The organism is Janthinobacterium sp. SUN026, assembly GCF_030397625.1.
Taxonomy (GTDB): Bacteria; Pseudomonadota; Gammaproteobacteria; order Burkholderiales; family Burkholderiaceae_D; genus Janthinobacterium; species Janthinobacterium kumbetense.
The window spans coordinates 170,595-267,026 of record NZ_JAPQNU010000006.1 but is presented as its reverse complement, the minus strand read 5'-3'; the positions used below and the strand labels follow the sequence as shown (position 1 = coordinate 267,026).

At 62.5% G+C, this 96,432-nt stretch carries 96 protein-coding genes, 1 rRNA gene, 1 other RNA gene and 1 riboswitch (1 of these 99 cut by a window edge); of the genes, 38 read left to right on the top strand and 60 right to left on the bottom strand.

Translation table 11 applies throughout. The features are described 5' to 3' along the window. Window positions 1-85 (bottom strand): 16S ribosomal RNA (locus tag OX459_RS24615); the annotation flags it as partial. 484 nt (window positions 86-569) lie between these two features. Between OX459_RS24615 and cobT the strand changes: the two genes are divergently transcribed. The 13 genes from cobT (at window position 570) to OX459_RS24550 (ending at window position 13,565) form a co-directional block, all read left to right on the top strand. Then, on the top strand, window positions 570-1,610 hold the full coding sequence (cobT, locus tag OX459_RS24610) for a nicotinate-nucleotide--dimethylbenzimidazole phosphoribosyltransferase (RefSeq protein ID WP_289906911.1): 1,041 nt from the start codon (window positions 570-572) through the stop codon (window positions 1,608-1,610). Window positions 1,611-1,614: 4 nt separating this feature from the next. Continuing rightward, window positions 1,615-2,421: an adenosylcobinamide-GDP ribazoletransferase gene (locus OX459_RS24605; RefSeq protein ID WP_289906910.1), complete on the top strand. Its 807-nt coding sequence runs from the start codon at window positions 1,615-1,617 to the stop codon at window positions 2,419-2,421. 5 nt (window positions 2,422-2,426) lie between these two features. Continuing rightward, window positions 2,427-2,981, top strand: a complete 555-nt coding sequence (locus OX459_RS24600; protein ID WP_289906909.1) for a histidine phosphatase family protein — start codon at window positions 2,427-2,429, stop codon at window positions 2,979-2,981. 44 nt (window positions 2,982-3,025) lie between these two features. Beyond that, a riboswitch (cobalamin riboswitch) is annotated at window positions 3,026-3,268 on the top strand. An 82-nt stretch (window positions 3,269-3,350) separates the two neighbouring features. Then, complete coding sequence (locus tag OX459_RS24595) at window positions 3,351-5,333, top strand: TonB-dependent receptor (RefSeq protein ID WP_289906920.1); 1,983 nt, start codon at window positions 3,351-3,353, stop codon at window positions 5,331-5,333. A gap of 131 nt (window positions 5,334-5,464) precedes the next feature. Next, window positions 5,465-6,490: an iron ABC transporter permease gene (locus tag OX459_RS24590; protein ID WP_289906908.1), complete on the top strand. Its 1,026-nt coding sequence runs from the start codon at window positions 5,465-5,467 to the stop codon at window positions 6,488-6,490. Then, entirely contained in the window at window positions 6,487-7,254 is a 768-nt protein-coding gene (locus OX459_RS24585; RefSeq protein WP_289906907.1) for an ABC transporter ATP-binding protein, read from the top strand. The genes OX459_RS24590 and OX459_RS24585 overlap by 4 nt, the downstream gene beginning before the upstream one ends. Before the next feature lies 1 nt (window position 7,255). After that, a complete protein-coding gene (gene cobO, locus OX459_RS24580) occupies window positions 7,256-7,888 on the top strand; it encodes a cob(I)yrinic acid a,c-diamide adenosyltransferase (RefSeq protein ID WP_289906906.1) in 633 nt (210 codons plus the stop codon). 7 nt (window positions 7,889-7,895) lie between these two features. Continuing rightward, window positions 7,896-8,462, top strand: a complete 567-nt coding sequence (cobU, locus tag OX459_RS24575) for a bifunctional adenosylcobinamide kinase/adenosylcobinamide-phosphate guanylyltransferase (protein ID WP_289906905.1) — start codon at window positions 7,896-7,898, stop codon at window positions 8,460-8,462. Then, entirely contained in the window at window positions 8,456-9,409 is a 954-nt protein-coding gene (gene cbiB / locus OX459_RS24570; protein ID WP_289906904.1) for an adenosylcobinamide-phosphate synthase CbiB, read from the top strand. Before cobU ends, cbiB begins: the two co-directional genes overlap by 7 nt. Beyond that, the gene (gene cobD, locus OX459_RS24565) at window positions 9,402-10,388 is read left to right on the top strand and encodes a threonine-phosphate decarboxylase CobD (protein WP_289906903.1); all 987 of its coding nucleotides are present in this window, start codon (window positions 9,402-9,404) and stop codon (window positions 10,386-10,388) included. The genes cbiB and cobD overlap by 8 nt, the downstream gene beginning before the upstream one ends. Continuing rightward, window positions 10,385-11,296, top strand: coding sequence for a cobalamin-binding protein (locus tag OX459_RS24560; protein WP_289906902.1), 912 nt, complete (start codon window positions 10,385-10,387; stop codon window positions 11,294-11,296). The genes cobD and OX459_RS24560 overlap by 4 nt, the downstream gene beginning before the upstream one ends. Beyond that, window positions 11,293-12,114, top strand: coding sequence for an ABC transporter substrate-binding protein (locus tag OX459_RS24555; protein WP_289906900.1), 822 nt, complete (start codon window positions 11,293-11,295; stop codon window positions 12,112-12,114). The genes OX459_RS24560 and OX459_RS24555 overlap by 4 nt, the downstream gene beginning before the upstream one ends. Next, on the top strand, window positions 12,111-13,565 hold the full coding sequence (locus OX459_RS24550; RefSeq protein ID WP_289906899.1) for a cobyric acid synthase: 1,455 nt from the start codon (window positions 12,111-12,113) through the stop codon (window positions 13,563-13,565). Before OX459_RS24555 ends, OX459_RS24550 begins: the two co-directional genes overlap by 4 nt. 3 nt (window positions 13,566-13,568) lie before the next feature. Here the strand turns inward: OX459_RS24550 and OX459_RS24545 are convergent, their stop codons facing one another. Continuing rightward, the gene (locus tag OX459_RS24545; RefSeq protein ID WP_289906898.1) at window positions 13,569-14,726 is read right to left on the bottom strand and encodes a hypothetical protein; all 1,158 of its coding nucleotides are present in this window, start codon (window positions 14,724-14,726) and stop codon (window positions 13,569-13,571) included. A 206-nt stretch (window positions 14,727-14,932) separates the two neighbouring features. Here OX459_RS24545 and OX459_RS24540 point away from each other — a divergent pair, with 206 nt between their 5' ends. From OX459_RS24540 to yacG, 6 genes are all read left to right on the top strand, one after another. Then, the gene (locus tag OX459_RS24540) at window positions 14,933-16,405 is read left to right on the top strand and encodes a DHA2 family efflux MFS transporter permease subunit (protein ID WP_289906896.1); all 1,473 of its coding nucleotides are present in this window, start codon (window positions 14,933-14,935) and stop codon (window positions 16,403-16,405) included. Between the two features lie 73 nt (window positions 16,406-16,478). Beyond that, the gene (locus OX459_RS24535) at window positions 16,479-17,675 is read left to right on the top strand and encodes a type II secretion system F family protein (RefSeq protein WP_289906895.1); all 1,197 of its coding nucleotides are present in this window, start codon (window positions 16,479-16,481) and stop codon (window positions 17,673-17,675) included. A 106-nt stretch (window positions 17,676-17,781) separates the two neighbouring features. Next, window positions 17,782-18,651 (top strand): A24 family peptidase, encoded by an 870-nt coding sequence (locus tag OX459_RS24530; protein WP_099665416.1) that lies wholly within the window; start codon window positions 17,782-17,784, stop codon window positions 18,649-18,651. 31 nt (window positions 18,652-18,682) lie between these two features. Next, window positions 18,683-19,330 (top strand): dephospho-CoA kinase, encoded by a 648-nt coding sequence (gene coaE / locus OX459_RS24525; protein ID WP_289906894.1) that lies wholly within the window; start codon window positions 18,683-18,685, stop codon window positions 19,328-19,330. Between the two features lie 62 nt (window positions 19,331-19,392). Further along, a complete protein-coding gene (gene zapD / locus OX459_RS24520; protein WP_289906893.1) occupies window positions 19,393-20,148 on the top strand; it encodes a cell division protein ZapD in 756 nt (251 codons plus the stop codon). An 18-nt stretch (window positions 20,149-20,166) separates the two neighbouring features. Beyond that, the gene (gene yacG, locus OX459_RS24515) at window positions 20,167-20,358 is read left to right on the top strand and encodes a DNA gyrase inhibitor YacG (RefSeq protein ID WP_034748814.1); all 192 of its coding nucleotides are present in this window, start codon (window positions 20,167-20,169) and stop codon (window positions 20,356-20,358) included. 3 nt (window positions 20,359-20,361) lie between these two features. Here the strand turns inward: yacG and OX459_RS24510 are convergent, their stop codons facing one another. The 5 genes from OX459_RS24510 to argJ all read right to left on the bottom strand — a co-directional run bounded on the left by OX459_RS24510 (window position 20,362) and on the right by argJ (window position 23,650). Next, a complete protein-coding gene (locus tag OX459_RS24510) occupies window positions 20,362-20,778 on the bottom strand; it encodes a hypothetical protein (RefSeq protein WP_289906892.1) in 417 nt (138 codons plus the stop codon). A gap of 6 nt (window positions 20,779-20,784) precedes the next feature. Then, on the bottom strand, window positions 20,785-20,994 hold the full coding sequence (locus OX459_RS24505) for a DNA-binding protein (protein ID WP_289906891.1): 210 nt from the start codon (window positions 20,992-20,994) through the stop codon (window positions 20,785-20,787). Between the two features lie 120 nt (window positions 20,995-21,114). Beyond that, the gene (locus tag OX459_RS24500) at window positions 21,115-21,537 is read right to left on the bottom strand and encodes an NUDIX domain-containing protein (protein WP_099665419.1); all 423 of its coding nucleotides are present in this window, start codon (window positions 21,535-21,537) and stop codon (window positions 21,115-21,117) included. Then, window positions 21,534-22,415, bottom strand: coding sequence for an ATP-binding protein (locus OX459_RS24495; protein WP_289906890.1), 882 nt, complete (start codon window positions 22,413-22,415; stop codon window positions 21,534-21,536). The genes OX459_RS24500 and OX459_RS24495 overlap by 4 nt, the downstream gene beginning before the upstream one ends. After that, the gene (argJ, locus tag OX459_RS24490) at window positions 22,412-23,650 is read right to left on the bottom strand and encodes a bifunctional glutamate N-acetyltransferase/amino-acid acetyltransferase ArgJ (RefSeq protein WP_289906889.1); all 1,239 of its coding nucleotides are present in this window, start codon (window positions 23,648-23,650) and stop codon (window positions 22,412-22,414) included. Before argJ ends, OX459_RS24495 begins: the two co-directional genes overlap by 4 nt. 244 nt (window positions 23,651-23,894) lie before the next feature. On the opposite strand from argJ, the gene OX459_RS24485 reads away from it, so the two are divergent. Beyond that, window positions 23,895-25,235: an alpha/beta hydrolase gene (locus OX459_RS24485; protein ID WP_289906888.1), complete on the top strand. Its 1,341-nt coding sequence runs from the start codon at window positions 23,895-23,897 to the stop codon at window positions 25,233-25,235. Between the two features lie 80 nt (window positions 25,236-25,315). Here OX459_RS24485 and secA read toward each other — a convergent pair whose 3' ends face one another. Continuing rightward, a complete protein-coding gene (gene secA, locus OX459_RS24480) occupies window positions 25,316-28,084 on the bottom strand; it encodes a preprotein translocase subunit SecA (protein WP_289906887.1) in 2,769 nt (922 codons plus the stop codon). 279 nt (window positions 28,085-28,363) lie between these two features. Here secA and OX459_RS24475 point away from each other — a divergent pair, with 279 nt between their 5' ends. Beyond that, on the top strand, window positions 28,364-28,873 hold the full coding sequence (locus tag OX459_RS24475; RefSeq protein WP_289906886.1) for a DciA family protein: 510 nt from the start codon (window positions 28,364-28,366) through the stop codon (window positions 28,871-28,873). A gap of 158 nt (window positions 28,874-29,031) precedes the next feature. Here OX459_RS24475 and lpxC read toward each other — a convergent pair whose 3' ends face one another. The 3 genes from lpxC to OX459_RS24460 all read right to left on the bottom strand — a co-directional run bounded on the left by lpxC (window position 29,032) and on the right by OX459_RS24460 (window position 31,819). Beyond that, window positions 29,032-29,967 (bottom strand): UDP-3-O-acyl-N-acetylglucosamine deacetylase, encoded by a 936-nt coding sequence (lpxC, locus tag OX459_RS24470; RefSeq protein ID WP_141171802.1) that lies wholly within the window; start codon window positions 29,965-29,967, stop codon window positions 29,032-29,034. A 75-nt stretch (window positions 29,968-30,042) separates the two neighbouring features. Next, entirely contained in the window at window positions 30,043-30,885 is an 843-nt protein-coding gene (locus OX459_RS24465) for a DMT family transporter (RefSeq protein ID WP_099668227.1), read from the bottom strand. 160 nt (window positions 30,886-31,045) lie between these two features. Next, on the bottom strand, window positions 31,046-31,819 hold the full coding sequence (locus tag OX459_RS24460; protein WP_289906885.1) for a helix-turn-helix transcriptional regulator: 774 nt from the start codon (window positions 31,817-31,819) through the stop codon (window positions 31,046-31,048). A 104-nt stretch (window positions 31,820-31,923) separates the two neighbouring features. Here OX459_RS24460 and OX459_RS24455 point away from each other — a divergent pair, with 104 nt between their 5' ends. Further along, entirely contained in the window at window positions 31,924-32,691 is a 768-nt protein-coding gene (locus tag OX459_RS24455) for a class I SAM-dependent methyltransferase (RefSeq protein WP_289906884.1), read from the top strand. Between the two features lie 141 nt (window positions 32,692-32,832). Here the strand turns inward: OX459_RS24455 and OX459_RS24450 are convergent, their stop codons facing one another. From OX459_RS24450 to rnpB, 17 genes are all read right to left on the bottom strand, one after another. Further along, entirely contained in the window at window positions 32,833-33,339 is a 507-nt protein-coding gene (locus tag OX459_RS24450) for a peroxiredoxin (protein WP_251351079.1), read from the bottom strand. Between the two features lie 332 nt (window positions 33,340-33,671). After that, complete coding sequence (gene ftsZ / locus OX459_RS24445) at window positions 33,672-34,880, bottom strand: cell division protein FtsZ (protein WP_034748865.1); 1,209 nt, start codon at window positions 34,878-34,880, stop codon at window positions 33,672-33,674. A gap of 154 nt (window positions 34,881-35,034) precedes the next feature. Next, window positions 35,035-36,267 (bottom strand): cell division protein FtsA, encoded by a 1,233-nt coding sequence (gene ftsA, locus OX459_RS24440; protein WP_010394955.1) that lies wholly within the window; start codon window positions 36,265-36,267, stop codon window positions 35,035-35,037. Between the two features lie 45 nt (window positions 36,268-36,312). After that, window positions 36,313-37,128: a cell division protein FtsQ/DivIB gene (locus OX459_RS24435; RefSeq protein ID WP_289906883.1), complete on the bottom strand. Its 816-nt coding sequence runs from the start codon at window positions 37,126-37,128 to the stop codon at window positions 36,313-36,315. A gap of 1 nt (window position 37,129) precedes the next feature. Beyond that, complete coding sequence (locus OX459_RS24430; RefSeq protein ID WP_289906882.1) at window positions 37,130-38,098, bottom strand: D-alanine--D-alanine ligase; 969 nt, start codon at window positions 38,096-38,098, stop codon at window positions 37,130-37,132. A gap of 1 nt (window position 38,099) precedes the next feature. Continuing rightward, on the bottom strand, window positions 38,100-39,503 hold the full coding sequence (gene murC, locus OX459_RS24425; RefSeq protein ID WP_070222485.1) for a UDP-N-acetylmuramate--L-alanine ligase: 1,404 nt from the start codon (window positions 39,501-39,503) through the stop codon (window positions 38,100-38,102). Window positions 39,504-39,513: 10 nt separating this feature from the next. Beyond that, window positions 39,514-40,608 (bottom strand): undecaprenyldiphospho-muramoylpentapeptide beta-N-acetylglucosaminyltransferase, encoded by a 1,095-nt coding sequence (gene murG / locus OX459_RS24420; protein WP_289906880.1) that lies wholly within the window; start codon window positions 40,606-40,608, stop codon window positions 39,514-39,516. Next, window positions 40,605-41,816 (bottom strand): putative lipid II flippase FtsW, encoded by a 1,212-nt coding sequence (ftsW, locus tag OX459_RS24415; protein ID WP_289900367.1) that lies wholly within the window; start codon window positions 41,814-41,816, stop codon window positions 40,605-40,607. The genes murG and ftsW overlap by 4 nt, the downstream gene beginning before the upstream one ends. Then, complete coding sequence (gene murD, locus OX459_RS24410) at window positions 41,816-43,372, bottom strand: UDP-N-acetylmuramoyl-L-alanine--D-glutamate ligase (protein WP_289906879.1); 1,557 nt, start codon at window positions 43,370-43,372, stop codon at window positions 41,816-41,818. The genes ftsW and murD overlap by 1 nt, the downstream gene beginning before the upstream one ends. Next, window positions 43,372-44,547 (bottom strand): phospho-N-acetylmuramoyl-pentapeptide-transferase, encoded by a 1,176-nt coding sequence (mraY, locus tag OX459_RS24405; protein WP_077399841.1) that lies wholly within the window; start codon window positions 44,545-44,547, stop codon window positions 43,372-43,374. The genes murD and mraY overlap by 1 nt, the downstream gene beginning before the upstream one ends. A 2-nt stretch (window positions 44,548-44,549) precedes the next feature. Further along, entirely contained in the window at window positions 44,550-45,980 is a 1,431-nt protein-coding gene (gene murF, locus OX459_RS24400; RefSeq protein WP_289906919.1) for a UDP-N-acetylmuramoyl-tripeptide--D-alanyl-D-alanine ligase, read from the bottom strand. A gap of 11 nt (window positions 45,981-45,991) precedes the next feature. Next, entirely contained in the window at window positions 45,992-47,500 is a 1,509-nt protein-coding gene (locus tag OX459_RS24395) for a UDP-N-acetylmuramoyl-L-alanyl-D-glutamate--2,6-diaminopimelate ligase (protein WP_289906878.1), read from the bottom strand. A gap of 8 nt (window positions 47,501-47,508) precedes the next feature. Then, the gene (locus OX459_RS24390; RefSeq protein ID WP_034748891.1) at window positions 47,509-49,287 is read right to left on the bottom strand and encodes a penicillin-binding protein 2; all 1,779 of its coding nucleotides are present in this window, start codon (window positions 49,285-49,287) and stop codon (window positions 47,509-47,511) included. After that, window positions 49,287-49,556, bottom strand: coding sequence for a cell division protein FtsL (gene ftsL / locus OX459_RS24385; RefSeq protein ID WP_034748894.1), 270 nt, complete (start codon window positions 49,554-49,556; stop codon window positions 49,287-49,289). Before ftsL ends, OX459_RS24390 begins: the two co-directional genes overlap by 1 nt. Then, on the bottom strand, window positions 49,553-50,530 hold the full coding sequence (rsmH, locus tag OX459_RS24380; protein WP_077399835.1) for a 16S rRNA (cytosine(1402)-N(4))-methyltransferase RsmH: 978 nt from the start codon (window positions 50,528-50,530) through the stop codon (window positions 49,553-49,555). Before rsmH ends, ftsL begins: the two co-directional genes overlap by 4 nt. 9 nt (window positions 50,531-50,539) lie before the next feature. Continuing rightward, on the bottom strand, window positions 50,540-50,968 hold the full coding sequence (gene mraZ, locus OX459_RS24375; protein WP_034748899.1) for a division/cell wall cluster transcriptional repressor MraZ: 429 nt from the start codon (window positions 50,966-50,968) through the stop codon (window positions 50,540-50,542). Window positions 50,969-51,630: 662 nt separating this feature from the next. Beyond that, an RNA gene (gene rnpB / locus OX459_RS24370) (RNase P RNA component class A) lies at window positions 51,631-51,970 on the bottom strand. Between the two features lie 231 nt (window positions 51,971-52,201). Here rnpB and OX459_RS24365 point away from each other — a divergent pair. Then, on the top strand, window positions 52,202-53,905 hold the full coding sequence (locus tag OX459_RS24365; protein ID WP_289906877.1) for a thiamine pyrophosphate-binding protein: 1,704 nt from the start codon (window positions 52,202-52,204) through the stop codon (window positions 53,903-53,905). Window positions 53,906-53,978: 73 nt separating this feature from the next. On the opposite strand, the gene OX459_RS24360 is transcribed toward OX459_RS24365, so the two are convergent. The 10 genes from OX459_RS24360 to OX459_RS24315 form a co-directional block, all read right to left on the bottom strand. Beyond that, window positions 53,979-54,521: a hypothetical protein gene (locus OX459_RS24360; RefSeq protein ID WP_289906876.1), complete on the bottom strand. Its 543-nt coding sequence runs from the start codon at window positions 54,519-54,521 to the stop codon at window positions 53,979-53,981. A gap of 151 nt (window positions 54,522-54,672) precedes the next feature. Further along, window positions 54,673-55,770, bottom strand: coding sequence for a porin (locus tag OX459_RS24355; protein WP_289906875.1), 1,098 nt, complete (start codon window positions 55,768-55,770; stop codon window positions 54,673-54,675). Between the two features lie 975 nt (window positions 55,771-56,745). Then, window positions 56,746-57,183 (bottom strand): nuclear transport factor 2 family protein, encoded by a 438-nt coding sequence (locus OX459_RS24350; RefSeq protein WP_289906874.1) that lies wholly within the window; start codon window positions 57,181-57,183, stop codon window positions 56,746-56,748. Continuing rightward, window positions 57,180-57,947: an SDR family NAD(P)-dependent oxidoreductase gene (locus OX459_RS24345; RefSeq protein ID WP_289906872.1), complete on the bottom strand. Its 768-nt coding sequence runs from the start codon at window positions 57,945-57,947 to the stop codon at window positions 57,180-57,182. Before OX459_RS24345 ends, OX459_RS24350 begins: the two co-directional genes overlap by 4 nt. Then, window positions 57,944-58,495, bottom strand: a complete 552-nt coding sequence (locus OX459_RS24340; RefSeq protein WP_289906918.1) for a DUF3833 domain-containing protein — start codon at window positions 58,493-58,495, stop codon at window positions 57,944-57,946. Before OX459_RS24340 ends, OX459_RS24345 begins: the two co-directional genes overlap by 4 nt. Beyond that, window positions 58,492-59,775, bottom strand: coding sequence for an MFS transporter (locus OX459_RS24335; protein WP_289906870.1), 1,284 nt, complete (start codon window positions 59,773-59,775; stop codon window positions 58,492-58,494). Before OX459_RS24335 ends, OX459_RS24340 begins: the two co-directional genes overlap by 4 nt. After that, on the bottom strand, window positions 59,772-60,320 hold the full coding sequence (locus OX459_RS24330) for a chalcone isomerase family protein (protein WP_289906867.1): 549 nt from the start codon (window positions 60,318-60,320) through the stop codon (window positions 59,772-59,774). Before OX459_RS24330 ends, OX459_RS24335 begins: the two co-directional genes overlap by 4 nt. 2 nt (window positions 60,321-60,322) lie before the next feature. Then, window positions 60,323-61,486, bottom strand: coding sequence for a cyclopropane-fatty-acyl-phospholipid synthase family protein (locus OX459_RS24325; protein ID WP_289906917.1), 1,164 nt, complete (start codon window positions 61,484-61,486; stop codon window positions 60,323-60,325). Window positions 61,487-61,560: 74 nt separating this feature from the next. Continuing rightward, window positions 61,561-62,358 (bottom strand): DUF1365 domain-containing protein, encoded by a 798-nt coding sequence (locus OX459_RS24320; RefSeq protein ID WP_289906866.1) that lies wholly within the window; start codon window positions 62,356-62,358, stop codon window positions 61,561-61,563. Beyond that, window positions 62,348-63,661 (bottom strand): FAD-dependent oxidoreductase, encoded by a 1,314-nt coding sequence (locus OX459_RS24315; protein WP_289906864.1) that lies wholly within the window; start codon window positions 63,659-63,661, stop codon window positions 62,348-62,350. Before OX459_RS24315 ends, OX459_RS24320 begins: the two co-directional genes overlap by 11 nt. 205 nt (window positions 63,662-63,866) lie before the next feature. On the opposite strand from OX459_RS24315, the gene OX459_RS24310 reads away from it, so the two are divergent. The 5 genes from OX459_RS24310 to rpoH all read left to right on the top strand — a co-directional run bounded on the left by OX459_RS24310 (window position 63,867) and on the right by rpoH (window position 69,005). After that, the gene (locus tag OX459_RS24310) at window positions 63,867-64,808 is read left to right on the top strand and encodes a MerR family transcriptional regulator (protein ID WP_289906863.1); all 942 of its coding nucleotides are present in this window, start codon (window positions 63,867-63,869) and stop codon (window positions 64,806-64,808) included. A gap of 164 nt (window positions 64,809-64,972) precedes the next feature. Beyond that, complete coding sequence (gene ftsY / locus OX459_RS24305) at window positions 64,973-66,031, top strand: signal recognition particle-docking protein FtsY (RefSeq protein ID WP_251351064.1); 1,059 nt, start codon at window positions 64,973-64,975, stop codon at window positions 66,029-66,031. Window positions 66,032-66,039: 8 nt separating this feature from the next. Next, window positions 66,040-66,777 carry an ATP-binding cassette domain-containing protein gene (locus OX459_RS24300; RefSeq protein WP_077399798.1) on the top strand — a complete coding sequence of 246 codons (738 nt, stop codon included), beginning with the start codon at window positions 66,040-66,042 and terminating at the stop codon, window positions 66,775-66,777. After that, the gene (ftsX, locus tag OX459_RS24295; RefSeq protein WP_099665445.1) at window positions 66,774-67,694 is read left to right on the top strand and encodes a permease-like cell division protein FtsX; all 921 of its coding nucleotides are present in this window, start codon (window positions 66,774-66,776) and stop codon (window positions 67,692-67,694) included. Before OX459_RS24300 ends, ftsX begins: the two co-directional genes overlap by 4 nt. A 411-nt stretch (window positions 67,695-68,105) precedes the next feature. Beyond that, a complete protein-coding gene (rpoH, locus tag OX459_RS24290) occupies window positions 68,106-69,005 on the top strand; it encodes an RNA polymerase sigma factor RpoH (RefSeq protein WP_170846504.1) in 900 nt (299 codons plus the stop codon). Between the two features lie 90 nt (window positions 69,006-69,095). Here the strand turns inward: rpoH and OX459_RS24285 are convergent, their stop codons facing one another. Then, window positions 69,096-69,362: a hypothetical protein gene (locus OX459_RS24285; RefSeq protein ID WP_077399791.1), complete on the bottom strand. Its 267-nt coding sequence runs from the start codon at window positions 69,360-69,362 to the stop codon at window positions 69,096-69,098. 178 nt (window positions 69,363-69,540) lie between these two features. Here OX459_RS24285 and OX459_RS24280 point away from each other — a divergent pair, with 178 nt between their 5' ends. After that, window positions 69,541-69,993: a hypothetical protein gene (locus OX459_RS24280; protein ID WP_251351062.1), complete on the top strand. Its 453-nt coding sequence runs from the start codon at window positions 69,541-69,543 to the stop codon at window positions 69,991-69,993. 3 nt (window positions 69,994-69,996) lie between these two features. Here OX459_RS24280 and OX459_RS24275 read toward each other — a convergent pair whose 3' ends face one another. Next, window positions 69,997-70,344: an antibiotic biosynthesis monooxygenase gene (locus tag OX459_RS24275; protein WP_289906861.1), complete on the bottom strand. Its 348-nt coding sequence runs from the start codon at window positions 70,342-70,344 to the stop codon at window positions 69,997-69,999. Next, window positions 70,341-71,468, bottom strand: coding sequence for a cytochrome P450 (locus OX459_RS24270; protein ID WP_289906859.1), 1,128 nt, complete (start codon window positions 71,466-71,468; stop codon window positions 70,341-70,343). The genes OX459_RS24275 and OX459_RS24270 overlap by 4 nt, the downstream gene beginning before the upstream one ends. Window positions 71,469-71,544: 76 nt before the next feature. Here OX459_RS24270 and OX459_RS24265 point away from each other — a divergent pair, with 76 nt between their 5' ends. From OX459_RS24265 to OX459_RS24255, 3 genes are all read left to right on the top strand, one after another. Then, on the top strand, window positions 71,545-72,243 hold the full coding sequence (locus OX459_RS24265) for a helix-turn-helix transcriptional regulator (RefSeq protein ID WP_251351060.1): 699 nt from the start codon (window positions 71,545-71,547) through the stop codon (window positions 72,241-72,243). Between the two features lie 140 nt (window positions 72,244-72,383). After that, a complete protein-coding gene (locus tag OX459_RS24260; protein ID WP_289906916.1) occupies window positions 72,384-73,238 on the top strand; it encodes a DUF3667 domain-containing protein in 855 nt (284 codons plus the stop codon). 241 nt (window positions 73,239-73,479) lie between these two features. Further along, the gene (locus OX459_RS24255) at window positions 73,480-75,132 is read left to right on the top strand and encodes a patatin-like phospholipase family protein (protein ID WP_099665450.1); all 1,653 of its coding nucleotides are present in this window, start codon (window positions 73,480-73,482) and stop codon (window positions 75,130-75,132) included. A 70-nt stretch (window positions 75,133-75,202) separates the two neighbouring features. Here the strand turns inward: OX459_RS24255 and OX459_RS24250 are convergent, their stop codons facing one another. From OX459_RS24250 to OX459_RS24230, 5 genes are all read right to left on the bottom strand, one after another. After that, the gene (locus OX459_RS24250) at window positions 75,203-75,421 is read right to left on the bottom strand and encodes a YqaE/Pmp3 family membrane protein (RefSeq protein ID WP_289906915.1); all 219 of its coding nucleotides are present in this window, start codon (window positions 75,419-75,421) and stop codon (window positions 75,203-75,205) included. 79 nt (window positions 75,422-75,500) lie between these two features. Further along, window positions 75,501-76,082, bottom strand: coding sequence for a TerD family protein (locus OX459_RS24245; RefSeq protein ID WP_099665451.1), 582 nt, complete (start codon window positions 76,080-76,082; stop codon window positions 75,501-75,503). 34 nt (window positions 76,083-76,116) lie between these two features. Next, a complete protein-coding gene (locus tag OX459_RS24240) occupies window positions 76,117-76,812 on the bottom strand; it encodes a TIGR00266 family protein (RefSeq protein ID WP_099665452.1) in 696 nt (231 codons plus the stop codon). 72 nt (window positions 76,813-76,884) lie between these two features. Further along, entirely contained in the window at window positions 76,885-77,460 is a 576-nt protein-coding gene (locus OX459_RS24235; RefSeq protein WP_070222543.1) for a TerD family protein, read from the bottom strand. A gap of 131 nt (window positions 77,461-77,591) precedes the next feature. Continuing rightward, window positions 77,592-78,665, bottom strand: coding sequence for a DUF475 domain-containing protein (locus OX459_RS24230; protein WP_076568380.1), 1,074 nt, complete (start codon window positions 78,663-78,665; stop codon window positions 77,592-77,594). A gap of 117 nt (window positions 78,666-78,782) precedes the next feature. Here OX459_RS24230 and nhaR point away from each other — a divergent pair, with 117 nt between their 5' ends. The 3 genes from nhaR to OX459_RS24215 all read left to right on the top strand — a co-directional run bounded on the left by nhaR (window position 78,783) and on the right by OX459_RS24215 (window position 82,616). Beyond that, a complete protein-coding gene (gene nhaR, locus OX459_RS24225) occupies window positions 78,783-79,697 on the top strand; it encodes a transcriptional activator NhaR (RefSeq protein ID WP_289906857.1) in 915 nt (304 codons plus the stop codon). Window positions 79,698-79,820: 123 nt separating this feature from the next. Continuing rightward, a complete protein-coding gene (locus tag OX459_RS24220; protein ID WP_289906856.1) occupies window positions 79,821-81,155 on the top strand; it encodes an MFS transporter in 1,335 nt (444 codons plus the stop codon). Between the two features lie 120 nt (window positions 81,156-81,275). After that, the gene (locus OX459_RS24215; RefSeq protein WP_099668233.1) at window positions 81,276-82,616 is read left to right on the top strand and encodes a hemolysin family protein; all 1,341 of its coding nucleotides are present in this window, start codon (window positions 81,276-81,278) and stop codon (window positions 82,614-82,616) included. On the opposite strand, the gene OX459_RS24210 is transcribed toward OX459_RS24215, so the two are convergent. Genes OX459_RS24210 through OX459_RS24185 form a run of 6 tightly spaced genes read right to left on the bottom strand, consistent with a single transcriptional unit; the run spans window position 82,613 to window position 87,775 of the window. Continuing rightward, window positions 82,613-83,692, bottom strand: a complete 1,080-nt coding sequence (locus tag OX459_RS24210; RefSeq protein WP_099665455.1) for an AI-2E family transporter — start codon at window positions 83,690-83,692, stop codon at window positions 82,613-82,615. The two genes, OX459_RS24215 and OX459_RS24210, sit on opposite strands and share 4 nt — an antisense overlap. A 42-nt stretch (window positions 83,693-83,734) precedes the next feature. Next, a complete protein-coding gene (locus OX459_RS24205; protein WP_099665456.1) occupies window positions 83,735-84,328 on the bottom strand; it encodes an SCO family protein in 594 nt (197 codons plus the stop codon). Beyond that, entirely contained in the window at window positions 84,325-85,224 is a 900-nt protein-coding gene (gene cyoE, locus OX459_RS24200; RefSeq protein ID WP_070258805.1) for a heme o synthase, read from the bottom strand. Before cyoE ends, OX459_RS24205 begins: the two co-directional genes overlap by 4 nt. Next, window positions 85,225-86,394: a COX15/CtaA family protein gene (locus OX459_RS24195; RefSeq protein ID WP_289906914.1), complete on the bottom strand. Its 1,170-nt coding sequence runs from the start codon at window positions 86,392-86,394 to the stop codon at window positions 85,225-85,227. It abuts the gene before it with no gap. Between the two features lie 18 nt (window positions 86,395-86,412). Further along, window positions 86,413-87,036: a cytochrome C oxidase subunit I gene (locus OX459_RS24190; protein WP_289906854.1), complete on the bottom strand. Its 624-nt coding sequence runs from the start codon at window positions 87,034-87,036 to the stop codon at window positions 86,413-86,415. Further along, entirely contained in the window at window positions 87,017-87,775 is a 759-nt protein-coding gene (locus OX459_RS24185) for an SURF1 family protein (RefSeq protein ID WP_289906852.1), read from the bottom strand. Before OX459_RS24185 ends, OX459_RS24190 begins: the two co-directional genes overlap by 20 nt. A gap of 36 nt (window positions 87,776-87,811) precedes the next feature. On the opposite strand from OX459_RS24185, the gene OX459_RS24180 reads away from it, so the two are divergent. Continuing rightward, a complete protein-coding gene (locus tag OX459_RS24180) occupies window positions 87,812-88,012 on the top strand; it encodes a twin transmembrane helix small protein (protein WP_034748996.1) in 201 nt (66 codons plus the stop codon). Window positions 88,013-88,259: 247 nt separating this feature from the next. Here OX459_RS24180 and OX459_RS24175 read toward each other — a convergent pair whose 3' ends face one another. From OX459_RS24175 to OX459_RS24145, 7 genes are all read right to left on the bottom strand, one after another. Continuing rightward, window positions 88,260-89,120, bottom strand: coding sequence for a cytochrome c oxidase subunit 3 (locus tag OX459_RS24175; RefSeq protein WP_099665459.1), 861 nt, complete (start codon window positions 89,118-89,120; stop codon window positions 88,260-88,262). A 40-nt stretch (window positions 89,121-89,160) separates the two neighbouring features. Continuing rightward, window positions 89,161-89,367 carry a DUF2970 domain-containing protein gene (locus tag OX459_RS24170; protein WP_077399736.1) on the bottom strand — a complete coding sequence of 69 codons (207 nt, stop codon included), beginning with the start codon at window positions 89,365-89,367 and terminating at the stop codon, window positions 89,161-89,163. Window positions 89,368-89,376: 9 nt separating this feature from the next. After that, entirely contained in the window at window positions 89,377-89,949 is a 573-nt protein-coding gene (locus OX459_RS24165) for a cytochrome c oxidase assembly protein (RefSeq protein ID WP_099668235.1), read from the bottom strand. After that, on the bottom strand, window positions 89,946-90,065 hold the full coding sequence (locus OX459_RS24160) for a cytochrome oxidase small assembly protein (protein WP_218965284.1): 120 nt from the start codon (window positions 90,063-90,065) through the stop codon (window positions 89,946-89,948). The genes OX459_RS24165 and OX459_RS24160 overlap by 4 nt, the downstream gene beginning before the upstream one ends. Window positions 90,066-90,133: 68 nt before the next feature. Further along, complete coding sequence (gene ctaD, locus OX459_RS24155; protein WP_099665460.1) at window positions 90,134-91,732, bottom strand: cytochrome c oxidase subunit I; 1,599 nt, start codon at window positions 91,730-91,732, stop codon at window positions 90,134-90,136. 13 nt (window positions 91,733-91,745) lie between these two features. Continuing rightward, complete coding sequence (gene coxB, locus OX459_RS24150) at window positions 91,746-92,954, bottom strand: cytochrome c oxidase subunit II (protein ID WP_099665461.1); 1,209 nt, start codon at window positions 92,952-92,954, stop codon at window positions 91,746-91,748. 465 nt (window positions 92,955-93,419) lie between these two features. Continuing rightward, a complete protein-coding gene (locus OX459_RS24145) occupies window positions 93,420-94,343 on the bottom strand; it encodes a methyltransferase domain-containing protein (RefSeq protein WP_251351052.1) in 924 nt (307 codons plus the stop codon). A 57-nt stretch (window positions 94,344-94,400) separates the two neighbouring features. Between OX459_RS24145 and OX459_RS24140 the strand changes: the two genes are divergently transcribed. Together OX459_RS24140 and trmL are read left to right on the top strand one after the other, a co-directional pair. After that, a complete protein-coding gene (locus OX459_RS24140; RefSeq protein ID WP_289906849.1) occupies window positions 94,401-95,150 on the top strand; it encodes a ComF family protein in 750 nt (249 codons plus the stop codon). A 40-nt stretch (window positions 95,151-95,190) separates the two neighbouring features. After that, window positions 95,191-95,661, top strand: a complete 471-nt coding sequence (trmL, locus tag OX459_RS24135; RefSeq protein WP_289906848.1) for a tRNA (uridine(34)/cytosine(34)/5-carboxymethylaminomethyluridine(34)-2'-O)-methyltransferase TrmL — start codon at window positions 95,191-95,193, stop codon at window positions 95,659-95,661. 142 nt (window positions 95,662-95,803) lie between these two features. On the opposite strand, the gene OX459_RS24130 is transcribed toward trmL, so the two are convergent. Further along, a protein-coding gene (locus tag OX459_RS24130; RefSeq protein WP_289906847.1) for a hypothetical protein crosses the window boundary here: on the bottom strand, window positions 95,804-96,432 show its 3' portion. It continues 121 nt past the right edge of the window; 629 of the gene's 750 nt are visible here — the last part of the coding sequence; its start codon lies beyond the right edge, outside the window — the gene reads right to left on this strand; its stop codon occupies window positions 95,804-95,806.

Here is a 96,432-nt window from a genome sequence, read left to right as displayed (position 1 = left end):
AGCAAGCTCCGTGCTGCCGTTCGACTTGCATGTGTAAGGCATGCCGCCAGCGTTCAATCTGAGCCAGGATCAAACTCTTCAGTTTAATCTCTGTTACTTTGCCGTTTTACCGGCACCATCATTTCTGATGGGTCGCTCACTCAAAAAACTGACAGGCTACTTCCGAAGAAGTATCCTATTTCATTATTTCTTGTGAACATTTGATATATTTTAAGTATTACGTCAATCCGAAGATTGACGCTGCACTTACATCAAATGCCCACACTTATCGACTGTTAATTGTTAAAGAACTGTATTCGGTACTGCTTTCGCGCTATCGACAAAGCGTTGTGTTTGTCAGCTACGAAGAAGGAAGAGTATGAAGCATTTCGCTACGTCCGTCAACACCTTCTTTTTACTGCATCGCCGTTCCCGGTGATCCTCAACTGCCGCATTTGACTGCGTCTCATTGGGGAGGCGAACTATAGCAAAGCCGTCCACGCCCCGCAAGCGCTATTTTGCAGTTGGGCAAATATTGCTGTGTGATATCGTAGCGCCGACCATACCCTGCCTCATCCACATAGATTCCCATGCCTATCCCACACATCAGCCCTACCGCCAATCCCGCCCTGGCCAGCGCACTCGAACATGCCATCAACAGCAAGACCAAGCCATTGGGCAGCCTCGGCATGCTGGAAACCCTGGCCCGTCAAATCGGCCTGATCCAGCAAAGTACGCAACTGGCGCTGCACCAGCCCGCCATCATCGTTTTCGCTGCCGACCATGGCGTCGTTGCCGAAGGCATTTCTGCCTATCCACAAAGCGTGACCTGGCAGATGGTGGAAAACTTCCTAGGCAATGGCGCCGCCATCAATGTCTTTGCCCGCCAGAACGATTGCGCCTTATATATAGTAGACGCTGGCGTGAACCACGATTTCGGCCCGCGCGACGGCTTGCTTGACCGAAAACAAGGCCCCGGCACCCGCAACTTTGCCAAAGAGTCCGCCATGAGCCAGGAACAGTGTCTGGCCGCCATGCAGGCGGGGATGGACCTGGTCGCTAGCCTGGACGGCAATGTGCTGGGCTTTGGCGAAATGGGCATCGGCAACACCACGGCCGCGGCAGCACTGATGCACAAGCTGACCGGCACGCCCGTTGCCGATTGCGTCGGCGCCGGCACGGGCCTGTCGAAGGAAGGGATACTGCACAAGCAGCAGGTGATCGAAGCGGCCGTCGCCCATCATACGGCAGTCGATGAGCCGCTCGACGTGCTGGCCACCTTCGGCGGTTTCGAAATCGCCATGATGGCCGGCGCCATGCTCAAGGCGGCCGAACGGCGCATGATTCTGCTGATCGATGGCTTCATCGTCAGCAGCGCACTGCTGGTGGCGGCGCGCCTGCAGCCAGCCATCCTCGATTACTGCGTGTTTTCGCACTGCTCCGATGAAAACGGTCACCGCCAGCTGCTGGCCAGCCTTGGCGCGCGTCCGCTGCTGCACCTCGATTTGCGCCTCGGCGAAGGCACGGGTTCGGCGCTGGCCTTGCCGCTGCTGCACGCGGCCGTCAACTTCATGCGCGAGATGGCGACCTTCGCCTCGGCCCAGGTCAGCGAAAAATCCGCGCCAGACTAAGACCATGGCCAATCCCGTTTCCGCCGCAATCCACCAGTGCCGTCTGTTCTTCATCGCGCTGCAGTTCTTCACGCGCCTGCCCATCCCGCGCTGGGTGGGTTTCGAGCCGGCCTGGCTGCAGCACGCCTCACGCTACTTTCCCCTGGTGGGCGTGGTGGTGGCAGCCATCAGTGGCGCCGTGTATCTGCTGGCCAGCTGGCTGCTGCCTTCTGCGGTGGCCGTGCTGCTGGCCGTCGCCGCCGGCATTTACCTGACAGGCGCCTTCCATGAAGATGGTTTCGCCGACATGTGCGACGGCTTTGGCGGCGGCTTGACGCGCGAGCGTGTGCTGGAAATCATGAAGGATTCGCGCATCGGCGCGTATGGCGCCATCGGCATCGTCTGCCTGCTGGCCATCAAATGCGCGGCGCTGGTTTCGCTGCCGCCCGCCGTCATCGTGGCGACCCTGTGCATCGCCCATCCCTTATCCCGCCTGGCCGCGGTCTCGCTAATTCGGTTCATGGATTACGCGCGTGACGAAGGCAAGTCCAAGCCCATGGCGCAGGAAATGCGCACAGATGAATTCATCATCGCCACCGTCTGCGGCCTGCTGCCTGCCATCGCCTGCGGCGCTCTGGGGATATTCGACTGGGCCACGCTGGTCTTTGCCGTCGTGGTGGCGGCAGCTGCCGCTTTCTGGCTGGGCCGCAAATGCCAGCGCCGCCTGCAAGGCTACACGGGCGACTGCCTGGGCGCCGTGCAGCAAGTGGCGGAAGTGGCGGCCTATCTGGCCATCCTCTCCAGCTTTCAGCCTCCCGTGCGCTTCTATTAACAAGCATGCGCCTGATCCTCGTCCGCCACCCCGCGCCACACGTCACCAGCGGTACCTGCTATGGCCGCAGCGACGTAGCGGTGGCGCCGCACGAAATGGCCAAGGTGCGCGCCAGCTTGCAGGCAACTTTGCCGCCGCATGTACCGCTGTATACCAGTCCGCTGCGCCGCTGCGCCGAACTGGCGACGGTCCTGGCGCAGGACTTGCCTTCCAGCGCACCGCGCTTCGATGCGCGGCTGGTGGAGATGGATTTCGGCGCGTGGGAAATGCAACCCTGGCACGCGATTGCGCGCGCGGAAATCGATGCATGGGCAGCCGACCTGGCCTGGTACCGCCCCGGCGGGGGCGAGAACGTGCTGGCGATGGCCGCCCGCGTCGATGCGTTTCTAGGCGATCTGTTGCGCGAACAACACGAAACGGTCGTCATCATCTGCCATGCGGGCACCATCCGCCTGCTGTCTGCACTGCAAGCCCGGCTGCCATTGGAGGAAACAGCCCTGCTGGCCGCCCATTCCGCCCATAAAATCGCCTACGGTGCGACTGTCGTCGTCGATTTCTGATATTGAATTGTCCAGCCGACCATGTCAGTCCATGCCTGCTGCACGTATAATGGCGGGGTTTTGGTGCCCGCGTTCATGTCCATGAGCGCAGTTAAACGGGAAACACGATGCCGCGATTGCGGCGAGCGTGTGCTGCCCCCGCAACGGTAAGCAAGTGTCGCCCCTCCCTACCGGAAGCGGACGACAAGCTATCTCTGACAACCACTGTGCTTGCAATCATCGAGCATGGGAAGGTGAGATAGCCGTACTTGCCAGCCCGGATACCGGCCAGGACAGGTGGAAGTGCGGGCCTTGCCGGGCGCCGCGCCTTCCGTTGAATCTGGCTTGCGGGGACGCGAGCCGGGTGCTTTTTCCGAAGAAAACGATATCATGACTGCTCCCGTATTACACCGCCGCGCGCCGGCAATGGCGCCGCGCGCCCTGGTTTCTGCCATCTCCCTGTGCTTCATCGCCGCCGCTCCTGCCTTCGCGCAAAGCGCTGGCAAAACGCTGGACCAGATCGTCGTCACGGGCTCCCGCTTCAACAGCGACCCGGCATTGCAACCGATCGGCGCCACCGTCATCACGGCCGATGAAATCCGCCGCGCGGGCGTCACGGACGTAAACCAGGCCATCCGCAAGATCGGCGGCGTCTACGGCCGTCAAGGCCTGCTAGGCAATCCTGATAACTTTACCCTGGACCTGCGCGGTTTTGGCGCCACCGCCAGCCAGAACATGGTCGTGGTCCTCGACGGCGTGCGCCTGTCGGAAAATGAATTGGCTGATCCCCTGCTGACAACCATCCCCATCGATAGCGTCGAACGCATCGAAATCACACGCGGCGGCAGCAGCGTCCTGTACGGCGACGGCGCCACGGGCGGCGTGATCAACATCGTCACCAAACGTCCTGGCAAACAGGCTGGCCGCGGTACGATCTTCGCCGAAGCAGGCCAACTGGGCCAGCGCGAAGTGCGCGGTTCCGTTGTTCAATCCTGGGACAACGTGGCGCTGAACGCCGCCATCGGCCGACTGGAAACGGACAACTACCGCGATAACAACGAATACAAACAAAATACCTTCAGCGGCGGCGCACAATGGAGCGGCAAGGATGTTCGCGCCGGCCTGCGTATCGACAGCACGCGCCAGGATATTCGTTTCCCGGGCAGCCTCACAATGGCCCAGTTTGAAGCCAATCCACGCCAGACAAAGACGCCAAAAGATTTCGGTTCGATCGACAGCGACCGCTACACCGCGTTCGCCGAAGGCCGCCTGGGAGCAGTGGATCTGGCAGCGGAATTGTCTCGCAGCGAAAAGACGGCCAAGACGAACTTCGGAAGCCCAAGGCAAGCCAAGACTAAACAAAACCAGTTTTCGCCACGCCTGCGTCACTTGGGCCTGTTTGACGGCATGCTCAATGAGATCGTTGCAGGTGTCGACTTCATCAAATGGGATTCCAACATCGACAGTTCTTATTCACTGGCCAAGGCGAATCAAAAATCTCAGGCATTCTACGCGCGCGATGAGTTGAAGTTCGCGGGTCCGCAAAATTTCCGTATCGCCGCAGGCGTACGCCACGAAACCTTCGACAAGGACTTCAACGACCCTATCGGATACCCCACGACAGCCTACAACATCAAGCAGAACTTCAATGCCTGGGACGTACAGGGCAGCTTCGATGTCGTACCGCAGGTGAATCTGTACGCCAAGGCTGGCCAAAGCTATCGCGTGGCGAACGCCGATGAGAATAACTCCACCCCCGTTGCAAACAAGCCTCTGCAAGGCCAGACTTCGCACGACCTGGAGCTGGGCGCGACCTACGACAACAGTATCGTCAAGCTCGATGCGCGCATCTTCCGCCACAAGCTGACCAACGAAATCTATTACGATCCGACGGCAGGCGAATCGGGCTGGGGTGCCAACACCAACCTGGATCCAACCAAGCACCAGGGTATTGAACTCGATGCCAGCGCGAATATCGCCGCTGACTGGCGCGTCAGCGGCCACTACCAGCACGTAAAGGCAACCTTCACCGAAGGCGTCAATTCCGGCAAGGAACTGACGCTGATCCCAAAGAACACCCTGTCGGCCCGTCTGTCGTGGGTGCCAAAAGATGGTCAGAGCGCGGACATCGGCGCGCAATGGGTCGACAGCCAGCGCTATGGCAGCGATTTTGCCAATACCTGCGCTGCCAAGATCCCGTCGTTCACCACCTTTGACGCCCGTTATGCACGCAAGTTCGGCGCCTGGGAAGTGGCGGTCAATGCCTTGAACCTGACCGACAAGCAGTACTTCACGAACGCCTACAGCTGCAAAGGTGGCATCTATCCTAGCAATGGCCGCCAGATGAAACTCTCGGCACGCTACGATTTCTAAAGCGGCCAGGAGTTGATTACAATGGCCCGTACGCGCAATCGCATGCGGGCCATTTTTCGTATACGCCCCACCAACGCATCTGAGGAAGTCCGCAGCCACTTGCACCGCTCCCGTTTCACCTAAGGCAGTACATGCACCCATTTTTCCGCAATATGCGCCACCGCGCCACCGTGATCCTCACGGTGCTGATCGTGTGCGCGATTGCCAGCCTGATTTTCTCCGGCATGATCGGCTCGATCGCGATTCCGCTCGCCGACCTGCCTTCCGCCCTGTTCCACGTCGTGCAGGGCAAGACCGATACCCTCGCCGCCACCCTGCTCGACCTGCGCCTGGGCCGCGCGCTGACCGCCTTTGTCACCGGCGCGGCGCTGTCGCTGGCCGGCCTGATGATGCAGGCACTGCTGCGCAATCCCCTGGCCGATCCTTACGTGCTGGGCATTTCCGCCGGCGCTTCCGTTGGCGCGCTGGCCGCGCTGCTGTTCATGTGCGCGCTGTGGGTCGTCGACGCGGCTGCCTTTGCCGGCGCCGTCGGCGTGTCCATGCTGCTGTACTTTTTTGCGCGCCGCGACCTGCGCGGCGGCACGGCGGCCGAAGGCGGCGCCTCGCTCTTGCTGCTGACGGGCGTGATCCTGGCCTCGGCCTGCATGGCCATCGTCACCCTGATGCTCTCCATTGCCCCGGAAAGCCGCTTGCGCAGCATGGTGTTCTGGATGATCGGCGACCTGTCCGGCGCGCCCGCGCGGCTGATGCCCTGGCTGGTCCTGGCGGGCGCCCTGGTCTTCGCACTGCGCTGCGCGCGCTCGCTGAACGTCATGGCGCTGCACGCGGAAGCGGCCAGCACCCTGGGCGTGCGCGTAGGCGCCCTGCGCAAGGGACTGTTCTTCTGTTCCGGCCTGCTCACGGCCAGCGCCGTCACCAGCGCCGGCAGCGTGGGTTTCGTGGGCCTGATCGTGCCGCATGCGCTGCGCTTTGCCTGCGGCCCCGACCATCGCCTGCTGATACCGGCTGCCGCGCTGGCCGGCGGCACCTTCCTCGTACTGGCCGACACGCTTGCGCGCACCGTGCTGGCACCGTTACAGCTGCCCGTCGGCGTGGTCACGGCCATGATAGGCGCGCCCGTCTTCCTGTACCAGCTGCACCGGTTGCGACGCACATGATACGTACCTACCAACTCGGCCTGAAGGCAGGCACGCGCTCCCTCGTGGAAAACCTCATCTGGCACATCAAGGATGGCGAATGCTGGAGCGTGATCGGACGCAATGGCGCGGGCAAGAGCACCTTGCTGCGCACCCTGGCCGGCTTGCGCGAACCGGATGCGGGCCACGTGACGATACAGGGCCGCGCCCTGGTCGACTGGCCGCTCGACGAACTGGCACGCGAACGGGCCTTCCTGGCGCAGGCGCGGCACGATGCGTTCTCGTACCGCGTCATCGAAACCGTGCTGTCGGCGCGCCACCCGTATCACGACAACCATTACTGGGAAGGCAGCGACGACCAGCGCATCGCCCTGGCCGCGCTGGCATCGATGGAAGTGGAGCACCTGGCCGAGCGCGACGTGCGCAGCCTGTCCGGCGGTGAACGCCAGCGCGTGGCAATCGCCGCCATGCTGGCGCAGGATACGCCCTTGCTGCTGCTGGACGAACCGGCCAACGCGCTGGACCTGGCGCACCAGGTCAGCGTCATGGGCCTGCTGTCGACACTGTGCCGCGAACAGAATAAAACCGTGGTGATGGTGGGGCATGACCTGAACCTGGCGCACAGCGTCTCGACCCATGCGCTACTGCTGATGGGCGACGGCGGCTGGCTGGCCGGTCCGGTGGCCGAGGTAATGCGGGCATCCATCCTGGGCGACTACCTGGGCCACCCGATCGAGATCATCGATCACGGCAAACGCAAGATATTCATACCGAAAGAGAACTGACATGAGCGACAAGAAGACAATCGATGCGGACACCGCCGCCATCAATGAACGCCACCGAGTGCGCATGGAGCGCAAGAAGGCCATCATCGATGCAGCCATCGCCAAGGCGGACAAGGAAATCGGCATCATCATCGTCAACACGGGCAATGGCAAGGGCAAGAGTTCGAGCGGCTTCGGCATGGCTATCCGCGCCATGGGCCATGGCATGAAAGTGGGCGTGGTGCAGTTCATCAAGGGCGCCATGTCGACGGGCGAAGAAAAATTCCTGCGCCGCTTCCCCGATGAAATCAGTTTTCATGCGATGGGCGAAGGCTATACCTGGGAAACGCAGAACCGCGAGCGCGACATCGAAAAAGCCGAACTGGCGTGGGAACAGGCGAAGACCTTCCTGGCCGACCCCAACTACGGCCTGGTGCTGTTCGACGAACTCAATATCGCCCTCAAGTACAACTACCTCGACGTACATAAAGTCATCGCCGACCTGCTGGAACGCCCGGCCATGCAACACGTGATCATCACGGGCCGCGGCGCGCCGGACGAACTGATCGCCATCGCCGACACCGTCACGGAAATGGCCGTTGTCAAGCATGCCTATGCGGCCGGCATCGGCGCGCAAATCGGCACCGAGTGGTAACAGCGCCATGACGCGCACCCTGGTCTTCGGCGGCGCCCGTTCCGGCAAGAGCGCCCATGCGGAAACGCTGGCCCGCGAGTCCGGCAAGGAAGTGATCTACATCGCCACCGCGCAGGCGGGCGATGCTGAAATGGCCACGCGCGTCAGGCACCACCGAGCGCAACGCCCGGCCGAGTGGGTAACCCTGGAAGAACCGCTGCGCCTGGGCGACGCCATCCTGCGGGAAGCACTGTCAGGCCGCCTGCTGCTGGTCGACTGCCTGACCCTGTGGCTGACCAACCTGATGTTTTCCAGCGGCGAGACCTATCCGGGCGTAGGCGACATCGCCCTGCCCGAGCTGTTCCACAGCGAGCGCGCGCACCTGCTGTATGCGCTGGCCGAAATCGAAGACACCGGCTGCGACCTCGTTCTCGTGTCGAACGAAGTGGGCATGGGCATCGTGCCCTACGGCGCCATCTCGCGCTGCTTCACCGATGAAGCGGGCCGTTTGAACCAGGCCGTGGCGGCCGTGTGCGACAAGGCTGTCTTTGTGGCCGCCGGCCTGCCCCTGTACCTGAAAGGCGGCCCATGCTAAGCGGCTTGTCGCTGCCCATGCTGGCCGCCTTGATGACGGCCGGCGTGCTGCTCGACATGCTGCTGGGAGAAACGCGCCGCTGGCATCCGCTGGTGGGCTTCGGCCGCCTCTCCAGTGCGCTGGAGCGCCTGCTGAACCGGGGCCGCGGACGCTTCCTGCGCGGCGCGCTGGCCTGGTCGCTGGCCGTGCTCCCCATCAGCTATGCCGCCTACTGGCTGTGCGGCCTGGCAGGCGCCGCCCTCCATGTTTTCCTACTGTACCTATGTCTGGGCCTGCGCAGCCTGCGCGACCACAATCAGCCCATCGCCGACGCCCTGGCCATCGATGACCTGGACAACGCGCGCCTGCTGACGGCGCGCATCGTCAGCCGCGACACGGCCAATGCCGACGCGGCCAGCCTGGCCAAGGCCAGCACCGAATCCCTGCTGGAAAACGGCAACGATGCCGTCTTCGGCACCCTGTTCTGGTTTGCCGTGGCGGGCGGCCCCGGCGCCGTACTCTTCAGGCTGGCCAATACCCTCGACGCCATGTGGGGCTACCGCAATGCACGCTACGACTGGTTCGGCTGCTGCGCCGCGCGCATCGACGACCTGTTGAACTATCTGCCGGCGCGCCTGACGGCCCTTTCCTACGTCTTGCTGGGCAAGACCATGGCCGACAAAAAACGCGCGTGGCAGTGCTGGCGCAGCCAGGCACCCAACTGGGGCAGCCCGAATGCGGGCCCCGTGATGGCCAGCGGCGCCGGCGCCCTGGGCCTGGCCCTCGGCGGCGACGCCATCTACGACGGCGAACTGGAACGCCGCCCGCCTTTGGGTAGTGGCCGTCCCGCCGAAGCGCGCGATATCGACCGCGCCTGGCGCCTGGTGGCTGAAACGGCCGTGCTGTGGCTGATCTGGATGGCGCTGCTGGCAGGCCTGTTCTACCTGAAGGGAAAATACTTTGCTTGAACATGGCGGCAACCTGCGCGACGCCGTGCGCGAATACGGCAGGCCACTGGAAGACTGGATCGACCTGTCGACCGGCATCAACCCGCACTGGTATGCAGCGCCAGCACCGAACGCCAACGCCTGGCACCGGCTGCCGGAAGCCGATCCCGCGCTGGCCGCTGCCGCCTGCGCGTATTACGACGCGCCAGCCATGCTGCCCGTGGCCGGCACGCAAGCCGCCATCCAGGCCCTGCCCCGGCTGCGCGCACCCTCGCGCGTGGTGGTGGCCGCGCCGTCGTATGCTGAACATGCGCACCACTGGGGCCAGCACGGCCACCAGTTGCAGCAAGTGCCGTATGCGCAGCTGGCCGATGCCGTCGACCACTGCGACGTGCTGGTCGTCTGCAACCCGAACAATCCCACGGGCGAGCGCATCGCGCCCGAGCTGCTGCTGGAGTGGGCGGACAAACTGACCGCGCGCGGCGGCTGGCTGGTGGTCGATGAAGCGTTTGGCGATACGGAATCGTGCGCCAGCCTGGGCTCCCACTCTGCCCGGCCGGGACTCATCGTGCTGCGCTCCGTCGGCAAATTCTTTGGTCTGGCGGGACTGCGCCTGGGCTTTGTCGCCGCCCATCCCCCGCTGCTGGCGCAACTGGCCGACATGCTGGGCCCGTGGACAGTCAGCGGCCCGGCGCAGCACGTGGCGCTGGCGGCCCTCGCCGACACGCACTGGCAGGACGCGATACGCGAGCGCCTGCGCGGCGAAGGCACGCGCCTGCGCCAGCTATTGGCAGCGCACGGCATCACCAGCAGCGGCACGGCGCTGTTCCAGTGGTGGCCGGAAGAGCGCGCCGAAGCGTTCTGGCGCCACATGGCGGAATCGGGCATCTGGGTGCGCCTGTTCCGCCACGCCGCCCACGGCATCCGCCTGGGCCTGCCCCCCGACGAACATTCCTGGCTGCGCCTGCAGCAGGCCCTCACCACATGGAAACACATATGAACCACTTGAAAACAGCACTGCTGCTGGCCGGACTGGTCTCGCTGCAGGCGCAGGCCGCCATCACCGTGCGCGACGACGACGGCAATACCGTCACCGTGGAAAAACCGGCGCGGCGCATCCTGGCGCTGGCGCCGCATGTGACGGAACTGCTGTTCGCGGCCGGTGGCGGCGACAGGATCGCCGGTGTCGTCAGCTACAGCGACTACCCGGAAGCGGCAAAGAAGATCACACAAGTGGGCGACAACCGCCAGTACGACATGGAACGCATCATCGCCCTGAAGCCGGACCTGATCGTCGTGTGGATGCATGGCAGCGCCGAGCGCCAGATCGCCATGCTGCGCCAGCTGAAGGTGCCCATCTATCACAGCGAACCGCGCAAGCTGGCCGACATCCCCGACAGCATGGATCGCCTGGGGCAGCTGATGGGAACGGAAAAAATCGCCAAACCGGCGGCGGCCCGGCTGCGCACCAAACTGGCCAGCCTGACGGCGCAATACGCGCAGCGCCCGCCCGTGCGCGTGTTTTACCAGGTGTGGGACAAACCTTTATATACCTTGAGCGGCGCGAGCATCATCAGCGATTCCATGCGCGTGTGCGGCGCGCAAAATGTCTTTGCCGCGATGAAGGTGGTGGCGCCCGTCGTCACGCCGGAAGGCGTGCTGCAGGAAGACCCGGAAGTCATCTTCGGCACCAGCGAAAAAAGCGATCCGCGCAGCGAAGGCGGCCTGGCCATGTGGCGCGCCTTCCCGTCGATGACGGCCGTGCGCAAGAATAACCTGTTCCGCCTGAACGGCGACCTGCTGAACCGCGCCGGCCCGCGCATGATCGAGGGCACGGCCGCCATGTGCGAACAGCTGGAAGTGGCCCGCCAGCGCCGCAACACGCCCGCCGCCAAGGCCGCGCCATGAGTCACGCAGCGAGTCACTACCAGCGCATCGCCTGCCTGTCGACGGAAGCCGTGGAAACGCTGTATGCGCTGGGCGCCGAAGACGTCATCGCGGGCATTTCCGGCTTTACCGTGCGCCCTCCCCGCGCGCGCGAGGAAAAGACCAAGATCAGCGGCTTTTCCTCTTCCAGCCTGGAGCGCATCCTGGCCGTCCAGCCCGATCTCGTGATCGGTTTTTGCGACATGCAGGCCGATATCTGCCGCGACCTGGTGAAAGCCGGTATCGAAGTGCACCAGTTCAACCAGCGCACGGTGGAAGGCATCCTGCGCATGATCGGCGTGCTGGCCGCACTGGTGCAGCGCGAGGAAGCGGGACGTGAACTGATCGCCAGCCTGCGCGTCGACATCGCCGCCGCCCGGGCCCGCACCGCAGCCTGGACGCGCAAGCCCGTGATTTACTTTGAAGAGTGGAACGATCCGCTGATGAGCGGCATCGGCTGGGCGGCGGAATTGATCGACATCGCCGGCGGCACAGACGCCTTCCCGGAATTGTCCGCGCAGCCGGGCGCGAAAGAGCGCATCATCGCCGATCCGCAAGAGGTGGTGCGGCGCGCGCCCGACATCATCATCGCCACCTGGTGCGGCAAGAAGTTCCAGCCGGCGCAGCTGACGACACGTCCGGGCTGGGATGCGATTCCCGCCGTACGCAATGACATGCTGTTCGAGATCAAGTCGCCCGACATTCTTTCGCCCGGTCCAGCCGCCATCACGCAAGGCTTGCGCCAGATCAGCGACATCATCGCGCAGTGGCAGGAGAATCAGAAAGAGCAGCAAGCATGAAGAGTCCCTTCCCCGCCCTGATGGTGCAAGGCACGACGTCGGACGCGGGCAAGAGCACCGTCGTCGCGGCCCTGTGCCGCCTGTTGAAACGCCGTGGCGTGACGGTAGCGCCGTTCAAGCCGCAAAACATGGCCTTGAATAGCGCGGTGACGAGCGACGGCGGCGAGATCGGCCGCGCGCAAGCCTTACAGGCGCTGGCCTGCGGCATCGCGCCCCACACGGACATGAATCCGGTGCTCCTGAAACCATCGTCGAACACGGGTGCGCAAGTGATCATCCACGGCAAAGTGCGCGCCGAGATGGATGCGCGCGACTACCAGCAATATAAAACCATCGCCATGGGCGCCGTGCTGGAATCGTACGCGCGCTTGCGCCAGCAGTACGATGCCGTCGTCGTCGAAGGCGCGGGCAGCCCCGCCGAAGTCAATTTGCGCGCGCGCGACATCGCCAACATGGGCTTTGCGGAAGCCGTCGATTGTCCCGTGATCCTGGTGGCCGACATCGACCGTGGCGGTGTCTTCGCCCACATCATCGGCACCCTGGCCTGTTTGTCCGACAGCGAACGGACGCGCATCCTTGGCTTCGTCATCAACCGCTTCCGCGGCGATATCTCGCTGCTACAACCCGGCATCGAGTGGCTGGAACAGCAGACGGGCAAACCCGTGCTGGCCGTGCTGCCCTACCTGCAAGGCCTGTTCCTCGACGCGGAGGACGCCGTCGAAGCCATGCAGGCCGAACGCGGCGCCTTCAAGGTGGTGGTGCCGCAACTGCCGCGCATCAGCAACCACACGGATGTCGACGCGCTGCGCGCCCATCCCGATATCGACCTGCAATTCATCAAACAGGGGCAGCCGATTCCAGCGGCCGACCTCGTGATCCTCCCCGGCAGCAAAAACACGCGCGGCGATCTGGCGTGGCTGCAGCAGCAAGGCTGGCCCGCCTACCTGGCAAAACACCTGCGCTATGGCGGCAAGGTGCTAGGCATTTGCGGCGGCTTCCAGATGCTGGGGCAAAGCGTGTGCGATCCGCTGGGCGTGGAAGGCGCGGCGGGAGAGTCGGCGGGACTGGGTATGCTCGACATGGCGACGGAGCTGACGCGCGACAAGCGGCTGGAACAGGTGCGCGGCCACTGCGCGTTTGCCGGCGCGGCCGATGCGCCCGTGGCAGGCTATGAAATCCACATGGGCGTCTCGCATGGCGCCGCGCTGGCGCAGCCGGCTTTTGTCATCGACGGCCGTCCGGAAGGGGCGGTATCGCAGGACGGACAAATCCTCGGCAGCTATTTGCACGGCATGTTCGACACGCCCGCCGCGTGTGCGGCGCTGCTGCGCTGGGCGGGGCTGGACTCCGGCCACACGGTGGATACCGCCGCCCTGCGCGAGGCCAGCCTGGAGCGCATCGCCGATGCGGCCATCCCGCTGCTGGCGGCCCTGGACCACCTCAAACGCTAGCCGTCATTTTTTCAGGCACATGCCCATGTACGAGCGGTCGGTCGAAAATTCGACGGCCATGCTCGATGACACGGGCATGAACATCGAATAGTCGGCCGGCACGTCGGCGGGGTCCTTGAACACGGCAATGCCATCGAAATCGACGGCCTGCGCACCCAGGCCCAGCTTGTTCAGGGTCACGTTTTCCGCGTGCACCTTGCCCGTGCCGTTATTTGTGATGGTCGCCACATTGCTGGCGATGTCGATCTTGCCCGTCGTGCCACCCTGCGCCGCACAGGCGTAGCTGCCATTGATTTCCGGGCCGATTTTCTGCTGTCTGGCCGCCACGATGGTGCCCACGCGCAGGACGTTTTCCTGGTTGCGGCTGTAGCGATCGATGAACAGCGCCAGCCCCCGATCCCCCGCATGCACGTGCACGATGCCGAAGTCCTGGCTGCCCTGGCGGGCGACGAGCAAGCCGTTCTTCGCATCCTTGACCAGGGTCAGGCTGGCGTTTTCCGCTTCCAGCAGCGGCGATACTGGCGAGCACACGCCTTGCGCATTGAATACGCCGCCATTGCACAGTTGGGCCGCGCCGTCGGCAGCGATCCTGAGACTGCCTTTCGGATTGAAACGGTCACCGCCGTTCGAGGCATTGCGCATGCCGCCCAGGAAGATATAGTTGCCGGCCAGCCTGGCCACGTCACCCACCGCATAACCGGTGCCGCTGACGGTCGAGACCATGTTGCCCAATTTGACGTTGCCAGACAGAAGACGCGTACGCGCATCGACGGTGACGCTGAAATCCGTTGCCGTGTAGGTGGTGAGATTGCCGGTGGTGGACGCGGTAAACGTGCCGCTGCGGTCGCTCAAGCCGAACTGCGTCGACAGCACGCGGATAGTGTAGGTTTTCTTGACGCTGTCGAACGTGATGCGCCAGGTGTCGCCGATATCGGCAGCCACGTCGTACACGCTTTCATCGGCGCTGGCGCCGGCAATGACGCTCAAGCCGGCCTCCCTGGCCACGGCAACTGACGCCACCGTCACGCTGTCGGCGGGAACGACGGGAGGCGTCACGACGGCTGGCGGTGTCACCGCTATCCCAAGCGTGCCGCCATTGCTGCCGCCACCGCATGCGGACAGGGCCGCGCCCAGGACAAGGAAGGTAAGTGCATTTTTCATGTGGAGTGACTTTCGGGAAAAAGGGGCCGGAGCTGCCAGAAAACACATGCTAGCCTTGCCAGCAATCTATTGCTATAGAACAAATGTTCCATGGACTACGCCCCCGGCACGTTGCCAAAAGGGAAGGCGCGGGCGGCACGCCTGCGTCATTTATGTGACAATTCATCGTACTGTCGGCTCCGTTTCTCCTCTTCAGGCTCGCATCCATGACCAGTTCCCCGATTAAAAGCTACCTTCCCTGGGTGGTCGCCACCGCCCTGTTCATGGAGCAACTCGACTCCACCATCGTCAACACCGCCATCCCCGCCATGGCCGCCAGCCTGAATGTGACGCCGCTGAGCCTGAAGGCCGTCGTCACCAGCTACATCCTGAGCCTGGCCGTGTGCATTCCCATCAGCGGCTGGATGGCCGACCGCTTCGGCACGCGGCGCGTGTTTTCCGCCGCCGTTGCCATCTTTACCCTCGCCTCCATCCTGTGCGGCCTGTCCGTGAATGCGCCCATGCTGGTGGCCACGCGCCTGCTGCAAGGGGTGGGCGCGGCCATGATGATGCCGGTGGGCCGGCTCACCATCATCCGCACCTTTCCCAAGTCGCAACTGCTGGCGGCCATGAATTTCGTCATCATCCCCGCGTTGATCGGTCCCCTGCTGGGGCCCACGGTCGGCGGGCTGATCGTGCACTGGCTGTCGTGGCGCGAGATTTTCTTCGTCAACGTGCCCGTCGGCCTGGTGGCGCTGTATCTGGCGCACCGCTACATGCCCGATTACTACGGCGACAAGCCCCGTCCGCTGGACCTGATCGGCCTCGTGTTGTTCGGCACGGGCATCGCGCTGCTGTCATGGCTGCTGGAAATTTTTGGCGAACACCGCATCGACGGCACCTCGTTTGCCGTGCTGCTGTTCATCTCCATCAGCCTGCTGGCCGCGTATGTCTGGCATTCGAGCGAAGTGCTGCATCCGCTGCTGCGCCTGACCCTGTTCAAGATCCGCACCTTCCGCGTTTCCGTGGTGGGCGGCTTCGTCACGCGCCTGGGCGTGGGCGGCCTGCCCTTCCTGCTGCCGCTGCTGTACCAGCTGGGCCTGGGCTTGCCCGCCTGGCAATCGGGCTTGCTGATGATGCCGTCGGCCGCTGCCGCCATGGGCATGAAATTCATTTCCGCGCGCGTGCTGGCCCGCTTCGGCTATCGCCAGGTACTGATCGTCAACACCGTGCTGATCGGCGTGACCATCGCCATGTTTTCGCAGGTGAGCGCGGGCACGTCCCTGTACGTCATCGTCGCCATCAGTCTGTGCATGGGCTTTTTCAATTCGCTGCAGTTTTCCTGCATGAATACCATCGCGTATGCCGACGTCGACAAGAACGATTCGAGCATGGCCAGCACGATCGCCAGCTCGATGCAGCAACTGTCGATGAGCTTTGGCCTCGCCTTCGGTTCGCTGATCACGGGCTGGTACCTGGGCGACATGCCGCAGTCGGATCGCGCCATGCTCAGCACGGCTCTGCACCACGCCTTCCTCACCTTGGCCGCCCTGACGGTGCTGTCCTCGCTGACCTTCTGGACCTTGCGCCGCGACGATGGCGAAAGCATCAGCAAGGGCACGGACAGCGACGAGGAGGATGCGGCCGACGTCAAGGCCCAGGCCGTTGTGCAGACGGAAGTGCAAACCACAAAAGGCTGAGCCACATCAAGCTTGCCGCCAGCGCCGCTGGTACTTTTGCCTGACGCTGCTATCGTGATGGCAGGAGGTGCACATGGCGGCCGAGCGGCGCTTTGCGTGGAAGGGCACGGACCGCCATGGCAAGCCGGTCGATGGTGTCTTGCGCGCCGCCGACGCCTGCGCTGCCAAGGCCACATTGAGAAGCCAGGGCATCCTGGCCACCCGGGTGCAGGCCGCGCGCAGCGCACCGGGCAAGGCCATCACGCGCAAGGATATCGCGCTGTTTACGCGCCAGCTGTCGACCATGATGGCGGCTGGCGTGCCGCTGCTGCACGCCTTCGACATCGCCGGCAAGGGCCATGCCAAGCCCGCGATCACGGCGCTGATGCGCGACTTGCGCCACGACATCGAAGCGGGCAGCAGCCTGCAGCAGGCTTTCCGCCAGTTCCCGCTGCTGTTTGACGAACTGTATTGCAACCTGCTGGCGGCAGGCGAACAGGCCGGCATCGTGCAAGACTTGCTGGCGCGCCTGGCCACGCACCAGGAAAAGGCCATCGCCCTGCGGCGGAAGGTGCGCGGCGCGCTGATGTATCCGCTGGCCATCGTGCTCGTCGCCTTCGTCGTCACAGCCATCATCATGAGCGTGGTCGTGCCCGCTTTCCGCCAGGTCTTCGACAGCTTCGGCGCACCGTTGCCGCTGCCCACCCTGCTCGTCATGGGCGTGTCCGCCTTTGTTGTCCGCTACTGGCTGGCCTTGCTGGCGGTGCTCGTGCTGGCTTGCGTGCTGCTGCACCTGGCCTGGCGCCGCTCTCCCGCGTGGCGGCGCAACATCCAACTGCAGGCCTTGCGCCTGCCCGTGTTCGGTCCCCTCTTGCGCAAGGCGGCGATCGCCCGCTGGACGCGCACCTTGGCCGCCATGTTCGCCGCCGGCGTACCGCTGCTCGACTCGCTCGGTCTGGTGGGCGCCGCCTCCGGCCACGCGCTGTACCAGGAAGCGACGACGCGCATCGAACGCGAAATCCGCGCCGGCGGCAGCCTGGCCCTGGCCATGGAACACAGCGGCGTGTTCCCTCCCTTGCTGACGCAGCTGACCCTGATCGGCGAGGAATCCGGCGCGCTCGACGCCATGCTGTCGCGCGCGGCCGACATCATCGAGGCCGATATCGACGCCACCGTGGCTACCCTTTCCACGCTGCTGGAACCGGCGCTGATGGTGGTGCTTGGCGTGCTCGTCGGTTCCCTCGTGATCGCCCTGTATTTGCCGATTTTCAAGCTGGGGGCCGTGATTTGACCATTCACCCTCCTAAAACGTCCCCATGTGCCGGCGGATGTTTTACACTGCGGCAGTGCCAGGCAATGTTTGCACGGCAACATTCATCACCTCAGACAAGTTCACCATGCTGCAAGATACCCTGCTGTTCGCCGCGCCCGGCAATCTGCCCGTCGCCCTCGTCGCCGCCCTGTTCGGCCTGATCGTCGGCAGCTTTCTGAATGTGGTGATCCACCGCGTGCCGAAAATGATGCAGCGCGAATCCGATAATTATGTGGCGGAAGAAAGCGGCTTGCCCTTGCCGCACACGGACCGCTACAACCTGATGCTGCCGCATTCGAACTGCACCGCTTGCGGCCACCGCATCACGGCCATGGAAAATATTCCCGTTGTCAGTTATCTGCTGCTGCGCGGCAAATGCAGCGCCTGCAAGGCGCCCATCTCCGTGCGCTATCCGCTGGTCGAGCTGCTGACGGGCGCGCTGTCGGCCCTCCTGGTCTGGCACTTCGGCAGCGGCTGGACGGGCCTGGCCACGCTCGTGTTTGCCTGGCTGCTGATCGCCATGACCTTCATCGATGCCGATACGCAAATGCTGCCCGACGACCTCACCTTCCCCCTGCTGTGGGCCGGTTTGCTGATCAATATCAATGGCACTTTCGTGCCCCTGCAGGACGCCGTCATCGGCGCGGCCGCCGGCTACCTGGCCCTGTGGGCCGTGTACTGGGCCTTCAAGCTGGCGACAGGCAAGGAGGGAATGGGCTATGGTGACTTCAAATTGCTGGCGGCGCTCGGTGCGTGGCTGGGCTGGACCATGCTGCCGACGATCATCCTGTTGTCGTCGCTGGTGGGCGCCGTGGTCGGCATCGGCCTGATCGTGTTTGCCAAGCGGGGGCGCGACAAACCGATTCCGTTCGGCCCCTATCTGGCGGCGGCAGGCCTGATCGCGCTGCTGTACGGCACGCCCCTGTCGCGCCTCACACTGGGCCTGACCAGCTGACCCGCGCAACACTGCCCCTATGGAAAAACACATGCAACTACATAACGCACCGTATTTCAGCGTGGGTCTCACCGGCGGCATCGGTTGCGGCAAGAGCACGGTGGCCGACCAGTTCGCCGCGCTGGGCGCCTCCATCGTCGACACGGACCAGATCGCGCACAGCCTGACGGCGCCCAATGGCGCGGCCATGCCGGCCCTGGTGGCGGAGTTCGGCCCCGACTACGCCGATGCGCGCGGCGCCCTCGACCGCTCAAAAATGCGCAACCTCGTATTCGCCGACGCCGCCGCCAAGGCAAAACTGGAAGCCATCCTGCACCCGCGCATCCGCCAGGCGACCCTGGCGGCCGCCGCCGAAGCGACGGGCAGCTACGTGATCTTTGCCGTCCCCCTGCTCGTCGAGTCCGGCGGATGGGTGGAACGCGTCAACCGGGTTCTCGTCATCGATTGCCTGGAAAGCCTGCAAGTGTCGCGCGTGATGGCGCGCAATGGCTTATCGGAAGAACAAGTCAAAGCCATCATGGCGACGCAGGCCACGCGCGCCATGCGCCTGGCGGCGGCGGACGATGTGATCGACAATAATGGCGATTTGGCCGCCCTGGCGCCGCAGATTGCCCAGTTGCACGATTTATATCTGGCATTTTCAAAAAGAATGGCCGGAATCGGGCCGCAACGTTTGTAATTTGTCGACGCTTGGTTCAAAATCACGGGATTGTTTGCAGGTCCTTACTTAAGGGAATTATTTTGATTGTCTACGAATACCCTTTCAACGAACGCATACGTACCTTGTTGCGGCTGGAAGACCTGTACGACAAATTCAAGTTCTTCATCCAGCAAGAGCATGCAATGCAGCACCATGTTGCCTTGGCAACTATTTTCGATATGCTCGAAGTGGCTGGCCGCGCCGACCTGAAGTCCGACCTGCTGCAGGAACTCGAGCGCCAGCGCCAAAGCCTGCTCGGTTACCGCAGCAATCCCAACGTGGAACCGGAAACGCTGGATGCCATCCTTGGCGAACTCGACAGTGTCAGCGGCGCCCTGGTGGCGGCGCAAGGCAAGACGGGCCAGAATATCCGCGACAATGAATGGCTGATGAGCATCCGCGGCCGCACCATCATCCCCGGCGGCGCCTGCGAATTCGACTTGCCGTCCTACTTTGCCTGGCAAAAACGCAGCTCGGAACAGCGCCTGAGCGATATCCACGCCTGGTTCGCACCGCTCGCACCGCTGTTCGACGCGCTGGCCCTCGTATTGCGCCTGCTGCGCGATTCCGGCGGACCCGTTAAACTGATCGCCAATGGCGGCAGCTACCAGCAAATGCTGCAAGGCAAGGTATACCAGATGCTGCGCCTGAGCCTGGACGAAAGCAGCGGTGCCATCCCGGAAATTTCCGCCAATAAATATATGCTGTGGGTACGCTTCACCACCCAGGGCGGCGACTTGAAGCCCAAGCCGCTGGAAGAAGATGTACCATTCGAGCTCACGCTCTGTAATTTTTAACTGTTACTTATTTGCCCCATCATGACCGTCGTTAATTGCCCTACCTGTGCCGCCAAAGTCGAATGGACTGAAGCCAACAAATTCCGCCCCTTCTGCTCGGAACGCTGCAAGCAGATCGACCTGGGCGCCTGGGCCGAAGAGAAATACACGATCCCCGCCGCCGACCCGTTCGAAGATCCGCTGGCAGACGAAGACAACAAGCCGCAATAATTCTCAGCGAAACGGATTTTCCAGGCGCAGCCCCTGCGCCGCGAAACTGTCGAGCCTGCCACTGACCACCGTCAAACCATAGGCGATACCCATCGCCGCGATCTGCCCATCGACGCCATGCGCATGGCCCCGCTCACACAGGCGGGCGCACACGAGCGCGCAATCGAGGTCGAATTCCAGCAGCCGCGGCGCATAGTCTGCCAGCACGGCTTCCAGCCAGCCTTCCAGCGCCAGTGCTTCCAGCGCCGCTTCGCGCCGCCAGCTGCGCTGTATGCCTGCGCGCAATTGCGCGATCACCTGTACCGGCACATAGCGCATTTCCGGCGCCACACGTTCGAAAAAAGTGCACACGCCATCCGGCGCAGCGCTGCCCTTGCGCGCCGCAACGATCACATCCGTGTCGACCAGGTAGGCGGACATCGCACGTCAGGAACGGCGCTCGAAATCCGCATCAAGCCCCACGTCGGGCATGCCGCGCAGAATATCGTCGAGCGGACGCTTCGGCAGCGGACGCAAGGCGCTGCGCAGAATGTCGCGGTGCTCGTCTTCGATGCTGCGCCCATGCGCGCGGGCACGCTTGTGCAAGGCGGCGATCAGCAATTCATCGGTATCGGTAAAGGTCAGTGTCAGCGGCATGCGCAACTCCCCAATGCTAGATGAAAGCACTGTAGCGCAAAGCGCGCGCGATACAAGGAAAGTAACAGGAAAGCTTGCGCCAGCACGCAGCGTGGTGCTGCCCGCTGGCACAAGTGTCAATCAGGCAAGCGCCAGCGATTCCCGGCGTACCTCGTCGAGCCATTCCAGCAAGGGAATGGTGGCCGGCAGCAAGGGTTCCACGCCGACCGTGCCCTGCCAGGCGAACGCCTGCCCTTCCAGGCTTTGCGGCTCGCCCCGCCACTCGCGGCTGATATAGAAATGCAGGCGCACATGGGCATGCGGATACACGTATTCGACGCCGCACCAAGCCTCGGCACTGTCGATATATAAACCCAGTTCCTCGACAAACTCGCGTTTCAAGGCGTCAAAAATGGCTTCGCCCGGTTCGACTTTGCCGCCAGGAAACTCCCAATAGCCATCATACGGCTTGCCAGCCGGGCGCTGGCCCAGCAACACGTCGCCATTCGGCTTCATCAGGATGCCGACGGCGACATCCACTGGTGTGACTTTCACTTCGCTCATTGCGGCAACTTTCCCGCAGGTAGTTTCCCAGCATAGTCGCGCGCGAATTGCCACGCCACCCGGCCCGAACGGGAACCGCGCTGCAAGGCCCAGCGCAGGGCGTCGCCGCGCGCCTGCGCGATCTGTTCCGGCGTGCAGCCGAACGAAGCGAGCCAGTGCGCCGCGATATCGAGATAGTCATCCTGCTTGAACGGGTAGAACGACAGCCACAGGCCGAAGCGCTCGGACAGCGAGATTTTCTCTTCCACCGTCTCGCCCGGATGCAAATCGCCGTCGTCGTCCGTCTTGTAGCTGCTGTTGTCGGACATGCGTTCCGGCATCAGGTGACGGCGGTTCGACGTGGCATAGATCAGCACATTGTCCGATTGCGCGGCGATGCTGCCGTCGAGCGCCACTTTCAGCGCCTTGTAGCCGCTCTCGCCCTCTTCGAACGACAGGTCGTCGCAAAAGATGATGAAGCGCTCGGGGCGTGCCGCCACCAGGTCGACGATGTCGGGCAAGTCGGCAAGATCCGCCTTGTCCACTTCGATCAGGCGCAGGCCTTGATCGGCGAACTGGTTCAGGCATGCCTTGATCAGCGACGACTTGCCCGTGCCACGCGCGCCCGTCAACAGTACGTTGTTGGCGGGGCGTCCGCTGACGAACTGGCGCGTATTTTGCTCGATCTGCGCCTTTTGCGTGCCGATATTGTGCAAGTCATCCAAGGCGATGGACGACACGTGGGCCACGGCCTGCAGATGGCTGGCCGCGCCCTGGCGCCGGCGCCAGCGGAAGGCAAAGCTGTTCCAGTCCGTCGCCGGCAAGGCCGGCGGCAAGATCGACTCGAGGCGCGCCAATACCCGTTCGGCGCGGATCAGGAATTGATCGAGGCCGGTCATGAGCGGTAGTCGGCGTTGATCGACACGTAGTCATGCGACAAATCGCACGTCCACAGGGTGGCCGTGGCATCGCCGCGCGCCAGTTTCACGCGGATGGTGATTTCGCTTTGCTGCATCACGCGCTGGCCATCCTGTTCCTGGTAGTCCGGGTTGCGGCCGCCGTTCTTGGCCACCCACACGTCGTCCAGATACAGGTTCAATTGACCCACATCAAGGTCGTCCACGCCCGCGTAGCCGATGGCGGCCAGGATGCGGCCCAAGTTCGGGTCGGAGGCAAAGAATGCCGTTTTCACCAACGGCGAATGGGCGATGGAATAGGCGATCTTGCGGCACTCTTCCACGTTGCGGCCGTCTTCCACGGTCACGGTCATGAACTTGGTGGCGCCTTCGCCATCGCGCACGATGGCTTGCGCGAGAAAAGTAGACAGTTCGGTCACGGCGGCGGCCAGCTGCGCATAGTGCGGCGAATCGATGGAATCGATGACCAGGCTGCCGGCGCCCGTCGCTACCAGCATGAACGAGTCATTGGTGGACGTGTCGCCGTCGATGGTGATGCAGTTGAACGATTTGTCGGCCGCCTGTTTCACCAGCTGGTCCAGCACCGGTTGCGCCACGGTGGCGTCAAACGCGAGGAAACCCAGCATGGTGGCCATGTTCGGCTTGATCATGCCGGCGCCCTTGCTGATGCCCGTCAGGGTGACCGCGTGATCGCCGATGGTGACGGTGCGCGAGCCGGCTTTCGGCTGCGTGTCGGTGGTCATGATGGCTTCGGCGGCCGAGAACCAGTTGTCCGGCGTCAGTGCGGCCACAGCTTGCGGCAAGCCGGCGACCAGGCGCTGCACGGGCAAGGGTTCGAGGATCACGCCGGTGGAAAACGGCAGGATTTGCTGCGGCGTGCAGCCCAGCAGCTCGGCCAGCGCGGCGCAGCTGGCCTGCGCGTCGGCCAGGCCCGATTCGCCCGTGCCCGCATTCGCGTTGCCCGTATTGACCAGCAGCGCGCGGATCGGCGCGGCGCCGGCCGTCACGGCGGCCAGGTTGGCCTTCGAGATTTGCACGGGCGCGGCGCAGAAGCGGTTCAAGGTGAACACGCCGGCCACAGTGGCCGTCGGCGCCAGTTTCAATACCAGCAAATCCTTGCGGTTGGGTTTCTTGATGCCGGCTTCGGCAACACCGATTTCAATGCCGGCGACGGCTTTCAAGTCGGCGGCGACGGGCTTGGGGGAATTGACGGCCATGGTGATTTCTTCTGCGAGGGAAAAGGGAAGCGCTATTGTAGCGCCTTCGCGGCGCAGGTGAACATGCGACAAGGGAATCGTCGCGCCGGCCAGGGCAGTCGCGAAGCGGGTCGGCAACATGACCAGGCTTGCGATTTATCAGAACGCCGCCGCCCGGCGGCGCTAAGGTATAGGAACAGACGATCACGCGTCTCGCACAAGCGCCCGGGGAGGGGATGTCATGGCGCATGGAAAATCCTACCGCATGCATCGCAGCGATTCAGGCTCGCCATGCCCGTTGCGTCTATGGTGTTTATGCTGCCTGTTTTGCCTGCTGGCCTCGTTGACGGCCTGTACGCTGCCAGGCGAACCGGCCGATCATGCCATCGGCCACGCCACCGATCTGGCATCCACAGCACCGCCGGCCGCTGAAACGCCGCCAGCAGCCGAATTTCCACCCACGACCGGGGTGGGACGGCCACCGCCAACCTTCCCATGGAGCAGCTCATGGTCAGGCATCGGCGGCTTGGTCGGCAACCTGGGCAACCTGGCCGGCAGCAGCGGCATGCTCACAGGCAGCAGCGGCATGGCCAAGCCTGGTAACGATCCACCGCCGGCCGGCGCCGTGCACGTCACCGTGTACTACGCCACCGACAGGCAATACCAGGCCAGCAGCCGCAGCTATGGCTGGCAGCCCAACCGCGCCGCGCCCCACCTGAGTTACGGCAGCGTCCTCATCAGCATCCCTGAAAAAAGAGCGCCGGGCGAACTGCCGCTGCCGCCCTGGTACGACATCCTGTCCGGCGACGATGCGCAAAAATATGTGCTGATCAAGGGAACCACGCGCCTGTCGCACGCGGATTTCCTCGCCACCGTCAAGGCAAGCATTCAAGCCGCACCGGAACGCCGCGCCGCCTTCATCTATATCCACGGTTACAGCAATTCCTTTGACGACGCTGCCCGGCGCACGGCGCAGATGGCCATCGACCTCGATATCGGCGCCCTGCCCGTGTTCTACAGCTGGCCATCGAAAGGCTCGATGGCCGGCTACGAATACGACCAGAATTCCGCCGAATGGACGCAGGCGCACCTGCAGGCATTCCTGGCCGATTTCGCGGAGCACTCCTCGGCCACCGATATCTACCTCATCGCCCACAGCATGGGCAACCGTCCGATGACCGTGGCCCTGGCCAACCTGCTGGAAAAGCGCCCCGACCTGCTGCCCCTGTTCAAGCAGGTGGTGCTGGCGGCGCCGGACATCAATGCCGATGTCTTCCGCGACCAGATCGCCCCCCGCTTTGCCAGCCTCAAGCTCTCCGCCACCCTGTACGCGTCCGCGAACGACAAGGCCATCCGCGCTTCCTACAATTTTGCCGACTGGGACAGGATAGGCGACATCCGCGGCCCCGTCGTCGGCATTCCCGGCATGGAGCTCGTCGATGCATCGGCCGTCATCATGAACTTCATGGGGCACGATTACTTCGCCAGCAACCGCGTCTTGCTGACCGATATCGCCACCATGATCAAGACGGGGCAACGGGCAAAGAACCGCGGCGGCTTGAAGGGCATTCCCTCGCAGGCGCCGCAATACTGGGCCTTTCCCTGAGCAGGGAGCGGGCAAGGCATGCCGGACATAAAAAAACGGAGACCGCGGTCTCCGTTCTTGTTCAGGCCATGCAGCGGACTTTACGCCAGCTTGCCGTGGCAAGCCTTGTACTTCTTGCCGCTGCCGCAAGGGCATGGGTCGTTACGGCCCACTTTGACGCCCATGCTCACGCTCATGTCGTCGACGTTGTCCATATTGCCGCCGGCCGAAGGAGCCAGCAGTTCTTCCGGCGCCGCGTTCGGGTCGAATTCGGCGTGCTGGTAGTGCACGTTTTCCACGTGCGACTGCTGCATCGCCTGTTCGGCCGCATCGACTTCTTCGCGCGACTGGATACGCACCGTCATCACGTGTTTCGTGACGTCGTTCTTGATCATGTCGAGCATCTGACCAAACAGTTCAAACGCTTCGCGCTTGTATTCCTGTTTCGGATTCTTCTGCGCATAACCGCGCAGGTGAATACCCTGGCGCAGGTGATCGAGCGCCGCCAGGTGTTCACGCCAGTGGCTGTCCACGCTTTGCAGCATGACATTGCGTTCGAAGCCGCCGAACGATTCCTTGCCGACGATATCGATCTTCGACTGGTACACGGCATCGGCCGCGGCCAGCACTTTTTCCAGGATCTCTTCGTCCGTCAGGGTCGAATCGGCTTCCAGCATTTCATGCAGCGGCAAGTCCAGCTGCCATTCGCTCGCCAGGGTATTTTCCAGGCCCTTGATATCCCACTGCTCTTCCACCGATTCATGCGGCACGTACTCGTGCACCAGGTCGGTGAACACGCCATGACGCAAGGAAGCGATCATGTCGGAAATATCGGTCGTTTCCAGCAATTCGTTACGCTGCTGGTAGATGACCTTGCGCTGGTCGTTGGCGACGTCATCGTATTCCAGCAATTGCTTGCGGATATCGAAGTTGCGCGCTTCGACCTTGCGCTGGGCCGATTCGATCGAACGCGAGACGATGCCTGCCTCGATCGGTTCGCCTTCCGGCATTTTCAAACGGTCCATCACGGCGCGCACGCGGTCGCCGGCGAAGATGCGCAGCAGCGCGTCGTCGAGCGACAGGTAGAAGCGCGACGAACCCGGATCACCCTGGCGGCCGGCACGGCCGCGCAGCTGATTGTCAACGCGGCGCGATTCGTGGCGTTCGGTGCCGATGATATGCAAGCCGCCCGCATTGACCACGTGGTCGTGCAGGGATTGCCATTCATCGCGCAAGGTCTGCGACTGGGCTGCCTTGTCGGCGTCGCTCAGTTCAGCATTGGCTTCGATGAACTTGATCTGGTTCTCGACGTTACCGCCCAACACGATGTCCGTACCGCGACCGGCCATGTTGGTGGCGATGGTGATAGCTTTCGGACGGCCTGCCTGGGCGATGATTTCCGCTTCGCGCGCATGCTGTTTCGCGTTCAGCACGTTATGCGGCAAACCGGCCTTGGTCAGGATGCCCGACAACAGTTCCGAGTTCTCGATCGAGGTGGTACCCACCAGCACGGGCTGGCCGCGCTCGTAGCAGTCGCGGATGTCGTTCAACATCGCGTTGTACTTTTCCGCCGACGATTTATAGACCTGATCCTGACGGTCCTTGCGCTGCAGCGGACGGTTTTGCGGAATCACAACCGTTTCCAGGCCGTAGATTTCCTGGAATTCGTACGCTTCCGTATCGGCCGTACCCGTCATGCCGGCCAGCTTGGCGTACATGCGGAAGTAGTTCTGGAAGGTGATCGAGGCCAGGGTCTGGTTCTCGTTCTGGATCTTGACGCCTTCTTTCGCTTCGACGGCCTGGTGCAAGCCATCGGACCAGCGGCGGCCCGTCATCAGACGGCCCGTGAATTCATCGACGATCACCACTTCATTGTTCTGCACCACATAGTGCTGATCCTTGAAGTACAGCGCATGCGCGCGCAGGGCCGCATACAGGTGGTGCACGAGGGTGATGTTGGCCGAATCGTACAGCGAGGCGCCTTCCGGCAGCAGGCCCATCTCCATCAGGATGCCTTCGGCCTTTTCGTGGCCGGCCTCCGTCAGCAGCACCTGGTGCGCTTTTTCATCCTTGGTATAGTCGCCCGGCACTTCAACCTTGCCCTTGCCATCCGGCGTTTCTTCGCCGATCTGCAAAGTCAGGCGCGCAGGCACTTCATTGATCTTGTGATACAGGTCCGTGTGGTTCTCGGCCTGGCCCGAAATGATCAGCGGCGTACGCGCTTCATCGATCAGGATCGAGTCGACTTCATCGACGATGCCGAAGTTCAGGCTGCGCTGCACGCGCTCGCGCGCTTCGTAGACCATGTTGTCGCGCAAGAAGTCGAAACCGAATTCGTTATTCGTGCCATACGTGATGTCGGAGTTGTACGCCTGCTGCTTGGCGCTGTGCTCCATCTGCGACATGTTTACACCAGTCGACAGACCCAGCCATGCATACAGGCGGCCCATGGTCTCGGCATCGCGCTGCGCCAGGTAATCATTGACGGTGACGATATGTACGCCCTTGCCCGACAAGGCATTCAGGTAGGCTGGCAAGGTTGCCATCAGGGTCTTGCCCTCGCCCGTGCCCATTTCCGCGATCTTGCCGAAATGCAAGACCATGCCGCCGATCATCTGCACATCGAAATGGCGCATGCGCAGGACGCGCTTGCTGGCCTCGCGGCAGACGGCAAAGGCTTCCGGCAACAAGGCATCGAGCGATTCGCCGGCGGCGATGCGTTCCTTGAAGGCAGGCGTCTTCGCTTGCAGCTCGGCATCCGACAGCTTTTCGATGGCCGGCTCGAGCGCATTGATCTCGCGTACCGTTTTTTGGTATTGCTTGAGCAGCCGCTGGTTGCGGCTACCGAAAATCTGGGTCAGTAATGACATGCTTGAATTCTTGAAAAAACGCCGTTAAAAAAAGCTCGGTAGGGAACAACGCGGTAGTAATCGCGTCACCGCACGGAGTTCGACTATGGCAAAAGACGATGATTTTATCATGCGTTCCCGACATGGTTGGGGTAATGCGCCATATAACAATAGCTTAATGACAAACAAATGGCAGAAATTGCGGACATTTTCCATACTGTAAGGCAATACGGTCCGCCCGCCTGCACCGCACCCGCCGCCGCACTCGTCACGCGGGGGCGAGTGTGCTATGTTTCGGCCATGCGAACTCCCACTTATTCGAAGGCAGAACGCCGCGGCTACGGCTTTGCCCGTTCCGGCCCGGCCGTCACGGGCGCAACCGATTTTCTGCGCGGCAACGCGACGATGGCTTCCCTGATGCCCACCGTCACGCGTCTGGCCGCCCTGCAAAAAGATTGTGCCAAGGCATTGCCGGCCATGTTCGAGCATTGCGACATCCTGCAATTCGAGAGCGGCCAACTGGTGCTGGCCACGCCGAACGCGGCGCTGGCGGCCAAGCTCAAGCAGCAATTGCCAAAGTTACAAGGGGAACTGGAAAGAAAAGGCTGGCAGATTTCAGGCATCAAGCTGAAAGTGCAAGTGATCAAGAGCATCGCGCCCATCGTGCATACGCGGGCGCTGGTCTTGCCGGAAAAAGCCATGTCGGCCCTGGAAGAGCTGAGCACGGCCCTGCCGGCGTCGAAGCAGAACGAACAGTTGATCGCGGCACTACGAAACATGGTCCGCCACCACCGCGAACCAAAAGACTAAGAACACCATGCGGCGTCTTGACACCTCAGAAAACCGTAGCGAGGGGGTCTAGTTCTGGTCAAGAAGCGCAACCGTACGAAGTACGGGGGCGCCGAGCCGGTGAGCATCGCAGGCCGCCTATACCGACGCGCAGCAGGTTTAATGAGGTGTCGCTCAGATCAGGTCAAGGACCACTCGCGCTCCATCTGGCGCAGGTACGATTGCGGCGCCGCCTCGTTGGTATCGAAGGAAACGATTTCATACGCTTCCGGCTGCTCCAGCAGCGCCAGCAGCAGCTGGTTGTTCAGCGCATGGCCCGACTTATGCGCCGTGTAATAGGCCAGCAAGGGGTGGCCCACCAGGTACAGGTCGCCGATGGCGTCCAGGATCTTGTGGCGCACGAACTCGTCTTCATAGCGCAAGCCATCGGCGTTGAGGATGCGGTACTCGTCCATCACGATGGCGTTTTCCAGCGAACCGCCACGCGCCAGACCCATGCCGCGCAAGCTTTCCACGTCCTGCATGAAGCCAAACGTGCGCGCGCGCGCCACATCGTGCACGTAGGACACGTCGCCGAAGTCGACGGAAGCGCGCTGCATCGTGCCATCGACGGCCGGGTGATTGAATTCGATAAAGAAATCAAGCTTGAAACCGTCGTACGGCGACAAGCGCGCCCATTTCTCCGCGTCGCCCTTGCCGTGACGCACTTCCACGGGCTTGATGACCTTGATAAATTTCTTTGGCGCTTGCTGCTCTTCCACGCCAGCCTGCTGCAGCAGGTAGACGAAGGACGAGGCGGAACCGTCCATGATGGGGATTTCTTCCGCATTCACGTCGATATACATATTGTCGACGCCCAGGCCGGCCGCAGCCGACATCAGATGTTCCACTGTAGAAACCCTGGCGCCATCCTTGATCAGCACGGAAGCCATGCGCGTATCGCCCACGGCCATGGCGCTGGCGGGGAACTCGACGATGGGATCAAGGTCGATGCGGCGAAACACGATGCCCGTGTCGATCGCGGCAGGACGCAGAGTCAGCTCCACCTTGGTGCCAGAGTGCAAACCGACACCGATGGTGCGGACCTGTTGTTTGATGGTGCGTTGTTTTAACATCTGTCGATTATATCTATTTGCCGGATTTTCGTTGCGGCGCGGCATGGCCCACGCCAGAAATACCACAACCGCTACTCATGGATGCTCGCTCTCGGCGTGGACAGCCTCCCTGCGCACGAGGTAAATGCCGCTGCCGATGATGATGGCCGCACCGATCAGGGTGTATTCGTCGGGCAAGGCGCGCCACAGCATCCAGTCCAGGGCCATGCCCCAGGCCAGGGCCGAGTACTCGAACGGCGCCACGCTGGACGCCTTGCCATGGCGAAACGCTTCCGTAATCGCCAGTTGGCCCAGGAAGCCACTCAGCGACAAGCCCGCCAGCAGCCACCAGTCTTCGCGGCGGATGCTCACCCACTCGTGCGCCGACAGGGCCACGCCGCCGAGGGCCATCATCACCATCAGCCAGAAGACCATACTTTCGCTGGCATCTGTGCGGCTGAGGATGCGGCCCGTGACGGCGGAAATGGCGTAACAGGCGGCCGAACCCAGCACGGCCAGCCCGGCGACCGAAAAGAATCCCGAACCGTCGGGGCGCAGCGCCACCAGCACACCCAGCAAACCCACGGCGATGGCGCACCAGCGCGCGAAGTCCACTTTTTCCTTCAGAATAAAAACCGACAGGACGGTGATCAGCAAGGGAGCGACGAAAAACAGCGCATACGTCTCGGCCAGCGACATGCGCTTCAGGCCGTAGGCGAACAGGGTGATCATCAGCACGCCCAGGACGCCGCGCAACAGGTGCAGCGGCCAGCGCACCTTCAGCACGTTCTTGAAGGCGCCACGGTACAGCAGGTACAGGCAGACGAGCGGCAATGACGACAGGGCGCGCAAGGCCGTCACCTGCATCGGCGGGTAATGGGCGGACAACAGCTTCATGGCTGTGTCCATCAGGGAAAACATGGCGACGGCGACCAGCATCACATAGATGCTGCGCAGGTTGGGATTGCGGGGTATCAGGACAGACTCCTGGCGAAAGAGCGGGACCGTCATCATGGCGACGGCCGGAGCCAGGACAGCATGGTCTGGATAGGCAGGGCCAGGCGGTCAGCCCGATTATAACAAGCGCGGCCGTTTTACCTTATGACACAGGCAACAGCATCACCAGTTTCAAGTCGTGCTGGCGCGCCAGGTGCAGGGTCACTTGATTGAACGCAAGCAGGCCCTGTTGCGCATGCCGGAACTGGCGCAAGCCGCCATCGCGGCCCTGCACCTGCTGCGCGCCCCACCACTGGCGAAATTCAAGGCTGGCATCGGCCAGTTCGGCGATCAGGCCGGCCAGCGGCGCCTGGTCCGCCTGCCGGCCGATATCGGCGCGAAACTCCGCCACCAGACGCTGCGCCCGCTCGGGCCAGCCGACGACCAGATCGCGCGCACCAGGTTCCAGGAACATGAAGCGCAACTGGTTCGGCGCGTCCCCGTCGCCGTGCAGCCAGCCCGTAAACAACATGGACGCCGCCCCGTTCCACGCCACGGCATTCCATGCGCGGTCCAGGATATACGCGGGCGCGTCGATGGCGGCGACGATGGCGGCCAACTCGGCGGCGGCGGGTCCCCCGCCCTCGCCTGCGCCATGGGTGGGGTCATGCTTGTCTGCCACCTCGAACAGATAGGCGCGCTCGGCCGCGCTCAGCTGCAGCACCTGCGCCAGGCGGGCCAGCATCTTGGCCGACGCCGACACGGGCCGCCCCTGCTCCAGCCACGTCAGCCAGGTGGGGCTGACATCGCACAGCTGCGCCAACTCTTCGCGCCGCAAACCGGGCGTGCGCCGGCGTCCGCCGCCGGGCAAGCCAGCCATGGCGGGGGTGACGGCCTCGCGCCGGGCGCGGATGAATTCAGCAAGTTTGTTCGACATGACGGGGAAGCATGGTAGTAGATATACCAGTATAAGTTATGGTCTTGTTACAGGATAATTTTATCCCTATTCTGTAGGAACTCAGCCATCCACAGGAGAAAACCATGCAGCAGCACGATGTCGTTACCGAACAGTTTGGCAAGACGGCCAATGCCTACCTGAGCAGCGCCGTACACGCGCAAGGTGCCGACCTGGTGCTGATGCAGGAATGCGCGCGCCGCCATGGCAAGCCCGTCGTCCTGGACCTGGGCTGCGGCGCCGGCCACGCCAGCTTTGCCATCGCCCCCGTGGCGCAATCCGTGGTCGCCTACGACCTGGCGCAGCCCATGCTCGACGTGGTCGACTGCGCCAGGGTGCAGCGCGGCTTGCACAATATCAGCACGCAACAGGGCGACGTGGCCCGCCTGCCGTTTGCCGACGCCAGCTTCGACATGGTCGTCACGCGCTTTTCCGCGCACCACTGGAACGATGTGGCGGGAGCCCTGGCCGAAGCGTGGCGCGTGCTGCGCCCGAACGGCACCTTGTTGGTCGTCGACATCGTCGCGCCCAAGACGGCCCTCTACGACAGCACCTTGCAGGCGGTGGAAATGCTGCGCGACGCATCCCACGTACGCGACTACCGCAGCTGCGAATGGGGCGCCAAGTTCGACAACGCGGGTTTTACGCACAGCTTGCGCAGCGTGTGGAAACTGACCATGCAGTTCGACGAGTGGGTGGCCCGCATGCGCACGCCAGGCGAAAGAGTGGCGGCCATCCGCAACCTGTTCGACGGCGCGCCCGAGGAAGCGCGCAAGTATTTTGCGCTGCAGGACGATTATTCGTTCAGCATCGATGCGGCCATGTTCGAGGCACGCAAGCCGTCGGTACAATAAAAAAACGGCGCCGATGGCGCCGTTTTTACGTCAAAAAAGGACAAGTCCCTGAAAAATGTTCAGGGCAAGGCGCATTGCCGCAGGCAGTACGAGTAGTACGCCAAGGCAGTGCAACGCCGCCATGGACTTTTTCTCAGGGACTTAAGCCAGTTGGCCCAGCAAGGTTTCCGCGTTCGACACTTCAAACTTGCCGCCTTGCTCGATGTTCAATTGCGTCACGACGCCATTGTCGACCAGCAGCGAGTAGCGCTGCGAGCGCGTGCCCATGCCGTGCTTGGAAAAATCGGCGTCCAGGCCCAGGGCCTTGCTGTAGGCGGCATTGCCGTCAGCCATCATGCGCACGATGCCGGTAGCTTTCTGGTCGCGGCCCCAGGCGCCCATCACGAACGCGTCGTTGACGGAGATGCACCAGATTTCATCGACGCCCTTGGCTTTCAGGTCGGCGGCGTGCTTGACGTAGCCTGGCACATGCTGTGCGGAGCAGGTCGGGGTGTAGGCGCCTGGCAGGCCGAAGATGGCGATCTTCTTGCCCTTGACCAAGTCTTGCACGTTGAACGTGTTCGGGCCCAGTGCGCAGCCTTCGGTTTCGCTTTCGATGAATTCAGCCAGGGTGCCTTCTGGCAGGGTGTCGCCGATCTTGATGGTCATGTTGACTCCTTGTGTACTGTCGGTTGAAGGCGCCGCCCGTTCCATGGAGCGGACAGCGCCCGTGATCTGGTTCTGCCGGCATGCTGCCGACACTGCGCGATAGTATGCCTGACTTGCCGTATTTGTGCAGAAAGTGGCAGGAAAGGCAAAGGCCGACATCAAGAAAAAGATAAAAAAACGGCGGCCCTCAGGCCGCCGTCATGTTTGCTGACATCAGATCACCTCCGGTCACCTAATCACATGAAAAATGCGCAGGGCAAGGCGCATGGCCGAAGACAGTACGACTGTACGGCAAGGCTATGCAACGCCGCCATGGGCTTTTTTCACTGTGATTAGTCGGCTTGTTTGCGCAGGAAGGCTGGAATATCGTACGTCTCCATGCCATTCTTTTCCATCGCGCGCACCTGCTCGGAAGCCGATTCGCGGCGCCATACTGCCGGCGCTTTCATGCCGTCGAAACCAGCAGCCGGCGTAGCCACGCCAACCGTCGTCGTCGCCGCTTGCGCGCTACCCATGGCAGCCGATGGAGTCAACGGGCTGTTGTGGGTACCGGTGCGCAGCACTTGCTGCGGTACCAGCTGGATGTTTTTCTTTGCGCGGCCCAGGCCCGTGGCCACCACGGTAACGCGGATGTCGTCGCCCATGGCGTCGTCGTAGGCGATACCTTGCGCGATCGACGCATCCGGCGCGGCAAACGCGCGCACGGCGGCCATGACTTCCTTGATCTCTTTACCTTTCAAGCCACGGCTGGCCGTGACGTTGACCAGCACGCCGCGCGCGCCGGACAGGTCGATGCCATCTAACAGCGGCGAAGCGACAGCCTGTTCCGCGGCGATGCGCGCGCGGTCGACGCCGGACGCCGTCGCCGTGCCCATCATGGCCTTGCCCTGCTCGCCCATGATGGTTTTCACGTCGTTGAAGTCGACGTTGATGTGGCCCGGCACGTTGATGATCTCGGCAATGCCAGCCACTGCGTTGTTGAGCACATCATCGGCGTGCTGCATCCATTCCAGCATGCTTTCGTCTTCGTAGATCTCTTCCAGTTTTTCGTTGAGGATGATGATCAGCGAATCGACGTGCAGGGACAGCTGCTCCAGGCCTTCGTCGGCGATGTCCATGCACTTCTGGCCTTCATACGAGAATGGCTTGGAAACCACGGCCACCGTCAGCGCGCCCAGTTCCTTGGCCACTTCAGCCACGATAGGAGCGGCGCCCGTGCCCGTACCGCCGCCCATGCCGGCAGCGATGAAGACCATGTGCGCGCCGCGCAGCGAATCGGCGATGCGCGTGCGCGATTCTTCGGCCAGCTGGCGGCCGACGGCAGGCTTCATGCCAGCGCCCAGACCCGTATCGCCGATCTGGATGATGTTATGGGCCTTCGATGTCGACAGGGCTTGTGCGTCGGTGTTGGCGGCAATGAACTCCACACCCGACATGCCTTTGTTGATCATGTGTTGGACTGCATTGCCACCCGCACCGCCGACGCCGACGACCTTGATGACGGTACCTAAAGCTGTGTTATCGACCATATCGAACTCCATGATGTGCTCCTATCAGATGCGGTTTCCAAGCGCCAGGCCTCATATTGGTAGGAGAACTGGAGATTGAAAACTGCGGTTAAATATAAAATAAAGTTATGTGTGTGTACCTGCGATGCTGCCAAAAAACCTGTACTGCCGGGCGAAAGTCATGCCCTTAAAAATTCCCTAAAAACCATTCCTTCATGCGCTGCCAGACTGCCTTCACCGAGCCGTCCTGACGCGTCACGATGTGGCCGCGCAGGTATTGCTTCTTCGCTTCCAGCAGCAGGCCCAATACCGTGGCATAGCGCGGACTGCGCACCACGTCGGCCAGCTGGCCCCGATACTCGGGCGTGCCCAGGCGCGCCGGTTTCAGGAAAATGTCTTCCGCCATTTCCACCATGCCGGGCATGATGGAAGTGCCGCCCGTGAGCACAATGCCCGACGACAGCACGCCTTCGTAACCGGATTCGCGCACCACCTGGTGCACCATGGCGAACAGCTCCTCGACGCGCGGCTCGATCACTGCCGCCAGCGCCTGGCGCGACAGGTTGCGCGGGCCGCGGTCGCCCAGGCCCGGCACTTCCAGCGATTCGCCGGGATCGGCCAGGACCTGCTTGGCCACGCCATAGCGGATCTTGATTTCTTCCGCTTCCGCGGTCGGGGTACGCAAGGCCATGGCGATGTCGTTGGTGATCTGGTCGCCGGCGATGGGAATGACTGCCGTATGGCGGATCGCGCCATCGGAGAATACCGCCACATCGGTCGTGCCGCCGCCGATGTCGATCAGCACCACGCCCAGTTCCTTCTCGTCGGGCGTGAGCACCGCATCGGCGGACGCCATCGGCTGCAGGATCAGGTCCGACACTTCCAGGCCGCAGCGGCGCACGCACTTGACGATGTTCTGCACTGCCGACACGGCGCCGGTGACGATATGCACCTTCACCTCCAGGCGGATGCCGCTCATGCCGATCGGCTCGCGCACATCTTCCTGGCTGTCGACGATGAACTCTTGCGGCACCGTGTGCAGCAATTGCTGATCGGTCGGAATGTTAACCGCTTTTGCCGTCTCGATGACGCGCGCCACGTCGGTCGCCGTCACTTCCTTGTCCTTGATGGCCACCATGCCGCTGGAATTGAAGCTGCGGATATGGCTGCCCGCAATGCCCGCGTAGACATTGCGGATCTTGCAGTCGGCCATCAGCTCGGCCTCTTCCAGCGCGCGCTGGATGGACTCCACCGTGGCCTCGATATTGACCACCACGCCTTTTTTCAGGCCCTTCGATTCGTGCTGGCCCAGCCCGATCACTTCGTGGCGCCCGTCGGACATCACTTCGGCTACCACCGCCACCACTTTCGAGGTGCCGATGTCGAGGCCGACGATCAGGTTTTTCGCGTCTTTTGTCATTTCTGTCGCCTAGTTTTTTGGGCTATTGTTAAATTGAGTATTAAGTTAAGTCGGTTTTTTAATCGGACTGCCATTTTTCTTCTTGATTGCCGCTGGCCGTCCATCCTTGCCTTCGGCCGGTATCACCAGGCCTGCGGAACTGAGCGCCAGGCCATTCTGGTAGCGCATATCGATCGTGTCGATATTCTCCAGCCGGCTCGCCAGCTGCGGGTAAATGCCCACCAGCCGGTCGACCCGCGCCTTCAGGGTCGTGTGATTCTGCTCGCGTCCCAGCGCCACGCTCATGCCGTTGTTCAGTTTCACGGTCCACGCATAGCGGCTCGACAGCGACAGCGATTCGGGCACCATTTTCAGGGGCGCGAACCACTTTTCCAGCTGCACATACGTGGCCAGTACTTCCTTCTCGCTGCCGTCCGGGCCAGCGAAGGCGGGCAATTCATGGTCATCCTCGGCTTCGGCCACATTCGCAGTGAACACATCGCCCTTGACCGACAGCAGGCGTCCATCCTCGCCCCACGTGCCCAGCGCCTCGTGTTCTTCCAGCGCCACGATCAGCTGGTTCGGCCACTCGCGCCGCACGCTGGCGCGGCGCACCCAGGGCACAGATTCGAACACGCCGCGCACGCTTTCCAGGTTGGTCGTGAAGAAATTGCCCTTGATGCGGCCCAGAGTGCCGCTGCGCAGGGTCAGGTAATTCACGTGGCGCAAGCCCTTGTCGTCCGCGCTTTCCACCTTGATCGTGCGCAGGTCGAACATGGGACGCTGCGACACCCACCAGACGCCGGCGGCCACGCACACGACCAGAACCGCGGCCAGCAAGCCGTTGGCAGTCGTATTGAGGCTTTTAGCGTCATGCCACATATCAGCGCTGTCCCTTGTGCATTTTCAGGCTTGCGCCGGCGACGATTTCCAGGCACAGGTCTTCATAGCTGGTGCCCTCCGCGCGCGCCGCCATCGGCACCAGCGAGTGACCCGTCATGCCGGGCGAGGTATTTACCTCCAGCAGGAACAACGCGCTGTCGGCCGCACGCATCAGCACGTCGACCCGTCCCCAGCCTTCGCAGCCCAACGCGCGGTAGGCGGCAAGGGCGATGCGCTCCATCTCTGCGATGATCGCGCCATCGAGCTGCGGCGGGCAAAAATACTGCGTATCGTCCGTAAAATACTTGTTCTGGTAGTCGTAATTGCCTTGCGGGGCGACGATTTCAATCGGCGGCAGCGCGCGCGCCGTGGCGCCCTTGCCCAGGATCGCGACGGTAAACTCGCGGCCCTTGATGAATTCCTCGGCCAGCACCGAATCATCGAGACCGGCGGCGATGTCGTAGGCGGCCTGGAAGGCCGACGCTTCGTTGACGGTCGTGATGCCGATGCTCGAGCCTTCATGCGGCGGCTTGACGATCAGCGGCAAGCCCAGTTCCGCGGCGACCTTGGCCAGGTCGGAACTGTCATCCAGCACCGCGTACTTGGGCGTCGGCAGCTGGTGCATCAGCCAGATCATCTTGGTGTAGACCTTGTCCATGCCCACCGAGCAAGCCATCACGCCGCTGCCCGTGTACGGAATGCCCAGCTGTTCCAGCGCGCCCTGCAGGCTGCCGTCTTCGCCGAAGCGGCCGTGCAGCGCGATGAAGACACGATCAAATTGCTCAGCGGCCAATTCGGCCAGGCTGCGTTCGCCCGTATCGAAGCCATGCGCATCCACGCCATGGCTTTTCAGGGCTGCCAGCACGCCCGCGCCGGACATCAGCGACACTTCGCGCTCGGCCGAACGGCCGCCGAACAGGACGCCGACCTTGCCCAATTGTTTAACGTCGATAGCTGAAGCTTGGTTCACGTCAGGCCTTTACAGTGTGAGATTGATACGTTGTCAGTTGATTCGGGATGCCGCTGATCGAGCCGGCTCCCATGGTCAGCACGACGTCGCCGTCGCGCGCCACGCTCATGATGGTGTCGGCCATGTCCGTCATGGACTCGACGAAAATCGGTTCGATCTTGCCGCGCGCGCGCAGCGCATGCGCCAGGGCACGGCCGTCGGCAGCGACGATAGGCGCTTCTCCCGCCGCATACACTTCGGACAGCAGCAGCACGTCGGGTGCGCCCAGCACCTTGACGAAATCTTCGAACAGGTCGCGCGTACGGCTGTAGCGGTGCGGCTGGAACGCCAGCACCAGGCGGCGGCCCGGATAGGCGGCGCGCGCGGCGGCCAGGGTCACTTCCGTTTCCACTGGATGGTGGCCAAAATCGTCGACCAGCGCAAAGGTGCCGCCATTCGGCAGCGCCACGTCGCCATAGCGCGTGAAGCGGCGGCCCACGCCGGAAAACTCGGCCAGGCCCTGCTGCGTGGCGCTGTCGGCGATGCCGATTTCGCGCGCGATGGCAATCGCCGAGCAGGCATTCTGCACATTGTGCATGCCGGGCTGGTTCAGCACCACGTCCAGGTCCGGGTAACCTTCCTGCAGCACGGTGAAATGCATTTCCAGGCCTACGGCGCGCGCGTTGATGGCGCGCACCTGCGCGTCTTCCGCGAAACCATAGGTGGTGACCGGCTTGGTGACGGACGGGATGATGGCACGCACGTGCGGATCGTCGATGCACAGCATGGCACGGCCATAGAACGGCAAGCGGTGCGTGAACTGCACGAAGGCCTGCTTGAGCTTTTCGAAATCGTGCTCGTAGGTGTCCATGTGATCGGCGTCGATATTCGTGATCACTTCGATCATCGGCGTCAGGTTCAGGAACGAGGCGTCCGATTCATCGGCTTCTGCCACCAGGTAGTCGCCCGAACCCAGCTTGGCGTTCGCGCCGGCGCTGGTCAGGCGGCCGCCGATCACAAAAGTAGGATCGAGGCCACCCTGCGCCAGCACGGAAGCGACCAGGCTGGTCGTCGTCGTCTTGCCATGCGTGCCCGCGATCGCGATACCGCGTTTCAAGCGCATCAATTCGCCGAGCATCACGGCGCGCGGCACCAGCGGAATCTTGCGCGCACGGGCGGCCGCCACTTCCGGATTGTCTTGCGGGACGGCGCCCGACGTCACCACCGCATCGGCGTCGCCGATATTTTCCGCCGCGTGACCGAGCATCACGGTCGCGCCCAGGCTCGCCAGGCGCTGCGTCGCCGCATTGCTGCCCAGGTCGGAGCCCGACACCTTGTAGCCCAGGTTGACCAGCACTTCGGCGATGCCGCTCATGCCGCTGCCGCCAATGCCGACAAAGTGGATATTGTTTACTTTATGCTTCACAGAGCTAACCTCATACCAGTTTTTCCAATACGTGTGCGATCGCCTCATTGGCGTCGCGCTTGCCTGCTGCCAGTGCCGCCTGCGCCATCTGCTGGCAAGTGTCGCGGCTCAGCGACGCCAGCAGCGCGCTCAGCGACGCGGCACTCATTTCCGTCTGCGGCAGATGAATCGCCGCGCCTTGTTTCGCCATCCATTGCGCGTTGTCGCGCTGGTGACTGGTGGTCGATGCCACCAGCGGCACGAGCACGCTGGCCACGCCGGCCGCCGTCAATTCCGACAGGGTGATGGCGCCAGCGCGGCAAATCACCAGGTCGGCCTCGGTATACGCCTTGGCCATGTCATCGATGAAGTCGACCACATTGGCTTGCACGCCCGCCTGCGCATACGCGGCATGCAGGGCGTCGATATTCTTCTTGCCCGACTGGTGCGTGACCAGCGGACGCTCGCCTTCCGGCATCAGCGCCAGCGCGGCAGGCAGGCTGTCGTTCAGCGCTTTCGCACCCAGGCTGCCACCTACCACGAGGATGCGCAATGGGCCGCTGCGGCCCGCAAAGCGCGGCGCCGGCGGCTCCATGGCGAGGATTTCCGCGCGCACCGGATTGCCCGTCACGACGGCCTTGCCGGCGGCGCTGCCGAAATCGGCGGGAAAGCCGAAGCACACTTGCTGCGCCAGCGGCACCAGGGTCTTGTTCGACAACAGCAGCGCCGCGTCGGCATTGACCAGCACCAGCGGCACGCCTTTCAGGCGCGCCATCAGGCCGCCAGGCACAGTGACGTAGCCGCCCATGCCCATCACCACGTCCGGCTTGCGGCTGGCGATGAAACGGCGGATGGCAAAAAAGCTCGCCAGCATCTTGAAGCCGCCTTGAATGGTATGCGCCAAGCCCTTGCCGCGCATGCCGGAAAATGCGATGGCATCCATGGGAATGCCGCTCTTCGGCACCAGCTCCTGCTCCATGCCGTGAGTCGTGCCCAGCCAGCTCACTTCCCAGCCGCGCGCGCGCATCGTCTGCGCAATCGCCAGGCCAGGGAAAATATGGCCGCCGGTACCGGCCGCCATGATCATCAGTCTTTTCGTCGTTTTCAAGTTCGTCGCGTTGTTCATAGCCGGCCTCCCCGCATGAGGATCCGGTTTTCGTAATCGATGCGCAGCAAAATCGCCAGGCCGATACAGTTAATCAGTACGCCCGTGCCGCCATAACTCATCAAGGGCAAGGTCAGGCCCTTGGTCGGCAGCAGGCCCAGGTTAACGCCCATGTTGATGAAGGTCTGCACGCCGATCCAGATGGCGATGCCTTTCGCCGTCAGTCCCGCGAAGGTTTGGTCAATGGCGATCGCCTGGCGGCCGATGTCGAACGCCCGCTTGATAATCCAGTAAAACATGCCGATCACGACCAGCACGCCCACCAGGCCCAGCTCCTCGCCGATCACGGCCAGCAAAAAGTCCGTGTGGGCTTCGGGCAGGTAATGCAGTTTTTCCACGCTGCCGCCCAATCCCACGCCAAACAGTTCGCCGCGCCCGAAGGCGATCAGCGAGTGTGTCAACTGGTAAGCCTTGTTCAGGGCATTGTCTTCCTGCCACGGGTCGAGATACGCAAAAAACCGCTCGCGGCGGAATTTTGACAGGGCGATGATGGTGACGAAGATCGCCGTCAGCATCGCGCCGATACCGCCGAACCAGATGGCGTTGACGCCGCCCAAAAACAAAATGCCCATGGCGATGCAGACGATCACGCCGAAAGCGCCCAGATCGGGCTCCATCAGCAGCAGCAGGCCGACGAAGCTGACGGCCAGCGCCATCGGCATGAAGCCCTTGGTCAGCTTGTGCATGTATTCCTGCTTGCGCACCGTGTAATCGGCCGCATACAGCACCATCACCACCTTCATCAGCTCGGACGGCTGCGGCCGCAGGCCCGGCAGGTTCAGCCAGCGGCGGCCGCCGTTGACCGACACGCCCAGGCCAGGTATCAGCACCATCACCAGCAGCACCAGGGTGCCGATGAACAGCCACGGCGCCATCTTTTGCCAGGTGGCGACCGGGATGCGGAACACCATCGCGCCGACGATGATCGACACGCCGATGAACAGCGCCTGGCGCACGACAAAATAATTGTTCGTGTAGGCGGCAAACTTGCGTGCATCCGACAGCGAGATCGACGCCGAATACACCATCACCATGCCCAGCAACATGAGCAGCAGGACGACCCATACCAGCGGCTTGTCATAGTCCATCATCTTCGATTGCCGCGCGCGGCTATCCAGCGGCTTGGCAGCCGAGCCGGAACCAAAGCTGAAGGGCAGTTGGAAAGCCATCAGATATCCTGTCCGTTTTCCAGGGCGATGTCGCGCACGGCGTCGACAAACACCTGCGCGCGATGCGCATAGTTCTTGAACATGTCCAGGCTGGCGCACGCGGGCGACAGCAGCACGGCATCGCCAGCCAGCGCCAGGCTGCTGGCGCGCTTGACGGCTTCCGGCAAGGTGGCGCAGTCGACGATGTCCACGCCGGCCGGTTCGAGGGCCGCGCGCAAGGCCGGGGCATCGCGTCCGATCAGCACCACGGCGCGCACGTAGCGCGATACGGGTTCGGCCAGCGGCGAGAAATCCTGCCCCTTGCCATCGCCGCCGGCGATCAGCACCAGGCGCTGTTCCGCGCCGCCAAACGCCTTGCCCAGACCGAACAGGGCCGCCACGGTCGCGCCCACATTCGTGCCCTTGCTGTCGTCGTAGTATTCAACCTCGCCCACTGCCGTGATCAGCTCCACGCGATGCGGCTCGCCCTGGTATTCGCGCAAACCATGCAGCAGCGGCGCGAATGGCAGGCCGATGGCTCGGCACAGGGCCAGCGCCGCCAGCGCATTCGAGGCGTTGTGCTGGCCGCGGATTTTCAGCGCGTCGGCCGGCATCAGCTTTTTCGCCATCGTCGGCACCGGCTCCGGCGCCGGATCGTTCTTCCTGCGTTTTTTCTCGATGACTTCTTCGCTGGGCACAGCTTGCGCCAGCCAGAAGATGCCACGTTCATTGACCAGGCCAAAGCTGTCGACTTCCGCCGGTTCGCCCGTGCCGAAGGTGATGGTCTCGACCAACGGGTCAGCCATGTGCATCACGGCCGCATCGTCGCGGTTCAATATGCGCACGGTCTGGTCGCCGAAGATGCGCGCCTTGTCGGCGGCGTAGGCGGCCATGTCGCCATGCCAGTCCAGATGGTCCTGCGACAGATTCAAGACCGTAGCCGCATCGGCCTGCAGGCTGAACGTCGTGTGCAACTGGAAGCTGGATAATTCCAGTATCCACGCTTGCGGCAAGGTGCTAGCGACGGGTTCAGCCACTTCAGCTTCCGCATCCACCGGCTGCGGCGCAGGCTCGGCATCGAGCACTTCGCGCAGCACGTCCAGCGCGGCCGGGCTGATATTGCCGGCCACGCGCGTGGCAAGGTCGGCGCGTTCGCACAGCAAGCCTACCAGGCTGGTGACGGTCGTCTTGCCATTCGTGCCCGTGATGGCGATGACTTTCGGCGCATAGCCACGTTCCGCCTTCAAGGCGGCCAACGCCTGCGCGAACAGTTCGATTTCTCCCCACACGGGGATGTTTTTCTCAGTAGCGGCCGGCGCAATCTGCGCCAGTTCGCGGCCCGGCGCGAGGCCTGGGCTGACGGTGACAAAGTCCACGCCGTCAAGCAAGTCGGCCGTGAAGGCGCCGGCGATGAACTGCGCCTGCGGTACGGCGGCCCGCAACGCGGCGAGGCGCTCCGGGGCCTCCCTTGTGTCGGCCACGCGCACGGTCGCACCACTGCGGGCCAGCCACAGGGCCATGGCCAGGCCTGACTCCCCGAGGCCCAGTACCAGTGCGGTTTTAGCGTCGTACATCATCAGCGCAGCTTCAAGGTGGTCAGGCCGAGCAGCACCAGCATCATGGTGATGATCCAGAAACGCACGACAACCTGCGTCTCCTTCCAGCCTTTTTGTTCAAAATGGTGATGCAATGGCGCCATCAGGAAGACGCGACGGCCAACGCCAAAGCGCTTCTTGGTGTACTTGAACCAGACGACCTGGATGATCACGGACAGCGTTTCAACAACGAAGATGCCGCCCATGATGAACAGGACGATTTCCTGGCGCACGATGACGGCGATGGTACCCAGTGCACCGCCCAGTGCCAGCGCGCCCACGTCGCCCATGAATACTTTCGCGGGGTGGGTGTTATACCAAAGGAAGGCCAGGCCGGAACCGGCCAGCGCGCCGCAGAAGATCACCAGTTCGCCGGCGCCCGGAATGTGCGGGATGAACAGGTAGCGCGCATACGTGGCATTACCGGTCAGGTAGGCGAACAGGCCCAGGGCCGTGCCCACCATCACGGTCGGCATGATGGCCAGGCCGTCAAGTCCATCGGTGAAATTGACGGCGTTGCTGGTGCCGACGATGACGCAATACGTCAGCGCGATGAAGCCCCACACGCCCAGCGGATAGCTGATGGTCTTGAAGAAGGGGACGATCAGATCGGCCTTCGGCGGCAAGTCCATGGCGAAGCCCGACTGCACCCAGGCGTAGATCAGATTCCATACCTGGCCGGCATTGGGCTCGGAGATGGAGACGGAAAACGCCAGGTAAAACGCGGCGGCGATGCCGATCAGCGACTGCCAGAAGTATTTTTCGCGCGAGCGCATGCCTTCCGGGTCCTGGTGCACCACCTTGCGGTAGTCGTCGGCCCAGCCGACGGCGCCAAAGCCCAAGGTGACGATCAGCACGGGCCAGATGAAACGGTTCGACAGGTCGGCCCACAGCAAGGTGGAAATGCCGATGGCGATGAGGATCAGCACACCGCCCATGGTAGGGGTGCCGTGTTTTTTCAGATGCGTTTGCGGGCCATCCGTGCGCACGGCCTGGCCAACCTTCATGCGCGTGAGCATGCGGATCACGGCGGGACCGGCGCACAGGCCGATCAAGATCGCCGTCAGGGTGGCGAAGACGGCGCGGAACGTGATGAAGTTAAAGACCCGCAATGGGCCAATGTCGTCCTGGAAATAATGAGCGAGCCAGAGCAGCATGATTAGTGAGCTTCCTTGTTATTGTTGTTTGAACCAATCAAATGCTGCACGGCCCGTTCCATCTTCATGAAACGGGAGCCCTTGATTAATACTGTTGCATCCGAACGGCCGGACAAATGCGCATCGAGCGCCGCCAGCAAACCGTCGAACTGTTCGAAATACTCCACGACCGTGCCTGATTCCTGGCTCGCGGCTGCCTGCGCCGGATTGACCAGATGGCGCGCCAGACCGCCCGTCGCCAGCACGTGTTCGATGCCTTTGGCGGCGGCGTAGGCGCCGATCTCTTCGTGGAACTGCTGCCCCTGCGTGCCGACTTCGCCCATCTCGCCCAGCACCAGGATGCGCGGTGCCGCGGCCTGCGCCAACACATCGATGGCCGCGCGCGCCGAATCCGGATTGGCGTTATACGTGTCGTCGATGATGGTGGCGCCATTGGCGGCGCGTTTTTTCTGCAACCGGCCGTTCACGGGAGAAAACGCCTCCAGGCCCTGCTTGATATGTTCTGGCGCGATGCCGGCGCCGATAGCGCATGCCACCGCTGCCAGCGTATTGCGTACATTGTGTTCTCCTGCCGCCTGCAAGCCCACGAAGAACTGGCGCAAGCCGCCGTCCTGTGCGCGCACGCTGACGAACAGGTCACTGCCAAAATCCTCGGCCGCGCGGTGCGTGCAGCTGACATCCGCCTCTTTCGACAAGCCGAAGGTGATGATGGCGCGCGCGCCGGCCAATTCGCGCCACACGGGCGTAAACTCATCGCCATGCGGGAAGACGGCCACGCCGTCATGCGCCAGGGCCGCCAGCGCGGCGCCGTTTTCGCGCGCCACCGCTACCACCGTGTGCATGAATTCCTGATGCTCGCGCTGCGCATTGTTGACCATCGCCAGGGTTGGCGCGGCAATCGCCGCCAGGCGGGCAATCTCGCCCGGGTGGTTCATGCCCATCTCGATGACGGCAGCCTTGTGTGCTTCATTCAGACGGAACAGGGTCAGGGGCACGCCGATCTCGTTATTCAGGTTGCCGCGCGTGGCCAGGCGCGCCTCTTCACCAAAGGCTGCCGCCAGGATGGATGAAATCATCTCCTTGACGGTGGTCTTGCCATTGCTGCCGGTGACGCCGATGACGGGCAAATTAAAACGGCAGCGCCAGTGGTTGGCGATGCGGCCCAGCGCGGCCAGGGTATCGGCGACCACGATGGCCGGCACCTTGCTACTGTCCCAGCCCGCCGGCAGGCGCTCGACCACCACGGCGGCGACGCCGCGCGCGGCCACCTGATCGAGGAAATCGTGGGCGTCGAAACTCTCGCCGCGCAGGGCCACGAACAGCGAACCGGCTTGGGCGCTGCGGCTGTCGGTGGACACACCGTCAAAAACGGTGTCGCCCGTCAGCTGTGCGCCGTCCAGCGACGGCATCAATTCAGCCAGGCTTGAATGCATCAGGCGGTCCATCAGTTCGTCCTCATCATCGTCAGGCGCGCGGACAGGGCCAGCTGCGCATGGTCGGCATCGGAGAACGGCAGTTTCTTGCCCTTGATTTCCTGGTACGGCTCATGGCCCTTGCCCGCCAACAGGATCACATCCGGCTTGGCCGCGTGCTTGATGGCCGACAAAATGGCCCCGGCGCGGTCTTCGATGGCTTGCGGCTGCGGACCGTCGGCACGCATGCCGGCGACGATCTGCGCGATGATGGCGTGCGGGTCTTCGCTGCGCGGATTGTCGCTGGTGACCAGCACGTGATCGGCCAGCTGCGCGATGGCGCCCATCTGCGGACGCTTGCCCGGATCGCGGTCGCCGCCGCAGCCGAACACGCACCACAGCTGGCCGCCCCGCTCCTGCGCCACCTGGCGTAAGGCAGCCAGGGTTTTTTCCAGCGCGTCAGGCGTATGCGCGTAATCGATGACGACCATCGGCGCTTCCTGGCCGCCCACCTGCTGCATGCGGCCCGGGGCTGGCTGCAGGGATTCGATGCCGTCGATGGCGGCGCGCAGACCGGTTCCGTGCGCCAGCAAGGCGCCCAGCACGGCCAGCGCGTTGCTGATATTGAAGTGGCCCACCAACTGCGTCTTGATCAGCGCAACGCCCAGCGCGCATTCCAGATGGAAGTCGGTGCCGGCATTACGGCTGCGGAACTGGCTGGCGCGCAGCATCAACACACCCGGCAAATCGGGCAAGGCGGCCGCATCCTGCAAGGTATAGCCGATGACCGGATACTCGCCCGCCAGCTTGCCGTCCATGTGGCGGACCAGGCGCAAGCCCATGGGGTCGTCCAGGTTGATGACGGCCGTTTTCAGGCCGGGCCAATCGAACAGCTTGACCTTGGCCGCCTCGTAGGCTGCCATGTCGCCATGGTAGTCGAGGTGGTCGCGCGTCAAATTGGTAAACATGGCGACATCGAAATGCATGCCGGCCGCGCGTTCCTGGTCCAGGCCGATCGACGACACTTCGATGGCGACGGCCTTGGCGCCGGCGTCGCGCATGGCGGCGAGTTTGCGCGCCAGCAGCACGGCGTCCGGCGTGGTGTAGCCGGTCACGTCGAATTCGATGGCGCCGCGCGGCTTGCACAGGCCTACGCCCAAGGTGCCGATGACGGACGACGTTTCGCCCAGGCGCGCCAGGGCTTGCGCCAGCCACAGCGCGCACGAGGTCTTGCCATTCGTGCCCGTCACGCCGGCGCTGAACATGGCGCTGTCGGGCATGTCGTAAACAGCATGCGCCACGGGGCCGGCCACGCGTTTCAGGTCGCTGACCAGCAGGTGTGGCACGCTCCATGCGGCGTTCCATTCAACGGCGTCGTGCACGATGGCGGCGGCACCCTGCTCGATGGCCGCTTCGATGAAATGCGTGGCGCCCGCGTAGGCGAAAAACACGTCGCCGCGCTGCACGCGGCGCGAATCGGACGTCAGCTGCCCGGACGGGGCAGCCGTTTTGATCCACAAACTGATGTCTTGTATGGTCATGAGTGACTTCACATGGCCTCCGGGCCGGCATTGGCCGGGACCACGATTTCGGTAACGGAGGAATCGGGCGGTACGTTCATCGCGCGCAGCGCGTTGGTCGCAATCGCCGCGAAAGCGGGAGCAGCAACCTGGCCACCATAGTGGGCCGGGCCGGTCGGTTCATCGATCATCACGGCAATGATGAAGCGCGGCGCCGACATCGGCACCATGCCCACGAACGAGCCGATATATTTGCGCGGCATCGCATAACGGCCGTTTTCCACTTTATAGGCGGTACCCGTCTTGCCGCCCACGCGGTAGCCGGCAACCTGGGCGCGCTTGGCCGAGCCGTGCGCGCCGGAGACCACGAGTTCCAGCATGGCGCGCATTTCGGCGGCCGTCTTCGGCTTGATCACTTGCTGGCCCACGGGCAGTTCATTGACCTTCTGGAACGACAGGGGAATCGTGTCGCCGTCGCGCGCGAACATCATGTACGAGCGCGCCAGCTGGATCAGCGAGACGGAAATGCCGTTACCGTAGCTCATGGTCGCCTGTTCCACCGGGCGCCACGACTTATACGGACGCACGCGGCCGGCAACGGCGCCGGGGAAGCCCCATTTCGGCTGCTGGCCGAAGCCCACCTTGGTAAACATTTCCCACATTTCCTGCGACGGCATGCCCAGCGCGATCTTCGAGGTGCCGATATTCGACGACATCTCGATGATTTCGGAGACATTGATCACGCCGTGCGGCTTGGTGTCGGTGATCGTGCGGTCGGCGATGGTGTAGCGGCCCGGGCCCGTGTCGATCAGGGTGCCCGGCTTGACGCGGCCCGTGTCGAGCGCCAGCGAGACCGTGATCGGTTTCAGGGTCGAACCCGGCTCAAAAGTATCGGTCATGACGCGGTTGCGCAGCTGCTGGCCCGTGAGCTTGCGGCGGTCGTTCGGGTCGTAGCTGGGGTAATTGGCAAGGGCCAGCACTTCGCCCGTGTGCACGTCGAGCACCACGGCGCCGCCGGCCTTGGCATTGAATTTTTCCACCGCTTCCTTCAACTGCGTAAAGGCGATGTACTGGATCTTGCTGTCGACGGACAGGGTCAGATCCTTGCCATCGTGCGGTTCGTGGATGAAGCCGATGTCTTCGACGATGTGGCCCAGGCGGTCCTTGATCACACGGCGGCTGCCGGTGGTGCCGACGAGGGTCTTCTGCTGCGCCAGCTCCATGCTTTCCTGGCCCACGTCTTCCACGTTGGTAAAGCCCACCACGTGGGTCATCACTTCGCCCTGTGGATAAAAGCGCTTGTATTCCTTGCGCTCGTCGATGCCGTCGATGCCCAGCTTGGAAATCTTGTCGGCCACGTCCATCTCGACCTGGCGTTTCAGGTAAACGAAGCTGCGGTCCGAATCGAGCTTCTTGCGCAATTCGTTGACATTCATTTCCAGCAGGCCGGCCAACGCATTGATTTTCTCGGGCGACGCCTGCAGCACGTCGTCGGGAATCGCCCAGATGGCTTTCACAGGGACGGACGAAGCGAGTACCTGGCCATTGCGGTCGGTGATCTTGCCGCGCGTGGCCGGCAATTCCAGCGTGCGTTCATAGCGCGCCTTGCCCTGCTTTTGCAGGAACTGGGTCGAGACGCCCTGCAGCCACAGCGCGCGTGCGCCCAGGCCGGCGAAAGCGAAGAACAGCAGGAACAGAACGACGCGCGAACGCCAGACGGGCAGGCGCACCGCCAGTACGGGGTTCTTCGAGAATGGCACGCCTTTCGATGCCGCCACCCGGCCGTTGCTGTTACCGCCCAACTTCATTATTCGCCCTCCGTCAGGTATTGCGTACGCGCCGCCGTCAACGGCGTCATGCTCAGGTCGCGCCGCGCGATCGATTCGATGCGTTCATGCTTGCCCAAAGTGGACTGGTCCAGCTGCAGTTGTGCCCAGTCGATGTCGAGCTGGCGCGACAGCGCTTGCGCGCGCTCCAGGTCGATCAACAGGTGGCGCGACTGGTATTGCGCGTTCACCAGCGACAGGCCGCAGCACACCAGCAGGGCCGACAGCACGACACACAGCTTGCCAGTCATCGGGCGCCGCCGTTTGCAGGGGCGGCCAGCGGCAGGCGCTGCGCCACGCGCATCACGGCCGAACGCGAACGGGGGTTGCCCTCGATCTCGGCGTCGGACGGCTTCATCTTCGAAATCAGCTTCATTTCCGGCTGCGGCAAGTCCACCGCGCGGATCGGCAGGCGGCGGTCAGGCTGCTCCACGTTCGCCTTCGAGGCGAAGAAGCGCTTGACCATGCGGTCTTCCAGCGAATGGAAACTGATCACGGCCATGCGCGCGCCGGGCGCCAGGCAGGCGTACGCCTGGTTCAGACCGATCTCGAGATCCTCGAGCTCTTTGTTAATGAAAATGCGTATGGCCTGAAAGGTGCGGGTAGCGGGGTCCTTACCCTTCTCGCGGGTCTTGACGGCGCCTGCCACGATGCCGGCAAGCTGTCGTGTGCTTGAAATTGGCTGGACTGCCCGGCCAGCAACAATCGCCTTTGCAATCTGAAAAGCAAACCGTTCTTCCCCATAATCGCGTATCACTTTCTCTAAATTCTGCTCGGTTTCCACCGCCAGCCATTCGGCCGCGGAGATGCCGCGCGTAGTATCCATGCGCATGTCCAGCGGTCCGTCGTTGCGGAAGCTGAAACCGCGCGCCGCGTCGTCAACCTGCGGCGACGAGATGCCCAGGTCGAGCAGGATGCCGTCCACCTGCTGCACGCCGCGTTCGGCCAGGCTGGCCGTCATGGTGGCAAAGCTGTCGTGGACGATTTCAAAGCGGGGGTCGCCGATCTGTTCGGCCGTGGCGATCGCCTGCAAGTCCTTGTCGAAGCCGATCAGGCGCGCGTCGGAGGCCAGGCGCGACAAAATCAGGCGGCTATGGCCGCCGCGGCCAAACGTGCCGTCGACGTAAATGCCGTGCGCGCGGTCGCCCGACAGGTCGAGCGCATCGACCGCTTCATCGAGCAGCACCGTGCGATGCTGAAATTCCGGCACCGTGAGTTGTGTCATTACGGAGCCTTAGAAAGAAAAATTGGAAAGTACATCGGGGGTGCCGGCATCGATCGCCTGCTGTTCTTTGTCGGCCAACTTGGCGGCATCCCATATTTCAAAGTGGCTGCCCATGCCGATCATCATGACTTCGCGCGCCAGCCCGACGGCGTTGCGCAATTCAGGCGAGATCAGCACGCGGCCGGCCGAGTCCAGCTCGACGTCGACGGCGTTGCCGAGGAAGATGCGCTGCCAGGCGCGCGCCGACATGGGCCAGGCGGCGATTTGCTGGCGGTGGCTTTCCCACACGGGACGGGGGAAAAACAGCAGGCAGCCATCGGGGTGTTTGGTCAGGGTCAAGCGGCCTTCGCATTGAATCGCCAGCGCGTCACGGTGCTTGGCAGGGATAGACATCCTGCCTTTGGCATCGAGATTGATTGCGGACGCGCCTTGAAACACGGAAGACCTTTTTTGAGCTTGGGTTGCGACGCTTGCGCATCATGATGAAAAGGGAAAATTTCCCACAAAAACACACTTTTTCACACAGTTGCCCACTTTAGAGGAAGCAAAGATAGTGGTCAAGCGGTTTCCGATTGGCAAAACAGGAATTTTATTAATGAAATTAAGGACTTAGCGCATATCGTTGAAGGAGTCTCAAATAAAAATATATCGATAAATTAGATACTTATGAAAGATAGTGAATGTGCTACCTCATCTGCACACATGTGTTTTCCTACCGTAAACATCGAAAAAAACGAAATCGAAAAATTGAATTTTTTACAGTTAGTTGACACATGACAATAATTTCGTCATCCAGACACAACAGCAATCAGCCGCAACGTAAGACTTGGTTTAAAGCAAAAAATAATCGTCCACGGCGCGTATCGGCCCTGTTTTCAGGGGTTGGCCTGACGCAGGAAAACTATTTTTGCAATGCAGCAATTAATTGTAGATAAGAAACTTTAACCAATTATTCACTTTTAGTTGTATATACAACTTTATCTTAAGTGCTATACTTTTAGAAACAAAAAAAGCCCCATTGCGGGGGCTTTTGCGTGGCGCGCAGCAGGAAAAGCCGCCGCTGCTGAGATGCTCCCTGGCAGGCCAGGGAGCAGGAATTCAAGTGAAGCAGGCCGGTAGGCCGGATTTTGTTACGGCGCCTTCCCTTGCAGGTCGACGCTATGACAGTCATTCCTCTAGGCGCCAGATTACTCGGGCGCTCAAGCTTTCTACCCGCACGCTCCGCGAGCAGCATCATCGCGTGCCTATTTGAAATTGCACCAGGTGGAGGTTACCGCGTTTCACCGTAACTTAATACGCTCGTCTCTGTGGCCCTATTCCTCGCCTTATACCTTGCGGCTTTCGACGGACGGCCGTTAACCGTCACCCCGCTCTATGGAGTCCGGACCTTCCTCCCGCCAGCGCATTGCTGCGCCGGCCAGCGACTGTCTGGCCTGCTTCACCCGCCATTGTACCGCGCCGCAGCATGTTTCTGCAAAAGGCCGCTGCAGGCGCGGCGCCGCCCGCCGGGCGCCCTCGTCGTCACCCCGGGGGATTGTGTAATTCGGTGTCGCCATTTCAAAAGCCGGGCCAAATCGGCTCACATAGAATGAGACAAGCTGCTTGCATGCAAGCGCATGCGCACCGCTTGCCCCACTTCTTTGCCACCCACTAGAATATAAAGAGCCGAACATGACGCAACAATCCCGTACCGGCGGCCAGATCCTGGTCGATGCCCTGCAGATCCACGGTGTCGACACCGCCTTTGGCGTGCCTGGCGAAAGCTACCTCGACGTGCTCGACGCCCTGCACGACTCGGGCATCCGCTTCATCATCAACCGTCAGGAAGGCGGCGCCGCCTTCATGGCCGAAGCCTATGGCAAGCTGACGGGCAAGCCGGGCATCTGCTTCGTCACGCGCGGACCTGGCGCCACCAACGCCTCGATCGGCGTGCACACGGCCTACCAGGATTCCACGCCAATGATCCTGTTCATCGGCCAGGTGGGCAATGATTTCGTCGACCGCGAAGCGTTCCAGGAAATCGACTACCGCCGCATGTACGGCCAGATGGCCAAGTGGGTGGCGCAGATCGACCGCGCCGAGCGCATCCCCGAATACCTGGCGCGCGCCTTCCAGGTGGCCACCAGCGGGCGTCCCGGCCCCGTCGTGCTGGCCTTGCCGGAAGACATGCTCATTTCGCTGGCCACGGTGGCCGACACGCGCGCCTACCAGCCGGTGCAGGCAGCGCCATCGGACGCCCAGCTGCAGCAGCTGCGCAGCATGCTGGCCACCGCGAAACAGCCGCTGGTCTTGCTGGGCGGCACCACCTGGACGCCGCAAGCGTGCGCCGACCTGCAACAGTTCGCGGAAAGCAATCACCTGCCCGTCGCCTGCGCCTTCCGCTTCCAGGACTTGCTCGACAATACCCACCCGAACTACATCGGCGACGTCGGCATCGGCATCAACCCGAAACTGGCCGCGCGCGTGAAAAATGCCGACCTGGTCATCGCCATCGGCCCGCGCCTGGGCGAAATGACGACGGGCGGCTATACCCTGTTCGACTCGCCCGTGCCGCGCCAGCGCCTGGTGCACATCCATACGGATGCCGAGGAACTGGGCAGCGTTTACCAGGCCGAACTGATGATCAACAGCGGCATGCCGCAAGTGTGCGCCATGCTGGCCGCCATGGCGCCCGTCGATGCTGCTGCATGGAAACATACGCCGGCCGAAGCGAAGGCCGAGCTGGCCGCCTACCAGGAGCGCCCGCCCATCTTCCAGGATGGCCAGGCACCGCTGGACCTGTGGCAAGTGACGCAAGAGATCATGGCGCAGGCGCCTCTCGATACCATCCTGACGAACGGCGCCGGCAATTACGCCTCGTGGGCGCACCGTTTTTACCGCTACGGCGGCATGCGCACGCAGCTGGCGCCGACCAACGGCGCCATGGGCTACGGCGTGCCGTCCGGCGTGGCGGCGAAGATCGTGCACCCCGAACGCACCGTGATCACCTTCGCCGGCGACGGCGAATACATGATGAATGGCCAGGAATTGGCCACCGCCGTGCAATACCAGGCGGGCGTGGTCATCATCGTCTTCAATAACCAGATGTTCGGCACCATCCGCATGCACCAGGAACGCGATTACCCGGGCCGCGTGTCGGGCACGACCCTACACAACCCGGATTTTGCGGCGCTGGCGCAAGCGTATGGCGCGCATGGCGAAGTGGTGGCTACGACAGAAGAGTTCGCCCCTGCCCTGCAGCGGGCGCTGGCACACGCCAAGGCCAACAACTTGCCGGCCTTGATTGAGCTGCGCTACGACGGCAACCTGATCACGCCGAACGCGACGCTCGCCACCATCCGCGCCACGGCGGAAAAGGCGCAAGCGGCCAAATAAGCCCCTTGCAGCGCTGAAAATAACAAAGGCCCGGTCGATACCGGGCCTTTTTCTTTTTGACAGCAGCAATCGCTCAGGCGGCGGGCGCTGGCGCGCTTTCCTCGGCAGGCACTGCCTCGACAGGCGCCTGCGGCATCGGCGGGCATGGCGTGCAGTTTTTCAAAGGGCGGCCGAAATCGCGCACGCGGCTCAGTTTCATGGGCATGCGCACGTTGCCGCCGCAATAATCGCCTTCCAGGGTCAGGGTCTGCCCGTCTTTGGAAAACTTGCCGACGATGGTGCGCTCTTCGCTGTCGGCGCCGGCGATGGTGAAGTCGAAGGCGCCCGTGGCGGCATCCAGGTTGACGTCGTTGGCGACGATGGGCCAGCTCAGGGCGCCTGCCGTGAATTCATAGATGACGGAATCGGCCTCGGCGAAGCGGTGCAGGGTCACGCGCTGGCCGCCGATTTCGCCGCTATCCTTTTGCAGGCACAGGTCGGAATAGACGGCCACGCCATAGCGCTCCAGTCCGGCCGGCTTCTTGCCCTTGACGGCAGCGACAGCGGCGCCCGTGGCGCCAGCGAGCAGCAGCGCGGCCAGCAAGGCGGCCAGGCGCGGCGATGTGTGTGAATACATGGCATTCCTTTACTTGGGTAACGGCACCATTATAACTGGCGCCGCCCATGCAAAAACGCGCCACCAGGACTAGCCTGGAGACGCGTTTCCTTGCTTTTCAGCATCCCCGAAGGGATGCTGGCAGCGGTACTAAGCTTCGCTTGCGCGAATATTAGAACGAGTGACGAACACCAACGTTGAACGCTTGGTCGCCCGAACCAACATTGCTGTTGTTACCAACGGTGTAACCAGCGTTGTTTTTGTTCGAGATCTTGGCGTACGAAGCGTAGGTGCTGGTGCGCTTCGACAGAGCGTACGAGTAGCCCACTGCGAACTGGTTCGCATCGGCGTTGATGCCCGATTTGTCGTTCACGTGGATGATCGAAGCCATCACGGTGCCAGCTGGACCAACTGGTACGGTTGCGCCGATCAGGGCGGTGGTGCTGTCGTTGGTCACGCCGCCGGTCGATGCCGTGGTGTACAGGTTACCAGCGTTGAAGTTGTTACGCAGCGAGCTGTTTGCACCTTTGTTGACGCCGTATGCAACATACGCTTTCGCTACTGCGAAGTCGTAGTTGGCAGCTGCCAGCCAGTTGCGTGCGCTGCCTGCTTCAACAACGGTCGTGCCCACTGCTTGGTCGTTGGACGTGGTGTTGTAAGCCAGACGTGCGTTCAAAGGACCGTTAGCGTAGCCAACCGACGCGCCGATTTGGCGACCGATTTTGCTGGATACCAGGCTCTCTTGGCCTTCGTTGCGGGCGCTGTAAGCAACGTCAGCATCGAAACCGTTGAAGTTTGGCGAGGTGTACAGCACGGTGTTGCTGGTACGGGTGGTGTTCGCTGGGAACAAGTTCTTGGCGGAACCCGAGTAACCAACTGCGAATGGATCAGCAACTTTCGACAGGGTGTTGTACCAAGGGGTGTATTGACGACCCAGGGTCAGGGTACCGGTCGTTTTGCTGCTCAGGCCTACGTAGGCTTGACGGCCGAACAGGGCTTCGTTATTACCTTGCGCGCCGGTGTCAACGTTGAAACCCGATTCCAGAACGAACAGTGCCGACAGGCCGCTGCCCAGATCTTCGGTGCCTTTGAAGCCGATACGCGAAGCCGAAGCAACGCCGCTATCGATTTTGTTGACGGTGCCGGCTTTGCCGCCGCGCTCGCTGACGAAACCAGCGTCAACGGTACCGTAGATAACAACGCTCGATTGAGCTTGGGCTACGCCAGTGGCTGCTGCCAGAACTGCCAGAGTGATCAGAGTTTTTTTCATTGCGATTTCCTTTAATTTTGAAGCAAAAAGTAATACAGCCTATGCATCTCGAGCTGCGCTCTAACAGAGCGCTTTTTATGAGTGAGGGCAAGGTCTCCACCTGCCACATTGCTGTTCCGGTCAGGGGAACAATTCACATCGGTATCGGCACGCTATTGCACCGATAAGCTTGAAGGCTGCAGAGCGACCGTATTTTCATGCGCCGGTTCGGTGCTCAAAGGGCACCGGAAGCGGCACTATAACGACCGTTTCACATTCCATCAAGTTCCAACATGTTACTTCCGGTACCAGGCCGAGGGCTTTTTCAGGCATCCCGACCATCGCCAACCGTACTACGCGACAGAGCCAGTGCCCCTTGCCAACCAATGCATTGGCCTGATTGACCATTCCATCATAGCGCATGCCTTGTCGTCACCCGTTGTATTAGTGCAACAGTATCAGGCGTGTGATTAAAACGTCAACATGCTTTACCCATCATTTGCCCTGCATGATTTACGCGACAAAGCGCACAATTTGTCAGGTGATAATGGATAAACGGGACGAAGCATACACGGCATCGCCAATGTTTGCTGCCGGATGCCCGAAAACGGGAAATAAGACGCCCTGTTTTGGTGCGTTGCCGCATTATTCAGGGGCGTAGACGCGATTTTCGACGTCGGCGCGCGCGTCAGGAAAATAGGCAGAGTATCAACATAATTACTGACTTTCCGGTAATTTAAATTGCTCACATAGAAATGTTTTCCATGTTTTCCGGCACGCGCGCCGGGTGCCCGCTTGGAACGGATGAGGACGACTCTTGCTTGCAAATTCCGCATCAGTTGAAACAATTTCTTACAATGTTGCCTTCTCAATATTTTGACATATTTGTGTCCAAAAAACGACACATTGACCGAAATCAAGTTTTTACCAGCCCAATTCCACACAATTTACTTTTTCTTTTTCGCATTTTTTGCTTAAAAGCATCAGAAAATACGCTCAGCGCCGGCTTGCGCGCCGGAGCATGCGCATGAAAGGGCCCAGCACAGGCAGCTTTTCATACAATTCTTCCGCCGCATCCCAATAATCGCGGTGCAATACCACCCGTCCCAGCCCGTCGAAACGCACATGTGTTGCTCCACGGATACATTGTTCGCCAGATACCAGGCGTTTCATGCGAAAACGAAACTCCCACGTCAGGAACGCCTGTTCCCCCTGCCCCAGGCTTTCCAGCACGACAAACCGGGGCGCATCGACTTGCACGAACATGTGCTCGAAGATGGCCAGGATGGCGGCATGCCCCTCCACCTCGTTGAACGGGTCCTTGAAACGGGCGTCTGGCGCGTACACGGCACCCAGCTGGGCCAGGCCCTCCAGGCTCAGGTGCTCGTAAAACGCCACCAGGCGCGCCAGCGCGCCTTCCATGGTTGCGCTCATAAGCCCGTCACCTTGCGGATCAGCCAAAAATAGGCGCGGTACGGCAACAGCCGCGCCAGGCGCATGGCATTGGTAAAGCGTTTCGGAAAGTGGATGTGGAATTGCCCCCGCTCGATGCCGTCGAGCATGGCGGCGGCCGCGTCCTGCGCCGTCATCAGGGCCGGCATGGTGAAATCATTGTTCGCCGTCAAAGGCGTGGCGACAAAACCAGGGTTGATTTGATACACATCAATCCCACGCGGATGCAAGTCCAGGTACAGCGACTCCGTCAGGTTGATCAGCGCCGCCTTGCTGGCGCCATACGCGAGCGCCTTGGGCAAGCCGCCATAGCCGGCCACCGAGCCGACGATGCCGATGCCGCCGCTGCCCTGGCGCAACAGCCACGGCAAGGCTGGCTCCAGGCAATTGAAGACGCCGCCCACGTTCAGGGCCAGCAAGCCCTGGGCCGCCTCAAGGTCGAAGCTATCGGCGCGCATGGCCTGATAGCCGCCAGCGACCACCAGTATCAGGTCGATATGCGTCCACTGCTGCTGCAATTGCATGCAGACGGCCCGCACTTGCGCATGCTGCGTGATATCGAGCGGCAAGGCCTGGGCCAGCGGCTGTCCCTCGCACAGCTGTTCCAGGCTGGCGCGATGGCGGGCCGACAAGGCCACGCACGCGCCCTGCTCCAGCAGCAAGGTGGCGCACGCGGCGCCGATGCCGCTGGACGCGCCGATGATCCACACGCGCTTGCCAGCCCAATTGCTGATCTTGCGATTCATGGGGCCGCCTCTGGACGCTTGCTGAACGATAAGGTGACGGCGCCCAGGCTGAAGCCGAACTTGCTCATGGCGGCACGGTTGAGCATGACCTTGTCATCCATCAAGAACATCCAGTCCTCGAAGTCGACGTGGTAGACCGTGCCATCGACGGGCAGCGCCAGCACGTATTGCCAGCGCAGCGCATTGCCCGCCACTTCGCCGATGGCTTCCCCGATCACGTCGGGCGCCGTGCCGATGAAGCGCCCGGGCGCCGTCTTGCGCAAGGTCCACACGCGCCGTTGCCGGCTGCCGTCCGCGTACGTGAAATCCTCGTCCAGGGTCCCCGTCTCGCCCACCCAACTGGCCCGCATCACCACGGTGAAACGTTTCACCACCTTGCCGGAACGGTCCTGGAAGATGCCGTGGGCATCGAGCGTGCCGTTGAAATACTGTTGCAGATCCAGTATGGGCAATTCCTGCGCGTACGTGGCCGGTGTGGGCGGCGTGGAACAGGCGGCCAGCGCCAGCAGCAAGGCGGCCAGCGGCAGGCAACGTTTGCAATAAGTCATGAAGCGCATGCGCGATTCTCCCGATAGTCACTATATATATGTTGTAGCGGCGCGCGCCACAGCAATAGCGCCGCCAGCAGTTTCAAAACACAGGGCAGCACGGCGTAGGCGGCAGACAGGGCCGGCAAGCCGCCGCTGCCGCTGCCCGGCACATAGCCGAGCCAGGCCAGCAGGGGCAAGGCAATGCCGGCCGCCAGCGCCAGGCTCATCTGCACGCCCCAGTTCCACCAGCCGAAATACGCCGCTTCGTGCCGCCCGGCATGGCCGGCCGCGCCGATCAACCCTGCCAGCAGGGCCGGCGGCAAGGCCAGGTCGGCGCCCAGCGCCAGGCCCGACAGCAGGCAGATGGCGGCAAAACCCCAGGCGGCGCCCTCGCCCAGGCCATACGCCCAGACAAACACGCCGGCGGCCAGCAGCATGGCGCCGCCCCAGGCGCGCGCCTCGCCAAAGCGGCGCGCCAGGGCCACCCACACGGGCATGGAAGCGGCCGCCGCGCAAAAGTAGACGATCAGGAACGGTCCCGCGTATTGGCCCAGGCGCAAGTAGTCGCTGGCAAAGAACAGGAACAGGGTGGCGGGAATGGCGGCAGCCACGCCATTGACGAGCAGGATGGCAAACAGCCAGCGAAACGCGCGCTGGCGAAATGGCAGGCGCCAGGTGCCAGCGGGCAGCGCCGCCGTGCCTTGGCGCAAGACCGGACGCGGCGCGCGCGCCAGCAGCAGCGCACCTGCCGCCAGCAGGCAGCCGGCAAAGGCCAGCGACAGGCCGTCATAGCCGAGCACGGACGTCAGCCCCGCCGCCAGGATCACGCCGAGCAAGCCGCAACCTTCGCGCACGGCCGTCACCCGCGCCCGCTGCGCGCGCGCCTGGCTCAAGGCCGCGCCCCAGCTCTGGTGCGCGATGCCGGCCAGGCCATAGGCGGCGTACACGAGCAGCAAGGAAGCCAGGAACCAGGCCAGGGTGGCCGCTTGCGGCATGGCCGGCGGATGGAACAGGGCGCCAAAGCCCAGCAACAGCAGCGGCAGAGATGCACCGACCAGCACGGCATAGCTGCGCCCGCCGCGCGCCATCCAGGCGCCGAGGGCCGGGTCGATGAAAGCGGCGGCAATGCGCGCCGCCAGCAGCACTGCGCCGATTTGCGCCAGATCAAGGCTGCTGCGCTGCGCATAAAATGGCGCCACATATATATAGATGGGCAGCGCCAGCATGGCCAGCGGCAAGCCGAACAGGCCATAACTGAACAAGGCTGGCAAGCTCAAGGCGCTGGCCCCGGCATTCATGGCAGCGGCGCCGCACTCTGCAGCAAGGCGGCGCGCAGCTTCGGCGCCGTGCTCGACGGCGACAGCCAGATGGCGAAGAAGGCGCGCGCGAAGTCGCCATCGTTCACGTCGGCCAGCACCTTGCCATCGAGATAAAAGCGCACGCCGGGCGCGATGCCGGCCCGGTAGGCGCCCGCGATGCGCTGGTCTTCCTTGACGTCAGGAAAGATGCGCTGCATGGTGGCCAGCCACGCCAGGCGCTGCTCCGGCGTGCCGGCGCCGATTTTCTGCATCTGTTCATAACTGGCTTCGGCGATCTTCTTGCCGTCGAGCGAACGCGCGTAACGCAATTCCAGCACGAAGGGCGCCGTTGCCGACGCCGCGCCCTGGTAACCGTTCGCGCCCACCCAAAGTTGCGCCCGATAAATACGCATGCCGAACCACGTGTATTCCCCCTCGCCCGCCAGGCGGGCTTCGGGTACGTCGGCCGCGATAAAGTCCGGCGGCGCGGCCGCGGCGCCCAACATGGTCAACGACAGCAAAGCGGCGACAAGCAGCTGGCGCATCATCACTCCTTGATCAGGGTAAATTGCATCACATCCGTGTTGTGCGCCTGGAAGGCGGCCTCGCAATACGCAAGGTAAAACTCCCAGGTGAGCAGGAAACGGCCGTCGAAACCCTGCTTTTCCAGCACCGTGCGCTGGGCCAGGAAGCTGGCGCGCCACTGGCGCAAGGTTTCCGCGTAATCGAGGCCAAAGCTGAAGGCGTCTTCCACGCGCAAGCCCTGCGCCTCGGCGGCGCGGCGGAATTCGGCCGGCGAGGGCAGCATGCCGCCCGGGAAAATGTACTGTTGAATAAAATCCGTGCTCTTGCTGTAGCGCTCGAACAAGTCGTCGGCAATGACGATGGTCTGGATGCAGGCGCGTCCGCCCGGCTTCAGGTTGCGCGCCACGCATGCGAAATAGCCGGGCCAGTAGCTTTGTCCCACGGCTTCGAACATCTCGATCGAGGCGATGGCGTCGTACTGGCCTGCGCTGTCGCGGTAATCGCACAGCTGCAAGTCGGCCTGCCCCGCCAGACCCGCGTCCTGCAGGCGCTGGCGCGCATAGGCGAGCTGTTCGGTCGACAAGGTCAGGCCCGTCACGTGCGCGCCGCAGTCGCGCGCCGCCGTTTCCGCAAAGCCGCCCCAGCCGCAACCGATTTCCAGCACGCGTGCGCCCGGCTGCAGTTGCAACTGGTCCGCGATGCGCGCGTATTTCGCCCCTTGCGCCTGCTCCAGGCTGGCGCCTTCGGTGAACAGGGCGCTCGAATACGTCATTGACGGGTCCAGCCACAGCTGATAGAAGGCGTTGCCGATGTCGTAATGGGCATGGATATTCTTCTTGCTGCCCGCACGCGAATTGCGATTGAGAAAATGCCGGACCTTGTACACCAGGTTGCCCCACCAGTTGCCATAAATCAATGACTCGATGTGCGCGCGGTTGCGTATCATCAACTCGATCAAACCCGGCAAATTGTCCGTGCGCCAGTCGCCGGCGATAAACGTTTCGGCAAAGCCGATGTCGCCCGAGCGCAGGACGGCCGCACACAGGCGCCAGTTGTGCAAGTCCAGGGTGACGGGATGGCTGCCATCGCCGTACAGCAAGATGCTGCCGTCCGGCGTGCGCAGGCGCAGCGCGCCGTATTGCAATTTTTCCAATAGGCGCACGATCATGCGCCCGGCAGCGGGCATGTCCACGTGCGCATGCCCATGCAAGGGAGTGGAACTGCTGCGCGCATGCAGGCCGGTCGGCAGGGAGTCGGAGCTCATCGGGACACCTTTTCTTGTGGAGGGTGGGGTTTGCTGAAAAACGGCACGCGGCGCAGCCACAGGCGCAAGGCTTGCCAATGGATGCGCGCCATCACGCCGAACGTCATCAGGGGATAGCGCAGCAAGGCCCAGGCGATGGCGCCATCGCGCAACGGCTGCGCCGTGCCGGACAAGCTCGTCTGCAGCAACGGGCCGTCGAGGTCGTCGTAATCGACCCGGGCCAGATGGCGCTCGCCATCCTGGTCGTTGTTGCGCAGGAAACGGAAGCGGTACTGGCCTTCCACCTTGCAAAACGGCGACACGTGAAAGATTTTCTTGGCGACCAGTTCGCTGCCATACGCGATGGCGCCGCCCTGCTCGAGCAAGTACAGATGGCGCTCGCCAAAGGTATTGCGCACGTCGCAGAGCACGGCCCGCAGCGCGCCGTCAAGCCCGTGACAAAACCAGAAACTGACGGGATTGAAGACATAGCCGAACATGCGCGGCATGGTTTGCAGCCAGATTTCGCCGCCCGCGTCGACCACGCCATGCTGGCGCAGCAAGCCGTCGATCCAATCCAGCAGCGGTGTCGTGCCATCGCCATGGTCGCTGTCGCGGAAGGACAGCACATTGGCGCCGTTGCGCGAAATCAAACGGGCAGAAAAATCCTGCGCGCCCAGGCTGCGCAGGGGCAGGCGCAGGTAAAACATGCCGTAAGCAAAAGCATGCGCGCGCGGGCGCAGCCGCGCATGGCGCACCCGTCCCAGGCACAGCTGGGGCTGCGGCCGGAGCGGTTGCGTGGGATCACGCGGCATGGCCGAGCTCCGCCGACGCCATGCCATTCAGGGCTTGCGCCACGCCCAGGCCCGACTTCAAGCCGTCTTCGTGGAAGCCATAGCCCGTCCAGGCGCCCGCGAACCACGTGTGCTGCGCGCCCTGGAAGCCGGCCAGGCGCGTCTGGGCGGCAATGGCCGCGCCATCGAACACGGGGTGGGCATACGAAAACTCGTCGATGATGCTTGCCGGATCGGGCTCGTCGAGCGGATTGAGCGAGACGATGACGGGCGTGGTAAACGGCAGCGGCTGCAACTGGTTCAGCAAATAGTGCACGCACACTTGCGGCGCTTCGCCCTCCCCCGCTGCCGGCCGTCCCTGGTAATTCCAGGCGGACCAGGCACGGCGGCGTTGCGGCAGGCAGGAGGCATCCGTATGCAGCACAGCCCGGTTCGGCTGGTAGCGCACGGCTTCGAGCACGGAGCGCTCGTCGTCGCGGATATCTCCCAGCAGGGCCAGCGACTGGTCGCTGTGGCAAGCGAGCACGACGTGATCGACATGCTCGACGCCGGCGGCCGTATGCAGCTCGACCATGCGCGCGCCGCCGTGCCCCTGGCGGCGCACGGCCAGCACGGGGCGCGCCAGGCGCTGCTGCGGTATGCCCGCCAGCAATTTTTCCACGTACACGCGCGAGCCGCCCCGCACCGTGCGCCATTGCGGCCGGTCGCTCACTTGCAGCAAGCCATGGTTGTGGCAGAAACGGATGAACGTGGCCAAGGGAAAGGCCAGCATCTGGCGCGCCGGACACGACCAGATGCAGGCGGCCATCGGCAACAGATACCAGTGACGGAATTCGTCGCCGTAGCCGTGCAGGTCGAGGAATTCTCCCAGCGACAGGGCCGGCGCCGGCAAGGCAGCCGTGGCCAGGGCGCTGGCCTGGCGGTTGAAGCGCAGAATGTCGCGCAACATGCGCAGGAAGGCGGGGCGCAGCAGATTGCTGCGCTGGGCAAACACGGTGTCCAGATTGGCGCCCGCCCATTCCAGCACGCGGGCATCGGGCGCAGCGCCCAGCGGCATCTTCACGGAAAACGACATGTCGCTGTCGGCCGCCTCGACGCCCAGTTCGTCAAACAGTTGCACCAGATGCGGGTAGGTGGCGTGGTTAAACACAAGAAAACCCGTGTCGACGCCATGCGTGACGCCATCGAGCGTGACATCCACCGTATGGCTGTGGCCGCCAAAGTAATCGCCCGCCTCGTACAAGGTGACGTCCTGGCCCGATTGCGCCAGGCGATAGGCACACGACAATCCTGCGATTCCTGCTCCGACGACGGCAATTTTCATGAGTGCACCCGTGTTATGTTTGTCCTGGACAAAACAAGCTGCATCGATAGTCAGTCAAATATTGATCTATGTCAATGAGCACCTGTTGTCGTTCACAAACTTATACGCGAGCAATATCCAATCGGATTCAGCTATTTGGTACGGGGCGGCGGAAGGCGTAGAATGCCAGTAACGTTCTTTTCGGCATGCGAGCAACCCCACTGGTATGGATACTGACCTGCAACTATCTCCTGCCTTCAGCATCGGCGATGTCGAACGCGACACCGGGCTGGCCAAGGAAACCTTGCGCGTGTGGGAGCGCCGCTACGACTTTCCCCAGCCGCGGCGCGACGCCTTTGGCGAGCGCAGCTACCCGGCCGAGCAAGTGCAAAAGTTGCGCATGGTCAAACGCCTGCTGGACCTCGGATTTCGTCCGGGAAAAATCATGCAGCACAGCACCGCGCAACTGCAGCAGCTGGCCAGCGCCGGCAGCACGCCGCCGCCCGCGCCGGCGCCCCAGCTTGAACACTACCTGGCCCTGTGCCGCAGCCACCAGATGGCGGAACTGGGCGACGCCCTGCGCCAGGCGCTGGCCGTGCTGGGCTTGAAAGCGTTCACCATCGACGTCATCGCCCCCCTCACCGGCATGGTGGGCGAAGCGTGGGCTTGCGGCGAACTGGCGGTTTACGAAGAGCATCTGTATAGCGAAACCTTGCAAACGGTGATGCGGCACGCCATCTTTTCCCTTCCGCAAGCAAGCAGCCCATCCATGCGCTCGCCGCGCATCGTCCTCAGCACCTTGCCGCAGGAGCGTCACGGCCTGGGGCTGCTGATGGCTGAAGCGCTGTGCGCGGCGGCCGGCGCCCATTGCATGTCGCTGGGCGTGGAAACGCCGCTGACGGACATCGTCGCGGCCGCCCGCGCGCAGCGGGCCGACATCGTCGCGCTATCGTTTTCCAGCGCCAGCAAGCAACGGCAGACGCGCGACAGCCTGCAGCAGCTGCATGCAAGCTTGCCGCCAAGCATGGAATTGTGGGCAGGGGGACGCAGTCCCGTGCTGACCAAGCAGCCGCCACCCTTCTTGCATGTGCTGGACTTGCGGCAAGTCGACGAAAGCATCGCCGACTGGCACCGCCGCCACCAGGCGCTCGCCCTGCAAACCCACTGAACCGGCGGAAAAGCGCAGCAACTGCGGCGATCTCCGTGGATAGCGGCGCAATGTTGCCAATCGAACAGTAAAGCATGAAGGGCCGGGCGCGCTCTGGTAGAATAGCCCGTAACACAGTGTCCGGCGCCGCCGGGCCTTAGGTCAGCACCCGCCACCACACATCCATGTTTAGTTTCTTCAAGAAAAAACCCATCGCTCCCGAGGCTGCACCAGCCGAGCCCCTCGTCCTTCCCGCCGCCACGCCGCCTGCACCGCAGCCTGCCGCCACGCCCCTGAGCGGCGCGCCGGCCGAGCTCGTGCCCGTGATCGTCGCAGCCGAACCCGAGAAAAAATCGTGGATGACGCGCCTGAAGGCCGGCCTGTCGAAAACCTCGAACACCCTGTCCGTGCTGTTCGTCGGCGCGAAGATCGACGACGCCCTGTACGAAGAGCTGGAAGCGGCGCTGCTGATGTCGGACGCCGGCATCGACGCCACGGAATTCCTGCTGACGGAATTGAAGAAAAAGGTCAAGGAAGACAAGCTGCTCGACGCGGCCGCCGTCAAGGCCGCCCTGAAAGTGCTGCTGATCGACCTGCTCTCGCCGCTGGAAAAGCGCTTCGAGCTGGGCCGCCACAAGCCGCTGGTGATGATGATTTCCGGCGTGAATGGCGCAGGCAAGACAACCACCATCGGCAAGCTGGCCAAGCACATGCAGTCGAATAACCAGTCCGTGCTGCTGGCCGCGGGCGACACCTTCCGCGCCGCCGCGCGCGAACAGTTGATGGTCTGGGGCGAACGCAACAACGTCACCGTGATTTCGCAGGAATCGGGCGATCCGGCCGCCGTGGCCTACGACTCCGTGCAATCGGCGAAGGCGCGCGGCATCGACGTGGTGATGGTCGACACGGCGGGACGCTTGCCGACACAGTTGCACCTGATGGAAGAATTGAAGAAAATCAAGCGCGTGATCGGCAAGGGCATGGATGGCGCGCCGCATGAAACCCTGCTTGTGATCGACGGCAACACGGGCCAGAATGCCCTCACGCAAGTGAAGGCCTTCGACGATGCCCTGCAGCTGAGCGGCCTGGTGATCACCAAGCTGGACGGTACCGCCAAGGGCGGCGTGCTGGCGGCGATTGCCCGCGTGCGTCCCGTGCCCGTGTATTTCATCGGCATCGGTGAGAAAATTGAAGACTTGCAGCCTTTCGTGGCTGCCGAATTTGTCGAAGCGCTGCTAGGATAAGCCTATACATGATTGAATTTCAGCACGTCTCCAAGCAATACTCCGCCGACGCCGTGGCGCTCAGCGACATTTCCCTCAATATTGCCAAAGGCGAGCTGGTGTTTTTAGCGGGCCCGTCCGGCGCCGGCAAATCCACCTTGCTGAAAATGATCGCCGCCATGGAACGCCCCACGTCGGGCAAGCTGATCGTCAATGGCCAGGACATGGCGAAGATCAAGCCGGCCGGCGTGCCCTTCCTGCGCCGCAACATGGGCCTGATCTTCCAGCAGCAAAAATTGCTCAACGACCGCTCCATCCTGGCCAACGTCATGCTGCCGCTGCTCGTCGTCGGCGCCCACAAGACGGCCGCCGAACAGCGCGCGCGCGCCGCGCTCGATAAAGTCGGCTTGCTGGACCGCGCCATGGCGCGTCCCCTGTCGCTGTCGGGCGGCGAGCAGCAGCGCGTGTCGATCGCGCGCGCCATCGTCAACCGGCCGCAGATCATCCTGGCCGACGAACCGACGGCCAACCTGGACCGCGCCAGCGCCAACAAGGTGCTCGACGCCCTGAAAGCATTCCACTCCGTGGGCGTGACTTGCCTTATTTCCAGCCATGACGAACAGATGCTCGACGCCGCCGCCCGCGTGATCCACCTGAAAAACGGCCAACTGGTGGCCATCGACAAGGCCACGCAGGCGCCCGTGTTCGCGCCGCCCGATCCCGATTTCGCCCCCGGCGCCGGAGATGACGCGGGAGAACAGGCATGAGAGGCTGGTTCCGTCAACATCGCTTCGCCCTCGGTTCGGCGCTGATCCACTTGCGCAAGTCGCCGGGCGGCTTCCTATTGAACGTGCTCGTCGTCGCCATCGCCCTGTCGCTGCCGTTCGCCGGCTTGACCATGCTCGACAATGTCCGCCCCATGTCGGAACAAATGTCGGTCGACCCGGAAATCAGCGTCTTCCTGAAGATCGACACGCCGCGCGAGCAAGCCGTGGGCCTGGCGGGCGCCATGCGCAAGATTGTCGGCGAGCAAAAGGCGAAGATCGTCTTCATCCCGCGCGAACAGGCGCTGGATTCGCTGAAAAACAAGAATGGCCTGGCCGACGTGCTGAGTACCCTGGGCGACAATCCCCTGCCCGACAGCTATGTGCTGAAACTCGACGCCTTCAGCAGCGCCAGCGAAGCGCAGGATGTCGATGCCGTGGCGGAACAGCTGCGCCACTTGCCCGGCGTAGAATCGGCGCAAGTCGATTCGGCCTGGGTCAAGCGCCTGGCGGCCCTGCTGGGCGTGCTGCGCCTGGTGCTGTTGCTGCTGGCCATTACCCTGGGCGTGGCCGTGATCGCCGTCGTCTTCAATACCATCCGCCTGCAAGTGATGCAGCAGCGCGATGAAATCAGCATCTCGAAATTAATCGGCGCGACGGACACCTTCATCCACCGTCCCTTCTATTACACGGGCGCCCTGCTGGGCTTGTGCGCCGGCGCGCTGGCGCTGGGCGCCGTGGCGCTGGCCTTGCAGCCGCTGAACACGGCGATTGCCGAGTTTGCCCGCCTGTATGCGTCCGAATTCCAGCTGGTGCCGCTGGCGCCGCTGCCGATGGCCGGCTTGCTGGCCGTCAGCGCCGGCCTGGGCCTGATCGGCGCCTTCCTGTGCGTGCAGCGCCACCTGGCGCGCCTGAACTGATCTTCTTTCCCATGGCGGCGCCTCCGGTGCCGCCATGCGCCCTCCCCATACTGCTGTTATCTTGATATTAAGCAAGTATTCTTAAGGTTCGCTTCAGCCAGAGGCCGTAGACTGGCTACGTTGTCGTGAAGCGGCCTGCAGCACTGTTCAGATCGCTATTCAGACATATTTATCAGGCATTCATTCGCCATAGTATTTAGGCTATCAGATCGATTAAATGTGCTGATTGGCACTCTCAAGCAGAGAGTGCTAATATAGGGACATACCAACAGCAGAACCGCCATGGACGCCAGATCAAGATGGTGCCGCGATCTGCAAAGTGCAAGACCGAATACGCAAAAACGACGATACAAGCTGCCACGTCGCGTGACGTGGCCAACTGGAACAAAGCAAGACTACGAGGGAGAAAACATGACTATGATGTCCGCAACGTCCGCATTGGTTCCGACCAAAAGTAATGCGCTGGGCCTCGGGTTCACTGGCAATCTGGGCAATATCGACGCCTATATTTCGGCCGTGAACCGCCTGCCCATGTTGACCCACGACGAAGAAATTTCGCTGGCGACACGCCTGCGCGAAAAAAATGACCTGGCCGCCGCGCAAGAACTGGTGCTGTCGCACCTGCGCCTGGTGGTCTCGATTGCCCGCGGCTATCTGGGCTATGGCTTGCCGCACGCCGACCTGATTCAGGAAGGCAATATCGGCTTGATGAAAGCCGTGAAACGTTTCGATCCGGACCAGGGCGTGCGCCTGGTCTCGTACGCCATGCACTGGGTGAAAGCCGAGATGCATGAGTACATCCTGAAAAACTGGCGCCTGGTCAAGGTCGCGACGACGAAGGCGCAGCGCAAGCTGTTCTTCAACCTGCGCAGCCACAAGACGGGCCTGGATGCGATGACGCCGAAGCAGATCGATGCGCTGGCCAAGCTGCTCGACGTGAAACGCGAAGAAGTGATCGAGATGGAAACGCGTTTGAGCGGCCGCGACATTGCGCTGGAATCGCCGACCGACGATGAAGACGACAAGTTTTCGCCGATCGCCTACCTGTCGTCGGAGCAAAGCGAGCCGACCAAGGTGCTGGAAGCGGAACAAGTGACGCGCCTGCAATCGGAAGGCCTGGAAACGGCCCTGTCCAAGCTGGACGCCCGTTCGCGCCGCATCATCGAAGCGCGCTGGCTGGCCAACGACGACGGTTCCGGCGCCACCCTGCACGCGCTGGCGGAAGAGTTCGGCGTATCGGCCGAGCGCATCCGCCAGATCGAAGTGGCGGCACTGAAAAAAATGAAGGGCGCGCTGGCGGCCTACGTGTAATTCCCAGCAATGCCGCAATGTAAAAGGCGCCGCAAGGCGCCTTTTAGTTTTACTACTTGATGTTTATCAACAGATAAACATGGCAGCCAGTTAAGCTGCAGCCAGGCCCTTGCTGATCAATTCAGCAACGACTTCATTCAGATCCGCGCCGCGCTCCTTGGCCAGGGTCTGCAATTGCAAGACCAGATCGCTGTTCAGCTTGACGGCGAATGGCACCAGGCCCAGGGCCTGGTCGCGCTTGCGCTGTTCGCGGCGGTCGACGACCACCGCTTCCTTACCGAATGCACCGGCGCCGGGAACATTCATCTTTCCCATCAGTTTCTTGGCATCGCTTTTGGCCAGGTCGGTTTTTTTCATGGTTGTTTCCTGATTTTCAAAACAGCCATTCTACGCAGTAATCGGCGCGCCGCGTGGCTCGCGCCTCAATTCATCGGCAGCACGCCAATAGTGCGCCGGAAAAATATCATTTTGTTACTATCATTTTATCCCACGCGTGAACAAGCACGCCGGGGACGCACCACCTGAAAGGAAAAACATGTCTACTCTGAACCGCTCTTACCGCACCGTACTGCTTCCCCTGTTCTTCGCCTGCCTGGCCATGCTGGCCGGCTGCGGCGCGGCCGGCAGCGCCGGCGACGCGGAAAACACGCCGCGCAGCGTCACCCACGTGCTTTCGCCGGGCGAACAGGTGGCCATCACGGCCACCGATACCCTGAAACTCGAACGCGTCAACGACAGCCGCTGCCGCAAGGGCGCCGTGTGCGTGTGGAAAGGCTACGTCAGCTACAGTTTCAGTTTGCTCAACAGCGCGGGCACGACCGACATCGTCCTGTCCGAGTCCATGCCCGGCGCCGCCAGTTCCGTCACCGTCAACCACCTGACGTTCACCCTGCTCGACGTCGACCCGGCCACGCCGCCCGCCCTGAATGCGGCCGAACCCACCTACCGGGTCAAGGTGAAAATCACGCAGGGCGCGCTGCCCCGCTAATGGCTAGGCATCGTGGCGCCACTGGCTGTCTTCGGGCGCCTGCTGCCGCTCCAGCATGCCGTAATCGCGCACGACGGCGGCGATGCGCAGCCGGTAATCGTCGAACACGCCGTGCCGGCCGGCCGATTGCGCCGCGCGGTGCGCTTCCAGCTGCCGCCACTGCGCCAGCGCCGCCTCGTCGCGAAAGAACGACAGCGACAGCAGTTTGCCAGGCTCGCTCAGGCTGCTGAAGCGCTCGATGGAAATGAAACCGTCCACTCCATCGAGCAGGGGCCGCAGGGACGCTGCCAGGTCCAGGTACTGCTGGCGTCCTGCGGCGCTGGGCCAGACCTCGAAAATCACGGCAATCATGCGTTTGCTCCTTGCACAAAAACGGGGATGCGGGCGTTCAGCGACGGCAGATAACGCCACGCCAGCGGCAAGCTTTCCCATGCCCCCGCCCACGCCTGCAGACAGGCCGTGGCGATAGCGAGCGCGATGGCCTGGCCCGGACAGGCGTGGCGGCCATGACCAAAACCCGACTCCGCCTGGCCGGCGCTGGCCAGCACGACGATGATCATCTGCCCGGCCGGCACGCGCACGCCATTGCACTCCGCGTCTTCCGCCGTGTAGCGGCGCGTGTTGTGGATGGCGGGATCGCGCAGGCTGACTTCGCGCAGCATGGCCGGCCACAGCTCGGGCGCGGCGCGCAGTTGCGGCAGCAAATCCGGCTGCGCGCGCAAGGCCACGATGGCATTGCCCAGCAAGCCGGCCGTGGCGTCGCACGTCTGCGACAGCAAGCCGACGAGGTTGGCCAGCACGCCGCCCGACGCTTGCCAACCCAAGGCATCCGCCTCGGCCACGATGGCGGCCAGCATGCTGCCGGGCCTCACGTCGCCCTCGCGCAGCAGACGGCCAAAACTTTGCAGCAAGGCCTCGGCCGCCACTTGCGCACCGGCCAGTTGCTCGGCATTGCTCAGCGGCGACAGGCAGGCGACAAAAGCGCGCGTCCAGGCGGCCAGCGCCGGCCATTGCGCTGGCGCAAAGCCCAGCAAGTCCGCCATGGCGAACAGGGGCAGCTCAAAAATCGCATCGTTCAGCTGGGCGGCGCTGCCGGGCACCCGGTCACCGGCAAGGTGCAGCGCCCGCCCCTGCAAGCGCGCCATATCCACCTGGCCCAGCGCGCGCGCCAGCACCTGTTTTGGCAAGGCATGCCGTTCGCCATCGTTCATACGCACCAGTTCGGCAAAGATCGCGCCGCACGGCGTGCCCGCCAGGTTGTGCGGCACGCCCAGGTCCGCTGGCCGCACGCGGCAGGCGGGATGCGCCAGCACGGCGCGCACGCCGGCTGCGCCCGTCGCCAGCCAGCAGTCGAGCTGCGCATCGAATCGCAGCGGCGGCCCCTCCGCCAGGCGGCGATAGTAATCGTGCGGCGCAGCGTGGGTGACGGCAGAGAAAGGGTCGACGGGGTCGGTAACAGAATCGGTGGGCGGCATGCGGCTTCCATTGCAGTGAGGTAGGGAGCAGAGTATGCTGGCCCTTCCACCACAACACTTCGCTAACGGACGAATCATGGATGACAAGCATCAAGCCCGCACGGCCGACATGGGACTGGCGCAACTGGCCGGCGCCATCGCCGAACCGGCCCGCGCACGCATGCTGTGCAGCCTGCTCGACGGCCATGCGCGCACGGCCACGGAATTGGCGGCGCTGGCCGAGGTGGGCGCTTCGACAGCCAGCGCGCATCTGAGCCGGCTGCGCGACGATGGCTTGCTGTCGATGCTGGCGCAGGGCAAGCACCGCTACTACCGCCTGGCCAGCATGGAGGTGGGCCAGGCCCTCGAAGCGCTGCTGGTGGTGGCCGGCGTGGCGGCAACGCCGTTTACGCCCACCACGCCGGACCGCCTGCGCCATGCGCGCACCTGCTACGACCACATGGCCGGCACGGTGGCCGTCGCCCTGCATGACCAGCTGCACACGCAAGGCTGGCTGCTGGACGATGGCGGAGAATATCGTTTGTCGGAAGCGGGCGCGGCTGGCATGGCGGCCCTGGGCATCGACGTGCCGCAATTGCAGCGCCAGCGCCGCCGCTTCGCCTGTGCCTGCCTGGACTGGAGCGAACGGCGCGCCCACCTGGGCGGCGCGCTGGGGGCGGCCCTGCTGCAGCTAGCCCTGCGCCAGCGCTGGGCCGAGCGCGAACTCGACAGCCGCGCCCTGCGCCTCACGCCGGCCGGTGAACAACGCCTGCTGGCCGCCTTCCGTGGCGCCTGACCGGCGCAGGATTTTGTATCTCGGAAGCAACTAGAACGCGAAAAAAATGCGCTTTTATCATTGTTTTCATTCATCATATGCTGCGCCCTTGAGCGATCATCTTTACCTTTCGGCCATGGAAAGAGTCCATCTTGAAAACAGTGTCATCCAGCACGCATCCCGCCAGCACCTGCCATAACTGCCATACCGATGCGCCAGGCAACTTCTGCAGCGCCTGTGGCCAGACAACGGCCGTGCACATGCCCAGCGCGCGCGAATTCCTGCATGAATTTGTCGCCCATTATGTGGCGCTCGAAGGCAAGCTCTGGCGTACCCTGGCCCTGCTGCTGTTCCGCCCTGGCGCACTCAGCAATGAATACCTCGCGGGACGCCGCGTGCGCTACGTCGAGCCGCTGCGCGTCTACCTGACCTTCAGCATCCTGTTCTTTGCCATCCTCAAGTTCAGCAGTCCCGACGTGTTCCTCACCGTCCACGACCAGCAAGCCCAGGTGGGCGCCCATGGCCCCCGCCAAACTCCGGAAAACCAGACGTCGACCATGCAGGTCAGCATTTTGGGCCAGACACCCACCCTGCCGCACCAATGGCAAGACTTTGAGCAACTGCCCACGGCCGAGAAACAGAAACTCGTGGTGGAAAGCTTTTTCCATTACGCGCCGTACGCCATGTTTTGCCTGATGCCGCTGTTCGCCCTGTTCCTGAAAATCCTCTACCTGGGCAGCGGACGGCGCTATGGCGAGCACTTCCTGTTCGCCCTGCATACGAATGCCTTCGCCTTCATCACGATGGCGCTGATGCTCCTCATCCCCGTCGACCTGGTCCGCCTCGTGCTCGGCGTCTGGCTGCTGGCCTACCTGCCCTGGGCCATGTGGCGCGTGTATCCAAGCGGCAAACTCGCCACCGTCTGCCGCTGGCTGCTGCTGATGGTCGCCTACAGCCTCGCCATGAGCCTGGCGATCGTGGCCTGCATCGCCATCGGCGTGATGCTGCGGCATTAAGTTACTCCACCAAGAAGCGCTCTGGCGGTCCTGCTGCCAGCGGACGCTCCACCATTGATGCAGATCAATGACGATGGCTTGTGGCCGCTGGCACTGGGCGTGCTGGCGCACGGGCCATGCCTGCGCGCGTAGCGGCGCTGCCCTGTCCGCTTATCAGCTGAATAGGTGATTGTTGCCGGGTTTGCTAGAATCGCACACGTTTCCGTCCGTATCCCAACCCCTGACTACGCACAGATCACGCATGCATCCACGTTTGTTCGCCCCATTTATCCTCGTTGCGCTGCTGAGCGGCTGCACGGTACTCGCCCTGCGCCCCAACAGCGGCGTCGAAAACCGCACGTTTACCGTGCAGGAAACCCCGCGCCTGCGCATCGACGCGCCCAAGGCGCGCATCCAGAATCCCATGCCCAACGACCACTTCATCGGCATCGCCCTCTCCGGCGGAGGCAGCCGCGCAGCCAATTTCTCGGCCGCCTCGCTGGAACAGCTGGAACAGTTCGGCCTCGTCAGCGGTGCCTCGGCCATTTCCGGCGTCTCGGGCGGCGCCATCGCGGGCGGCTACTATGCGCTGCATGGCAAGCAGACGGACTGGCCCTTGCTGCGCAGCAAGCTGAAAACGGATTTCTTTGGCCAGACCATCTTGAAACCCGCCAACCTGACGACGATGTTGTTGACGAACAAGACGCGCACCTCGTTCCTGTCCGACGTGCTGGATGATGTGCTGTACGACAAGAAAACCTACCAGGACTTGCCGCACGGCGGCCCCATCTTCCTGGCCAACGCGACGGACGCCACGGATGGCGGCAAGCGCGTGGTGTTTTCCTACGAGTATTTCTACAGCACCCTGCATTCGCCGATCCAGGATATCCGCCTGGCCACGGCCGTGGCCACCTCGGCCGCCTTTCCCGGCGTGTTCGATTCCGTCACCTTCGAGCGTTTCCGTCCGAAAAACAGTTTCGTGCCGGAACTCGGTTCCGAGTCGCGCGAATCGCCGTCCTACGTGCACCTGTTCGACGGCGGCGCGGCCGACAACCTGGGCGTGGAAACCCTGTGGGACGTGGCCCTGACTCAGCTGTACGGCAACGACATGGCCGTCGTGCCGCCGCGCCTGAACAGCAAGCCCTTCATCCTCATTTCCATCGATGCCAACGCGCCCAATTCCAGCGCCGTGTTTGAAAAGATGTCGGACGAGCGCCAGCCGCTGGACCGCATTTTCAACAAGAATATCTACGACGCCGTCGACGCCCTGTTTTCGCGCCAGCGCAAGGAAAACCTCGTCAAGATGGGCTTTGGCCAAGCCCGCTTCGATACCATCACGCATGAAAACTTTGGCGACCTGAGCCAGAAATTCGTCAAAAGCAAGCGCACCTCGGCCTTTGCCATCCCCGTGCTGTGCCGCCCCCACCTGGGCCAGTACCGCTGCGAAGTCGATGCGGCCGATCCCTTGCCGGGCCAGATCCGCACGCGGCTGGAAGGCTTTGCCTGGCATATTTCCATCGATCAAATTGCCTCGCTGGCGCTGCGCCTGGCCAGCGAAGACGTGCACGTCGACAGTGCCCGCAAGGAAGAGCGCGCCGCCCTCGTCAAGCTGCAACGGCTGGCCACGCAGACGAAAACCCATCTGAAGCTGACGGGCCCGGAAAATTGCAGTCCGGAAGTGTTGCAATCGGCCCTGTACAGCGCCGCGCGCGTGCTGATCCTCGACGACGAGGAATCGCGCTTCGCCCTGTGCGACTACATGCTGGCGGGCCAGCTGATCAATGACGACACCGTCTGCAAGCAGCGCTATGTCCACGCCGTGCCCCGCTTCGCCATCGAAAGCGAAGATTTGCAGTACCGCAACCTGAGTTCGGACGGCAATTCCGTGAACGTGCCGATCCGCTGCAAGAAGTGAGCGCGCACAAAAAAGCCCGCACGATCGCTCGTGCGGGCCTTAGCGCAAGGATACCTGGCGCCCGGTTGATTTAGATCAACCGACTACGCCTGCGCATGTAGCTGCGGCTTAACGCACCTTCCAGTTCCTGCTCCGTCTTATGCTGGTTCACCGTGTACAGGGCCCACAGGGCCGCCGGCGCCCAGCCGATCACAGTGCACTGCAAGATCAAGGCGGCGACACCGGCCAGCGGGCGCCCCAGCATGAAAAACGTGAGACACGGAAGTAGCAAGGCTATCAGCAATCGCATCACGACATACTCTCCTAAATATAGAGCAGCGGACGAGGGCCGGTATCCGGTCCGTCCCCCGCCCGCTGCGTACTGCTCCTTATAGATGCACGGAAATTTGGGGCATCAAGTCGTCAAAGGTGCGACCGTTGCCGTTTTCTCCGATGGCGTGCATCTTCCATTCGCCGTTATGGCGGTACAGCTTGGCCATGATCTGTGCCGTGTGGGAACCTTGCACAGACAGGTTGAAACGCGCGACTTCCTGGTTATTGCTGGCATTCAAGATGCGGCAATAGGCGTTTTCCACCTGCGAGAAGTTCTGGCCAGTAAAGCTGTTGACGGTGAAGACGAGGCTCTTCACGTGCGCCGGCACTTTCGACAGATCGACATTGATCTGTTCGTCGTCGCCATCGCCCGCGCCCGTGCGGTTGTCGCCCGTGTGGACGATGCTGCCGTCCTTGCTTTTCAGCTGGCGGAACCAGACGATGTCGGACGTGCTCTTGTTGTCGTCGAACATGACGCACGAGGCGTCCAGGTCGACGGCTTCCGTCTTCGAACCGAAACCGAGGAAACCCTTGGTCTTGGCCGCATCCCAGCCCAGGCCCATGGTGATACGAGTCAGGGTGGTACCAGCTTCTTTGTCCAGAGAAATCTTCTGGCCCTTGCTCAAATTGACAGACATACGCATAGCTCCTGTTTGGTTGGTTACTGCTTGATTACGCCGGCTTGCTTTGGGTCCAGGCGAGGAAGGCTGCGCGGTTGCGCGAGCACACGAGGATTTTTCCCGTGCCTGAAAACTTCAGCACCATGCCCTCGCCGCTGGTCTGGCTATTGATCAGGTTACCCAGAAAGCCGCCGCTGCTGCCGGTCGTCATGGAAATTTCGTATTGCAGGCGGTTGTCCCAGCACACGACGTGCGAGTTATCGATCACCACGTCCTTGCCAGGCGTCACTTCGAGTATCGACATCGCGCCAAAACCAGATACCGCCAACTGGCCGCTGCCTGCCGTCTCGGTGATGAAAAAACCACCGCTCTGGGCAAACAGCGCATTGCCAAGGCTTTGCGTGCGCACCTTCAATTCCACGCCAGACGTGGCCGCCACGAAGGCGCCGTCGCTGATCATGTATTGCTGGGCGCCAACCTCGAGCACCCGCATCGCGCCGGGCAAGGTGGGCGACAGCAGACAATCGCCGTCGCCCCGCATGGCCTCGATATGCTGCTGAAAGAACGATTCCCCGTTGGCAAAGGTGCGCATCAGCGCGGCGCCTATGCCGCCCGTCATCTTGCCTTTCAGCTCAAGATTGGTTTCCATCATCACCATCGCATTGGACTCGCAATAAATCTTCTCGCCCTTGGCAAGCGACACATGCAGGAACGGGTCGACGTCCCCGGTAATAGTAAAAACTGGCATCTGACTGTTCCTTCCTCAACTAGGTAATGATGGGGGCGGCCCGCAGCGCGGACCGCCTTTGCTATTGACGACTTAGACGCCGACGCCGAACGACGCTGCCAGGGGACCCAGGCCGCCTTTATATCCCTGGCCGATGGCCTTGAATTTCCAATCGCCGCCATTGCGGTAAATTTCGCCGAAGACCATGGCCGTTTCCGCCGAACCGTCTTCCGACAGGTCGAAGCGGGCGATTTCCGTGTTGCCGTTGGCATTCACGCAACGCACGTACGCCTTCGATACCATACCAAAGTTTTGCTTGCGCGCTTCGGCATCGTGAATCGTGACGCAGACGGCGATCTTGTCGATCTCGGCCGGCACCGTGGCCAGGTCGACGACGACGGTTTCATCATCGCCATCGCCGGCGCCCGTGGTGTTGTCGCCCGAATGGGTGACGGAGCCGTCGCTCGATTTCAGGTTGTTGTAGAAAATCATGTCGACGTCGGCGCGAACCTTGCCGTCGGCCTTCAGCAGGAACACGGAGCCGTCGATGTCGAACGCGGCGCCGTCGGTGGCGCGGGCATCCCAGCCCAGGCCGATGATCATCTTCGAAATGCCAGGGGCTTCCTTGCTCAGGTTGACGTTGCCGCCTTTTTGCAGACTGATTGCCATGATGTATTACTCCTATGTGGGTTGTGTAAGACCAAACACCTGGCGTCCTCCACCGGCCTGACTCCCCAGGCCGGCGGCGACGCTTGCTACAACTTGCCGACAAACGGGTGTAGTCGTTTGTCGCGCATTCTTTACACTGCCTTGACCGCTTCCAGCGCTTCCGTCCGGCCTTCTTCGAGGGCCATCCTGCGCTTGTAGCGGATCGACGACCACAGCGAGGCGAGGATGAAGGCCACGCCGATCAGACCCGTGAAGATCTCGGGAATGTGGAACTTCATGCTGACCAACATGATCACGGCCAGGATACCGATCGCATAGTGCGCGCCGTGCTCCAGATAAACGAACTCGTCGAGCGTGCCCTTGCGCACCAGGAACACCGTCATCGAACGCACGAACATCGCGCCAATGGCCAGGCCCAGCATGATGATCACGACATCCTTGGTGATGGCAAACGCGCCGATCACGCCGTCAAAGCTGAACGAGGCGTCGAGCACTTCCAGGTACAGGAAGCCGCCAATGCCGCCGCGCTTGACGATGTCGCCCACGTTGCCGTCGCCGTTATCGCCTTCCAGCAAGCCGCTGACCACATCGACGCCCACGTAGGTCAAAATACCCCACAGACCGGCCGTCAGCACTACCAGTTTCTGGCCTTCTTCGATCATCGACAGGCTGGCCATCAGGGTGCCCAGCGCGATCATCACGGAAATCGACGAAATCTTGCCCAGCGCGCCCAGTTTTTCTTCAATACGGCCCAGCCAGTGCGTTTCCTTCTCCGAGTCCAGCAGGAAGTTCAGGAACACCAGCAGCAGGAAGATGCCGCCGAAGGCCGCCACTTCCGCATGGTGATTCGTCAGGTGCATCGAGTACTGTTCAGGATTGCTCAGTGCCAGATTCCATACTTCCATCAAGCCCAGGTCGGCCGCTTGCGCCACGATGACCAGCGGGAACACCAGACGCATGCCAAAGACGGCGATGATGATGCCGACGCCCAGGAACAAGCCCTGCCAGAACTTGTCCCAGTTCTTCAGCACCGAGGCGTTGACCACCGCGTTGTCGAACGACAGCGAGACTTCCATCACGCCCAGGATCACCGCGATACCGAGCGCCGCCAGCATCGTCTGCACGCCGCCGTGCGTGTAACCCCACCAGGCGGAAATGCCCAGGCAGATAAATGTCACTAGAAATGACACTCTGAAATGTTTCATCGATAGTTCCCCTTTATCCAAATTCAATGGAACGTAGTATAGGGACGTGTGACACATTTAAAAATAGAAGATAATGGAAGTATTACTTCGTAAAAACAGAAGATAGAGGATGCAGCGATGAAAACCACCGGTTTCAATTACCGCCATTTGTACTTCTTTTGGGTGGTCGCCAAGGAAGGCGGCGTGACGCGCGCGGCTGAACGGCTGGGACTGGCCGTGCAAACCATCAGCACCCAGCTGGCCCTGCTGGAAAAGGAGCTGGGCAAGTCGCTGCTGCAGCCGCAGGGGCGGCGCCTGGTGCCGACGGAAGCGGGCCGGCTGGCGCTCGGCTACGCGGACCAGATTTTCCTGCTGGGCGAGCAGATGCAGGAAGCGCTGGCCGACACCGACGCGGAAAAGATGCGCCTGACGGTGGGCATTTCCGATTCCTTGCCGAAACTGATGGCGTACCGCATGCTCGACGCCACGCGCAGCCTAGACAAGCCCGTCAAGCTGGTGTGCCTGGAAGATGAATTCGAGTCCTTGCTGGCCGACCTGGCCTTGCACAAGCTGGACCTGGTGTTGACGGACCGCGCCGTGCCGGCCGGCGCCAGCCTGCGCGTGTCCAGCCACCTGTGGGGCGAGAGCGCCATGAAGCTGTTCGGCATCCCCGCGCTGGCCGCCCAGTACCGCGACAATTTCCCGCACAGCCTGCACGGCGCCCCCTTTTTACTGCCCGCGCGCAACAACGCCTTGCGCGGGCGCATCGACGAATGGATGGTGCAGCAAGGCGTGCGCCCCGACGTGGTGGGCGAATTCGAGGACAACGCCATGCTCAACGCATTCGGCCGCAAGGGCCTGGGCCTGTTCTTCGCCTCCGCCAGCCTGGCGGCCGATATCGAGGAACAATTCGGCGCCGTGCTGGTCGGCGACGCCTCGTCCCTGCGAGAGCAGTTTTACGTCATTTCCAACGAGCGCAAGATCATGCATCCTGCCCTCGACGTCATCCTGGCGGCCATCCAGGGGCACCCGAAGATTCACAAGGAAACCTGATAAATCCATTCGAAAATAACGTTTGAATAATTAATCAAAAGCGATTGTAATGAAGCCTGAGACAAACACGCGCCCCTCCCCCGCCGGAAAGGCGCGACCACCATAAAAAACAGGAGCGGCACCATGTCCACGGCAGGCAAGACGATCGATATTCCCGATCTCATCAATAACAACAAGATCGGTTCCTTCCAGATCGGCATGCTGATCCTGTGCGGGCTGTGCGTCATCATGGATGGCTTCGACGTGCAGGCGATGGGCTATGTGGCGCCCGCCATCATTGCCGACTGGCACGTGAGCAAAGCCAACCTGGGCCCCGTGTTCGGCGCGGGCTTGCTGGGCATGCTGGTCGGCTCGCTCGTCTTCAGCATCACGGCCGACAAGTTCGGCCGCCGTCCCGTGCTGATCGGCTCGACCATCTTCTTTTCGCTGTGCATGCTCGTCACGCCGCTGGCCACCACCATCGAGCAATTGCAGCTGATCCGTTTTATCACGGGCCTGGGCCTGGGCGCCGTGATGCCGAACGCCATGGCGCTGGCCGGCGAATACAGCCCCCTGCGCAAGAAAGTCACCCTGATGATGCTCGTCTCGTGCGGCTTTACCCTGGGCGCCGTGCTGGGCGGTTTATTGTCCGCCGCGCTGATTCCTGCGTTCGGCTGGCAATCCGTGTTTTACGTGGGTGGCGTGGTGCCGCTGGTGATCGGCGTGCTGATGTTCTTCCTGCTGCCGGAATCGATGCAATTCCTGGTATTGAAGAAACGCAAGCTGGATCAAGTCGCCAAGTGGCTCAAGCGCATCGATCCGACGGTGACCATCACGGCCGAAACCCAGTATGTCGTGCATGAAAAGGAACACAAGGGCGCGCCCGTGCTGCAATTGTTTACGGGCGGCCGCGCGAAGATGACGATTTTGTTGTGGGTCATCAACTTCATGAACTTGCTGAACTTGTATTTCCTGTCGAACTGGCTGCCGACGATTGCCAAGGAAGCGGGCCTGTCGACGGCCAACGCCGTGCTGGCCGGCACGGCCCTGCAAGTGGGCGGCACCATCGGCACCCTCGTCATGGGCCAGCTGATCGACCGCTCCAGCTTCCGCCGCATCCTGCTGCCCTGTTTCCTCGTCGCCGCAGTCGCCATTGCCCTGATCGGCCGCCCGGACGTGTCGCTGGCCTTCCTGTTCATCACGATTTTCATCGCCGGCTTTTGCGTGGTGGGCGGCCAACCTGCCGTCAACGCCCTGGCGGCCAGCTACTATCCGACCACCCTGCGCTCGACGGGCATCGGCTGGAGCCTGGGCGTGGGCCGCATCGGCTCCATCATCGGCCCCGTGCTCGGTGGCGAGCTGATCCGCCTGAACTGGCCCAACAGCACGATTTTCCTCGTCGTCGCCATCCCGGCGGTGGTCTCGGCCGTCATGGTGTTTGCCATGCGCGGCGGGCCGCAAACGGCGGCCAAAGGCTGAACAAGCGTGAAAAACCTGCCGCGCCCGCCCGCCCGCACGGGCGGCGAGCGCGGCTAAATTAGGCTATGGCGCCCTTCGTCGTTTAAGATGTCGTTTTTACAGCCCATCTTCAGCGCCCCCATGCACAATGTCTTGCTAGTCCTGCTCGCCCTCTTCCTGGTCGCGCTGAACGGTTTTTTTGTTGCCGCCGAGTTTGGCATCGTCACCTTGCGGCGCACGCGCATCCGCGCCATCGCCAAGACACAGGGGCTGCGGGGCCGCATCCTGGCCAAGGTGCATGGCCAGCTGGACGCCTACCTGTCCGCCTGCCAGCTGGGCATCACCCTCGCGTCGCTGGGCCTGGGCTGGGTCGGCGAACCGGCCTTCGCCGGCTTGCTCGAGCCCCTGTTCGGCGCCATCGGCGTCACCTCGCAAGAGCTGATCCACGGCGTGTCCTTCGTCGTCGCCTTCAGCGTGATTTCCTTCCTGCACATCGTCGTGGGCGAACTGGCGCCCAAATCGATGGCCATCCGCAACCCGGAAGCCGTCGGCCTGTGGAGCGCGATTCCCCTGTACGGCTTTTACTGGACCATGTACCCGGCCATCTACCTGCTCAACGCCAGCGCCAACTGGGTGCTGCGCCTGGCGGGCCTGTCCGGCAAGGGCGGCCACGACGCCCATTATTCGTCCGAAGAACTGAAACTGATCCTGCGCACCAGCCAGCCGGGCGAGAAATTTACGCGCGACGAACGCAACATCCTGGCGCAGTCGCTTGATTTCGAACAAATGACGGTGTCGGACCTGATGCGCCCGATCAATGAAGTGATCGCCCTGCACGCTTCCAACACCCTGGAAGAAAACCTCGACACGGTGCTGCGCAACCGCTTCAGCCGCTACCCTTATTTCGACACGAATGAAGACGACGTGCTGGGCGTGGTGCACCTGAAGGACCTGTTCTTTGCCCAGCAGGCGGGCAAGCCGATCACCTCGCTCACGCCCTTCCTGCGTCCCGTCGACGTCATTTCCGCGCGCACGCCGGCGCTGGAACTGTTCCGGCGCTTTCGCGACGGCGCGCCCCACTTCGCCCTGATCGGCGAAAAGGGCAAGCGCCCGCTGGGGTTCATCACCCTGGATAACTTGCTCGGCGCCATGGTCGGCGAAATCCGCGATGAATTCCGCCGCAATGAAAACGACTGGCTCAAGCAGAGCGACGGCACCCTGATCGGCAAGGCCAGCCTGCCCATCTTTTCGCTCGAACGCATCCTCGGAATCGATATCGAAAACGAGGAACTGGGACTGGACGACGTGGAATCGGTGGGCGGCTTGATCATGGTCAAGCTGGGAGATATTCCAAAGCAGGGCCAGCGCATCACCTTCGTCGACTTCGACATCGTCGTCAAGAAGATGAACGGGCCCCGCATCGTGCTGATCAAGGTGATCCCGAAACAGGAACGCGACCTCGATGCGGACTTGCGCGATTAATCTTTTTTCAAGGTAAGCGTGTCTTTACCCTGCGGCACGGTGGTTTCGCCCACCGTCCACGTTTGCAGCAAGCTGTACAGTACCGCCAGCAGGGTCGGGCCGATAAAGATGCCGACGAAGCCGAAGGCCAGCACGCCGCCCAGCACGCCCAGCAACACCAGCAGGAATGGCAAGCTGCTGCCGCGGCTGATCAACATGGGCTTGACCACGTTGTCCACGCCGCTGATCAGCAGCGCGCCCCACACCAGCATGAAGATGCCCCAGCCCGTCTGCCCGTCGGTAAACAGCCAGATGGCGGCGCCGCCCCAGATCAGGGGCGGGCCCACGGGAATCAGCGAAAAGATGAAGGTGGCCACGCCCAGCAGCGCCACGGCCGGCACGCCGGCGATCAGGAAACCCACCACCGCCACCAGCGCTTGCGCCAGCGCCGTGCCCAGCAAGCCGTACATGACGCCGCGCACGGTGCGGCTGATGGTCAGGCCCACGCCGGGCGCGCTGTCGCCGATGATGCGGCCGGCGCCCGTCATCAGGGCGCGGCTCAGCTGCTGGCCGTCGCGGTAGAGGAAGAAGCTGACGAACACGGCCAGGCTGGTCTGCGCCAGGCCCGTGCCCAGCAGGATGCCGCCGGAAGCGAGGAAGTGGCGCGCCGGTTCCAGCATGGTCTTACCCAAATTCAATAATTCCTCGCGGTCAGCCAGCAGGCGCTGCACATAGCCGTCGATGGTTTCGCCCACCACGGGTATGCTGGCCAGCCAGGCCGGCGGATGCAGTCCGCCCGATTCCAGCGCCGCGCGCAGCTGTTCATAGATGCGCGACACATTGTCGGCCAGGTTGTAGGTGACGAGGGCCAGCGGCAGCACGATGACCAGGATCAGGGACAGGGTCATGATGGCGGCGGCCCAGTTGCGCCGGCCTTTCAGGCGTTCGAGCAGGAGGAGGTACAGGGGCCAGCTGGAAATGCCCACGCAGGCGGCAAACAGCATGGCGGCGAGGAAGGGCCGCAAGACGAAAAAGCAGCCGATCAACAAAAAGATGATGGCTGCCAGACGGGCGTGGGGCTCGAAACGTTTATCCATGTACTGCGTATCCTGAAGATGGCGCCCGGGGGCGCGACCAGGTCAGGATAGCAGAAGTTTAAGATCGTGCGCGATGGCGGCCGGCTTTTCGCCGTGGCGCACGAACAGGCGGATCTTGCCTTCGCGGTCGAAGACATAGGTGCCGGCCGTGTGGTCGACCGTGTAGCTTTCGTCCGTCTCGCCCTCGACCTTGGCGTAATACACCTTGAATTCCTTGGCCACCTTGGCCGTCGCGGCCGCATCGCCATACAGGCCCACGAAACGCTTGTCGAAGGCGGGCACGTACTGCGCCAGCAATTGCTGCGTGTCGCGCTCGGGGTCGACGGTGACGAACAGCACTTGCACCTGCTCCGCCTGCGGACCCATTTCCTGCATCACCTGGGCCATGTCGGCCATGGTGGTGGGGCAGACGTCCGGGCATTGCGTGTAGCCGAAGAACATCAGCACCAGCTTGCCCTTGTAGTCGGCCAGGGTGCGCGGGTGGCCCGTGTGGTCCGTCAGCGCGAACTCGCGCGCATAGCCGAGGCCCGTCACGTCCGTGTTCTTGAAGGCCAGCTTGGGCGCGGCCGGCTTGCCGCAGCCGGCGAGGACGGCGACCAGTGCGGCCGCCAGCAACAGTGTCAGGGTTTTTTTCATGTTCCGAGGGGAATGTAGTGGTCGACCAGCAAAGCCGCGAACAGCAAGGCCAGGTAGATGATGGAAAACGTAAAGGCCTTGCGCGCGATCAAGTCCGTGTAGTGGCGGTACATCTTCCACGCGTAATACAGGAAGCCGGCGTTGAGCACCACGGCCGAAGCCAGGTAGATCAGCCCGCTCATGCGCACGGCATACGGCAGCAAGGTGGTGGCGGCCAGCGCGATCGAGTACAGCCAGACGTGAAATTGCGTGAACTTCAAGCCGTGCGTGACGGGCAGCATGGGCAAGCCCGAGCGCGCGTAATCGTCGCGGCGGTACATGGCCAGCGCCCAGAAATGCGGCGGCGTCCAGACGAAAATGATCAGGACCAGCAGCCAGGCCTGCATCGGCACGTCGTTGGCGACGGCCGCCCAGCCCAGCGCAGGCGGCATGGCGCCGGACAGGCCGCCGATGACGATATTTTGCGGCGTGGCCGGTTTGAGCACCATGGTATAGATCAAGGCATAGCCGACAAAGGTGACAAAAGTCAGCCACATGGTCAGCGGATTGACGAGGTGGTACAGAATCGCCATGCCCAGGCCGCCGATCACCAGCGCGAACACCACCGTCTGTTTCACCGTGATGTCGCCCATGGCCATGGGGCGGCGCGCCGTACGGGCCATGCGCGCGTCGATTTCGCGCTCGGCCAGGCAATTGACGGCAAACGCGGCGCCGGCCAGCAGCCAGATGCCGATGGTGCCGAACACCACCGCGTGCCAGTCCGGCAATTCCTCGCTGGCCAGGAACATGCCGATGACGGCGCAAAACACGGCCAGTTGCGTCACGCGGGGCTTGGTCAGCGCCCAATACTGGGCGATGCGGGGGGAAGGTTTACGGCTGATGGTCTGAGTAGTCATTTATGCGGTACGGGAAGGACTGGCTGGTGCCGAGGGCACTGGCGCGGCGGCGGAAGCAGGTGTCCGCGCTACATCGAGTTGGAATTTAGCCTTGTAGTTTAACATGGTCAGCAATAACACGAGCAGCGCCGCCCCGCCGTTATGCATGACGGCAATCGACAGCGGCCAGCTCAGGTAGATGGTTGCCAGGCCCGTGGCCGCCTGCAGGGCCAGCACCAGCGCCACCCAGCGGGCCGTGCCGCGCAAGGACGGCAGTTTCCATGCGCGCAACACGGTATAGCCGATACCGGCCAGCACGATGAAGGCGAAATTGCGGTGCACCCAGTGGATGGCCGTCAGCGCGGAAAACGGCAAGTAATGGCCGGCGGCCGTCTTGCCCAGTTCGCGCCACAAATGGAAACCATGCTCGAAATCCATTTCCGGAATCACCTTGCCGCCGCACAGGGGGAAATCCGTGCACGCCAGGGTGGCGTAGTTGGTGCTCACCCAGCCGCCCAGCGCGATCTGCACCGTCAACAGCACGAGCGACATGACGGCCAGTGCGCGCACGGGGCGCAGCACGGACGCGTCCGCATCGGCCCGCTTGATAGGCGCCACGGCATGGTCCTGGCGTCCGCCCAGCCACGTCAGCATGGCCAGCAAGCCCATGCCCAGCAGCAAGTGGATGGTGACGATCACCGGTTGCAGCTTCAGGGTGACGGTCCACGCGCCGAACGCGCCCTGCAGGCAGACGAACAGGAACAGCGCCGTCGGCAGCGCGGGAGCGAATTCCTGCCGCTTGCTTTTCTTCCACTGGCGCCACGCCTGCACCATCATCGCCACGATCAAGACGCCAATGGCCATGGCCAGGTAGCGGTGCGTCATTTCGATCCACGCTTTCACGACCGTCACGGGGCCCGTCGGCATCAGGGTTTCCGCCGCCACGATGTGCTCGTGCGCGAGGAAAGGATTGGCAGAACCATAACAACCAGGCCAGTCAGGGCAGCCCAGGCCGGAATCGGACAGGCGCGTAAAACCGCCGAACATGATCAGGTCGACCGTCAGGAAGACGGCGATCCATACGAGCTTGCGGTACTTGTTGGCGTCCGCGGATACCCAGACCATGGTCAGCGGCAGCAGCGCCACCAGCAGACCAGTCAAGCCCAGCTGGGCCAGCGCGGAGAGATGCATCGTCGGCATGCGGTCCCCTCAACCGATCGCCGAAGCTTTGAGCAGCTTGGCGATGTCTTTCTTGATCTTGTTCGGATCCGCGTCTTTCGGGAAGCGCATCATCAGATTGCCCAGCGGATCGATCAAATACAGATGGTCGCTCGTCTTGCCGCCCGCTTCCACGGGCAACCACGCTTTCAGGGCGTCGTTATTGACGCGCAGCATGCTGGTGCCGTCGAATTCGCGCATCACGAGGGTGTCGAGCGGCTGCGCATCCGTCACCAGCCAGACGCGTTCCAGGCGTTCGCGCTCCTTGCCCTGCATGAGGCGCAGTTGTTGCATGTCAAACAATTGCTTCTTGCATGTTTCCTGGCAATCGGATGGTCCCGTTTGCAGCAGTACCCACTTGCCCTTGAACTGGGCCAGCGGCGCGGCCTTGCCGTCCAGTTCCGTCACCTGCAGCTGGGCTTCCGGTATCGGGTGCAGACGGGGGTCGATCAGGGCGCCGTAGTTGTTGCGGCCCGTGGGCTTGATGATGTAATACGTGAAATACGAAGCGATGATGGGAAAGGCGCATACGGCCACCACAGCCAGCAGTTTCCACCGTCCTTGTACCTGTTTATTGCTGCTGTCTTGCGTTGCGTCAGGGCTGTTTGTTTGCACGTCGAAATCCTGTAAAGACAAAAAATAGAAAAGCCATCAGTGCCAGTGCATACCACTGGAATGCATAGCCGCGGTGCTTGTCGGCGCCCAGGTCCGGCGCCGGCCAGTCGCGCACGGGAAGCCGGCTGGACGCTGGCGTCGTGGCTGCCGAATCGACTGGATCAGCTGTTTGTTCAAGGATAAAAGGTTGCAAGGCCAGGCCGCTGGCCTGGGCCAGCTGGGCGATATCGGCATTTTGCACGATGGCGTGCGGCGCCAGGACCGGCACCGTGCCCAGTTCCATCACATGGCCCGCGTTCAGGCGCGCGATGCCGGCAATGGTCACGGTGCCGGCTGGCGTGGCGTAGTCGGAGATGCGCGTGCGTTCGGCATTGTTGCGCGGCAACCAGCCCTGCGCCACCAGCACGTGCATGGAGGAACCGTCGATCTGGAACGGCGTGAGCACGTGAAAGCCCGCTTGCCCCTTGTAGGGGCGGTTGTCCAGGTACACCGTCCAGGCGGGAAGAAAATGGCCCGTGACGGTGACCCTGCGGTACTCGATCGCTTGCGCATCGGCCGGCAACAGGGGCGCGGCCGTCAAGGACAGCGGCGCGGCCTGGTTGCCCGCTTCCAGGCGGGCGGCGCGGGCGACTTTCTCATCGCCACGGCGCTGCTGCCATTGCGCCAGGGATACGCCCAGCGCCACCAGTAGCAGCATTGCAACAAATGGAATCCATCTAAAATGGAAGCGGATACGCATTACAATGAAACCTCCTCAAGCCTGGCGCTACCATCCATGAAAATCCTCGTTGCCATTGCCTTCATCCTGATCCTGGGCAGCCTGGGCTCGGCCCTGTTCTTCCTCATGCGCGACAAGGGCAAGAGCAACCGCACCGTGCAGGCGCTGGCCTTGCGCGTGGGCTTGTCGATCACCCTGTTCCTGCTGATCCTGCTGGCGCACAAGCTTGGCTACATCCAGCCGACGGGCATACATTAAGAACGCCTATCAAAACCTACTGCGCGTCGTAATTTGCGGCCTGCGATGCTCACTGTACCTTCGTACAGTTGCGCTTCTCGACCACAACTTCCTTCCGCTCGCTACGGTTTTGTTAGGCGTTGTAAGTCTTTTCTTGCCTGATTGGCAAATTCTTCACACTAAGAAAAAAGCCGTACCCAGGATGTCCCGGTACGGCTTTTTTTATGGTGCCGGCGCGCCTAACAACCACGCGCGCCCTGCCCCGCCATTATAACCAATACACGACCACGTACAGGCCCAGCCAGACGACGTCGACAAAGTGCCAGTACCAGGCGGCGCCTTCGAAGCCGAAGTGGTGCTCGGGCGTGAAGTGGCCTTTCAATACGCGGTACAGGATGACGGACAGCATGATGGCGCCCAGGGTCACGTGGAAGCCGTGGAAACCCGTCAGCATGAAGAAGGTGGCGCCGTAGATGCCCGACGTCAATTTCAAGTTCAGTTCGCTGTAAGCGTGGATGTATTCATACACCTGGAAGCCCATGAAGATGGCGCCCAGCACGATGGTGGCAAACAGGAACAGGGCCGTCATGGCGCGGTGGCCGGCGCGCAGCGCGTGGTGCGAAATGGTCAGCGTGACGCCCGACGTCAGCAGCAAGGCCGTGTTGATGGTTGGAATCCAGAACGGCGTCATGGTGGTGAATTCCTGCACCGTGCCGGCCGGGCCCGTATTGCCCCAGTGGGCGGCGAAATCGGGCCAGATCACCTTGTGGTCGAGGTCGGCCAGCCACGGCATCGAGATGCTGCGCGCATAGAACAGGGCGCCGAAGAAGGCGGCGAAGAACATGACTTCCGAAAAGATGAACCAGCTCATGCTCCAGCGGAAGGAGTGATCGATGCGCTCGCTGTACAAGCCCTGCTCCGATTCGCTGATGGCGTCGCCGAACCAGAAATACAGCACCAGCAGGATGCCGGCGATGCCCAGGTAATTCACGTACGGGCCCCAGGAGACGTCGTTGACCCAGGCCGAGGCGCCGATCATGGTCAGCAGCAGGCTGGCGCCGCCCAGCATGGGCCAGCGCGACGGGCCGGGCACGAAATAATAGGGTACGGCGGCGTGGTTGGAACTCATCATCATCTCCTCAAAAACTTATAGGGTGGTTTTTTATAATTTATAAAACGACGAATTTAACAATCGAAATCAAGATGCCGATCAGGCAAGCCACCACCAGGAAGCCGGCGATGACGATGTGCACGGGATTGAGCTTGGCCGAATCCGTGTCGAAATCGCTCTTGCGGCGCAGACCCGTGAATGACCACACGACGGCCCGCAGCGAATACAGGAACGACGCTTTTTCCGGTTTGGCGGATTCGCCCATGGCACTCTCCTATTGGACGGCCGGCGTCTGAGCCTGGCTCAGACCGGCAATCTCGAAAAACGTGTACGACAGGGTGATGGTCTTGACCTCTTTCGGCAGGGCCGGATCGAGGAAGAACACCACCGGCATCTGCCGCGCTTCCTTCGGCTTCAAGGTCTGCTGCTTGAAGCAGAAACACTCGACCTTCTTGAAATGCGGCGTGGCGCTCTGCGGCGCGTAACTGGGGATGGCTTGGGCATTGACGACGCGGTCTTGCGTGTTGACCACTTCATACATGACGGTCACCAGTTCGCCCGGATGCACTTGCATGCTCGACACGGTCGGGCGGAAGCGCCATGGCCCCTGCGCATTGCCGTCGAACTCGACGGTGATGCTGCGCGTCGTATCGACTTGCGTATTGTTGTCGTACGCCACCGTGCCATCTTTTTGCGTCAGCACGTTGATGCCCATCACTTCGCAAATCTGCTTGTAGACGGGAATCAGGGCATAGCCGAAGCCAAACATCAGCACGGCAATGACGAGCAGCTTGCCCAGCATCTTGCGGTTCAGGCCGCGTGTTTCCTGTTGGTGGGGTGTCGTCACGACAGCCACAGCCGCTTGGCGAAGACGGACAGGAAGAAGAAGGCCGCCAGGGCCCCCAGTATCAGTCCCGTACGCAGGTTGTTCGGTTTCTTGCGCTCAGTTTTCACTTCGGTCATGGCAGGCACTCTATTCAAAGGGGCCGGCAGCGGCGCCGGCCCGTGACACTGGCATTACTTGCGGATGACTACTTGACGGTAGGCGGCGTTTCAAACGTGTGGAAAGGCGCCGGGCTCGGCACGGTCCATTCCAGGCCTTCCGCGCCTTCCCATGGTTTCGCCGGTGCAGCCTTGCCGCCGCGGATGGTCGGCAAGACGACGAAGAACAGGAAGTACACCTGCATCAGGCCGAAACCGAAGCCGCCGATCGAGGCGATCATGTTGAAGTCGGTGAACTGCGCCGGGTAGTCGGCGTAGCGGCGCGGCATGCCGGCCAGGCCCAGGAAGTGCATCGGGAAGAAGGTCACGTTGAACGTGATCAAGGACAGCCAGAAGTGGATCTTGCCGCGCGTCTCGTTGTACATATGGCCCGTCCATTTCGGCGACCAGTAGTAGAAGCCGGCGAACAGGGCAAACAGCGAACCGGCCACCAGCACGTAGTGGAAATGCGCCACCACATAATACGTATCCTGCAGCTGGATATCGATCGGCGTCACGGCCAGGATCAGGCCCGTGAAGCCGCCCATGGTAAACACGAAGATGAAGCCCACCGAAAACAGCATCGGCGTCTCGAACGTCATCGAACCCTTCCACATCGTGGCGATCCAGTTGAACACTTTCACGCCCGTCGGCACGGCGATCAGCATGGTCGCGTACATGAAGAACAGCTGGCTCGTCACCGGCATGCCGGTAGTAAACATGTGGTGCGCCCAGACGATGAAGGACAGGATCGCGATGGAAGCCGTGGCGTACACCATCGAGGCGTAGCCGAACAGGGGCTTGCGGGCAAACGCGGGCAGGATCTGCGAGACGATGCCGAAAGCCGGCAGAATCATGATGTAGACCTCGGGATGGCCGAAGAACCAGAAGATGTGCTGGTACATGACGGGATCGCCGCCGCCTGCCGCGTTAAAGAAGGACGTGCCGAAATGGCGGTCCGTCAGGGTCATGGTAATGGCGCCAGCCAGCACCGGCATGACGGCGATCAACAGATACGCGGTAATCAGCCAGGTCCAGCAGAACATCGGCATTTTCATCAGGGTCATGCCAGGAGCGCGCATGTTCAGGATGGTGACGATGATGTTGATCGAACCCATGATGGACGAGGCGCCCATCAGATGCATGGCAAAAATGGCCATGTCCATGCCAGGGCCCATCTGCGTCGACAGCGGCGCATACAGGGTCCAGCCGGCAGCGGTGGCGCCGCCCGGCACGAGGAAGGACGTGGCCAGCAGCAGCGCGGCCGGCGGCAGCAGCCAGAACGAGAAGTTGTTCATGCGGGCAAACGCCATGTCGGATGCGCCCACTTGCAGCGGGATCATCCAGTTGGCGTAGCCGACGAAGGCCGGCATGATGGCGCCAAACACCATCACCAGGCCGTGCATGGTGGTCAGTTGATTAAAAAATTCTGGGTGGAAAAATTGCAAGCCTGGGTGAAACAGTTCCGTACGGATCATCAAGGCCAGCACGCCGCCCGACAGCAGCATGATGAACGAAAACCACAGGTACAGGGTACCGATATCCTTGTGGTTGGTGGCAAACAGCCAGCGGCGGTAGCCGGTCGGGTGATCGTGGGCATGGTCGTGATCGGCGTGGTCCAAGGTACTCGTGCTCGTGCTAGTACTCATCTGCGGCTCCTAATTACTTGCGTGCAGCCACGACTTCGGCTGGTTGAACGATGTTCTCTGCGGCCTTGTTCGACCAGGTATTGCGCGTGTAAGTGATCACTGCGGCAATTTCCGTGTCGGACAGCTGTTTCCATGCTGGCATTTCAGCGGGATACTTGCCGCTCTTTTGCCCGTTCAGCAAGACGTGGATCTGATCCGCTTTCGGACCGTTCACCACGGCCGAGCCATCCAGCGGCGCAAACGCACCGGGCACGCCCTTGCCTGTCGCCTGGTGGCAGACCACGCAGTTGGCCGCATACACTTTCTCGCCCTTGACCTTCAATTCGTCGATGGTCCACACCTTGCTTGGATCATCAGCCAATGCGGCCATTTCCTTTTGTTTTACATCAACCCAGGCCTTGTAATCATCTGCCGAGACGACCTTGACGACGATGGGCATGAACGCGTGTTCCTTGCCGCACAGTTCGGCGCAATTGCCGCGGAAGGTGCCGATATGGTCAGCCTTGAACCAGGTGTCGCGCACGAAACCGGGAATCGCATCCTGTTTCACGCCAAAGGCAGGCACGGACCAGGCGTGGATGACGTCGTTGGCTGTCAGCACCACGCGGATCTTCTTGTTGACCGGCACGACGACTTCATTGTCGACTTCGATCAGGTAGTTTTCGCCCCGTTTTTCCGTCGGCGGCGCGCCTGGCGCACCCACTTGCGAACGCGGCGTGGCCAGGTTGGAGAGGAAGGAAATGCCTTCGCCCTCGCCTTTCAGGTAGTCATAGCCCCATTTCCACTGCATGCCGGTGGCCTTGATGGTGATGTCGGCGTTCGACGTATCCTTCATGCCGACGACGGTGCGCGTGGCAGGCAGGGCCATGCCGATGACGATCAGGAAAGGCACGACGGTCCAGGCGATCTCGACGGTGGTGCTTTCGTGGAAAGTGGCCGGTTTGTGGCCCAGGGACTTGCGGTGCTTGAAGATGGAATAAAACATGACGCCGAACACGGCCACGAAGATCACCAGGCAGATGATCATCATCAGGGTGTGCAAATCGTAGATTTCATGGGCGATCTGTGTCGCCGGCGGTTGCAGATTCATTTCGAACGGCACGGGACCGCCGGTGCCGGGATAGGTGCTGGCAGCCGGTGCCGCCGTGGCCCATCGCCCGATGCCAAACGCTGTCAAAGACAGCCCGAGCAGCAACGATTGAAGTCGCTTTGCATGTGTCATGTTTTCCCCAACCACCCAAAAATAATGATATTTTAAACGGCTGCGGACTTCTCCGTACTGGACCGCTGCCGCTCCTCCATGAAAGCAACACGGCCGGAATGCGGCCATGTGCGTCAAGCACCAGCGAATTCCATGCTGGCTGCGGCAGCAAAAACGGCGGCGCGCAACCATGCTGGAACCCTGTTTTTCTTCCCCACACTGAAATGGCCTCGTGTGGAAGATGGTTACTATACTAATGCAGTAACTTCGAATTAGTCTTGCTTTGTTTTTTTTATTTTGTATGCAGCCCTTGTTTTTTCTACTTAACAAGCTGACAAACAATCAACGATTATAATCAAGTAAACTTGAATCCATCAAGCAATAATCGGCTTTGTGCGCGCCCTTCTCCCGGCCGCCGCGCGCTTTGCAACGGTTGCTGCAACATCCATGCGCGGATGGCGACCAAGTGTCGGTTTCTTTATGCTTTTATTTAGGCTTGCGCGGTAAATCAAAGCGGATGATGGCTTCGCCATTGCGCGTCACGCGCGGTGCGGGACGGAAGGCGTGGCCATAGATCACCTCGAAACTCAGGCCCAGCTTGCCATCGGGACGGCGCCTCTTTTCCAGCGCGTCCAGCATGCGCTGCCAGGCCGCCTTGCCCATCAGGCCGCGCCGGCGCGTGGTCAGCGGGTTGCCGCCGAAGGCGCGCACGTCCGCCAGCAGTTTTTCCGCCGTGTCGTAGGTGACGGTGATGATTTCCATGTCCAGCACGGGCGTGGAAAAGCCCGTCTCGACGAGCATGTCGCCAAAGTCGTGCATGTCGACAAAGGGCAAGGCGTGCGGGTACAAGTCCGCCTCGGCAAAGGCGTCGCGCACTTCGCGGAAGGTGTCGGGGCCGAAACAGGAAAACATCAGCAAGCCATCGAGGCGCAGCGCGCGCCGCCATTCGGCAAACACGCGGTCGGGCTGGGCATGCCAGTGCAGCGCCAGGTTGGACCACACGAGGTCGATGCTGCCCTGCGCCAGCGGCAGATCGCCCAGGTCGCCGCACAATAAATCCACGCCCGCCTTGGCCGGCAAGAGTTTGCTGAGGAACTGGTTCAGGCTGGCCAGTTTCGACGCGGGCGCGCGCGCAGCCTGCATCATCGCTTGCGCTGCATCGAGACCGATAATCTGCGCTGCGGGATAATCCTTTTGCAACTGCGCCAAATCCGCGCCGGGGCCGCAGCCCGCGTCGAGCACACGGTGCGGCGTGATTTTCACCAGCTCCAGGCGCTCGTGCATGCGTGCGGACACTTCGCGGCGCAGGAAGTCCGACGGCGCGACGCGCGCCGGACGGGAAAAGAAATCACGTACTTGCACCGCATCGATGGGCGCACTCATTTTGGGCGGACTGGTGGGAACTGGCATGTTGAATCGGGTGAGGTGAGATAATGTCGGCAGTGTACATGGAACGACGCCATCGCGATGCGGACCGCCACCCGGCACCGCCTTGACGCCGCCTGGCAGGCGCTGCGCCTGTGGCTGGGCGCCACGGTGCTGCCGGCGCAATGCGCGCTGTGCGGCATGGGCTGCCCGGAAGTGCTGTGTTCGCCCTGCCGCGCCCAATATCTGACGCAAGGGCGCCCCCGCTGCCGCCAGTGCGCCAATCCGCTCGACGATGCGGCGCTGCTGTGCGGACGCTGTTTGCGCCAGCGGCCCGCGTATGACGCCACCGTCGCGGCGTTTGACTATGCGGCGCCCGTCGACCAGTTGCTGCTGCAGCTGAAATTCGGCGCGCGCCTGGCGCTGGCGCCCCTGTTGGCAGAACTGTTGTATGTTGCCATTCAGCAACAACAAGCGTGGGAAGCGCCGCAGCTGCTGTGTCCCGTGCCGCTGGGCCCGGCCCGGCTGGCCGAACGGGGTTTTAACCAGGCGCTGGAAGTTGCCCGTCCGCTGGCGCGCCTGCTGGACGTGCCTTTACAGCCGCGCCTGGCGCTGCGCGTGCGCGAAACCCGGGCGCAAAGCGGCGTGGCGCCGCAGGAACGGCAAGCCAACCTGGCGCACGCGTTTGCCATCGCACCCGAACATGGGGCCTTGTTGCAAGGATGCCATGTGGGCATCGTCGACGACGTGATGAGCAGCGGCCATACCGTCCACGCGCTGGCCACCGCCTGCAAGAGCGCAGGGGCGGCCAGGGTCAGCATTCTGGTCGTGGCGCGCACGCCGCCGCACTAGAACCGCATCAGATTCGCTATATATATATGAGGAGAGCATTTTGTTTCACGTTGTTTTGGTAGAACCTGAAATCCCGCCCAATACGGGCAACATCATCCGCCTGTGCGCGAACACGGGCGCACAGCTGCACCTGGTCGAACCGCTGGGCTTTCCGCTCGACGATTCCAAGATGAAGCGCGCCGGCCTCGATTACCACGATTACGCCAACATGAAGGTGCACAAGAACTGGGCAGCGTTCCTGGCCGACACCCAGCCCGACCCGGCCCGCATGTTCGCCATGACGACGCGCGGCTCGCGCCCGTTCGGCGACGTGGCTTTCCTGCCCGGCGACGTGTTCGTGTTCGGATCGGAAACGAAAGGCCTGGACCCGGCCTTGCGCGACGGCTTTCCGGCCGAACAGCGCATCCGCCTGCCGATGCGCCCCGACAACCGCAGCTTGAATCTGTCGAATACGGTGGCCGTCGTCGTGTATGAAGCGTGGCGCCAGCACGGATACGCCGGTGGCGCGTAGCTGACACCTCACCCAGTCTACTGCGCGGCGCGCTTTGCGGCCGGCGATGCTCGCGCTACTAAAGTAGCGCTGCGCTTCTCGGCCACAAATCATCGCCGCTCGCTACGACTGGATGAGATGTTGAGACTCCTGCAATCTCCCTTTACCGCTGCGCCAATTGCTGCGCCGCGCCGCTATTGTCATCCAGCATCACCAGCTGCGTGCGCAGGTCGCGCGTGGCGGCCAGCTTGCCGTTCACATACAAATTCGTCTTGACGCCATACACGCCTTGCGACACGCCGGCCGGCAAGGTCAGCTCGAACGAGTTTTCAAAGCGCCCGCCCGACTTGTTGCTGCTGGCCAAGGCTTTCGAACCGGACTTGAAGGGCTGGCCTTGCGGATCGAGCACCACCAGTTCTTCGCGCACGTCGTTGACGCTTTGCGCGCTGCCATTGACCAGCTCCACCACGGAATTGACCTTGAACGGCTGGCCGCGCTTGACGGTCGACGCGCTCAGTTGCGGCGTGTACGACACCACTTGCGGCTCGCGCGGCAGCGCGCCGCGCGTGCGGATGTAGTCGCGGTCCGCCTGCGCCGCCGTCTTGGTCTGGCGCGAATTGACATTGATGGCCAGGCAACCGGCCGCCGCCAGGCCGCCGCCGATGGCGGCCCCCTTCAGCGCGCCATTCTTGCCGCCCGCCAGCGCACCCAGCAATGCCCCCACGGCCGCGCCGGCAGCGGCTGTCGCGCCCACGCTGCACGGGTCCTCATCCGTGGCCGCCTGGGCGCCAC

Excerpts from the sequence above, each read along its gene's own strand:
- cobT (WP_289906911.1), top strand. The coding sequence starts at position 570 with ATGCCTATCCCACACATCAGCCCTACCGCCAATCCCGCCCTGGCCAGC.
- OX459_RS24605 (WP_289906910.1), top strand. The coding sequence starts at position 1,615 with ATGGCCAATCCCGTTTCCGCCGCAATCCACCAGTGCCGTCTGTTCTTC.
- OX459_RS24600 (WP_289906909.1), top strand. The coding sequence starts at position 2,427 with ATGCGCCTGATCCTCGTCCGCCACCCCGCGCCACACGTCACCAGCGGT.
- OX459_RS24595 (WP_289906920.1), top strand. The coding sequence starts at position 3,351 with ATGACTGCTCCCGTATTACACCGCCGCGCGCCGGCAATGGCGCCGCGC.
- OX459_RS24590 (WP_289906908.1), top strand. The coding sequence starts at position 5,465 with ATGCACCCATTTTTCCGCAATATGCGCCACCGCGCCACCGTGATCCTC.
- OX459_RS24585 (WP_289906907.1), top strand. The coding sequence starts at position 6,487 with ATGATACGTACCTACCAACTCGGCCTGAAGGCAGGCACGCGCTCCCTC.
- cobO (WP_289906906.1), top strand. The coding sequence starts at position 7,256 with ATGAGCGACAAGAAGACAATCGATGCGGACACCGCCGCCATCAATGAA.
- cobU (WP_289906905.1), top strand. The coding sequence starts at position 7,896 with ATGACGCGCACCCTGGTCTTCGGCGGCGCCCGTTCCGGCAAGAGCGCC.
- cbiB (WP_289906904.1), top strand. The coding sequence starts at position 8,456 with ATGCTAAGCGGCTTGTCGCTGCCCATGCTGGCCGCCTTGATGACGGCC.
- OX459_RS24560 (WP_289906902.1), top strand. The coding sequence starts at position 10,385 with ATGAACCACTTGAAAACAGCACTGCTGCTGGCCGGACTGGTCTCGCTG.
- OX459_RS24555 (WP_289906900.1), top strand. The coding sequence starts at position 11,293 with ATGAGTCACGCAGCGAGTCACTACCAGCGCATCGCCTGCCTGTCGACG.
- OX459_RS24550 (WP_289906899.1), top strand. The coding sequence starts at position 12,111 with ATGAAGAGTCCCTTCCCCGCCCTGATGGTGCAAGGCACGACGTCGGAC.
- OX459_RS24545 (WP_289906898.1), bottom strand. The coding sequence starts at position 14,726 with ATGAAAAATGCACTTACCTTCCTTGTCCTGGGCGCGGCCCTGTCCGCA.
- OX459_RS24540 (WP_289906896.1), top strand. The coding sequence starts at position 14,933 with ATGACCAGTTCCCCGATTAAAAGCTACCTTCCCTGGGTGGTCGCCACC.
- OX459_RS24535 (WP_289906895.1), top strand. The coding sequence starts at position 16,479 with ATGGCGGCCGAGCGGCGCTTTGCGTGGAAGGGCACGGACCGCCATGGC.
- OX459_RS24530 (WP_099665416.1), top strand. The coding sequence starts at position 17,782 with ATGCTGCAAGATACCCTGCTGTTCGCCGCGCCCGGCAATCTGCCCGTC.
- coaE (WP_289906894.1), top strand. The coding sequence starts at position 18,683 with ATGCAACTACATAACGCACCGTATTTCAGCGTGGGTCTCACCGGCGGC.
- OX459_RS24510 (WP_289906892.1), bottom strand. The coding sequence starts at position 20,778 with ATGTCCGCCTACCTGGTCGACACGGATGTGATCGTTGCGGCGCGCAAG.
- OX459_RS24505 (WP_289906891.1), bottom strand. The coding sequence starts at position 20,994 with ATGCCGCTGACACTGACCTTTACCGATACCGATGAATTGCTGATCGCC.
- OX459_RS24500 (WP_099665419.1), bottom strand. The coding sequence starts at position 21,537 with ATGAGCGAAGTGAAAGTCACACCAGTGGATGTCGCCGTCGGCATCCTG.
- OX459_RS24495 (WP_289906890.1), bottom strand. The coding sequence starts at position 22,415 with ATGACCGGCCTCGATCAATTCCTGATCCGCGCCGAACGGGTATTGGCG.
- argJ (WP_289906889.1), bottom strand. The coding sequence starts at position 23,650 with ATGGCCGTCAATTCCCCCAAGCCCGTCGCCGCCGACTTGAAAGCCGTC.
- OX459_RS24485 (WP_289906888.1), top strand. The coding sequence starts at position 23,895 with ATGCATCGCAGCGATTCAGGCTCGCCATGCCCGTTGCGTCTATGGTGT.
- secA (WP_289906887.1), bottom strand. The coding sequence starts at position 28,084 with ATGTCATTACTGACCCAGATTTTCGGTAGCCGCAACCAGCGGCTGCTC.
- OX459_RS24475 (WP_289906886.1), top strand. The coding sequence starts at position 28,364 with ATGCGAACTCCCACTTATTCGAAGGCAGAACGCCGCGGCTACGGCTTT.
- lpxC (WP_141171802.1), bottom strand. The coding sequence starts at position 29,967 with ATGTTAAAACAACGCACCATCAAACAACAGGTCCGCACCATCGGTGTC.
- OX459_RS24465 (WP_099668227.1), bottom strand. The coding sequence starts at position 30,885 with ATGCTGGTCGCCGTCGCCATGTTTTCCCTGATGGACACAGCCATGAAG.
- OX459_RS24460 (WP_289906885.1), bottom strand. The coding sequence starts at position 31,819 with ATGTCGAACAAACTTGCTGAATTCATCCGCGCCCGGCGCGAGGCCGTC.
- OX459_RS24455 (WP_289906884.1), top strand. The coding sequence starts at position 31,924 with ATGCAGCAGCACGATGTCGTTACCGAACAGTTTGGCAAGACGGCCAAT.
- OX459_RS24450 (WP_251351079.1), bottom strand. The coding sequence starts at position 33,339 with ATGACCATCAAGATCGGCGACACCCTGCCAGAAGGCACCCTGGCTGAA.
- ftsZ (WP_034748865.1), bottom strand. The coding sequence starts at position 34,880 with ATGGAGTTCGATATGGTCGATAACACAGCTTTAGGTACCGTCATCAAG.
- ftsA (WP_010394955.1), bottom strand. The coding sequence starts at position 36,267 with ATGACAAAAGACGCGAAAAACCTGATCGTCGGCCTCGACATCGGCACC.
- OX459_RS24435 (WP_289906883.1), bottom strand. The coding sequence starts at position 37,128 with ATGTGGCATGACGCTAAAAGCCTCAATACGACTGCCAACGGCTTGCTG.
- murG (WP_289906880.1), bottom strand. The coding sequence starts at position 40,608 with ATGAACAACGCGACGAACTTGAAAACGACGAAAAGACTGATGATCATG.
- ftsW (WP_289900367.1), bottom strand. The coding sequence starts at position 41,816 with ATGGCTTTCCAACTGCCCTTCAGCTTTGGTTCCGGCTCGGCTGCCAAG.
- murD (WP_289906879.1), bottom strand. The coding sequence starts at position 43,372 with ATGATGTACGACGCTAAAACCGCACTGGTACTGGGCCTCGGGGAGTCA.
- mraY (WP_077399841.1), bottom strand. The coding sequence starts at position 44,547 with ATGCTGCTCTGGCTCGCTCATTATTTCCAGGACGACATTGGCCCATTG.
- murF (WP_289906919.1), bottom strand. The coding sequence starts at position 45,980 with ATGCATTCAAGCCTGGCTGAATTGATGCCGTCGCTGGACGGCGCACAG.
- OX459_RS24395 (WP_289906878.1), bottom strand. The coding sequence starts at position 47,500 with ATGACCATACAAGACATCAGTTTGTGGATCAAAACGGCTGCCCCGTCC.
- OX459_RS24390 (WP_034748891.1), bottom strand. The coding sequence starts at position 49,287 with ATGAAGTTGGGCGGTAACAGCAACGGCCGGGTGGCGGCATCGAAAGGC.
- ftsL (WP_034748894.1), bottom strand. The coding sequence starts at position 49,556 with ATGACTGGCAAGCTGTGTGTCGTGCTGTCGGCCCTGCTGGTGTGCTGC.
- rsmH (WP_077399835.1), bottom strand. The coding sequence starts at position 50,530 with ATGACACAACTCACGGTGCCGGAATTTCAGCATCGCACGGTGCTGCTC.
- OX459_RS24365 (WP_289906877.1), top strand. The coding sequence starts at position 52,202 with ATGACGCAACAATCCCGTACCGGCGGCCAGATCCTGGTCGATGCCCTG.
- OX459_RS24360 (WP_289906876.1), bottom strand. The coding sequence starts at position 54,521 with ATGTATTCACACACATCGCCGCGCCTGGCCGCCTTGCTGGCCGCGCTG.
- OX459_RS24355 (WP_289906875.1), bottom strand. The coding sequence starts at position 55,770 with ATGAAAAAAACTCTGATCACTCTGGCAGTTCTGGCAGCAGCCACTGGC.
- OX459_RS24350 (WP_289906874.1), bottom strand. The coding sequence starts at position 57,183 with ATGAGCGCAACCATGGAAGGCGCGCTGGCGCGCCTGGTGGCGTTTTAC.
- OX459_RS24345 (WP_289906872.1), bottom strand. The coding sequence starts at position 57,947 with ATGAATCGCAAGATCAGCAATTGGGCTGGCAAGCGCGTGTGGATCATC.
- OX459_RS24340 (WP_289906918.1), bottom strand. The coding sequence starts at position 58,495 with ATGACTTATTGCAAACGTTGCCTGCCGCTGGCCGCCTTGCTGCTGGCG.
- OX459_RS24335 (WP_289906870.1), bottom strand. The coding sequence starts at position 59,775 with ATGAATGCCGGGGCCAGCGCCTTGAGCTTGCCAGCCTTGTTCAGTTAT.
- OX459_RS24330 (WP_289906867.1), bottom strand. The coding sequence starts at position 60,320 with ATGCGCCAGCTGCTTGTCGCCGCTTTGCTGTCGTTGACCATGTTGGGC.
- OX459_RS24325 (WP_289906917.1), bottom strand. The coding sequence starts at position 61,486 with ATGCCCGCTGCCGGGCGCATGATCGTGCGCCTATTGGAAAAATTGCAA.
- OX459_RS24320 (WP_289906866.1), bottom strand. The coding sequence starts at position 62,358 with ATGCCGCGTGATCCCACGCAACCGCTCCGGCCGCAGCCCCAGCTGTGC.
- OX459_RS24315 (WP_289906864.1), bottom strand. The coding sequence starts at position 63,661 with ATGAAAATTGCCGTCGTCGGAGCAGGAATCGCAGGATTGTCGTGTGCC.
- OX459_RS24310 (WP_289906863.1), top strand. The coding sequence starts at position 63,867 with ATGGATACTGACCTGCAACTATCTCCTGCCTTCAGCATCGGCGATGTC.
- ftsY (WP_251351064.1), top strand. The coding sequence starts at position 64,973 with ATGTTTAGTTTCTTCAAGAAAAAACCCATCGCTCCCGAGGCTGCACCA.
- OX459_RS24300 (WP_077399798.1), top strand. The coding sequence starts at position 66,040 with ATGATTGAATTTCAGCACGTCTCCAAGCAATACTCCGCCGACGCCGTG.
- ftsX (WP_099665445.1), top strand. The coding sequence starts at position 66,774 with ATGAGAGGCTGGTTCCGTCAACATCGCTTCGCCCTCGGTTCGGCGCTG.
- rpoH (WP_170846504.1), top strand. The coding sequence starts at position 68,106 with ATGACTATGATGTCCGCAACGTCCGCATTGGTTCCGACCAAAAGTAAT.
- OX459_RS24285 (WP_077399791.1), bottom strand. The coding sequence starts at position 69,362 with ATGAAAAAAACCGACCTGGCCAAAAGCGATGCCAAGAAACTGATGGGA.
- OX459_RS24280 (WP_251351062.1), top strand. The coding sequence starts at position 69,541 with ATGTCTACTCTGAACCGCTCTTACCGCACCGTACTGCTTCCCCTGTTC.
- OX459_RS24275 (WP_289906861.1), bottom strand. The coding sequence starts at position 70,344 with ATGATTGCCGTGATTTTCGAGGTCTGGCCCAGCGCCGCAGGACGCCAG.
- OX459_RS24270 (WP_289906859.1), bottom strand. The coding sequence starts at position 71,468 with ATGCCGCCCACCGATTCTGTTACCGACCCCGTCGACCCTTTCTCTGCC.
- OX459_RS24265 (WP_251351060.1), top strand. The coding sequence starts at position 71,545 with ATGGATGACAAGCATCAAGCCCGCACGGCCGACATGGGACTGGCGCAA.
- OX459_RS24255 (WP_099665450.1), top strand. The coding sequence starts at position 73,480 with ATGCATCCACGTTTGTTCGCCCCATTTATCCTCGTTGCGCTGCTGAGC.
- OX459_RS24250 (WP_289906915.1), bottom strand. The coding sequence starts at position 75,421 with ATGCGATTGCTGATAGCCTTGCTACTTCCGTGTCTCACGTTTTTCATG.
- OX459_RS24245 (WP_099665451.1), bottom strand. The coding sequence starts at position 76,082 with ATGTCTGTCAATTTGAGCAAGGGCCAGAAGATTTCTCTGGACAAAGAA.
- OX459_RS24240 (WP_099665452.1), bottom strand. The coding sequence starts at position 76,812 with ATGCCAGTTTTTACTATTACCGGGGACGTCGACCCGTTCCTGCATGTG.
- OX459_RS24235 (WP_070222543.1), bottom strand. The coding sequence starts at position 77,460 with ATGGCAATCAGTCTGCAAAAAGGCGGCAACGTCAACCTGAGCAAGGAA.
- OX459_RS24230 (WP_076568380.1), bottom strand. The coding sequence starts at position 78,665 with ATGAAACATTTCAGAGTGTCATTTCTAGTGACATTTATCTGCCTGGGC.
- nhaR (WP_289906857.1), top strand. The coding sequence starts at position 78,783 with ATGAAAACCACCGGTTTCAATTACCGCCATTTGTACTTCTTTTGGGTG.
- OX459_RS24220 (WP_289906856.1), top strand. The coding sequence starts at position 79,821 with ATGTCCACGGCAGGCAAGACGATCGATATTCCCGATCTCATCAATAAC.
- OX459_RS24215 (WP_099668233.1), top strand. The coding sequence starts at position 81,276 with ATGCACAATGTCTTGCTAGTCCTGCTCGCCCTCTTCCTGGTCGCGCTG.
- OX459_RS24210 (WP_099665455.1), bottom strand. The coding sequence starts at position 83,692 with ATGGATAAACGTTTCGAGCCCCACGCCCGTCTGGCAGCCATCATCTTT.
- OX459_RS24205 (WP_099665456.1), bottom strand. The coding sequence starts at position 84,328 with ATGAAAAAAACCCTGACACTGTTGCTGGCGGCCGCACTGGTCGCCGTC.
- cyoE (WP_070258805.1), bottom strand. The coding sequence starts at position 85,224 with ATGACTACTCAGACCATCAGCCGTAAACCTTCCCCCCGCATCGCCCAG.
- OX459_RS24195 (WP_289906914.1), bottom strand. The coding sequence starts at position 86,394 with ATGCATCTCTCCGCGCTGGCCCAGCTGGGCTTGACTGGTCTGCTGGTG.
- OX459_RS24185 (WP_289906852.1), bottom strand. The coding sequence starts at position 87,775 with ATGCGTATCCGCTTCCATTTTAGATGGATTCCATTTGTTGCAATGCTG.
- OX459_RS24180 (WP_034748996.1), top strand. The coding sequence starts at position 87,812 with ATGAAAATCCTCGTTGCCATTGCCTTCATCCTGATCCTGGGCAGCCTG.
- OX459_RS24175 (WP_099665459.1), bottom strand. The coding sequence starts at position 89,120 with ATGAGTTCCAACCACGCCGCCGTACCCTATTATTTCGTGCCCGGCCCG.
- OX459_RS24170 (WP_077399736.1), bottom strand. The coding sequence starts at position 89,367 with ATGGGCGAATCCGCCAAACCGGAAAAAGCGTCGTTCCTGTATTCGCTG.
- OX459_RS24160 (WP_218965284.1), bottom strand. The coding sequence starts at position 90,065 with ATGACCGAAGTGAAAACTGAGCGCAAGAAACCGAACAACCTGCGTACG.
- ctaD (WP_099665460.1), bottom strand. The coding sequence starts at position 91,732 with ATGAGTACTAGCACGAGCACGAGTACCTTGGACCACGCCGATCACGAC.
- coxB (WP_099665461.1), bottom strand. The coding sequence starts at position 92,954 with ATGACACATGCAAAGCGACTTCAATCGTTGCTGCTCGGGCTGTCTTTG.
- OX459_RS24145 (WP_251351052.1), bottom strand. The coding sequence starts at position 94,343 with ATGCCAGTTCCCACCAGTCCGCCCAAAATGAGTGCGCCCATCGATGCG.
- OX459_RS24140 (WP_289906849.1), top strand. The coding sequence starts at position 94,401 with ATGCGGACCGCCACCCGGCACCGCCTTGACGCCGCCTGGCAGGCGCTG.